73 protein-coding genes and 2 pseudogenes (1 of these 75 only partly in view) are annotated in these 115,343 nt (G+C 43.2%); 23 read left to right on the top strand and 52 right to left on the bottom strand.

Annotated features, from left to right (window positions below; genetic code table 11):
- The 3 genes from DWX23_RS12280 to DWX23_RS12270 form a co-directional block, all read left to right on the top strand.
- Positions 1–853: the 3' portion of an alpha-L-fucosidase gene (locus DWX23_RS12280; protein WP_370450093.1), read on the top strand. 479 nt of this gene lie to the left of the window's left edge; only the last 853 of its 1,332 coding nucleotides appear in the window; its start codon lies beyond the left edge, outside the window; the stop codon is at positions 851–853.
- Positions 854–875: 22 nt separating this feature from the next.
- Positions 876–2,417 (top strand): sulfatase, encoded by a 1,542-nt coding sequence (locus DWX23_RS12275; protein ID WP_122374704.1) that lies wholly within the window; start codon positions 876–878, stop codon positions 2,415–2,417.
- Between the two features lie 70 nt (positions 2,418–2,487).
- The gene (locus tag DWX23_RS12270) at positions 2,488–2,742 is read left to right on the top strand and encodes a DUF6722 family protein (protein ID WP_122374703.1); all 255 of its coding nucleotides are present in this window, start codon (positions 2,488–2,490) and stop codon (positions 2,740–2,742) included.
- A 187-nt stretch (positions 2,743–2,929) separates the two neighbouring features.
- On the opposite strand, the gene DWX23_RS12265 is transcribed toward DWX23_RS12270, so the two are convergent.
- The 8 genes from DWX23_RS12265 to rbr form a co-directional block, all read right to left on the bottom strand.
- Positions 2,930–3,643 carry a hypothetical protein gene (locus DWX23_RS12265; RefSeq protein WP_122374702.1) on the bottom strand — a complete coding sequence of 238 codons (714 nt, stop codon included), beginning with the start codon at positions 3,641–3,643 and terminating at the stop codon, positions 2,930–2,932.
- A gap of 107 nt (positions 3,644–3,750) precedes the next feature.
- Positions 3,751–8,499, bottom strand: a complete 4,749-nt coding sequence (locus DWX23_RS12260) for an efflux RND transporter permease subunit (RefSeq protein WP_122374701.1) — start codon at positions 8,497–8,499, stop codon at positions 3,751–3,753.
- Positions 8,496–11,672: an efflux RND transporter permease subunit gene (locus tag DWX23_RS12255; protein WP_122374700.1), complete on the bottom strand. Its 3,177-nt coding sequence runs from the start codon at positions 11,670–11,672 to the stop codon at positions 8,496–8,498. The genes DWX23_RS12260 and DWX23_RS12255 overlap by 4 nt, the downstream gene beginning before the upstream one ends.
- A gap of 17 nt (positions 11,673–11,689) precedes the next feature.
- Positions 11,690–12,751, bottom strand: a complete 1,062-nt coding sequence (locus DWX23_RS12250) for an efflux RND transporter periplasmic adaptor subunit (protein WP_122353690.1) — start codon at positions 12,749–12,751, stop codon at positions 11,690–11,692.
- Between the two features lie 6 nt (positions 12,752–12,757).
- Positions 12,758–14,254, bottom strand: a complete 1,497-nt coding sequence (locus DWX23_RS12245) for a TolC family protein (protein ID WP_122353691.1) — start codon at positions 14,252–14,254, stop codon at positions 12,758–12,760.
- A gap of 19 nt (positions 14,255–14,273) precedes the next feature.
- Positions 14,274–17,591 (bottom strand): xanthan lyase, encoded by a 3,318-nt coding sequence (locus DWX23_RS12240; protein WP_122374699.1) that lies wholly within the window; start codon positions 17,589–17,591, stop codon positions 14,274–14,276.
- A 21-nt stretch (positions 17,592–17,612) separates the two neighbouring features.
- The gene (locus DWX23_RS12235; RefSeq protein WP_122353693.1) at positions 17,613–18,506 is read right to left on the bottom strand and encodes an ABC transporter ATP-binding protein; all 894 of its coding nucleotides are present in this window, start codon (positions 18,504–18,506) and stop codon (positions 17,613–17,615) included.
- A gap of 146 nt (positions 18,507–18,652) precedes the next feature.
- Positions 18,653–19,231 (bottom strand): rubrerythrin, encoded by a 579-nt coding sequence (gene rbr, locus DWX23_RS12230; RefSeq protein ID WP_122374698.1) that lies wholly within the window; start codon positions 19,229–19,231, stop codon positions 18,653–18,655.
- Positions 19,232–19,548: 317 nt separating this feature from the next.
- Here rbr and DWX23_RS12225 point away from each other — a divergent pair, with 317 nt between their 5' ends.
- The gene (locus tag DWX23_RS12225) at positions 19,549–21,225 is read left to right on the top strand and encodes a SulP family inorganic anion transporter (protein ID WP_122374773.1); all 1,677 of its coding nucleotides are present in this window, start codon (positions 19,549–19,551) and stop codon (positions 21,223–21,225) included.
- Positions 21,226–21,234: 9 nt separating this feature from the next.
- Here the strand turns inward: DWX23_RS12225 and DWX23_RS12220 are convergent, their stop codons facing one another.
- Positions 21,235–21,921 (bottom strand): hypothetical protein, encoded by a 687-nt coding sequence (locus DWX23_RS12220; protein ID WP_122374697.1) that lies wholly within the window; start codon positions 21,919–21,921, stop codon positions 21,235–21,237.
- 70 nt (positions 21,922–21,991) lie between these two features.
- The gene (locus DWX23_RS12215; protein ID WP_122374696.1) at positions 21,992–23,473 is read right to left on the bottom strand and encodes a DUF3943 domain-containing protein; all 1,482 of its coding nucleotides are present in this window, start codon (positions 23,471–23,473) and stop codon (positions 21,992–21,994) included.
- A gap of 240 nt (positions 23,474–23,713) precedes the next feature.
- Here DWX23_RS12215 and DWX23_RS12210 point away from each other — a divergent pair, with 240 nt between their 5' ends.
- Both DWX23_RS12210 and DWX23_RS12205 read left to right on the top strand, forming a co-directional pair.
- Positions 23,714–24,817, top strand: coding sequence for an acyltransferase family protein (locus DWX23_RS12210; RefSeq protein ID WP_122374695.1), 1,104 nt, complete (start codon positions 23,714–23,716; stop codon positions 24,815–24,817).
- Positions 24,817–27,300 carry a T9SS type A sorting domain-containing protein gene (locus tag DWX23_RS12205; protein WP_122374694.1) on the top strand — a complete coding sequence of 828 codons (2,484 nt, stop codon included), beginning with the start codon at positions 24,817–24,819 and terminating at the stop codon, positions 27,298–27,300. Before DWX23_RS12210 ends, DWX23_RS12205 begins: the two co-directional genes overlap by 1 nt.
- Before the next feature lie 2 nt (positions 27,301–27,302).
- Here the strand turns inward: DWX23_RS12205 and DWX23_RS12200 are convergent, their stop codons facing one another.
- Entirely contained in the window at positions 27,303–28,082 is a 780-nt protein-coding gene (locus tag DWX23_RS12200; RefSeq protein WP_122374693.1) for a radical SAM protein, read from the bottom strand.
- Between the two features lie 445 nt (positions 28,083–28,527).
- Between DWX23_RS12200 and DWX23_RS12195 the strand changes: the two genes are divergently transcribed.
- Both DWX23_RS12195 and DWX23_RS12190 read left to right on the top strand, forming a co-directional pair.
- Positions 28,528–29,967, top strand: a complete 1,440-nt coding sequence (locus DWX23_RS12195; protein ID WP_122374692.1) for an MBOAT family protein — start codon at positions 28,528–28,530, stop codon at positions 29,965–29,967.
- A gap of 5 nt (positions 29,968–29,972) precedes the next feature.
- A complete protein-coding gene (locus DWX23_RS12190; RefSeq protein ID WP_122374691.1) occupies positions 29,973–30,866 on the top strand; it encodes a DUF1574 family protein in 894 nt (297 codons plus the stop codon).
- Positions 30,867–30,875: 9 nt separating this feature from the next.
- Here the strand turns inward: DWX23_RS12190 and DWX23_RS12185 are convergent, their stop codons facing one another.
- Both DWX23_RS12185 and DWX23_RS12180 read right to left on the bottom strand, forming a co-directional pair.
- Positions 30,876–32,939, bottom strand: coding sequence for a helix-hairpin-helix domain-containing protein (locus DWX23_RS12185; RefSeq protein ID WP_122374690.1), 2,064 nt, complete (start codon positions 32,937–32,939; stop codon positions 30,876–30,878).
- A 13-nt stretch (positions 32,940–32,952) separates the two neighbouring features.
- Positions 32,953–33,762 carry a hypothetical protein gene (locus DWX23_RS12180; protein WP_122374689.1) on the bottom strand — a complete coding sequence of 270 codons (810 nt, stop codon included), beginning with the start codon at positions 33,760–33,762 and terminating at the stop codon, positions 32,953–32,955.
- A 220-nt stretch (positions 33,763–33,982) separates the two neighbouring features.
- Here DWX23_RS12180 and DWX23_RS12175 point away from each other — a divergent pair, with 220 nt between their 5' ends.
- Positions 33,983–34,588 (top strand): DUF4294 domain-containing protein, encoded by a 606-nt coding sequence (locus DWX23_RS12175; protein WP_122374688.1) that lies wholly within the window; start codon positions 33,983–33,985, stop codon positions 34,586–34,588.
- Here DWX23_RS12175 and DWX23_RS12170 read toward each other — a convergent pair.
- Positions 34,580–35,110, bottom strand: a complete 531-nt coding sequence (locus tag DWX23_RS12170; RefSeq protein ID WP_122374687.1) for an RNA methyltransferase — start codon at positions 35,108–35,110, stop codon at positions 34,580–34,582. The two genes, DWX23_RS12175 and DWX23_RS12170, sit on opposite strands and share 9 nt — an antisense overlap.
- A 1,057-nt stretch (positions 35,111–36,167) precedes the next feature.
- Here DWX23_RS12170 and nadA point away from each other — a divergent pair.
- The gene (gene nadA, locus DWX23_RS12165; RefSeq protein WP_122374686.1) at positions 36,168–37,154 is read left to right on the top strand and encodes a quinolinate synthase NadA; all 987 of its coding nucleotides are present in this window, start codon (positions 36,168–36,170) and stop codon (positions 37,152–37,154) included.
- 66 nt (positions 37,155–37,220) lie between these two features.
- Here the strand turns inward: nadA and DWX23_RS12160 are convergent, their stop codons facing one another.
- The 13 genes from DWX23_RS12160 to DWX23_RS12100 form a co-directional block, all read right to left on the bottom strand.
- A complete protein-coding gene (locus tag DWX23_RS12160) occupies positions 37,221–39,533 on the bottom strand; it encodes a two-component regulator propeller domain-containing protein (RefSeq protein ID WP_122374685.1) in 2,313 nt (770 codons plus the stop codon).
- A 3-nt stretch (positions 39,534–39,536) separates the two neighbouring features.
- Positions 39,537–40,118, bottom strand: coding sequence for a non-canonical purine NTP diphosphatase (locus DWX23_RS12155; RefSeq protein WP_122374684.1), 582 nt, complete (start codon positions 40,116–40,118; stop codon positions 39,537–39,539).
- Positions 40,119–40,200: 82 nt separating this feature from the next.
- Positions 40,201–41,082: a YitT family protein gene (locus DWX23_RS12150; RefSeq protein ID WP_122374683.1), complete on the bottom strand. Its 882-nt coding sequence runs from the start codon at positions 41,080–41,082 to the stop codon at positions 40,201–40,203.
- Positions 41,082–43,919, bottom strand: a complete 2,838-nt coding sequence (leuS, locus tag DWX23_RS12145) for a leucine--tRNA ligase (RefSeq protein WP_122374682.1) — start codon at positions 43,917–43,919, stop codon at positions 41,082–41,084. Before leuS ends, DWX23_RS12150 begins: the two co-directional genes overlap by 1 nt.
- A 63-nt stretch (positions 43,920–43,982) precedes the next feature.
- Positions 43,983–44,549: an ORF6N domain-containing protein gene (locus tag DWX23_RS12140; RefSeq protein ID WP_122355228.1), complete on the bottom strand. Its 567-nt coding sequence runs from the start codon at positions 44,547–44,549 to the stop codon at positions 43,983–43,985.
- Positions 44,550–44,724: 175 nt separating this feature from the next.
- Positions 44,725–45,978: an acyloxyacyl hydrolase gene (locus DWX23_RS12135; protein ID WP_122374681.1), complete on the bottom strand. Its 1,254-nt coding sequence runs from the start codon at positions 45,976–45,978 to the stop codon at positions 44,725–44,727.
- Between the two features lie 108 nt (positions 45,979–46,086).
- Positions 46,087–48,876 carry an alpha-L-rhamnosidase gene (locus DWX23_RS12130; RefSeq protein ID WP_122374680.1) on the bottom strand — a complete coding sequence of 930 codons (2,790 nt, stop codon included), beginning with the start codon at positions 48,874–48,876 and terminating at the stop codon, positions 46,087–46,089.
- Between the two features lie 112 nt (positions 48,877–48,988).
- Complete coding sequence (locus DWX23_RS12125) at positions 48,989–49,450, bottom strand: DUF4252 domain-containing protein (RefSeq protein WP_122355388.1); 462 nt, start codon at positions 49,448–49,450, stop codon at positions 48,989–48,991.
- A 4-nt stretch (positions 49,451–49,454) separates the two neighbouring features.
- A complete protein-coding gene (locus tag DWX23_RS12120; protein ID WP_122355240.1) occupies positions 49,455–49,862 on the bottom strand; it encodes a hypothetical protein in 408 nt (135 codons plus the stop codon).
- Complete coding sequence (locus DWX23_RS12115) at positions 49,852–50,364, bottom strand: RNA polymerase sigma factor (RefSeq protein WP_122355386.1); 513 nt, start codon at positions 50,362–50,364, stop codon at positions 49,852–49,854. The genes DWX23_RS12120 and DWX23_RS12115 overlap by 11 nt, the downstream gene beginning before the upstream one ends.
- Positions 50,354–50,803: a DUF4252 domain-containing protein gene (locus DWX23_RS12110; protein WP_122374679.1), complete on the bottom strand. Its 450-nt coding sequence runs from the start codon at positions 50,801–50,803 to the stop codon at positions 50,354–50,356. The genes DWX23_RS12115 and DWX23_RS12110 overlap by 11 nt, the downstream gene beginning before the upstream one ends.
- A 158-nt stretch (positions 50,804–50,961) precedes the next feature.
- Positions 50,962–51,873 (bottom strand): DMT family transporter, encoded by a 912-nt coding sequence (locus DWX23_RS12105; protein ID WP_122374678.1) that lies wholly within the window; start codon positions 51,871–51,873, stop codon positions 50,962–50,964.
- 23 nt (positions 51,874–51,896) lie between these two features.
- A complete protein-coding gene (locus DWX23_RS12100) occupies positions 51,897–53,126 on the bottom strand; it encodes an MFS transporter (RefSeq protein WP_122374677.1) in 1,230 nt (409 codons plus the stop codon).
- A 271-nt stretch (positions 53,127–53,397) separates the two neighbouring features.
- On the opposite strand from DWX23_RS12100, the gene DWX23_RS12095 reads away from it, so the two are divergent.
- Positions 53,398–54,837, top strand: a complete 1,440-nt coding sequence (locus DWX23_RS12095) for a glutamate decarboxylase (RefSeq protein ID WP_122355248.1) — start codon at positions 53,398–53,400, stop codon at positions 54,835–54,837.
- A gap of 11 nt (positions 54,838–54,848) precedes the next feature.
- The gene (glsA, locus tag DWX23_RS12090) at positions 54,849–55,814 is read left to right on the top strand and encodes a glutaminase A (RefSeq protein WP_122374676.1); all 966 of its coding nucleotides are present in this window, start codon (positions 54,849–54,851) and stop codon (positions 55,812–55,814) included.
- A gap of 199 nt (positions 55,815–56,013) precedes the next feature.
- On the opposite strand, the pseudogene DWX23_RS12085 reads toward glsA, so the two are convergent.
- Positions 56,014–56,397 (bottom strand): annotated as a pseudogene (locus DWX23_RS12085) (virulence RhuM family protein); the annotation flags it as partial.
- Positions 56,398–56,528: 131 nt separating this feature from the next.
- On the opposite strand from DWX23_RS12085, the gene DWX23_RS12080 reads away from it, so the two are divergent.
- From DWX23_RS12080 to DWX23_RS12070, 3 genes are all read left to right on the top strand, one after another.
- Positions 56,529–57,458, top strand: a complete 930-nt coding sequence (locus tag DWX23_RS12080; RefSeq protein WP_122374772.1) for a site-specific integrase — start codon at positions 56,529–56,531, stop codon at positions 57,456–57,458.
- Positions 57,459–57,949: 491 nt separating this feature from the next.
- Complete coding sequence (locus tag DWX23_RS12075; protein WP_122374771.1) at positions 57,950–58,708, top strand: DUF4469 domain-containing protein; 759 nt, start codon at positions 57,950–57,952, stop codon at positions 58,706–58,708.
- Positions 58,709–58,866: 158 nt separating this feature from the next.
- Positions 58,867–62,328: a hypothetical protein gene (locus DWX23_RS12070; RefSeq protein WP_122374675.1), complete on the top strand. Its 3,462-nt coding sequence runs from the start codon at positions 58,867–58,869 to the stop codon at positions 62,326–62,328.
- 104 nt (positions 62,329–62,432) lie between these two features.
- Here DWX23_RS12070 and DWX23_RS12065 read toward each other — a convergent pair whose 3' ends face one another.
- Positions 62,433–63,197: a potassium channel family protein gene (locus DWX23_RS12065; RefSeq protein WP_122374674.1), complete on the bottom strand. Its 765-nt coding sequence runs from the start codon at positions 63,195–63,197 to the stop codon at positions 62,433–62,435.
- 199 nt (positions 63,198–63,396) lie between these two features.
- Here DWX23_RS12065 and gadC point away from each other — a divergent pair, with 199 nt between their 5' ends.
- Positions 63,397–64,956, top strand: coding sequence for a putative glutamine/gamma-aminobutyrate antiporter GadC (gene gadC, locus DWX23_RS12060; protein WP_122374673.1), 1,560 nt, complete (start codon positions 63,397–63,399; stop codon positions 64,954–64,956).
- 95 nt (positions 64,957–65,051) lie between these two features.
- Here the strand turns inward: gadC and DWX23_RS12055 are convergent, their stop codons facing one another.
- The 12 genes from DWX23_RS12055 to DWX23_RS12000 form a co-directional block, all read right to left on the bottom strand.
- Positions 65,052–68,657, bottom strand: a complete 3,606-nt coding sequence (locus DWX23_RS12055) for a glycosyl hydrolase (protein ID WP_122374672.1) — start codon at positions 68,655–68,657, stop codon at positions 65,052–65,054.
- A 142-nt stretch (positions 68,658–68,799) separates the two neighbouring features.
- Positions 68,800–69,390, bottom strand: coding sequence for an RbsD/FucU domain-containing protein (locus tag DWX23_RS12050; protein ID WP_122374671.1), 591 nt, complete (start codon positions 69,388–69,390; stop codon positions 68,800–68,802).
- Positions 69,391–69,394: 4 nt separating this feature from the next.
- On the bottom strand, positions 69,395–71,938 hold the full coding sequence (locus DWX23_RS12045; RefSeq protein ID WP_122374670.1) for a GH116 family glycosyl-hydrolase: 2,544 nt from the start codon (positions 71,936–71,938) through the stop codon (positions 69,395–69,397).
- A 77-nt stretch (positions 71,939–72,015) separates the two neighbouring features.
- Positions 72,016–73,647 (bottom strand): RagB/SusD family nutrient uptake outer membrane protein, encoded by a 1,632-nt coding sequence (locus tag DWX23_RS12040; protein ID WP_122374669.1) that lies wholly within the window; start codon positions 73,645–73,647, stop codon positions 72,016–72,018.
- Between the two features lie 6 nt (positions 73,648–73,653).
- Positions 73,654–76,893: a TonB-dependent receptor gene (locus DWX23_RS12035; protein ID WP_233587592.1), complete on the bottom strand. Its 3,240-nt coding sequence runs from the start codon at positions 76,891–76,893 to the stop codon at positions 73,654–73,656.
- Between the two features lie 212 nt (positions 76,894–77,105).
- The gene (locus DWX23_RS12030) at positions 77,106–78,080 is read right to left on the bottom strand and encodes a FecR family protein (RefSeq protein WP_122374667.1); all 975 of its coding nucleotides are present in this window, start codon (positions 78,078–78,080) and stop codon (positions 77,106–77,108) included.
- Positions 78,081–78,155: 75 nt separating this feature from the next.
- A complete protein-coding gene (locus tag DWX23_RS12025; RefSeq protein WP_122355274.1) occupies positions 78,156–78,734 on the bottom strand; it encodes an RNA polymerase sigma-70 factor in 579 nt (192 codons plus the stop codon).
- Positions 78,735–79,291: 557 nt separating this feature from the next.
- Positions 79,292–82,024 (bottom strand): polysaccharide deacetylase family protein, encoded by a 2,733-nt coding sequence (locus tag DWX23_RS12020; RefSeq protein WP_122374666.1) that lies wholly within the window; start codon positions 82,022–82,024, stop codon positions 79,292–79,294.
- An 87-nt stretch (positions 82,025–82,111) separates the two neighbouring features.
- The gene (locus DWX23_RS12015) at positions 82,112–83,839 is read right to left on the bottom strand and encodes a RagB/SusD family nutrient uptake outer membrane protein (protein ID WP_122355278.1); all 1,728 of its coding nucleotides are present in this window, start codon (positions 83,837–83,839) and stop codon (positions 82,112–82,114) included.
- Between the two features lie 11 nt (positions 83,840–83,850).
- On the bottom strand, positions 83,851–87,153 hold the full coding sequence (locus DWX23_RS12010) for a TonB-dependent receptor (RefSeq protein WP_233587591.1): 3,303 nt from the start codon (positions 87,151–87,153) through the stop codon (positions 83,851–83,853).
- A gap of 251 nt (positions 87,154–87,404) precedes the next feature.
- Positions 87,405–88,349, bottom strand: coding sequence for a FecR family protein (locus DWX23_RS12005; RefSeq protein ID WP_122374664.1), 945 nt, complete (start codon positions 88,347–88,349; stop codon positions 87,405–87,407).
- Positions 88,350–88,427: 78 nt separating this feature from the next.
- A complete protein-coding gene (locus DWX23_RS12000) occupies positions 88,428–88,982 on the bottom strand; it encodes an RNA polymerase sigma-70 factor (protein ID WP_122355284.1) in 555 nt (184 codons plus the stop codon).
- Between the two features lie 854 nt (positions 88,983–89,836).
- On the opposite strand from DWX23_RS12000, the gene DWX23_RS11995 reads away from it, so the two are divergent.
- On the top strand, positions 89,837–91,069 hold the full coding sequence (locus tag DWX23_RS11995) for a site-specific integrase (RefSeq protein WP_004293706.1): 1,233 nt from the start codon (positions 89,837–89,839) through the stop codon (positions 91,067–91,069).
- Between the two features lie 17 nt (positions 91,070–91,086).
- Positions 91,087–91,479: a hypothetical protein gene (locus DWX23_RS11990; protein ID WP_004293707.1), complete on the top strand. Its 393-nt coding sequence runs from the start codon at positions 91,087–91,089 to the stop codon at positions 91,477–91,479.
- 167 nt (positions 91,480–91,646) lie between these two features.
- Here DWX23_RS11990 and DWX23_RS24880 read toward each other — a convergent pair whose 3' ends face one another.
- Positions 91,647–91,991 (bottom strand): hypothetical protein, encoded by a 345-nt coding sequence (locus tag DWX23_RS24880; RefSeq protein ID WP_157179077.1) that lies wholly within the window; start codon positions 91,989–91,991, stop codon positions 91,647–91,649.
- Positions 91,992–92,071: 80 nt separating this feature from the next.
- Between DWX23_RS24880 and mobV the strand changes: the two genes are divergently transcribed.
- On the top strand, positions 92,072–93,439 hold the full coding sequence (gene mobV, locus DWX23_RS11980) for a MobV family relaxase (protein ID WP_008999098.1): 1,368 nt from the start codon (positions 92,072–92,074) through the stop codon (positions 93,437–93,439).
- 197 nt (positions 93,440–93,636) lie between these two features.
- Here mobV and erm(F) read toward each other — a convergent pair whose 3' ends face one another.
- Entirely contained in the window at positions 93,637–94,437 is an 801-nt protein-coding gene (erm(F), locus tag DWX23_RS11975; RefSeq protein WP_004295323.1) for a 23S rRNA (adenine(2058)-N(6))-methyltransferase Erm(F), read from the bottom strand.
- Positions 94,438–94,682: 245 nt separating this feature from the next.
- Between erm(F) and DWX23_RS11970 the strand changes: the two genes are divergently transcribed.
- Positions 94,683–95,408 (top strand): toxin-antitoxin system YwqK family antitoxin, encoded by a 726-nt coding sequence (locus DWX23_RS11970; protein ID WP_004293712.1) that lies wholly within the window; start codon positions 94,683–94,685, stop codon positions 95,406–95,408.
- Positions 95,409–95,630: 222 nt separating this feature from the next.
- Here the strand turns inward: DWX23_RS11970 and DWX23_RS11960 are convergent, their stop codons facing one another.
- Positions 95,631–96,593 (bottom strand): fimbrillin family protein, encoded by a 963-nt coding sequence (locus DWX23_RS11960; protein WP_122374663.1) that lies wholly within the window; start codon positions 96,591–96,593, stop codon positions 95,631–95,633.
- A 205-nt stretch (positions 96,594–96,798) separates the two neighbouring features.
- Between DWX23_RS11960 and DWX23_RS11955 the strand changes: the two are divergent.
- Together DWX23_RS11955 and DWX23_RS11950 are read left to right on the top strand one after the other, a co-directional pair.
- A pseudogene (locus DWX23_RS11955) lies at positions 96,799–97,925 on the top strand (helix-turn-helix domain-containing protein).
- 66 nt (positions 97,926–97,991) lie between these two features.
- Positions 97,992–99,131 (top strand): acyltransferase, encoded by a 1,140-nt coding sequence (locus tag DWX23_RS11950; protein WP_122374662.1) that lies wholly within the window; start codon positions 97,992–97,994, stop codon positions 99,129–99,131.
- A 286-nt stretch (positions 99,132–99,417) separates the two neighbouring features.
- Here the strand turns inward: DWX23_RS11950 and DWX23_RS11945 are convergent, their stop codons facing one another.
- The 7 genes from DWX23_RS11945 to DWX23_RS11915 all read right to left on the bottom strand — a co-directional run bounded on the left by DWX23_RS11945 (position 99,418) and on the right by DWX23_RS11915 (position 109,865).
- Complete coding sequence (locus tag DWX23_RS11945) at positions 99,418–100,077, bottom strand: ATP-binding cassette domain-containing protein (RefSeq protein WP_122355290.1); 660 nt, start codon at positions 100,075–100,077, stop codon at positions 99,418–99,420.
- Positions 100,056–100,415 (bottom strand): hypothetical protein, encoded by a 360-nt coding sequence (locus tag DWX23_RS11940; RefSeq protein WP_122374661.1) that lies wholly within the window; start codon positions 100,413–100,415, stop codon positions 100,056–100,058. The genes DWX23_RS11945 and DWX23_RS11940 overlap by 22 nt, the downstream gene beginning before the upstream one ends.
- Before the next feature lie 133 nt (positions 100,416–100,548).
- A complete protein-coding gene (locus tag DWX23_RS11935) occupies positions 100,549–101,598 on the bottom strand; it encodes a hypothetical protein (protein ID WP_122374660.1) in 1,050 nt (349 codons plus the stop codon).
- 104 nt (positions 101,599–101,702) lie between these two features.
- Positions 101,703–102,269, bottom strand: coding sequence for a Crp/Fnr family transcriptional regulator (locus tag DWX23_RS11930; protein WP_122374659.1), 567 nt, complete (start codon positions 102,267–102,269; stop codon positions 101,703–101,705).
- A gap of 131 nt (positions 102,270–102,400) precedes the next feature.
- Positions 102,401–104,800: a glycoside hydrolase family 3 N-terminal domain-containing protein gene (locus DWX23_RS11925; protein WP_122374658.1), complete on the bottom strand. Its 2,400-nt coding sequence runs from the start codon at positions 104,798–104,800 to the stop codon at positions 102,401–102,403.
- Positions 104,801–104,932: 132 nt separating this feature from the next.
- Complete coding sequence (locus tag DWX23_RS11920; protein ID WP_122374657.1) at positions 104,933–106,543, bottom strand: SusD/RagB family nutrient-binding outer membrane lipoprotein; 1,611 nt, start codon at positions 106,541–106,543, stop codon at positions 104,933–104,935.
- Between the two features lie 37 nt (positions 106,544–106,580).
- Positions 106,581–109,865, bottom strand: a complete 3,285-nt coding sequence (locus DWX23_RS11915; protein ID WP_122374656.1) for a SusC/RagA family TonB-linked outer membrane protein — start codon at positions 109,863–109,865, stop codon at positions 106,581–106,583.
- Between the two features lie 226 nt (positions 109,866–110,091).
- Here DWX23_RS11915 and DWX23_RS11910 point away from each other — a divergent pair, with 226 nt between their 5' ends.
- On the top strand, positions 110,092–114,135 hold the full coding sequence (locus DWX23_RS11910; protein ID WP_122374655.1) for a hybrid sensor histidine kinase/response regulator transcription factor: 4,044 nt from the start codon (positions 110,092–110,094) through the stop codon (positions 114,133–114,135).
- Between the two features lie 83 nt (positions 114,136–114,218).
- Here the strand turns inward: DWX23_RS11910 and ychF are convergent, their stop codons facing one another.
- Positions 114,219–115,322 carry a redox-regulated ATPase YchF gene (gene ychF, locus DWX23_RS11905; protein ID WP_122355306.1) on the bottom strand — a complete coding sequence of 368 codons (1,104 nt, stop codon included), beginning with the start codon at positions 115,320–115,322 and terminating at the stop codon, positions 114,219–114,221.
- Positions 115,323–115,343: the final 21 nt, after the last annotated feature.

Here is a 115,343-nt window from a genome sequence, read left to right as displayed (position 1 = left end):
TTTCTGCGAGCGCATGGTGGAAGAACTGTGCAGCCGCTACGGCGATTTGTTTATGATCTGGTTTGACGGTGGTGCAGACGATCCGAAAGGCGACGGGCCGGATGTATTACCCATCGTCACCAAGTACCAGCCTGAATGCCTTTTCTATCATAATGTAGACCGGGCGGACTTCCGTTGGGGCGGTTCCGAGTCGGGTACGGTCGGTTATCCCTGCTGGTCCTCTTTCCCCTACCCTTACTCACACAGTAACAACACGGAAGGAAGCCGTAACCATAACGATCTGCTGAAACATGGTGACCAGGATGGTAAATACTGGGTCCCGGCTATGGCAGACACTCCGCTGCGTGGCATGAACGGGCGGCATGAATGGTTCTGGGAGCCGGACGACGAGAATACCGTCTATCCGGTAGACAGCCTGATGAATATGTATTATAAGTCAGTCGGAAGGAATGCCACATTGATCGTCGGACTGACTCCCGATACGACCGGACTGATCCCTGCCGGCGATGTGCAACGGCTGAAAGAATGGGGTGACGAGATCAACCGCCGCTTTTCCTCTCCCATTGCCTCTGCATCGGGACAAAAGAAAAGCCTGACACTGAAACTGGACAAACCGCAGGCTGTCAACCATTGCATTATCCAGGAGAATATCGCTAATGGCGAACGTATCCGCCGGTATAAAGTGGAAGCCAAAGTAAACGGTAAATGGCAAACCGTCTGCGAGGGCGAGTCGGTCGGACATAAACGTATCGAACAATTCCCGGCAGTCGAAGCATCGGCTCTGCATCTGACGGTCTCTCAATCGGTGGCACAACCGGATATACGAAACTTCAGTGTCTATAACGTTGAATAAATAAGAGATAAAATATACAAACATGAACAAAAGAATATTAGTATCACTCATAGCAATTCCCTTACTGGGAACGACAGGACAAGCCGAAGCGGCAACCCCGCAGGACCGGCCGAATATTATTCTCTTTTTAGTAGATGATATGGGCTGGCAGGATACTTCCCTCCCCTTTTGGAAGGAAAAAACCCATTACAACGAAGTATATGAAACGCCCAATATGGAACGTCTCGCCCGTCAGGGAATGATGTTCACCCAGGCGTATGCTTCCAGTATCAGTTCGCCGAGCCGTTGCAGCCTCTACACAGGTATGAACGCCGGACGTCACCGGGTAACGAACTGGACCTATCCGAAGAATGCCTCCACCGACCGTAAAAGTGATGTTCTGGAACTGCCGGACTGGAATGTGAACGGTATCTGCGAGGTCCCCGGTATCGAACACACCTACCAAGTCACTTCCATGGCTCAAATACTGAAAGATAACGGCTATCATACTATCCACTGCGGGAAGGCACATTGGGGAGCTCTCGATACACCGGGAGAGAACCCATATCATTTTGGCTTTGAGGTGAATATTGCAGGACATGCCGGTGGTGGACTGGCAAGCTATCTGGGAGAAGCCAATTTCGGTAACCGGACAGACGGAAAACCGAGTCCCTGGTTTGCCGTTCCGGGACTAAATGAGTATTGGGGAAAAGATATTTTCATCACGGAAGCCTTAACCCAGAAAGCCATGAAAGCCTTGGATAAGGCACAACAATACGACCAGCCGTTCTTCCTGTATATGTCGCATTACGCCATCCACGTCCCGATCGACAAGGATATGCGTTTCTACCAGAAGTATGTTGATAAAGGACTAGGAGAGAAAGAGGCTGCTTATGCCGCCCTGATCGAGGGAATGGACAAGAGCCTGGGAGATATCATGGATTACCTGGAGAAGAATAACCTGGCAGATAATACCATTATCCTTTTCATGTCGGATAACGGCGGACTTGCCGCCGAACCGGAATGGCGTGACGGTGTCCCCCATACCCAGAACTCTCCGCTGAACAGTGGTAAAGGTTCTGCCTATGAAGGTGGTGTCCGCGAACCGATGATCGTCAGCTGGCCGGGAAAAGTACAGCCGCAAACCAAGACAGATAAATACCTCATCATCGAAGATTTCTTCCCTACCATCCTCGAAATGGCAGGCATAAAGAAATACAAAACGATCCAGCCTGTCGACGGTGTCAGCTTCATGCCGTTACTGACCAACACCGGCGATCCTTCCAGGGGACGCAGCCTCTACTGGAACTTCCCGAATCTTTGGGGAAACACCGGTCCGGGTATCGGAGCGACCTGCACGATCCGCCAGGGGGACTGGAAACTGATCTATTATTATGAGACCGGAAAGAAGGAATTGTTCAACATTCCCGACGATATAGGAGAAAAGAACGACCTGTCCGCCACTCATCCCAAACTGGTAAAGAAGCTATCCAAAGACCTGGGGAAACAGTTACGGAAAATGGAAGCACAGCGCCCATCGTTCAAAGCGACAGGAAAGCCTTGTCCGTGGCCGGATGAGATATAAATATTAACGGAGATCACTACTCGCTTTCAACAATATATCCTATCTTTGCCTGTAACAAAATTATTTAACTATGAAGAATAAGCAAAAGACAAGGATTGTAGCCGTTCCTGTGATACAGAAACAGATACGGAAAGAAGAGATAAGTATCTCTAAAGAATTAGGAAGGTATTTATGGGATGTATCGAAACTAGTAATCGGAGGAGCCGTCATTACTACAGTGTTACAGCTTAATACCGATAAATATCTTGTAATAGCAGCAGCAGTAAGCTTAGCTATATTCCTTTTTGTTTGTGGGTTAATAATATTAATCTTTAAAAAGAAATAAACATGGGACCAGCTTTATTTTTATATGGACTTTTGGGGGCAGCAGCCCTCATCGGGTATATCATCCTTTTCAGGACTCGCAAAGGCAGAGATTGGCTGGATAGAAACAGTTAAGCCAACCACAAAATTCGGGTCCGGATCACACAGCCTCTTATCTTATAAGAAGCGTGTGATTCGGGCTTTTCTTTTTATATAAACTTCTCCCTCTTCTGCAAATTCAGTAGTCCTATCATCATCCAGACGATCCCTCCTATCAAAAGGAAAATACGATTCTTTACGATCAGTCCTTCCCAGATCACCGGGAGGAAGTTATCGGGCACTTTAAAAGGATTCAGCAGGATATTCCAGAAAGAGCGTTCTATGAAATTCATTTTACTGGTAATCATCAGGAGAATAGCCAGGATGATCGTTAGTACGGCTGTACCGTTCCCGCTATGCGTTATCGTGGAGAACATAAAAGCCAGGTTACCGAAGAAAACAAGCGGGAACATCAACTGGATAGACATCTCAAACGGATTGACCGGATACAACAGCAAGGTAGCCAAATAGGAAAAAGCAACCAGGATAAAGAAAATAGCGACATAGATCATCAGCAAACGTACCCCCCAGACCTTATATTTATAATCGGGAATACCAAAAAGTATCTCCAGTATCCGGCTGTCTTCATCGTTCTGAATACCGAATACGGCAGGATAGAAAACCAACAAGACACAAGGAAACATCAACAGGTCATAGATCAGCCCTTCATTGATCTCCGCACGGTTCCAGGCAGACTGAAACATAAAATAGGCAAAGAACACGAATGCAGCCAGCAAAAACCAGATGAATTTGCCGGCAAAGATGATCTTCAGATTATATTTTACTACTTTGGGCAGTAAAGGTATCAATTGCTTTATTGTCATAACTATCTTTTTATTACATATCTATCACTATTATCTTATACCGCTTAGCACTAGCATTCCATACTGTTCTTCACCAGCATCTTACACTGCTCAGCACTGGTATCCTGCTATCGGCTTCCCCCTTCCATATTTTTCAACAGGCAGAGATAAGCATCTTCCAGGTTCGGTTCCACCTGCACCGCTCCTTCATAAGGAGAATCGACAGAGAGATAACGGACCTGTATCGTATCACCATCCTGTATATGATGGACCACCATCGCTTTATCCAGTACCTGCTCGAAAGAATCCCGGTCGATATGGAACTGCCAGACTTTACCGACTGCCATATCCACCATATCCGTCGGATCACCGAAATATTTCAGTTCACCTTTATTGATAACAACCACCTGGCTGCAGGAGCTGGATATGTCTTCAATGATATGGGTCGAGAAGATCACAATGCGATCCTTACTCAATTCTACCAGCAAATTACGGAAACGGATACGTTCACGCGGATCGAGCCCGGCAGTAGGTTCATCCACCACCAGGATACGGGGCAGATGGAGCAGGATCAGAGCAATCCCGATACGTTGCTTCATACCGCCGGAGAAAGAACCGATCTTATCATCTTTCCGTTCATACATATGGACGGCTTTCAATACATATTCCAGACGTTCATTCCGCTGCTCGTTATCGGTCAATCCTTTCAGGATAGCCTGGTAATCGAGGAATTCCCAGGACGACATATTCTCGTACGTACCGAATTCCTGCGGCAGGAAACCGATCAGGCTCTGCAATTCCTCCCGGTAGACACGGGTATCCAGTCCGTTGATCCATATACTGCCGTAACTCTGCTCCAAAATACCGCAGACAATACGCATCAGCGTGGATTTACCGGCCCCGTTAGGTCCTAACAAACCGAACATACCCGTACGGATCTCGAAAGAGACACCCCGCAACGCCTTGAACGGCTTTCGTTGTTTTCCTATCAACGGAATACTTTTCACCATACGGAACCAGGAACGGCGCAAACCGGCAAGCCGTCCTTTTATACGTTCGATATTGATCTCCCGCTCATACAGATACTGGGAAGAGATATAAACTGCAATACAGAACGCCCACAAAAGTCCGACAACGGAAATCAGTCCCGTATTATCCATCTTCCGGAACAGGATAAACAGAATGACGGGAGGGATACTCCAGAAGATCGCACGGTTTATATATTTCACCCACTTATTATCTCCGAAACGGAAGAACAAATATTGCCGCACCTTCCGCCACAGGTAAAGCAGGGTTGCATAGATGGCAAATGATAACAGGAAGATCCATAACTTACTATGAATGAAGAACCAGGTAAAATAGATACCGAAGAGCAGGAGGCCGAATTGCCATATCACATTCACAAAATCTTTCAGGGAACGATATTCATTACTCAATCCCAGATGCCGGCGAATAAGCAATCCGCTGTTCCATTGGCGGCTGATACGTCCGGGCCAGTCATAGATCTTCACCAGATTACGGACAGAGATATGTATCTCTTCTCCCGGATCGATCACTTTCGATTTAGCCCGCCGCAAGCTGGTCTGTGCAAAATAAGTCACACCCGGAATGCCGAAGATCAGAATGACCAGGTAAATGGATTGCCACAACATGCCGTTGCCATACAGCCAGATACAGGTTACACCCAACACGAATAAAACCAAATGGAGTACCCATACCTTACGGGATAAACTGCGATACCACTCCAATGTATTTTCCAGCCCCATACAAACAGTAGGGATCAGGATCAATGTCAACAAAGCGGAAAAAGTCAAACCACCGATGACCGTAATGGCGAACGGGGCACCGATCGCACCGGCATATTCCGAATCTCCCATCGCCAGCGGAAACATAGCTACGATCGTCGTGATCGAAGTAATCAGGATCGGACGGATACGCGACAGGCCTGCCGTCATCAACGCCCTGTTCCGCCTGTAACCTTGCTTACGGAGAATATTGGAATAATCGATCAGGATGATACCGTTATTTACCACCACTCCCAGCAAAATAAGGAATCCTGTCAATGTATTCGCATTCAACAGACTGTTATTGGTCAGCAACAGAGCCAGCAAGGAGCCTATGGCAGCCAACGGGATAGAGAAAAGCAATACAAAAGGTGTCACGAGCGATTCGAAGACAGAAGCCAGTATCATAAAGATCAGGATAAAAGCAGCCAATATCAGGAACTTGAAATCGGCAAACTCATCCTCCTCATGGAAGACCTCTACGGCAACCCCCGCAGGCAGGTTATAATTGGCAACCAGCTGATCGATATCCGAACGGTATCCTTCCAGCAGATCTTTCGACGATTCCACATCTTTGGAGAAGTTATAGAAAACCTCGATCTGCTTGTCCTGATTGACACGCATGATACGGGAGCGTCCCCGTCCGTAATTGATAGATGCCAGATCCTGCAGGTTATGCAGACCTCCGTTGGCATTCTGTATCTGTACACGGCGCAGGTCGTCGACCGTCTTTTCCTTCTGGGTATTTTCGGCATTTTCTTCCTCTTCTTCCTCCAGTTCCTGCTCCTCTTCGGGGACATCGTTACGGATAATAATATCATAGGTATCCTCTCCTATCTTGAAGGAAGTACCGGAAGAATATTCGGGATTGAGCGCAGCCAACCCGGATGAAATATTAGCACGGGTAATTTCATAGGAAGTCAGCAGGATCGGATCGAAATCCAGATGTATTTCCGGCTGGCGCTGGTTATAGGAGACACGCGAATGGCGGATAAACTCCTGTTCATCCAGATAATAGCGGAGATCTTCCGCCACCAATTGCATTACATCGAAATCGGCTCCCTTTATCACGATCCGCTCCCGGTTATCCCCGATCCCCAGCAGACGCATAAAGTTCCCCAAACCGGCCATAGCCGATCCGCCACCGCCTCCGCCGCCCGTAGCTTCGTCTACAGAGATCTCGGCTCCCTGTATATTAGACAAAAGACCCTGGACAGACGCTTTATATTCAGCCATTTTACTGCCTGCCTTCTCCACGAAATCGTCGGTAAAGGTAAGGGTAAGAACTGCATTCTTCTCATTGATACGGCTGATCAGTTCTTTCCTCCCGGGAAAGCTATCAAGCCGCTCTTCAACCACCCGTACCAGTTTATCCGCATTATCCAACGTACTGCCTGTCTGCATGGTTACATAGACATTGATACGGTCGGTATTCACTTCCTTCATCCCCTGCACATTCAGTGTGATGGAAAGAATGAGGGTGACAAACAAAAGAATGATCGCACCGAAAATCGTCACACCCGGATTACGCATACAGGTTTTCAGGGCAACCAGATAAATCTGAACAGCCCGCTGGGTGATGGATACTTTTTCGTAAAAGACTGTTTTGCTATTTGTAGTTGCCTGCCGACGAAGCAGCACATATGTTGCCATCGGAATGAAAAGCAGAGCAACAAACAGAGATATCGTCAGGGTAGAGATGATCGATACACCGATATGATGTCCGATCAGCTTGATCATAAAATTATCAGAAAAGACAAACGGCAGGAAGACAGTGACCGTCGTCAACGTTGCCGCCACAATAGAACGCCATACTTCTTTCGTTCCTTGCGTTACAGAACGTTCGGGCGTACAACCTGCTGCCGACAGGCGATAGATATTCTCCAGCACGACGACACTGTTGTCCAGCAGCATCCCGATCGCAAGCGCCATACCGACCAGCGTCAGGCTGTTGATCGTTATACCGAACGCATAAAAGAAATTGAATGCCGTATAGACCGAAATAGGTATGGAAAGAGCGATAAAGAATACCAGCCGCAGGTTCTTCAGGAACAACCACAGGATCAGTATGGCCAGCAACCCGCCCACCAGGGCCAGATTAATGATCTGGTTGATATTGTTCTCCATCGTTTCCGCCGTATTCTCCTGCACCACAACCTCCACGTCCAGATAAGCCAGCTTCTCGTTCAGCCGGTCGATCGCCTCGAGGGCACGGTGAGACAAGTCGATCAGGTTCGCCTGCGAATCGTTCATCAGGGCGACAGAGACGGCATCTTTCCCGTTCACACGGCTATAGGAAGTCTCCTCTTTCAGGTCGAAGAAGACCGTAGCGACATCTTTCAACAGTACCGGACCGGGAGCGACCACGATATTCTCCAGATCGGATACTTTCGTATAAAGGGCGTTGACATGGATAAAGTACTTGCTGTCCGGCTCATTCGCAAAACCGACAAAGGCTTTATCCTGCGTATTTTGTGTCAGCAGGCCACTGATAGAAGACGGTGTAAGGTTCAGGGCTTTGCAGGCTTCCCGGTTCAGCCGGATCTCGATCGCTTTCTCCCGTCCGCCATAGACATTTACGGATGCCACCCCGTCGACATTCTCCAGATCGGTGCGGATCTCTTTATCCACGATATTCCTCACCCGGTCGACACCTCCCGAACCGCGTACCTGCAGAACCATAAAGTTGTTCGCCAACTGGCTGATATCCACCTTCTGTAACTGCACCGTAAAGCCTTCGGGGAAGGTAGCAGCCAACTCGTTCACCTTCTCTTGCAATTTGAGGGAAGTGATCTTGAAGTTCACCGTATTCTTAAAATCGACCTGTATGGAAGACTGGCGGCTGTCGATGGATGATTCTATCTTATTTACACCGCCGATCGAACTGATCGCTCCTTCCAGCGGGATGATCACCTCCGACTCCACATACGAAGGGTCCATATCCTGCTGCGAGGATACCTGGACAAACAGGGTCGGCAGTTCCGCGTTGGGCAATAACTCTACCGGCAGTTGTTTATACGACACGTAACCGAGCATGGTCAGTGCTATAAACAACATACAGATAGTTATTCTTCTATGTAGTAAAAAGTTCATGCTCTTCTATTCATTAAGCCCGTTTTCACCTTCTCCAAAATATAATATACACACGGAATGACCATCAAACTCATCAATGTAGATGTGACTAACCCGCCGATCACGGCTATTGCCATAGGTGAACGGAGCGAAGCCCCTTCACCGAAACTGAAAGTCATCGGGAGCAATGCCAGGATAGTGGTCAGCGTCGTCATGATGATCGGCCGGATACGTTGCTGGCCTGCTTCGACAATCGCATCAGTCAGGTCGCGATCCGTTTTCAGCTGGTTGATGCGGTCTACCAGGATGATCGAGTTGTTCACGGCAATACCGACCAGCATGACGATACCGATCACACCCATCATATTGATCGTCGTCCCCGTCAGGAAAAACAACAGGATAGCGCCGACTACCGCCAAGGGAATGGTCAGCAGGATTGTGAACGGATGCAAAAGCGATTCGAACTGCGATGCCAGCACCATATAAACCAGGATAACCGACAAGGCAAGGGCAAACAGCAAGCTATTCATCGACTCCTGCCGCTTTTCCTCTTCTCCCGTTACGGTGATTGAATAATTGTTAGGCAATTCGATATCTCTGACCGACTGACGGATCTCCTCCGCCAGCTTATCGAGCGATTTACCCGTATCCATATTAGCCATCACTTTACTGATACGGTTCTGGTTACGCCGGTAGATCTCTTTCGGGGCCTGCGATTCTTCCAGAGTCGCTATCTCGCGCAGACGGAATTCCTGTTCACCATTCTTGATAACCAGGTCGCCCAGGGCACGCAACGGGATATCAGGTACTTTAATGATGATATCGCGCATCTCCCCGCGGTATTCCATCTTTCCGGCCTCTTTCCCGCCCAGCTGCTGTTTCAACTGCTCGATCACGGTCGATACGCTCAGGTTATTGATACCTGCCATCGTCCGGTCGATGGAGATGGTGATCTCCGGGGCACCGTCTTCGATAGACGACATGATATTATAAAGGCCGGAAACGTCCTGCATCCGGTTCTTCACTTCTTCTGTAATAGCGGCTATCTCGTCCAGTTCCTCTCCTTTCACCTCGACTACGATAGGGGCGCCTTCGCTACCCAGCAACGAGCTCAGTGAGTTTTCTTCCTGTTTGATAGTCAACTCCAATCCGTCAGGATTCTCCGCCGTACGTACAAACTGTTCGATAACCGCTTCCGGCGATACCGGGCAGGCGGGAGAAAGGATTATTTTCATCATAGCCGTGTTCTCCCCTTCAAAAATGGCATTTTCCGAGCCGCTCCCTTCACCGATATGGCTGTAAACGGTCGACAGGCTATCTCCCGTAATGGTATAAAGCAGCTGTTCCAGATTGTTGACAGCCGAGGCAGTACGTTCCAACCGCGTCCCTTCCGGCATTTTCACCAGGACAGTAAACGCCTTGCTTTCCGTCCGCGGCATAAACTCCGTCCCAATAAACGGCAGTAGGAAAACCGTTACGACCATCAAGCCGACAGCCGCACCGATAACAATCCAGCGATGACTGATCAAACTTCGTAAAATACGGCTGTAACCTGTCATCTGAAGACCTGTTCCTCCTAATTTCCTCTTAGTGTCCAAAGGTATCCTTTTCCCCTCTTGAGAGGGGGCAGGGGGTGTGTCATTTTCACAGGAAGAATGAGAATGTTTCACCAACCGATCATACAACATCGGAATCACCAATATAGCCACAAACAACGATGATACCAGCGAGAACGTCACCGTCCATGCCTGGTCCTTGAATAACTCGCCCGAAGCCCCATGTAGATAGACGATCGGCAGGAACACCACAATCGTAGTCAGCGTCGAAGCGATCACCGCCCCCGCTACCTCGGAAGTTCCGGTTATGGTCGCTTCTCTCACAGGTACGCCTCTCTCCTGGTTCCGGAAAATGCTTTCGATAACCACAATGGCATTATCCACCAACATCCCGGCTCCCAGAGCCAATCCTCCGAGCGTCATTATATTCAGCGTAAGTCCGTTGAAGAACATCAGATTGAAAGTCGCCACGATCGAGATCGGAATAGCCATGCTGACAATCAATGTAGTCCCGAACCGGCGAAGGAAAACAAACAGGATGATGACAGCCAGGATAATACCCAGGACTGCACTCTCCTTCACCTCTCCGATCGCATTCTTGATAAACGTTCCCTGATTGGTTATCACCTTAAAATGATACCCGGGCAACGCCTGTTCGATAACAGCCAGCTGACGGGATACGCCATCCACCACCTTGACCGTATTATAACGCATTTCCTTATAGATGGAAAGCCCGATACTCCGTTGCCCGTTGATGCGGACGATATTCTCGGGTCGCGCATTCTCAAATTGAACGGTAGCGACTTCCCGAAGGAAAAGCGGAGCCTTGTCTGCCGCCGCATCCGTCCCTGTATTCTGAGAGGCATTCGCTGCCGTCTCCTGCTTCGTTACAGGCTTATAGCCGACGATCAGATTTTCAAAATCAGCCTCCGAGCCGAACAGACTGGAACTTTTTACCAGATACTGCAATCCCAGCTCGCTGACACGGCCGCCGGATATACTTTGGTTGTTCGCCTCGATACGGGAGGCAATATCTTCTATCTTCAATCCGAAAGCATCCAGTTTATACGGGTCGGTCTGTATGATCAGGGTATTTTCCTCCTGGCCGGACAAAGTTACTTCAGCAACGCCTTCCAACCGGATCAATTCGTTCCGGATATAACTCTCTGCTACTTTTCGTAGCTCCGCCATATCTGTTATAGTCTGATGGGACATACCGATCAGGATAACCGGCGACTGGTTAGGATCGTGTTGCGTGATCTTCAGCTCGGTAATATCTTTATTCTGGGAAAACGGATTCATCGCTTTCTGCAAATCAAGAAAAGCCTCATCCATGTCTTTCGTCCAGGTATATTCCACAGTGATACGGGCCGAACCAGCCTTGACTACCGACGAAACCTGTGTCACATCGCTTTGCCGGATCGCCATCGACTCCATATTTTTGACGAACTGCTTCTCTATCTCTTCCGGCGGACGTTCGCCGGCTTTCAGCTCGATGAACAGCCGGGGATTATTCAGGTCGGGCAGCAGGTCCACACTCAACTGATCGTACGATATCTTTCCCAGCAACAGAATTGCCAGTACGACCATACAGATTGTGACCGGATTGCTTACTGCAAATTTGACAATGTTCTTCATAATACTACTCTCCGCCCCTATTTTTGTACCTTCACTTTGCTATTCTCCTTCAATGTCTCGAAGCCTTTGACAACGAGATTGTCATTTTCACGAAGGCCTTCCAGTACTTCTATATTATCTTCATCCTCCAATCCTGTCTTGATATTCCGCAGGATGGCCGTATTCTTGTCTACAATGAATACATATTTACGGCGGCGGTTGGATTGTACGACATCTTTCGGTATGATAATGGCACTATCGGCACGGTCTACCACGATATCCGCCTTAACAAACATACCCGGACGCAATTTCAGGCCACCGTTCTGGATCAGTATCTTCCCTTTAAAGGTACGGGTTTCCGTGCTGATAGCCGGCGACAATTCACTGATCACGGCTTTCAACGTATCTTCCGGCAATGTATAATGCGTGATAAACACCGGCTGATCGGCTTTCACATAACTGATAGCACTCTCCGGCAGATTGATATCCATATACATCCGGGCATAATCCATCAATCCGACCATCGGTTTTCCCTGCTCTACCCTTACATCTGTCGTATAATGAGGCAGATTGACAATCACTCCGTCGAAAGGCGCTTTCACATTCATTTTCTCCAGGTTGAGCTTGGCATTCTCCAGGTCGTAGCGGGCATTCGTTACCTTCACTTCGGTGTTACGCATTTCGCTCAGTGTCACGCCGCCTTTTTCATAAAGAGCCTTTTGTTTCGTTTGTTCCTGCTCGGCTATTTCCAGACTCAGTTCTTTAGCGTCTATAGCAATGCCATTCTCATATTCTTTATCTTCCAAACGGATGATCAACTGTCCTTTTGAAACCAGGTCACCCAACTTGAACGGTTTTCCCGTCTTGGGATTCACCTGCAATTTATACAGACCGCTCATCTCGGAATTGAGATCGACACCATAGGTTGGCTGTGCCGTACCGGTCGTATTGATAAGTTTGCTGATAGAACCTTTTTTCAACTCCTTTACGGATACCGGCGTAGCGATATCGCTGGGAGCATTTTGCGGCTGGTTGTTACAACCGGTTGTTATTACGGCAAGTAATAAAAGAGATACAAGGGTATGATTATATTTTTTCATAACTGATTATTTTTCTGAGATTAAGTCTTTCATCGGAACGATCGGAGTATTCATTTCAAAATCGTACAAAGAGAGTATTTTAAGATTCAACAATTCGATCTTATAGTTAATAAGCGCCTGTGTATAAGAAATCTTCTTATTCGACAACTGTGTCTGGAACTGGCTCATTTCCATACCGGTCAGATCGCCCTCGCGGTAACGGGTCAGGTTCAAGTCGTACGTACGCTGTGCATTCATCACGTTTTGTTCAGCGATCTTGATCTGTGTCCGGAGATTCTCCAGGTTACGCCATACCTGGCGGATATTCAGTTCGATATCGACCTTATCTTCATGGAAATCGAGTTTATTGATATTCTGAGCTACTTTCTGCGCACGGATACGGGCTTTCTTTTCCCCCCAGTCAAAGATCGGTACCGTAAAGCTGATAGCTACCCGCGGATTCTGTGTCGGATTCTCATAAATCTTATCAAAACGTTTATTATCGCCGATCAGACCAAAAGAGACGGATATATCTCCTTTAAATTCATTCAACGCCTTCGTCTTGATCATATCAAAACCGAGTTCGTCGCTCTCTATTTCCCGCTGGCGAAGTTCCAGACGTGATTCCAGACCATGGGAAATTGCCTGTTGCAGATTGACATCGATCGGCTTGACTTCTATCTCGGCAAATACCATCAGGTCTTCATCCAGGTTCATTCCTAACGATTGTTTCAACTTATCCTTCGTATTCTCAAGAGATACCTGTTGTTCTTCCACTGAAGAACGAGCCGTTGCCAGGTTCAGCTCTGCCTGAAATAACTCATCTTTGGCTGCCAGGTCGGCCTCCACCTTGTTCTTGATGATATCATAACTTTGCTGGGCGTTTACCAACTCTTCGCGGGTAATGGCCAGCTGGCTCTGAGCCATATACACATTATAGAACTGATTCGTGATATCTTTTTCCGTATTCAGACGTTGCAGGGCATAACTGATATGGGCATTCTCATAATCATATTCTATCTGTTTCAATTCCATTTTTCGCTTGTTATAAGTGAAGATAGGTTGGGATAATTGCAGATAGAGGTTATTATTGAACGCTTTATTACTATTCTTATCACCATCGATATTGGAGTTGTTATCCTGCCAGCCGAACGTATTGATCAAAGAGATCTCTCCATCCGTCCATAAGATAGGCTGATCGACCCGGAAAGTTCCGCTGGATGTAAATGATTCATTGGTATACCATTGTGACAAACGATTGTCAAAACGGCGGTTCTTCTCATACCCCACCGGATTCAGGTTCAGGGAAAACTTGGATTTGAGGGAAGCCCGCTGTGCAACCAGCGTCTCCTGATACCGCTCCAGGTTCATATGCGAACGGCGCAGGTTCGGACTGTTCTCTTCCGCAATATCCAACGCTTTCTCGATAGTCAGCGACAACTGCCCGTGAGATGCCAGCGGCACTCCCAAGAGGACCAGAACCGTAAGAAGCATCTTTTTCATCCGTAATAACTCTCTTTGCATATAAGTAGACTTTTAATGATTAACGTTTTACCAGTTTGACGGCATCCGCCGTTACACTTCTTAATTTACATTCGTTTGTCAGGACGATAAATGCAGTATCGGCTACAAAATAATAGACACCCAACTGTTCCCATCCCTCATTCGCTTTCCGGAGGTCGATATAAGCGTCCTCCGTCTCTTCTCCCTGTTTTACCTTGAAACGGTACTCTCCCTGGGCACGGTCGTTATACCGCATTTCATTGTTCTTGCTGACATAATAATAAGCATCATACTGTCCTTCGGCAGGTACCGGGATCTTCCAGGTAGCCGTCTGGCTGCCGTTACCGCTTTTTATCACGTAAGCGGAACGGATGTATTTTCCGTAATAATTGGCATTTGTCGTTGCCGTCCATTGCAAAGGCGGCCGCCAGTCGGAGACACCGGAATACTTGAACGAGGTATCCTCTACTTTATCCAACCATTTAGGCAGCATACCCACTACATCCGGTTCAGACAAGACAAACAAAGTCGTATCTTCATTATCGACAATGATCTCCCCTTCAATATCCTGCGAAGAAGTTGAAACGATGAAATCACCCTCCGTATCTATATTCTGTCTTCTCTCCTGTTTGATATTCCCTACAGGTTGATTGATCACACTCGGCAGATTGCCGGATATCAAAGTATTGACAGTGACATCACGCGGTGCCTCTTCCCATACGGACACCAACTCTTTTGTCTGATGGGCCGCTAAAGGAATCTTCCGGCTGGTGCGCGGATCGATGTTGTTCTGGTCACGCCTGCCCACTCCCTGTATATCTATATGAACAATTCCGTCATGATCAGAATTATTGCTGACCTGCATCCTGAGGACAAAGACCTCCTGTCCCCGATTCGTGATCCGCGTTACTTCCGGCCGTCCCAGTGTATAATAAGGCAGAGGCGTCGGATACGACCATTCCGACAGTCCCGAACGGATATCCGTATGGCTGATATTTCCTAATGTATCCAGCAGACTCTCAAACTGGATATTCCGGAATGTATTCTTTTCCAGCAATGCATACACAGAATCCCTGAACGCGTTCACCCCGATACTGATTTCCGGATCGGCAAACAGGCGGTAGACTTTCAGGCTGACGATATTTTCAAGTAAATTGCGGTACTCTACATTAGCCAGAAGTTCCTTAAATCCCTGTTTTTCCATCAACAGGCTTGCTTTTTCATTATTACTGATACCGTTTATATCACGTTCCCAGCCGTAGTTATCCGATTTCTTCTGCAGGTAAAGTTCGATAGCCGCATTAGCAACCGGCCAATCGGGAGAAAAGATGTTATATCGGTAATTATATAACTGGGGAAACAGGAAATAGGGATTTGCCTGTGAAGAAATATTGTAATTACCCCGTCCGGCAGAAGAGAAATTATAGTTCCCTTCCGGTCGCTGGAAAATCCAGAAGAAATTATTCAGCGCACGTATCTTCGCCTCTTCTTCAGTGATCTCACGCCCGCCCCTTTTCGACCATTTTATTTGGTTACGCCAGGCTCTATCTACATCGAGTTGTCCGAAGACACACCCTTTTTCCGGGAAAAGGACCATCTCGGGCTGGACAGCTTCCTGGGCTTGCGACCAGGCACGGGTATAGGTAGAGAATTGTACCGGCACTTCAATCACAGAAAAACGGTTGAACGGATAACTCAACCGATAGGTACGTTCCAGGTTCTCCCGCATATTACGGACGAAACTCGGTATCGTATCAAGGATAGAATCGAATGTAGCCGTATAGTAATCATTCCCTTCGATATGCCATATACTATATAATGTACTGTCCGACTCCAGACTTTGTTGTTTATATTTTCCCACGATCAGAGAAATAGCCTGTACCGGATATTCGGGTGTAAACGAATAAGATCCGTCTTCCTCCTTTACCCCTTCCCCCTGTGAAAGCGGAGTCAATCCCGGAAGTGGCTTCACCTGCAAACCGAATTTACTGAAATAGGTCTGCTGCCAGTCCGGACTCATATTGCTGTAAGATGTTCCCGGACGTGGATACCAGTAGGTTTCCGGAGTGAACAACAGGTAATCGTCCGTTTGAAATACATATTGCTTATCTATATTGAACAGGAAATTCCTGTATTCTTTCTGTAAAACTTCTGCCGGAATATCCAGATAACAGAATTTACTATCGATCTTCCCTCCGTATTTAACGGAGAAAGTGACCGTATCGCCCGGGACGATCTCCTGACCGAAATCAACCAATAGGATCTGATTATCCCTTTTAAAATCAAGGTTGTTCCCTCCCCTCTTTATCTCCTGTACCTGTAACCCCGGATTCAGGCAGAAAGTAAATACCTCAGCCGGTTCCAATGCCAACCCCTTCATCGTTACTTCCGAAACGAATGTTTCCGGTTGCTGCTCCAGCGAAATATCATACTGCTCGATGATCATTTTGGGAGTATGTACATATTTATTATTGACTTCCGTATACAACGTCCTCATCTCCCCTTGTCCCAGAATGGAATGAACATGTTTATACCCTGCCGCACCACTTATCAGCAACATACAGAACGAAAGGAATAACCACGGATAATTGCTGCGTGACGAATTAGGCAACCGCCGGAACAGAAAGATCGTAAAGAATATAAAAGCCAGTCCGGCAAAGAAATAGATAGCCCGGTGATTCAATACCGTTTCCCAATTCGTAAAACCGACGATACCCGACTTCACCAACGGCAGGCTATAGGCCATATAATCGAACAGATAATAGAACTTATCACTGATATAGAACAATGTCAGCCCGATATATCCCAGTAAGATAATAAAGGTAAGCGCCTGGTTCTTCAACACCAGCATCAGGAAAATAGACAGACCGATAATGAAAACCAGTGTCGGGATGCTTATCAGGAAGAAATACAGAAGATACGCTCCCCAATCTACCGCCATTCCCGAAGTGATCAGATTGAAAATCAATGCCATCCCCATCACGATCAGGTTCAGTATCAGGAATACCCGCAGGTTTCCCCATATCTTCCCGATCACATATTCGGCATTACTCAACGGACGGACATAAAAAACCTCCGAGGTATCCAGTTTCTTATCCCTCTTCAAAAATTCCGAAGCAAGAAAGATACAGATCACCGCCTGGCCGGTATTAAGCAGTAACAGATTGACATAAGGCAAATTGGAAGGAAGCGCTTTCAGCATCCACATGCCTCCGCCATCGTCTGCTACGAGCATGCCGAAGTCAAAGAATCCGAGTATCAGTATCGCCAGTACCATAAACACTTTAAAGAACCAACTCCGGATCAATATTTTGCTTTCGTATTTTGCTACCGATTGTATATTGTTGATAAACGACATAAAGTGTCAATTAAGGGGTTGTTAATCATTGGTCCAGAGATTTAACTTATTCTCCATATAATACACATAAGCATGTTCCAGATTGGGAGGATACGATTCTACTTCATATCCTTCGATCTCATCAGCCACTACCTGCACTTCCCATCCGGAGCCGGAAGGAATGGTAGAAATAACAGGATATTTCTTATCCACTTCATGCAGTTCATCACTCGTCACTTTAATACGCCATACTTTTCCTTCCGCCTGTTTCATCATATCCTGGGGGGAACCGTAAAAAGAGACTTCTCCTTTATTCATCAGCGCCATGCAGTTACAGGTGCTGGATATATCTCCTACGATATGAGTAGAAAGGATGATCGTCACATCATTCTCACTCACCTCCGACAGCAGATTACGGAAACGGATACGTTCTTCAGGGTCAAGCCCCGTTGTCGGCTCATCCACAATGATCACTTTCGGATGATGGATCAGTGCCTGGGCAATTCCCAAACGACGTTTCATACCTCCCGACAGTTTGTTCGCATACCGTTCACGTACATCGAAGAGACCCACATTTTCAAGCATGGCATCCACCGCTTGCTTGCGTTGCCTGTTATTAGTCATCCCCGACAAACGGGCAGCATAATCCAGAAACTCATGTGTCTTATATTTAGCGAAGAAACGGAAATCCTGCGGAAGATAACCCAATATACTCCTGATCTCCTTACGTTGTTTCAGTAAATCGTATCCGCAGATATCGACCTGCCCGGAGGTCGGTTCCATCAAAGCGACCAGGATACGCATCAACGTAGATTTTCCGGCACCATTCGGCCCCAGCAAGCCAAACATACCTGTCGGTATCTCCAGATTCACATCTTTTAAGGCGTGGTTTCCATTTGGATACACCTTATTAAGGTTCTTTATCGATATACTCATTTGGTCAACTATTCAGGAGAAAATTAGAATTAAGTTATAATAGGCTGGTAAAGATATATTTTATTCACATGAATACAAACAAAAAACGTCCCTATCCAACATATTTTGGATAGGGACGCCTAAATTCTTGATTTTAATAGAAGATTTTAATAGTTCTGCTTCATTGGTTCGAAGAATGCCTGCGGGTGTTCGCATGCCGGACATTTCATCGGAGCTTTCTTTGCTTCGATCACAAAACCACAGTTACGACACTGCCAGAAGATAGCTTCATCTTTTTCGAATACCTTACCTTCAGTCAGATTTGCCAACAATTTACGATAACGTTTTTCGTGTTCGGCTTCCACCTTTGCGATCATTCTGAAGGCAACGGCAATCTGTTTAAATCCTTCTTCTTCTGCAATATCGGCAAAAGCAGGATATAAATCAGCCCATTCTTCGTTTTCACCATCGGCTGCAGCAGCCAGATTTTCCATTGTCGTACCAATTATACCGGCAGGATAAGAAGCAGTAATTTCCACCATACCGCCTTCCAGGAATTTGAAGAAACGCTTTGCATGTTCTTTTTCCTGTTCAGCTGTTTCCATGAATACACCTGCAATTTGTTCGTAACCTTCTTTTTTAGCTACGCTTGCAAAAAATGTGTAACGACTTCTTGCCTGAGATTCTCCGGCAAATGATTTAAGCAGATTTTGTTCGGTACGTGTACCTTTAATACTTTTTTCCATAATGCTAATTATATATGTAGTATAAAATGAGTTTGTCTAATCGCCCTATTCAAATAACTCCCAAAAGTATGAAAATGTTTAAAACTTTAATTCATTCTTTTACTTAAAATATATCTATCGATTCATAAATAGCATTTATAACAGGAAAGATAGAGTATACCCGTTGGCGGAATTGAATGTTACTTTTCTCTTGAAAGAAAAGTAGTTCTATTATTTCTAATTTTGTAATGTCGACATTGCAAATTATCCTACCTTTTATGCTTTACGATAAATATTGTTGTATCTTTGCATCAAAATTTAACATATTAGGCAGAGAAATGGAGAGCAAATTTGATTTTCAGCCCAAACTATTTTCGGCGCTGAAGAACTATTCCAAAGAAAAATTCATGGCAGACCTGATGGCAGGGATCATTGTGGGTATTGTTGCCCTTCCGCTAGCCATTGCATTCGGTATCGCCTCAGGAGTGAGTCCGGAGAAAGGACTGATCACTGCCATCATAGGCGGTTTTATTGTTTCTTTCCTGGGAGGCAGCAATGTCCAGATCGGCGGTCCGACCGGAGCGTTTATTGTAATCGTATATGGTATCATACAGAATTTCGGTATCGAAGGACTTGCCATTGCGACCGTCATTGCAGGTATCATACTGGTGATTATGGGAGCGTTAAAGCTCGGGACAGTCATAAAATTCATCCCTTACCCGATCGTTGTAGGGTTTACCAGCGGTATTGCACTGACAATCTTTACCACACAGATGAAAGACTTGTTCGGACTGACAATGGAAAAAGTACCGGCCGATTTCATCTCCAAATGGATCGCTTATTTCGAACATATCCATACGATCAACATCTGGTCGTTCGTCATCGGGATCATCAGTGTATTCATTATCGTCTTCTCCCCCCGGCTCTCCAAAAAGATCCCGGGTTCACTGATCGCTATTATCGTAATGACTGTAGTTGTTTATATTATGCGTAACCATTTAGGTATTACCGGTATAGAAACAATTGGCGATCATTTTACCATCAACGCTTCCCTCCCGCAGCCGGAAGCTATTTCTTTCAATATGGAAACAATCAATCTGTTGCTTCCTTCGGCTTTCACGATCGCCATGCTGGGAGCTATAGAATCACTTCTTTCAGCGACCGTCGCCGATGGTGTTACAGGCGATAAACATAATTCAAACACAGAACTGATTGCACAGGGGGCAGCCAATATTGTTGTTCCTATCTTCGGCGGTATTCCCGTAACAGGAGCTATTGCCCGCACCATGACGAATATAAATAACGGCGGCCGTACGCCTGTTGCCGGTATCATCCATGCAATAGTATTATTATTGATCCTGTTATTCCTCGGACCGCTTACCAAACATATCCCAATGGCTTGCCTGGCAGGGGTGTTGATCATCGTATCCTATAATATGAGTGAATGGCGCACATTCCGTTCGCTGATGAAGAATCCGAAAAGCGATGTTTCCGTCCTGTTGGTAACCTTCCTGCTGACTGTTATCTTCGACCTGACAATCGCTATCGAGATCGGTTTGCTGATAGCGATGTTCCTGTTTATGCGCCGTGTGGCAGAAACAACACATATTTCAGTCACCAGAGATGAAATAGATCTCTCCAGTGAAGGCGAAATCCGCCATAATGAAGAAGTATTGACATTGCCGAAAGGAGTGGAAGTGTATGAAATAGACGGACCGTTCTTCTTCGGTATAGCCAACAAATTCGATGGTGTAATGAAAACGGTAGGCGACAAACCGAAGGTACGTATCATCCGCATGCGTAAAGTCCCGTTCATGGATTCCACAGGACTTCATAACCTGGAAAGCCTGTTCCGGTTATCCCAGGCAGAACATATTCATATGATCTTATCCGGTGTAAATGAACACGTGCGGAAGGTGCTGAAAAAATCAGGGTTCGAACAAAAAATAGGTGCTGAAAATATTTGCTCGAATATCAATGAAGCAGTAAAGAAAGCAAAAGAAGCGGTCCAATAACCGCTTCTTTTAAAACTGAATGCCGACAGAAAGAAAGAAGGCATGTGTCATTTTCTTTTTCCAGAGCATATCATTCAACGGTTTCCGTTCGATAAGCATATTTCGTCTGCCACCGTATACATCATAATTGGAGATGGTATATCCGGCTGAAAATACCCAGCTTTCAACTTCTATCTGCATAAAACTCTTTACATTCCAGTACAACCATTCTCCATTCGTATTCGTAACATTCTCCTTAAATATTCCCGTAACGAGATGGTCTTCTTCCCTATAGCCGATCTGAAGGTGCTCGTTGACAGGAATCGCCATATACATACCCGGCTCCACATTGAATGTCACACGCAGATCACGGTCTCCCCACTTATTTATATTAGGAGTACGTAACCGGATAGCCGGACGGAAAAGTATCCGTTTCGCATTCGAATCATCCGAACTGATAAACCATTTCAAATCCGGGCCGCCGGTAGCTGGTCCGGAATAATATTCATCATAGAACTGACCTGTAAAATTAACTCCTCCCGTTACGCCGACATATTTACAAATAAAATAGGTAAAAGACGGCTCCACCTCCCAGGCATAATTATTATTTAATCCTCCGGAGAGGGCAAACTCCCATCTTTTGAATTTGAATCCATCCTCACTTGCACCAGCTAAAACCGGAAATAGCATCATTATCCACAACAGCAATCGTTTCATGTTCTTTTCGCTTTACTACTGATTAGACAGAAAAAACGAAAAATCCCCCTACTCTGTTAAATGCAAATCGTTATAATTTATAAGTCAACATCAGACGTCCTTCCGAAGTATGGGAAAAAACTTCTTCAAAATATTTGTAGTCCGTATGGCGGGAATAATTCATAAACGATCCGGTCAGATACAAACCTTTCCGCAATTTAACATCCAACCGCAAACCGACTGCATGCAGGATCGCTTTCGAACGATCTCCCTGCGCATCCAGGGTCTTCGGATTAAAATTATCCCAATCAATATCTTTCGGATACCCTTTCCAGGTAAACATATGGTAGACCTCATACGTGGTAGATGCTGAGAATTTATCCTTCTTATATATAAAATTAAAACCGACTTTCGTGCTGTATCCGCTTGCCAGGTTATAATTCCGTTCGTCTACCCGGTAATAATCACTTAGTGCCCCGCCTAAAAGTATTCCGTTCAAATGACCATACGCATCTATATCCCAACGTTTGAATCGTTTGTTTTTATATATCAGTCCGCCACCGAACGATGCCGGTGTACAAAATTTATAAGGAGTCTTGGAAGATACATCAGAAATAGTATCCGAATCATAATAGTCAAAATGCTGGTAAAGCCCCAGGCTCAGATAGTCTTTTTTATTATCTATCAGCTCTTTCCCTGCCAGACGACCGATAATGTTCAATTGTCCCAATACCGGTTGTGAAGCCTGTACATTCAGGGCAGCCTTTACTGAGAAATAATCGTAAGGCTTCCGGTTTTCCGCATCGAAACGGTCGCCATATTCAACATTGATTTCGGAAGCCAAACCAACCCCTTTATCAAAAATATCGTCCTCCAGTTCGAGTGCCCTTATTCCTACCGAAATATCCACACTCACATCAGGCACTCCGAATTGTTTACCCGATGTAGGTCTTCGTTTCCAGGCATCTCCGTTGATAATACGGGTAAGGCCACGCATCGGGGAAACTACGAACGAAGCAAATTCACACCCAAAACGGGCAGCCCCGGTTTTCCTGTCATCCAGTATCAGGTCGGATGCCCTATAGAACACCTCTCCCAACGCCATCCCTCCGATCGGTGTCGCTATAATATCATTGGTGGAAGGATATTCACATTCCATGAACATCTCCCACATAAAACTCCCACCAAATGCATATACCCCCGACAACCAATAGTTATATCCATTTGAACGAGCTGCATTATAATACAAACTGCCGTGATAAGGATGCAAGAACATATTCGTTCCCATCCGGTCATTATCCCAGATAAAACCGTGTTTGAAATTCTCTTTAATCGTCTGTCCGTTAATATAGGCAAAATCTCCTTTCTGGATATACCTGTCAAAGATCCAGACTCCCATATTAATGCCGAAAACAGTCGCTCCCGCTTGAAATCCTTTCTTTGGAGAATAATAAGAAAGATCAAGCGAATCAGGAGCTTTAGGTATTGCCAGCTGACGCCTTATTGCAAGTTGGGGATATACAGAACTAACTGATAATAAACATATAAACAATCCTATCACGAACTTTTTCATGTTCCAAAGATAATGGAATAAACAGTTCTGATTTTCTTATTTTTAAAAGTTACCAAAGATGTCGGAATACAGACGAATGATAAAGTGTCCAAACTTAAAACAGTTCAGAAGGATTCCATGAATTACTTCACATACTAAATCCAGGTACATTCTACCAGATGTTCATGTTTTATTTTACAAATTATATAACCCTGTTGATTTTTACTTACATTTGTATCTCACAACCTAAAAATCTAAGTTATGGCACAATCAGGAAGGTTACTCTCACTAGATGTAATGAGAGGCATTACTATCGCAGGAATGATCATGGTGAACAATCCGGGAACCTGGGATTATGTCTATGCTCCACTCCGCCACGCATCATGGAACGGTTTAACACCAACCGATCTGGTATTCCCGTTCTTTATGTTCATTATGGGAGTATCCATGTTCTTTTCCTTACGAAAATACAACTTCAAACTCTCCAAAGAAAGCGTTACAAAAGTACTGAAACGAACCGTGCTTATCTTTCTGGTCGGACTCGGACTGAATATATTCTCACATATCTGTTATAACGGATTTTCTCATTTTGAGAACCTTCGTATCCTGGGAGTAATGCAACGCCTCGCACTGGCTTATGGTGCCGGTTCGCTGATCGGACTCGCCATTAACCACAAATACATTTTACAAACAGCCGCCGGTATTCTGATCGTCTACTGGATGCTTCTTGCTTTTACAGGGAGCACGACATTATCGGAAGATAATATTATAGCCATAGTAGACCGTTTCCTGTTCGGTAACACACATATGTACCATGATTATCTGGCAGACGGGACACGTATCGCTTTCGATCCTGAAGGATTGTTAAGTTGTCTGGGAAGTATCGGACATGTTCTGCTGGGCTTTTATGCCGGCAAGATCATTCTGGACAGTAAAAAAAATAACGAACTGATCATTCGTAATCTGTTTATATTCGGAACAATCATTCTTTTTCTGGGATTCCTGTTCAGTTACGGTTGTCCGATCAATAAAAAATTATGGAGCAGCACATTCGTTTTAACGACCTGCGGGTTCGGTTCATTATTCCTTGCTCTTCTTATCTGGATCATCGATATCAATAGTAAAAAGAAATGGTCGTTATTTTTCGAGTCTTTCGGTATCAACCCGTTATATCTTTATGTGCAGGGAGCTATTTTCGCTGTCATACTCGATAAATGCGGAATAACATCTTATGTTTATTCAGATATACTAGCACCCTTATTCGGTAATTTCGGAGGTTCACTGGTATGGGCAATTCTCTTTGTCATACTGAACTGGATACCGGGATATTGGTTATATAAGAAACATATCTATATAAAACTATAATGAATCGTATCAAGCTATTCCGGCATTGTTTCTATACAAGTATCATTTCGCTATTCCTGCTGTATGCAAGTGAAGTAAAATCGCAGATAAGTGAAGGAGGAAAACCGCTTAGTTTCAACTATCAAAACATGTTGAAAAGTGAACAGCCGGTTGTTCGGATACCTGTCAACTTCAGTGTAGAAGATTTGATCGCTGTCGATGAATGGCGGGTAAGCCAGGGAGCCCCTCTGACTGTTTCCACTTTAATAGATACGGATTTGAATATGGATACTGACGGACAATGGCTTACCTTACCCAACGGGAAAGAAATATGGCAATTACGTCTGCAGGCAAAAGGAGCAATTGCATTAATGCTCTATTACAATGCATTTTATATCCCTGAAGGAGGAAAATTATTTATTTATAATGCCGACAAAACTCAATTGCTGGGAGCTTATACTTCACAGACCAATCCGGGAGGAAAAGCTTTTGCAACGGAATTTGTGGCAGGGGATGATCTTACGATCGAATATGAACCGCCTGTTTCCGGTGAAAAAGCCGGAATAATTATCAATCAGGTAGGATATGGATACAATCATCTGACTATATCCGGGAATTTACGAAGCACAGGTCCGGGAACTTCCAGTTCCTGTATGGTAAATATCAACTGTGAGGAAGGGGAGGAATGGCAGAATGAAAAGAACGGAGTTTGTCAAATGGTTGAAAAGGTAGGTGGCGCCGGGCTCCTTTGTTCCGGTTCTCTGATAAATAATACAGCCAAAGATATGAAACCTTATATTTTGTCTGCTTATCACTGCATGAAAAATTATGATAACGATAAAATAGCTTCGGTAGAAGATTTCAACCAATGGATGTTTTATTTTCATTTTGAACAGACCGGATGTGAGACTTCTTCTCCCGCTACCGACTACAAAACAATGGTAGGCTGTAGCCACATCGCAAGTATCCCGATAGAAGGTGGTTCCGACGGGTTATTATTATTGCTGAATAACAAGATACCTGAGAGTTATAATGTTTATTTCAACGGGTGGAACAGGAGTGATATTGCTCCCTCATCAGGAGTTAATATCCATCATCCTTCAGGCGATTATATGAAAATATCCACCTTCGGCGATCGACCGGTAAGGACAGCGACCTGGATAGATAATACATTTACAACCGGAGCCCCCGACGGACATTGGAACGTAATTTTCGATAAAACCCTCAATGGCCATAGCGTCACGGAAGGCGGCTCTTCCGGTTCACCTCTTTTCAATGAGAATAAACAAATTGTCGGAACATTAAGCGGAGGTAATTCAAACTGCCGCCTGACAAACGGCAATAATCTATACGGTAAATTTTCTTACCATTGGGATCAATACAGCAAGGCGAATACCGGTCGTATGGACATCTGGCTGGATCCGTTGAATACCGGTGTTACCGAACTTCCCGGCCTGGCGCAGACCGGAGAAGAAGGAAATTTGATCAATTACAAATCACCAATAGATGTTACTGCTGAAGTTTCACCTTCCAACCATGTTCTTGTACAATGGAACGCCCCTCTATATACGAAAACAATAGGGTGGGGAACACAAAATGCATACACACACGTGGGATATCAAAGTACTCCTTTCTATTTCGGTCAGCGTTGGGAACCGAAAGACCTGATAAATATCCACAACAAGAAACTGACGAATGTAAAATTCATTCCTGCTGTTAATGTTTACTATGCCATATATATCAAACAGGGAGAGCGGATCTATCAGCAGGAAGTCGGCTCTACGACAGCTAACAGATCGAATACGATACAATTAAAAACTCCATATGTGATCGATGCCAGTCAGGAACTGATTATTTCCATATATGCGAGAAAATACAGTAGAAGTAACGGACCAGCCTATATAGACAAAGGACCGGCTATTCATGGAAAAGGAAATCTGTTATCGTTCGACGGAAACCAGTGGGAATATTTGAAAGATGAAGAAAATGATAATAATTTTATCATATCCGCCACTGTCACTTCGGAAGATGGCGAATTAGCGGATCTCCGGTCTGCCTCAACAGAATCTATCGCAGCTTTTCCTGTTATCACAGGATATACTATCTATAAAAACCAGGAAAAACTCGTAACTGTTCCAGCTTCTACATTCCGATTTACAGACAAAAATGTAACAGCAGGTATACATACCTACAGTGTTTCAGCTCTTTATGACTTAAAAGAAAGTAAAGCGACTAAGGCAGCATCAGAAGTAACAGTAAGTTCTGAAAATATATCGACAGCGGATGATATCAACATTTATCCAACTATATTCAAAGACCGGATCCAGATAAAGAATTACAGGCAAATCAAAAGCATAGAGATTTATTCTACTGACGGAAAAATGATCCGGAAAGTAAACGACCCGACAGAATGGATAGATGTCCAAACCATGCCGCAGGGAGTTTATTTCTTCAAACTGATCACGGATAAAGCTGTCCGAACAATCCGGGGTATTAAACAATAGAATCAATATGAAACCGTCACATCAAAACCAGCTTTCCGTGCCCGGTTGGCTATTGCATCCAATGCTTCTCCGGAAACTTTTTTGAGACCTTTCAAAGGAGTTTCACGGTCGATGGTATAGATCATAACTTGTTTCGGTTTTATTTTCTTCAATGCTTCAAGCCAGCCGTTTATTTCTACTTCAGTCGTATTATCGACCGATTCACCGTTCAATTCGCCCCGGAGGAACATGGTCTGGATAATCAAATTCCCTTTGAAACGGCATAATTGTTCCAGCAACCGATCGAATGTAAAGGAGGGAGAATTCGGAACATTCAATTGCCGTATCCGGCTATCGAGTACAGAATCGAGTTTAAGTATATTATCTTCGATCTTATTTAATGCCCGGAACACACCTTCTTTATGAAGCATCGTCGAATTAGATAAAACGGCAATCTTGGCGTTCGGAAAGAAACGGTCACGGATGGCGATCGTATCTTCAATGATACCTTCGAATTCCGGATGCATGGTCGGTTCACCGTTACCGGCAAAAGTAATCACATCAGGAGCAATACCTTCTGCCTGCATCGCTGATAACTTTTCTTCCAAGGCAGCTTTTACCTCTTCACGAACCGGTAATTTAGTATGCGTACGACGTTCCCCATTCAAACCGCATTCACAGTAAATACAGTCGAAAGAACAAAGCTTGCCGTCCACAGGAAGCAGGTTCATACCCAAAGAAACACCCAGACGCCGACTATGTATCGGACCGAATACTATTTTATCAAAAAGAATTGTTGACATAACTATATATGTTTTTTATCTATCAGGTTCTCCATATAACAAAGAACACAGTCATATTTCTTGAATTATGGACACAAAGCTACAAAAGAGCTTAACACATTGTCTTATCCATACACAATTTATTTTTGATTATACAGGTTATAAAACTATATTTTATTATTTTTGCAATTGGATAGATGGCCGTTATATAGCAATACTCTATCTATTACAGAAAGCATCTGGCTTTATTCTTTTCAATTTATATTTCATAGTTTATAGTATTTTTACTCACTAGTATTTTACATTTGTTTATTCATAAACAAGTCATGTATATATTAGTGCAATGACTATGTATTATAAATTATGAAAGAATTATTGAGACAGCAATGAACCCGGTCAGTTCCTATGCTTTCATTCTTAATTAACTGTCACTTCGTGGAATTGGGGACAGCAATATTATATTATTGTGCTATTCAATTCTATAGAGTTTATCCTTTTTCTGCCGATCGTATTCACACTATATTGGCTGGCAAATAAAAATATAAAGTGGCAAAACTTTTTTGTCATAATTGTAAGCTACATATTCTATGGTTGGTGGGACATACGTTTTCTTTCCCTGATCATATTGACCAGTTCTTTTTGTTTTATCAGCGGGCTTCTTATCGAGCAAGCCACAGGAAACCGTAAAAAACAAAAGATAATCAATGCGATCAACATTTTACTTAACATAGGTATTTTAGGTACTTTCAAGTATTTCAACTTCTTCAGTGCTAATCTGAAAACAGTATTACATACGTTAGGTTTCGAACCTGACTGGATCACATTGGATATACTTCTTCCTGTCGGTATAAGTTTTTACACGCTGCAGGCATTAAGTTACAGCATCGACGTATATCAAAAGAAAATATCAGCCTGTCATGATCCGGTTGCCTTTTTTGCTTTTGTCAGTTTCTTTCCACAACTGGTAGCAGGTCCTATAGAAAGAGCGACCAACTTGTTACCTCAGTTTTATAAACGGCGGACGTTCGATTATCATAAGGCAATAGATGGTTGCCAGCAGATGTTATGGGGGTTTTTCAAGAAGATGATAATAGCTGACAATTGTGCGGTAGCAGTCAATGAGATATGGAGCAGTTATCAGTATCAGAGCAGTTTTACTCTTTTACTGGGAGCCTTTTTATTCACTTTCCAGATATACGGAGATTTTTCAGGTTATTCGGATATTGCTATCGGGTGTTCCCGGTTATTCGGGATCGACTTGATGAAGAATTTCAATTATCCTTATTTTTCAAGAGACATATCTGAATTTTGGAGACGCTGGCATATTTCATTAAGTACCTGGTTTCGTGATTATGTCTATGTTCCTTTGGGAGGGAGCCGCTGTAAAAAAGCAAAAGTGATTCGAAATACGTTTATTATATTCATTATCAGCGGACTTTGGCATGGAGCAAACTGGACGTTCATTGTATGGGGAATTTATCATGCCTGCCTCTTTATTCCTCTTCTGTTACTCAAACGAAACAGAAGATATACTCAAACGATTGTAGCAGAAGGTAAGTTTTTACCCTCTTTGAAAGAAGCAGTACAAGTACTCACCACATGTTTCTTTGTTCTTATCGGATGGATCATTTTCCGGGCAGACAATATAGGTGAAGCAGCCGACTATCTGTCCCGTCTTTTTTCTTCTTCCTTACTGGACATATCTTTTCCTCATGGCAAGAGAGCTTTGATATACTGTTTATTCTTACTTGCCATAGAATGGATACAACGGGAGAAAGAGCATGGTTTACAAATAAACAAAGAGATTAAATCGCCCGTGGTCCGGTGGAGTATCTATTATATACTGATATTTATAATCGTCTTTTTACAAGGTACACCTGCTGATTTTATTTACTTTCAATTCTGAACGTTATGAAGAAGTTTATAAAACAATTGATTGTTTTCTTTATTCCTCTCCTGATCATATTCGCCTTATTGGAATATGCAATCAGACAGATTCCTAATACTTACAAATATAAAAACGAATGGATGTTACAACATGCGGATAGCTTAAATACTCTCATATTGGGTAATTCGCATTGTATGTCAGGGATCGATCCTTTTTTTCTCACTCATAAGGCTTTTAATTTTGCAAATTCTTCACAAGATCTGGAACGCGATTATTTCATACTGACCAAGTACGAAGAAATATATACGGAGTTAAAGTATGTCATCCTTTCTTTCTCGTATTGTACACTTCAGGATAGGATGGATTATACAGACAAATCCCGTTTAAAATATTACGGTATTTATATGGGATATGATAAATATAAATATAGTGTAGAAATCACGAGTAGCATTACTTACGAAAAAATAAAAGAATACTTAAAAGGAAACACTTCACAATATTCTCCGTCGGGATTTATAGTCAATAATTCTTCAATTGAAAATTTAGGAATAAGCGGCATAAAAGCAGCTAAACGACATACATTAAATAACCGGGAAAGTGTAGCTGAAAACCTTATATTTTTGGATAAAATAATCCGGTTCTGTGAGAGTAAACAGATCAAATTAATCCTTGTCACTACGCCGACCTATCCCAGTTATTATGAACATCTGAATGAACAACAACTCGATTTACTGTTTTCTACAGCAAAAGAAAAAGTGGATAACTACCCAAATATCCTCTATCTCAATTTTCTGAAAGATGACAGATTCGATGATATCGATTTCAAAGATGGTGACCATTTATCAAAACAAGGAGCTGAAAAGTTGACCAAAATGTTGAAAGATAGCATCGACTATATCTTAAAAACAGAGTTATAAAATCATATTTTAAAACTTATACCGCAGAAGTACATATAAATCTGTTTTGTTATGTCCTTTTATCTCCTCCTGATCTGTACCGATCACATTACGATCAGCATAATAAGTATGTCCCAGCTTAGCAGAAAGGGATAATTTATCCAGTATGTTCCATCGAAAAGATAAAGATAACCTGATCCCTTTTCCATAAAAAGAAGGCATATTGAAAGCATACAGAATATTCTTCTCATACGAATTAATACGACTGTAATAATCGTCCGTATGAAAATATGCCATATAAATATCCGACTGAAACGGAAGGTTAGACGGTTTCCAGCCTGCCCCTTGTGAAATCATCCATCCAAGACTGCGTTTCCCTTTCCATTCATCATAATAAACACAGTCGGCAGATGTTTTCAATATCCATACCGATCGTATACCATATAAAAACTGTAATCTGAAACGTTGTTGTGAATAGGGCAGGATATTTAATGTCGATTCATTTTCCAATGTCCGATTCTTTTCTTTTTTCCTATACTTATAACGTAAATACCATGCAAAATTTTTACCCGGATCAGCATCCAGTTGAACCATATATTCCTGCCCCGAAGAAGGAGCATCCACACCATATTTTAACCAGGGAAAACGGAACACGTCAGCATACATGAACAACTTGAAATGGGCAAATGGCGTCCATTGCATACCAGCATAAACTCCTTGTTCGTTCTGTACGGAAGAGTTCTGACCGAACGCGTTCCCGAAAAAGGCCTGGTATTTCCTGTCATAATAACGGTGCAATACCAGTAATGACAAATAAGAAACAGGCGTTAACTGAAAGGCATTCAGTGTGGCGACCGCCTTGTTGGAAGATATGGCCGTCTCGCCGTAAAACTTTACTTTTTTAGTTTTCAACATATAATCAACGCTCATGTTGATATTATCGTTCCCCCTAAAATAAAACAGATTATAAGGCTTCGGATCAGGTTGTATCCTATATTTTCCGAAAGAGTAGGACAGGGCTGTTATCCCAACCGAAAAATTGGAATTTTCATAACGCACGTTTCCACCATATGTCTGCATAGGAATAGTATGTTTCTTTTCCCAATCACGTTCCAAACGATGTAAACCGTCTGTTTTAAATGAACTGACTTCATTGTTATCAACACCGGCATCTAATTTCCGGTAAGAATAGAACAGACTGATATAGAACTGTTTCAAGGCTACGGTAGACGCCATTCCGCGAAAGTAATCATTCTCGTTTGTTGAAAAGTGACGACGAAAACCATTCGTTCGTCTTTCAGCTTGTGCCACGATCGAACTACGCCCGGGTGTAAAATCATTACTGATAACCAGACCTTGTCCGAAAGATATCTTATAGTCACCTATAGCCAGACTTTTCAACCACTTATTCATATCCTTGAAAAAAAGATGTATCGAATAGAAATCATACCCTTTGTGATAAGAGTTCCAAAACGGTTCACCGGCGTCTTTTTCTGCCACTACTCCCAGTTGCAGTCTGTCATCAAACGCATACGAATAGCGTAGATGATGATAAAATGGTTCACCCAGATATTTCCGGTTGGGATATTGCTGCAAAATACTATCCGGATATGAACAATATCCTTTTTTCTGTTGAAAACATTTATCATATCTGATTTGCAATTCATTAGAACCATACTTCAACAAGTTCTTAACAGAGAAAGGACGTTTATTAACCGATATATCTCCAATATAAACAAATGGAAGCAACAGGGAAATAGTATCGAAATCCATTCCTTCCATATTCTTTAATTCATAAAGAGTTACCAGTTTTCCATATTTTGTACGATATGTCAACAGACTGGTTATTTGTTGGTCGGACAGAAAAGGCAAACGTTTCAGTTCATTTTCAGTGACACTATTCAGCTCAAAAGGATGTTCCGTCAAGTAGGAGAGATCTGTATATAGGTTTTCAATCCGGGCCTCATCCTCCGTTTCAGAAGCCAGTTCTTCCATATATTCCATCCACTTATCAACAGAATATATATTCTGACTATTAAGGTTATAACTGTTTATCAACAGATATACCAACAGGGTTATCCACAATCTTTTCATAGTTATTATCAGGTTAGAAACAATACTTTAATCCAATACCGGTACTTACTCCTAACACCGGATGATAATGAGCGGCCACATCGACTACAAAGCCGGATAACCGATATCCGATTCCCAAAGTGGGTAGGAGTGGAGTCACTTTTATTCCGGTACGTATATAAAAATGATCGATTAATTGGTATTCTATGCCGATACGACCCGATAAAGTAGTTTGTTTATCCGTCTCCGCATTTCCAACTATCAACAGGTTTTTAATAATCTCCCATTGAAAACCTATTTGTAACGAATAAGAGATAATAGATTCTATATCAATATCCTTTTTTCGAATCTCAACAGAAGGTAAATTCTGTATTAACATACCAATCAACAGCTTTTCAACCGGAATAAACAGGATACCAACATCTGCGGACAAGTATTGTGGGTTTTCTTTCAATAATTTGGCCTGCAGAAATGTGTACTGGATACTGATACCTACGATCCACTTTTCAGTAAGCAATTTCCCCAGAAATATCCGGAACATACTTTCTCTATATTGATCGTAACCGAAAGAAGAGATATTAACACCTGCAGAAAGTAAGTTGTTCGGATAACTGAATGCCATATTCACCATTCCCAATTCTTTCAATCCATAATAATTAAAGTAATTGATATCAACAGATCCGGAACTCTCCAGACCGACCACAGCAGGATTGAATAACAAAGAGTTAGTTACACCGTAAGTACCCATTCCCATACAGCGGATATCGGGTATACGGAGGTTATCAACAGCATACAAACAGGAAGAGATCTCCAACAGGAAGCATAATAAAACTAATCGTTTCATAGATAAGATATGTTTGGTTGTTAATTAAAATATTCTTCCAATACAAAAAGGCTATCCAATATTCATAGTTACCGGTTTTGTTATTATCAGAATCGAAGCAAATATAATGATTCTTATCGAGTTGACAACTTATTAACAACTAAATTATCATTTCCGTATAATAAGTCAAATTCTGTAAAAGCAGCACAGGCTATTGGTAAATCACCTACTTTTGTAGACTATGACAAAGAAGAGATGGTATAAAATCCTTATTTTATTTCTATTCTGTGCAGTTGGGAGCCAGGCACAGAAGCTGAAAATAAATATACTTCCCGAAGGTGTACAAAGAGCGTACATCGACGGGAAAGATACCGTTCCTGTCGTTAATCTGCAGGAAGTCTTCATATTTCCGCAGGTGCGCTTCAAAAATAAACGTGAACAGGAAAAATATAATAAGCTGGTCCGGGACGTTAAACGCACATTACCATACGCCAAAATGGTGTATGAGACGTTGATCGAAACGTATGAATATATGGAAACACTTCCTGATGAAAAAGCCCGGCAAGCCCATCTGAAACGGATGGAAAAAGATTTGTTCAAAGAATATAAACCGGAGTTGAAAAAGCTGACCTTCTCGCAGGGTAAACTACTTATTAAACTGATTGACAGGGAATGTAACCAGTCTAGTTATAACCTGTTGAAAGCTTATCTGGGTAGTTTCAGGGCAGGCTTCTGGAACCTGTTTGCCGGTATGTTCGGAGCCAGCCTGAAATCTGAATATGACCCGAAAGGAAAAGATGCCATGACGGAACGGGTCGTTATTCTGGTTGAAAGAGGATTAATCTGACAACTGTTTAAAAAAATCCCAGATAATGATACCGGTCGTTACCGACACATTCAACGAATGTTTTGTTCCGTATTGAGGTATTTCAATACACATATCACAGTTATCAACAACAGATTGTTGAACACCTTTGACTTCGTTTCCCATCACAACTGCATATTTTTTATCCTTGTCTAACAGCAATTTATCCAACATAGTACTACCTACAGCCTGTTCGACCGCACATACAATATACCCTTGTTGCTTCAGGTTATCAACAGCCTCCTGTGTATCTTTAAAATATCTCCAATCGACAGTTTCTTCAGCTCCTAAAGCAGTCTTGTGTATCTCTGCATGAGGGGGACAAGCCGTAATACCGCATAAATAAATAGCTTCCACCCGGAATGCATCGGAAGTACGAAAAACTGAACCGACATTGTTCAGGCTTCTAACATGGTCAAGCACAACAATTAAGGGTATCTTTTTACTTTCCTTGAAAGCCTCGGGAGTGAGGCGGTTCATTTCTGTTATTTTCAGTTTACGCATAACTACTTTTCTTTGCCTGCAAAAGTAGCTAATTAATGTGGATATGCCGTTGAAAAGGTATTGATAAGTCGTGAACATAAAATGAAAAAAAGTTCTTGCATTATTCAGATTCTTCGTTATACTCCCCCTTGTTTCAATTATGCAACAATAATAACCTATTATTTATTACGAGCTATTAACAAGGGTTATACACGTTTCAACAACCATCCACAGATATAAACTTTTACACAACTGCAGTTATCAACATAAAACTGATAAAGTCTGTAACATAAAGATATCCAGTTATTAATATATCATTTCATATGTTGGTATCCTTTTAATAAGCAGTTCATATACTTTAATAACTCTCCGAGCAAATATTGTAACAGAAATGTATTAACTGTTTCAACAGGATATCATATTCATCATATTTTATTTTTTAATTAAAGATTAATAAGAATATAATATATAATTGTGGATAACTAAAAAGGAATGGCCGGATACGGCGGATATGTTTCGAGCGACTTGCGTCGAGATAGTAAATAGCGATAGCCTAAACTTCCGTGAGGTTGTCCGAAGATACCTATAGCTAAGGTCAAAGATAATAGACTTTAAACATAAAAGCAATAGGTTTTAATGATAAAAGCTATTACTTTTGAATATTGTCATCCCGGTGACGTGCCATCAACACCGAGGTGACGTTTCAATATCATCCCGGTGATAACTTACTCTTCTACCTGCTGGATGTATACAAATGTTAATGGTGACAAACACAAAGGCTAAAGTAGTATGTTTTTACCCCTGGTTGTAACCGTTTTTAAGGATAACTATTTGATAATTAGGTATGACAAACTCTCTGCTCGCCCCTATAAAGTAAGGTAAATAATTTATACCTTTTTGTTGCCGGACGACTAAGTTTTGCTTTTGTTTTTCTGGCGGGAACGAATAAAGTTTTTACCTTTGCAAATTATCAACAAGATGTTAATAAATATACTAATAGTAAGAATATCAATAATAAAGATTGATGATAACCTTGTTGATAGACTATTGAAACCAGGAATAATATAATAGATATACTATGTTGACAAATCAATCGATTGGGTATATGGACGCACCGGTTCCGAAAGATATCGATCTGAAGGAAGCTATCGATAAGTTGCGTAAAGAAAAGAATGTGGTTATTCTTGCCCATTATTATCAGACAGGTGATATACAGGATATAGCTGATTATGTAGGCGATAGCCTGGCATTGGCCCAGTGGGCGGCTAAAACGACAGCGGATATCATTGTGTTGTGCGGTGTTCATTTCATGGGTGAAACGGCAAAGATACTTTGTCCGGATAAAAAAGTGTTGGTTCCTGATCTGAATGCCGGTTGTTCGCTGGCAGATAGCTGTCCTGCTCCCGAATTTGCCGAATTTGTAAAACAGCATCCCGGTCATGTGGTCATTTCTTATGTGAATACGACAGCAGCAGTGAAAGCGGTTACAGATGTGGTGGTAACTTCTACGAATGCCCGCCAGATCGTTGAAAGTTTCCCGGAAGAGACAAAGATGATCTTTGGTCCGGACCGTAACCTCGGAAATTATATAAATAGTATCACCAGACGTAATATGCTGCTTTGGAACGGAGCTTGTCACGTACATGAACAGTTTTCACTGGAAAAGATACTGGAATTGAAAAAACAGTACCCGAATGCGGAAGTGATTACGCACCCGGAATGTAAACAACCCGTAATACAGGTTTCAGACTTCGTAGGATCGACTGCTGCACTTTTGAAGCACACTATCAAGTCTGAGAAGAAACAGTTCATTGTAGCGACGGAAAGCGGCGTTATTCATGAAATGAGGAAAAAGAGTCCGGATAAAGAGTTTATACCGGCTCCTCCTAATGACAGTACCTGTGCATGTAACGAATGTAATTTCATGCGGTTGAATACAATGGAGAAGCTTTATAACTGCCTGAAATATGAAATGCCGGAGATATTTGTTGATGAAGAAGTACAAAAGAAGGCTATCAAACCGATTCGGAAAATGTTGGAAATATCAGAAAAGTTAGGTTTATGATATAAGAAGCCGGAGAATACTTAAATATCTCCGGCTTTTACTTTGTCGATTATTTGACAGGTCGGTTTATTTTACGACCATTATTTTGGTAACTACGCTTTCTTTGGCTTCCGGTGTAGCTGCTAACACCAGGTAGATTCCGGTAGCAACACGGCTTCCGCCTCTTTTACGACAATCCCAGGTGAATGTTCCACCGGCAGATTTGCCCTGGTAAATGATATTACCCCTTATATCTGTTATTTTTACGTTTGAATCGTTCATAAGCCCGACGATGGTTACACGGTCGTTATGTTCGGGGCGGACAGGATTGGGATAAGCATATATATCCGAATAATCTTCATTGCCTTCTGTAGCATCGGTTATGTAGGATACCAGTCCTTTTTCAGTACCGATAAAGACTTCTCCGGTAAACTGGTTAATAGTTAATGAATTTATCTGGTTGGACGGAAGAGGGGAATTGGCAGTAGTAAAGTTGGATATTGTTTCCATACCGTCTTCACTGACCAGGAAAACCCCGGAACTGTTTGTTGCAATCCATTTCCGGTTGCCTCCGTCGACAGCGATGGCATTGATCTTTTCACCATCCAATAGATAATAAGGTTCTCCGTTATCGTTTGTTCTAACAATACGGGATGCGGATATATTGTTTATATTGTTTCCCGGATTGGTACAAACGATCGGACCTCTGGAGGTCCCAATCCAGACATGACCGTTTTTATCTTCCGTTACACAATAATATCCGCTGGCATCGATGGTTCCGTTCGTATCGCTAAATGTTTCATATAAACGGGATTCATCATCACTTTTATCATCTATGGTCCCTTTATCATCAAAAATGAGGATACCTTCGTCGGCGTTGATCCATTTACGGTTGTTGGAAGTGATAGTTATTTTATCTACTTTATGGGCATTGGTGAAATCACTAAATCCGAAGCTGGCCCAGGTTCCGTCGGTTTTCAGTACTTTAAGTGCATCCGTTACTTCACAGTTAGTGGCCCATAAATTGCCTTCTTTATCGAAAGTAACACCTCCTATACGGACATAATCCAAAGGGTTGAGTCCTGGTATGTAAGTAATCGGAGTTAATGCACTGTTCGTATGGTCATATAATTGTACGACTTCATTATTTTTAATTTCGACTATACCTTCTCCGTAAGAAGAAATAAAATAGTGTTCAGGATCTTTCGGATCAACAGCTATTCCCGTATAATCTCTTACTCTTCTGAATTTATTGTTTACCTCGTTTTCATTAAAATTATACCATTTCCCATCCTCATATTCCATTAAAGTACCGGCTCTTCCCCAACGATCAGTTCCACGTCCTCCTCCGGCTACTAATAATTTATTTTCGTGCATTGTCATGAAATAATTATAGTTTCTTTTAGGATATTTGGTGTTATCGTTGGTATTTTCCAGTATAATTTCGTATTGATTATTATTTTTTCTTATTCCTTTTATCCCGTTGGTACCCGAAGCGATCCAGAAAGTGTTGGGATCTTTAAGAGATGCAATATCGTTAATAACTACTGCATTCACGACATCTCTATCGGTAAAGGATGAATAAATATATAATTCGGAATAGGTGTAAGTTATCAGTTTGTTATTTTGAATAACCATCTGTTTTAAATCCCTATTTTTTAATAGGTTTTTTACAGTTCCGTTTGATTCCTGATAATAAATTCCTGTCTTGCTTTTATCACTGGGATCGGCAAGGAAACAGAGATTATTCTTAAATAAACCTATTTGACGAATACTTTCCGTACCAAATTCAGAAGAAGATAATGTATAGTTTTTCCATTCATTATAATCCAGTAAATTACTATCCAAAGAAGCAAAAATTAATCCGGTAGCAGTGGCAGCATAAATATGATCGGTATCGATAACGACAGAATATACTTTCTTATTTAACTTATATGTATCTTTGATTTCTTTTTTGGCCATATTTAAGACTATGATTCCGAAATTGGTAGATAAATAAGCTAGTTCTTTATTAAGATAGATGTTATTTATAGTTTTATCTGTTATATTTGAATTATCGAGCAAATAAGATAAATTGTAAATACCGGAATCACTTAACAGATCGATATTTCCATTACTATATGTAATTAATAGTGTATTTACTTCAGGGTTGAAAATGATAAAGTTTATATCGCTATCACTTAATCCTGTTTGTTTTGAATAATGAGTTATACTATTATCTTCTTTGTTATAACTGTAAAGAGATCCATCTGCTACTGCATACACATGATTATTTGCTTCGGCAATCTTAGTTGTCGTATAATATGCCAGATAAGTACTCCATTCTCCTACACTTTTCTGAGCTGAAGTATTAAATATTATTATGCATAATAATAGAAGAGTATATATTATTCTTTTCATAATTTATTCTGATAATGTGGATAAGAAAGCATTCAATTTTTTTACAGCTTCCGCCCGGTGGCTGATTGTATTCTTTATATCATTACCCATTTCGGCAAATGTTTTCGTATAATTATCCGGCATAAAGACAGGATCATATCCGAATCCGCTTGTTCCGCGCTTTTCTTTCGTTATCTGGCCGTTAACGACCCCTTCAAACAGATATTCTTTATTATTCAGGATAAGTGCTATAACAGTACGGAAACGGGCTTTCCGGTTTTCTTTACCGGTCATTTCCTGAAGAAGCTTTTTCATGTTAGCCTCTGAATCATGTCCCGGACCGGCATATCGTGCAGAATATACGCCGGGAGCATTGTTTAAAGCTTCCACTTCAAGGCCGGTATCATCAGCAAAACAGTCATAACCGAATTTTTCTTTGATATAACGAGCTTTCTGAAGAGCATTACCTTCCAGGGTAGCAGCTGTTTCCGGTATATCATCATGGCAATCGATGGCGGCCAAGCTTACTATTTCTGTATGACCGGCAGTTATTTTTTGTACTTCATCCAACTTATGTTGGTTATTTGTTGCGAATACGAGTTTCATATGTGTGAATATCTAAATAAAAAAGCACTTCTGTACGATATATATAACGTATGGAAGTGCTTTTAATTGTTTGAATAATATTTTAAGTTTTTATCTGATCGAAACCTTCTCCGTAAACTCCCCGGACAATGCTTTGGGAAATGAAAGCCTGGTGGTCAATCTGTTTTACCAGACGGAAGATAGATACCGATTCTGACTTTTTTGCCAGTAGTACGACTACTTTTACCGGTTTTCTGGAATAACCTCCTACACCGTCCAGTATGGTACATCCTCTGTCCAGATCGTGGATGATCCTCTCGGCTATTTCATCATACTTTTGGGAGAATATGAGGAACTGTACCGATTGACGGTTTCCATTCAAAACCATGTCAAGAACATAGTTGCTGATTATCATTTCAACAAAACCGAAAACGATCTTATCCACATTGTGGAAGAGGAAAAAGGAAGAGCTGATAATGAAAAAGTCGCAGAATAGCAGTGCACGTCCAATAGATATGTTCTTATATTTATTGACAATCGCTCCGATAATATCCGTTCCTCCGGTACTTCCGTTTGCTGAAAATACCAATCCTAATCCGGCTCCGCAGAGGAGTGCCCCGATCATGATCGCCATAAATGGTTGATCGTGCAATATAGGATTGCCTTTCAATAACCATTCAAAGAATGACAGCGAAGCGGAAAGCGAGAATACTCCGAAGATTGTTTTGATAAGGAATTTGAATCCCAGGATCTTCAGAGCAGCTAATAGTAAGACTACATTGATAACAAAGTATGAAACCGATACCGGTATTGCACCGCCGGTGGCAAAGAATATCAGTGCACAGATACCGCTTACACCACCGGTGACAATTTCATTAGACAGGATGAATGCATTGAATCCGAAACCATATAATAAGGTTCCGAACAAGATCATCAGATAATCCTGTATTGAATAATAAACTTTATAAAACTGAGCCGTTCTCATCAAATAACGATATTAACGATCTTACCCGGAACGACAATGATCTTTTTAGGAGTCTTGCCTTCCGTCCACTTAGCGGAACTTTCGTGGTTGAGAGCTGCCTTTTCAACCTCTTCACGGGGCATGTCAGCCGGAAGTTCCATACTGAAACGGGCTTTTCCGTTGAATGAGATAGCGTAAGTAACTGAGTTTTCTTTCAGATACTCTTCGTTGTGCTGAGGCCATTGAGCATCGCAAACTGTAGTCGTATGACCACATTCATGCCATAACTCTTCTGCAGTATGAGGTGCAAACGGAGCCAACAGAATGATCAATTGTTCCAGGATGGCACGTTTATTGCATTTCAGACTGCTTAATTCATTAATACAGATCATGAAAGCACTGATAGAAGTATTATAAGAGAAATGCTCGATATCGAATGTAACTTTCTTGATCAGTTTGTGTAATGATTTTAATTCTTCGGCTGTCGGTTCTGCATCTGTTATCTGCAGGCTGTCGGTATTTCCGTAGAACAAAGCCCAAAGCTTTTTCAGGAAACGGTGAACACCGTCGATACCGTTTGTATCCCAAGGTTTGGATTGTTCCAGCGGTCCTAAGAACATTTCATACAGACGTAATGTGTCGGCACCATACTTTTCAACGATCATATCCGGGTTTACTACGTTGAACATGGATTTTGACATCTTTTCAACAGCCCATCCGCAGATATATTTACCGTCTTCCAGGATGAACTCTGCGTTGTTATATTCCGGACGCCAGTTCTTGAAAGCTTCGACATCCAGGATATCGTTGTTTACGATGTTCACATCCACATGAATAGGAGTAACTTCATACTGGTCTTTCAGGTTTAGTGAAGCGAATGTATTGGTATCTTTTATGCGATATACAAAATTGGAACGTCCCTGGATCATACCCTGGTTAATCAGTTTCTGGAACGGTTCTTCTTCACAGATAACTCCCATATCATACAGGAATTTATTCCAGAAACGGCTATAGATCAAGTGACCGGTAGCATGTTCAGTACCACCGATATACAGGTCTACATTATGCCAGTATTCATTTATCTGTTTGTCTACCAATCCTTTGTCATTATGGGGATCCATATAGCGCAGATAATAAGCAGAGGAACCTGCGAATCCCGGCATAGTACAAAGTTCTAACGGGAAAATGGTTTTGTTATCTATTTGGGTCGTTTCGACTACTTCTTTCTTTACGGAATCCCAGGCCCATTTGGTTGCATGTCCTAACGGAGGTTCACCTGTAGCAGTCGGCAGGAATTTATCCACTTCCGGCAGTTGTAACGGCAATGCTTCGAAAGGTAACATCTGAGGCATTCCGTCCGCATCATAATATACCGGGAACGGTTCGCCCCAATAACGCTGGCGGCTGAAAATAGCATCACGTAAACGATAGTTTATCTTTACTCGTCCTAACTTATGATCCGATACATATTTCTTGGTAGCAGCGATTGCTTCTTTTACCGTCAGACCGTTTAATGATAAATCGCAGTAAGGACTAACATCGGGTCTCGGAGAATTGCAGACAATACCTTCTTTAGCATCGAAACTTTCTTCGCTAACATCGCAGCCTTCGATTAACGGGATGATAGGCAGATTGAAATGTTTTGCAAACGCATAGTCACGGCTATCGTGTGCCGGAACTGCCATGATAGCCCCTGTTCCATAGCCAGCCAATACATAATCGCTGATCCAGACAGGTACTGCATCACCTGTAAACGGGTTGATAGCGTATGAACCACTGAATACACCTGTCACAGAACGGTCGGCAATACGTTCACGTTCCGTACGTTTCTTGGTACGATTCAGGTAAGCATCGACAACTTGCTTCTGTTCGGGTGTTGTTAATTGTTCAACCAATTCACTTTCAGGAGCCAACACCATGAAAGTTACGCCGAACATGGTATCCGCACGAGTAGTAAAGATGGTAAATTCTATATCGCTATCTTTCACTTTGAACAGGATTTCAGCTCCTTCGCTGCGGCCGATCCAGTTGCGTTGTGTATCTTTCAGAGAGTCCGTCCAATCGATGGTGTCCAGTCCGTCCAGTAAACGCTGAGCGTAAGCAGATACACGCAGGCACCACTGACGCATCATTTTCTGTTCTACAGGGAAACCGCCACGTTCGGAAACGCCGTTCACTACTTCATCGTTGGCCAGTACGGTTCCCAGTTCGGAACACCAGTTGACCATTGTGTCACCCAAGTAAGCGATTCGGTAATTCAACAGTATAGCTTGTTTTTCTTTATCGCTCTTAGCTTTCCATTCTTCAGCGGTGAATTGCATTTCTTCTCCGCAGGCAACATTCAGACCTTCCGTACCTGTTGTTTCAAATGCTTCGATCAGGTTTTCGATGGGTAATGCTTTCTTTTCGTCGTTGCAATAATAACTGTTGAACATTTTGATAAATGCCCATTGTGTCCAGTGATAATATTCCGGGTCACAGGTACGGATTTCGCGGCTCCAGTCATAGCTGAAACCTATCTTATCCATCTGCTCGCGATAACGGGCGATATTTTGTTTCGTAGTTACCTCAGGATGTTGTCCGGTTTGGATGGCATACTGTTCTGCAGGCAGACCATACGCATCGTATCCCATCGGGTGTAAAACATTGAAACCCTGCAGGCGTTTGAAACGGGAATAAATATCAGAAGCAATGTAACCGAGCGGATGACCAACATGTAGTCCAGCTCCTGATGGGTAAGGAAACATATCCAACACGTAGTATTTGGGTTTATCTTTATTCTCCTTCACTTTATAAACCCCATTGGCAATCCAGTATTCGTGCCATTTTTTCTCAATTTCTCTGAAATTGTACTCCATAATATTTAATCGTTTTATATCGTTTTCAGTTTAAAGCCACAAAGTTAGTCAATTTATTTAGTTTTACTTCACATAACCTATTTTCGGTCGGGAGTTACCTGGCTTTTCTTTATTTTTTGTAGCAAGTTCTGCCAGGGCAAGATAGATATCATCAAAATGTTGCTCGTAGTTTTCATGATCTTTACTGAGACTTTCAATATCTTCCTGAAGAAACTTGACTTGCTGCTCCAGTTCTGATAGTTTCTTATTAGTTGGTGACTGATCGTAGTTTGCAATCAGTTGTTTTCTCATTTGGACGAAGGCACGCATAATGTTACGGTTTATTTCTATAGCAATGTCACTATTTAATACTGAAGATAACATGGCTACACCTAATTCGGTGAAAGCGAAAGGCATGTATTTGAAGTTTTTTCCTCTTCCTTTGTTCAAGGTCACAATTTGTGACCTTGAAAGTTCCTCTTTAGAAAGTTCAAACATAAAGTCCTCATCTTCAAATCGTTTTATATTACGTTTTACAGCTTGTTTTAAAACTTTGGTTTCAATACTATATAACTCTGCAAGATCGAAATCCAACATAACTTTTTGTCCTCTGATCTCATAAATTTTGTTTTGTATTACCTGTAAATTCATAGTTTATAAATTTTGGTGATTAATAAGTGGCTAAATGTATGAATAATATTTATTTATCCTTGTCCCCTTCGATGAAAAAAGGCAAAAGTGATACATAAAGTGGTAGATAACGAATAATAATTGTAGATACAATGAACTATCTAAATCTACCTCCAGAAATGTGACAAATTATTTTTTACCGATGGAATGTCGGATACTTGTTATGGAACCGGTATCCGATACCTAGCATTAAGTAATTGGGAGTATGGAAGTTTTGCAGATTATATCCGATATGGATAAATGAGCTGCGGGTAACTTCTATTTTAAGAGCTAGGACCTGATATAAACCTTTCAGGTCACCTCCCCGGTGTATTACATTTCCTCCTAAACCTATTCCGACTGTAAAATAAGGCATTACGTATTCGGCACGGGCGGAAAGTCCCAGTGCCAGCTGGTAACTGAGTGGCGGCCGGTAAAACTGTTCGGTCGAAGATGATGACGGGTCGGCATAGATATTGGCACTCTCGTCATAAATGCCGTCCACGGATACACCGGCACGGAAGTTATATCCGAAATTATACATCGGATTGATATTGAACCCTGCTACCGCAAAAGCTCCCGGTGCGGCAATCTGTCCTTCTCCTACATAAACACCTTTTCGCCTCCAGGAACCGAACAGAACGACATCATAACTGATATGACGGGGAAAGCGGGGGACAGGAGGCTGGAAGAACGGCTTGGAAAATAAATCTCCATTTCGATTGAAGTTATATACTAATCCTACTTTCAGTCCGATCGTATTCAGTCCGGCATTCGGAAACCGGGTATTTCCATTCGAGAAGTGTGTTAGATCGACTCCCGCCGTCAGGTCCAGTTCTTTTGAGAGGATATAGTTCAGATAGAAGTTCGTATTGATATATGCATTGATTTTCGATCCGATCACTTTGTTGTATCGGTTATCGTATTCATCATAAGGCTTCCAGCCGAAAGATACCCCGAAGTTCCATTCATAGTTGAGCGATAAACGCGGATTGATCCGGGCGATCCGGGCTCCCTGGAACAGGTAAATGGCAAAAGGATTTCCTATCTCTTCTTTATCTTCAAACGAATACATGGACAATCCGAGACCCTGGTAAGAACCTCTGTAAATCCGGTCCGTATAGCTGTTCGGATAGTATTGGAAAGAGTATTTCAAATGGGCGGAGACGGATTTCCGAATCGGTTCCATATCCATATTATCTCCTCTCAGGAAAGAGTTGGTAGGGAAAATATAGGTAGGTCTGGCATCGATACCTATTCGATGAATCAAATGACGCGAGTAGGATATGGAATCTGTCATATCCCCCGGTACGTTTTTATGTATCCCTTCATCAGCGAATGCAATGCCGGATAGAAAGCACATTGCAATCAGGATAATCAGTACATTCAACCTCTCTGTTCCACTTTTCATACGTTTCTCTACTCGTTTGTTATTTGATAGATAATCAGGGTCAAATACCTAATATCTCGCAAATATAACATTTTAGAGCGTTTACTATAGCTTATAATTGCTTCATTTTTACTTTTGTACCATAAAGTTATAGATTCCTGATCCTATTTCTATTTTGATCCGTCCATTTGTAAGAGGACTGAACTTCATTCCCTGTCGTGTTTTCAAGGGTATTCCGCTTTCCGATATTTGCTCGATAGTACTGGCGGGGAGACAGACTGAAGCCTGGCTGTTTGCCGGTATTTCGACTCGCAGTTCGAATGTATCCTCATTGTCTTTCCAGTCCGACCGGATCAGTCCGTAGGGAGATTCGTAGGATGTATTGGCATTGCGGATATCGCCTACCAGTTCCGGTTTGATAACGATATTCCTGAAAGCTACCGACTTTTTTTCCTGCCGTATGCCGCCGAGTCCACTGAAAAGCCATTCCATCAGGTGTCCCAGCATACAATGATTATTGGAAACAAATCCGTATGCCTGCCATGATTCTGTCAGGGAAGTAGCGCCATGTGCGAGTTGCCAGCCATAGCCGGGAACGTCGTATTTACAATTCATATCGTAAATCACATCGGATGCATCATTCTCTTCCAGCGCGCGAAGCACATACCGATATCCGACATCACCTGCTGTCAGGGCATTGTTCCTGTCGCGGATATCAGCGATCAGATTCTTGAATACCTGCTCTTTGTTCTCCGGTTCGACCAATCCGGTATATAAAGCGATAGCATTGGCAGCCTGGCTGTTGCGATCGTATTTATGATTCGATCTGTTCCAGAAAGTATCGTTGAATGCTTTTTTGATCCGGGCTGCCTGTCCGGCATATTTGTCGGCATCAGCCGGTTTATTCAATAACGATGCTATCTTTTGCATGATCGTCGTATTATAGTAGAAAATAGCAGTCGCTGTTACTCCGTTGGAAGTCAGCTGTGATTCGCCGGGATGATTCGGACCGATGTCGTACCAGTCTCCCAGACCGTAGGAAATGATATAGTTATCGGCTTTCGATAGCAGATAATCCAGATAACGCTGCATGTCGGGGTAATTCTTTTCGATGAGTTGTTTATCCCCGTACCATTGGTAGACATACCAGGGAGAGATAATAAAAGCACTACCCCATTCGGGTGTGTCTTTGAAACCTCCTTCAAACTCCACCAGTTCGGGGGCTGTGGTGGCGATCTGCCCGTTCTCTGCTTGTGTCGAACGCATATCGTTCATCACTTTCTCATAAAAACGGGCCATATTGTACCGGTATTGGATAGAGTATTGCATCAGGTGGGCCACTTCCTGCCAGCCTAGTTTTTCCCGGTGGGGACAATCCGTCAGGACACTTGCCATGTTGCTGCGGACAGACCAGTCGATCAGGTTATATATTTTGTTGAACATTTCATTGGAACAACTGAATGACCCCGTTTCCTCTGCAGAGTTGCAGGTATGGAGTCCGGTGATATTCACTATTTCAGGTAGTTTTTCCGGATTCGGTTCTCCGCTTGGAACAGCCCCTTCGATTTGTACATAACGGAAACCGTAATAAGTGAATTGTGGTTGCCATGATTCCGTTTGATTGCCTTTGGGGGTATAAGTGAAATAAAAAGGATCGCCGGAGGCACTTTGATTGATACTGTTATCAGGATTCAGTAATTCTGCCGGATAGAGTTTGACTGGCTGTTTACCGTTTGCCCGGACTGTCAGCCTGAGAATGCCGGAAAAGTTTTGTCCCAGGTCATACACCCAGCCTCCTTTTTCTGTCCGGAGGATACGGACTGTCGGGATATGATCGCGAACTTTTAACGGAGGGATACGTTGGGATAATAATGTTGTTTTCCAGTTGGAATCGATGGCTTTGTTCCAGTTTTTATCGTTGAAGCCGGGTGATGACCATCCTTCCTGTTCTTTGGTGGCATCGTAATCTTCTCCGCCGTAAATACTGCTGAAGGTAATAGGACTTTCGGTTACTTTCCAATCTGTGCCGGAGACGATATTTTGTATACTGCCGTCGGTATATTCCAGTTGTATCTTCATAATAAATTTAGGTGCTCCGTAGGAAGTGAGCATTTTGTAATACCGTTCTCTCGGAATATTGAAAAAGCCGTTGCCCAGCATGATCCCTACCGCGTTACTGCCTTGCTGTAACTGTCCGGTAATATCGAAAGATGCATAAAGAGCACATTTATCATACTTGGTCCAACCCGGATCGAGGAAATGATCTCCTACCTTATTTCCGTTCAGGAACAGGTCGAAATGACCGAGTCCGGAAACATAGGCGACAGCACGTTTTAACAGTTTGCCGACCATGAACTCTTTTCTGAATTGGGGCAGGCGATACATTCCCGTTTTCTTATCACCGAGAACGTTGTTTGCCAGCGGAGCATGGATGCCGGTAGTGATAATCTCATCCTTTTTATCTTTTTCTAAAGCGATCCATTTGGCATTACTCCAATCTTTTTCCGAAAGTAATCCGATATGGAACCGATTGACGGAACTCCAGGGAGATACATTCCCTTGTTTATCCCATATCCTTACTTTCCAGAAATAAGTATGTCCGGCTTTTATCCCGTTCCCTTCAAAAGGAACCAGAATAGAGGCCGGACTATTTACCTTCTGGCTGTTCCAGACAGTGCCGTTGTCGGAGTTGAGAGCTTCCGGAGTGTCGGCTACTAAGATTTGCCAGGCGGATTGCTCAAAGTTTCTTTCCTCCGCATTGATCTGCCAACTGAAACGGGGTTGAAGTTTTTCTATTCCCAAGGGATTCGTTTCCTGCTCGCATGTTAAGTGATGGACAGAGAAAGAACCTTTGGCAAACATTGCCAATGAGAGGAAGGAAAACAATATGGAGAGACGGAATGACCTTGTCTTTTTCATTTTGTACAGAATTAAAGTGTTACGATCCAAGCTGTACAAAGATGCTCATTTATAAGTAAAAGAAAGTATTAAAAATGATTTTATGACTTAGGAAAATGACACCTCCTGCCTTTTACTTATTCATTTCCTTCGTGATCTCCTGAATATCCTGCAAAGTAAAGTTGCCTGATAACCGGATCACATTAAAACTTTTGTCCGTATCGGCGAGCATGATCAGTTCGCTGATCAGGTCTCCCTTTTGTTTTACATAGAAAGTAGCACGTGTCTTACCGTCTTTTACCTTCATCAGTTCTTCATGATCCTTACCGATCAGGTTTTTGAAGTCGTTGCGCATAGTCTCTTTTATACTATTGTTCTCGGTCGTAAGGATTTGCAGACCTTCTATTTTTCCTTTCAGGTTCATCAGGTTGAGGCCGTTCGTTTCAAAATTAGGCATCATCTGGAACATGGCTTTCGAGATAGAAACGGAGGTGACATTATCCATTTCGGAATATTTGTCGAACAGTTTGTTTTGTGCAAAACAGATACTTGTGCAGCATAGAAAGAGAAGGAGTAATATATTTTTAGTTTTCATCTTATCAGTCATTTAAATGTTTATTCAGAATACGGTTTACTTTATTTATTTCCTGTTGGGCATCGTTTATCTGGTCGATTCCCTTGTTCAGGTTGGAAGACATAAAAGCGAGTGCTTTCTGGGCGGCTATGGCGGCTTCCTGCGGATTGGTATAAGTATCGGCCAACTGTTGTTTGCCTGTATTCAGGTCTGTCAGTCCGAAGATACCGACACAAAGCAACAGGATAGCTGCGACGGCTCCGCTAAGCCAGTACAATGAACGGCGGTGAAAAGATGAACGGACCGTCTCTTTCTTTTCAGCGGCAGCCCAACTGTCGATCTGCTGCTCCAACCGTTCGGAAAGTCCTTCCGGCAACGTCTGGTCCTCCCGGAGGACTTTGTTGATTAATTCATCTATCTGTTTATCGTTCATATTCGTATATTTTATCAAATTGTTCCCGGATTACTTTGCGTGCCCGGGAGAGTAACACGCGTATGTTTACGGCATTCAGGCCGGTGATCTGTTCTATCTCGTCCATCGAGCAATCGTCTATTCCCCGAAGGCGGATGACTTGTCGCTGATTTTCAGGCAGTCGGTCGATCAGTTGCCGGATTTTCTGTTCCTTATCCTTTGTTTCCAGTTCTTTTTCCGGGGAAGCATCGGTTGCCAGCGTAATGACTTCTCCTATTTCTTCTTCCCGGCGGGTGGCACGGGGCGACCGGAGGAAGTCGAGGCAGAGGTTTTTGACCAGCGTGACGCAGAAGGCTTCGGGGTTTGCTATATCGGGCAAATCATCCCTTTTATTCCATAACTTGAAGTAAGCATCCTGCAGGATATCTTCGGCGTCCGCTTTGTTTTCGACAAGTGCATAAGCGATCCGGAAGAGCTTGGGATGGAAGGAGAGGAACTTTCGTTTAAAGCTCTCAGCATCCATTCCCATGATCTATCATCACTTTGTTTACGTCGGACGGTTTGATTTTACCTTTGATGCGGACCAGGGCATTCCTGCTACCGGTCGTGAGAACTACCAGTTCGCGGATCATATCTTTTTCAATGCGGACCATTACTTTCGTGCGGCTGCCTTTCTCATTGGAGGTAAGCATTGTTTCGAAGCCCGGGTCTTTCAGTTCTTTGATCGCTTTGACAAAACGTTCTTTTATCTCGTTTTTACAGTCGCTGAATTCGATCACTTCAATGCCGTTCACTCCCATGGTTTCGGTGAATATACTGGCAAGTTTCATGGTGATATTACCTATCTTGACATGATTGATCTGTTCTATTTTAGAGAATTCTTTGAACAGGTCGTTCATAGTCTGGCTATTTCCTGCCTGGCAGATCAAGATCAGTGCCAGGATAACAAAGTATCGTTTCATCTTCCTATTGTATTAAATGATTACTAATCCGGTTTATTTCCGCCTTCCTTTTGCGCGCTTTGGAAGAGCTTCATAAGGGAGACGGGAGCAACGGATAAGTTGTTACAAAGAAAGAGAAAAAAATAATATGCCAATGGGGTAATGTGCCAATATGCCAATTATTTTGAAGTGGTGGCTTTGTCTTTACTTTCCGCTATTTCAACAAAATAGACGCTCGAACAAATCAGGAGGATGGCGATCATCTGGAACCAGCTGAAACGGTCCTGGCCGATGGAAAGGGAGACGATGGTGGCAACGATCAGTATCAGGTAGCCATACAGGGCAACCAGTGTCGTACTCAGATATTTCAGTCCGATAGGGATCAGCAGGTAGCTGATCGTCGTGGGGAAGATGAGGACGAACATCAGAACGAGGAAAGGAGTCCATTCAAAATGGCTGAATAGATGGGCGTCGAAGCCGGTAACAGCCATGACGGCCAGTGAAGAGAAAGCTGCTCCGAGGAAACTGTAACGTAGCATATTGAGTGAACTGACCCTACCCAGCACGACATTGCTTATGATTAAATAGGCGGCGTATGCAATGGAACTGAGCATGCAGAGCATGTTGCCGGTAAAAGCATCCGAGGCCAGGTCGTCGCTTTTCTGTGTCAGGATACAGAGTAGGGCACCACCTAATCCGATGGTAATACCGATGATTTTCATTGCTGTGATCCGTTCTTTCAGGAAGATAACAGACAGGATGAATACCCAGATCGGCTGCAGACTGCTGAACAGTGAACTGGATACCGGCGTTGTTTTGCTGACTCCTATCAGGTAGAAGAACATGAAGCCGAACAGTCCGATCGCTCCCAGAAGGAACAAGGTAACCTTTTCACGCAGCGTTGTCTTGTCCTGTTTCCAGAATATACTGATAATCCAGAACATAAGGGCTCCGAATACACATCGGAACATGACGCCTGTCAGCGGTGCGATCCATAAAGGAAGCAGATATCTGAGCGCGTTCGCATTCAGACCGCTGAAGGTTTTCGATACGATCATACTTAGGTTGGCTTCTGTCTTTTTATTCTTCATAAGCTTAGCGTTTATATGCACCTTTAATTACTTTTGAAACTATCGTTGAACAGGAACGAATCCTGTTTGATATAAGCCCAAACAGCTGCTGCCAGGGCAATGGTCATATTGAATATGAAGGCAAACTGTTGTGTTTCTATATGGAGCATATCTTTAAATACATTTATAATGAACGGGCATAACAGGATCGCCAGATAATTCATCGCCATCACGAAAGCCAGTGCCAGCGTTACTTTTTCCGGGATAGCCGTGCGGGTTGTCTTGTCGTAAGCGATCGGCTGGATAATGCCATAGGCAAGCCCGGTAAAAACACAGCCTAAACCGATCAGCCATTCTGTCCTTGAAATCAGGATCAGCAGCATCCCCAGCGCAATCGAGAGCAGGCAATAGAATTTTGTTTTCTTACCCAGTAAATCTACGATCTGGTTCAGTACGAACCCCGGAGCCATGATCGCCAGGAAAAACAGCGAGATCATGATACCCGAATTACCACTGGTAAAATGATATTCTTTCATTAGGAAAGGCAGGTTGAAACTGACAATGATGACGAGGTAAGTCGCCAGTCCGTAAAATCCCATGATCTGTACAAGGTGCCTGACCTGTATACCGAATTTTCCGAATGCCGGATCGCTTTCTTTTCCTTTTTCTTTGGTTGAAACAGTTGCAGAAGCGGGTAGGGGATTGATATTCTTTTTCAGGTAGAACGACAAGACGATTGAAATAAGCGGAAAGAGATAAACCAGGAACGGCAAATGCCAGTTGATCTCCGCCAGATAACCGGTCAGTACGGTTGCCAACACCAGTGTCACGTTGGTGATCGCAGAACTCAGGCCGAATTGCTTTGTCCGGTATGTACCGATAAAGAATCGTGAAATAAGCCCGGTAGAAAGGGGAACGATCAGTCCTGAACCGATTCCAAGCAATGCGCTGACAGCGATCAGTTGCCACATTTTGGTCGAGAGCAGGTACAGGACACCGCTTACGGCAAAGATGCTTAACCCGATCTGTAATAACCAGATATTATTGATCTTTTCAGTCAGCTTCCCGGACAGGATTATGAACGGTATGATCAACAGGGAAGGCAGCGACGACAACATCTGTATATCCAGTTCCGTCGAATGCGGAAATATCGCCGAAAGCTTTCCCAGGATAGGAGAAACGGCCAGTCCCGGCAGCGCGTTCAGTGCCGAGATCGACCATATACCTATTAATGTGATGAGGGGAATCGTCCCCTGTCCTGTCTGTATTCTCATACTTCTTCTTTTTATAGAACTGAAAACAATCTTAACTTCCGAATGTTCAGTTTATTCACTTATATACTTATAAAATGCTTTAATTGGAATAGTTTCAGTTAAAAGACAGACTGATTTTAGTGCTTTTATATAACGTTATTTTAATAAACCCCAAATATTGCATGTTTAACCAAAAACGGAGAACAATTGCCGTTGGAGGCTGTTTTTGCACTACAAATCGACGCACGAATGTCGGTTGCGCCAATTCTTAAATAATTAAAAACAAAAAGACATGAAAGATTCAAGTTTTAGAGAAGGTGATGCCAAAACCGCGATTTTTGGCTCTAATGCGATGTTGCATCCGGCTCCGGTAGATGTAATCCCCGATGGTCCTACCACTCCGGAAATTGCCTATCAGATGGTAAAAGACGAAACTTTCGCTCAGACACAACCCCGTCTGAACCTGGCTACATTCGTTACTACCTGGATGGATGATTATGCAACGAAGTTGATGAACGAAGCAATCAACATCAACTATATCGACGAAACTGAGTATCCACGTATCGCTGTGATGAATGCGAAATGTATCAATATCATGGCCAACCTGTGGAACAGCCCCGAACAGGCGCAATGGAAAGCCGGTGCATTGGCGATCGGTTCTTCCGAAGCATGTATGTTGGGTGGTGTTGCTGCCTGGTTGCGTTGGCGTGAAAGAAGATTGGCCCAAGGTAAACCAGTTGACAAACCTAATTTCGTTATCTCTGCCGGTTTCCAGGTTGTATGGGAAAAGTTTGCTCAGTTATGGCAGATCGAAATGCGCCAGGTGCCTTTGACACAGGAACATATTACTCTCGACCCGCAGGATGCCCTGAAGATGTGTGACGAAAATACAATCTGTATCGTTCCTATCCAGGGTGTTACATGGACAGGTCTGAACGATGATGTGGAAGCTTTGGACGCTGCCCTCGATGCCTATAATGCAAAGACAGGCTACGATATTCCTATCCATGTGGATGCAGCTTCCGGTGGTTTCATCCTGCCGTTCCTGAAACCGGAGGTTAAATGGGACTTCCGCCTGAAATGGGTACTTTCCATCAGTACTTCAGGACATAAGTTCGGATTGGTATATCCGGGTTTAGGCTGGGTAGTATGGAAAGACAAGAAATACCTGCCGGGTTCCATGTCTTTCAGTGTAAATTATTTAGGTGCAAACATCACTCAGGTCGGTTTGAACTTCTCTCGTCCTGCAGCTCAGATCCTGGGACAATACTATCAGTTCATCCGTCTCGGATTCCAGGGTTACAAGGAAGTGCAGCAGAACAGTATGGCTGTAGCCGATTACCTGCATGCTGAGATCGGCAAGATGGCTCCGTTCCAGAACTACAGCAAAGAAGTGGTAAACCCATTGTTTATCTGGTATCTGAAACCGGAATATGCTAAATCGGCCAAATGGACATTATATGATTTGCAGGATAAACTGAAACAGAGCGGATGGATGGTTCCGGCATATACATTGCCTGAAAACCTTGAAAACTGGGTTGTTATGCGTATCGTTGTCCGTCAGGGATTCAGCCGCGACATGGCAGACCAATTACTGGGTGACATCAACAACGCGATCGTTGATCTGGAAAAACTGGAATATCCGACGCCGACCCGTATCGCACAGGACAGAAACCAGAAAGTAAAAGGTTCTGTATTCACTCACACAGGTATTCCAAAATCAACTAAGTAAGCTGTTTGAATATGGATAAAAAGATTTCCGTTTCGCAAATAAAGGAAGCAGCTCAGGAGGCCTATGAGATGTACAAAAGCAACACGGATGGAAAGAATGCCGATTATATCCCTTATCTGGCTAATATAGATAAGAACCTGTTCGGTATCAGCATCTGTCTGTTGGACGGAAGTATCATCCAGCTGGGCGATTCCGAATACCGCTTCGGTATCGAATCTGTGTCGAAGGTACATACCGCTGTGTTGGCTTTGCGCCAGTACGGGGCACAGAAACTTCTTCAAATGATCGGGGCCGATGCAACCGGACTGCCGTTCAACTCTATCATGGCTATCCTGCTGGAAAAGGATCATCCGTCTACTCCGCTGGTGAATGCCGGTGCGATCACTGCTTGTAGTATGGTACAGCCGGTAGGTGATTCCAATAAAAAATGGGAGGCGATCGTCTCCAATATCACCGATCTTTGCGGCAGCGCGCCTCAACTGATCGACGAACTGTATAAATCGGAATCGGCTACCAATTTCAACAACCGCTCGATTGCCTGGTTGCTGAAGAACTACAACCGTATCTATGACGATCCGGATATGTCGCTCGACCTGTATACCCGTCAGTGTTCATTGGGAATCACAGCCGCTCAATTATCTATCTGCGGTGCCACGATTGCCAACGACGGTCTGAATCCGGTATCCAAAAGGCAAATATTCGAGGCATCCTTGTCACCGAAGATCACTTCCCTGATTGCTACCGTAGGTTTCTACGAACATACGGGTGACTGGTTGTACACTTCCGGCATCCCTGCAAAGACAGGTGTAGGTGGTGGTGTAATGGGCGTGATGCCTGGCCTGTTCGGTATAGCTGCTTTTGCCCCTCCAATTGACAGTGCAGGTAACTCTGTAAAAGCACAATTGGCTATCAAGTATATAATGAATAAACTGGGTCTGTCTATTTTTAACGGCGACCGGGTTACAATAACTGAATAACAAACAGTTTATTCTCTTAATTGGCAAGCCTCTTTGTCCCTTATTCATAGGGCGGGAGGCTTGTTTTGTTGATACTATAAATGATTTAGTATATCTTTTATATCTAATTGTAGTCGGGAGAAAGCAAACCATTTTTTACCTAAATCCTTTAATGAAGCACCTATATGATAAAGTTCTTTTTCATCGATAATTAGGAAACTTCCATACGATCCATTCTCTGGTTAATGGAATATCCTTTCAATAAATAACTTCGAAGTACCTGGGTAGCCCACTGGCGAAATGCGGTTGCATTCTTGGAGTTGACTCTGTAACCAACGGAAATAATTGCATCCAGATTATAAATCTTGGTTACATAATTCTTTCCATCTTGAGCAGTTAGTTCCACTTTGGAACTAACTGAATTTTTATCCAGTTCACCACTGTTGAAAATGTTCTGTAGATGCTTTGTTATTGCTTGTCGTTTGGTGCCGAACAATTCGGCAATCTGAGCCTGTGTCAACCAGACTGTTTCATTCTGTAGTCTGACTTCTAACCGTAAAGCGGATTGGGATTGATAAATGATGATTTCATCTTTGCTTTCCATAATTAATCTGTTTTGATTGTTAATATGGAAACAAAAGTATTAAAATTAATTGGTATACAATATAAATTGATTCATATTTTAATAATTGCTTCTTGACATTATTATGCAAGTATATATTTATTATTATGCTTATGACAACAACCTTCTTCACCTATGTCGATACATTGGTGAAACGTAAACGCAAGGCTGGCAAATATTCAACTGCCGACCTTTACCGTGCTTCTTCCAACTGGTTGCTGCGGTTCTGCGGAACTGCCGATCTGTCGTTCGACGACATTACCCCTGGTATGATAGACCGTTTTTGTGACTGGCTCCTGGCGCTGGGGCATCTGAAAACGAACTCGGTAAACAGCTATCTCAGCAGTTTCCGGGCTATCTATCATACAGCAGTTCGTGAAGAATTGGCCCCTGTCAATCGTCTCTCGCCTTTCGCACATCTCAACCTGCGGCAGGAGGAAACAGCCAAACGGGCCCTTCGTATCCAGGCAATGGAAGAGATCGCCCGGATGGATCTCTCAGTCGAGCCGGAGTTACAGGTTGCCAGGGATTTCGCGCTTTTCTCCTTTCTTGCCTGTGGTATGCCGTTTGTCGACCTGGCTCATCTTACACACAACAATATCGTCGGTGATGAGTTGGTATATAATCGGTGTAAGACGAATGTCCTGGTACGTGTCGGTATCACTCCCGGTATGCGGCGGCTACTCGACAAATATTCGTTGACAGGTAACCGTTATCTTTTTCCTGTATTGCTGGAAGAGACAGACGGTGAACGATTACACGAGGTTTATAAACAAGCGCTGCACCGCTATAACGGTTGTCTGGTGGAGATAGGGAGTCGTCTCTCTATCCCGGTTTACCTTACCTCGTATGTTTTCCGGCATACCTGGGCGACAGAGGCTCTGCGAAATGATACCCCGGTGGCCGTCATCAGCCAGGCACTCGGGCATACTTCCGAGAGAACGACGCGCCACTATCTGGCAGCTCTCGATCAATCAAGACTCAATTCGGCAAATGAGGTTATTACAAAAGGATTGGATGTCTTGATAGGAGTGAGGGCGTAACCTTATTTGTGAAATAAGGTATTTTGCCCCGTTTTATACAAGCTGTGAAAAACAAAGTTTATACTAATGTGGGAACAGGGCAAATATAGGAATTTTATTTAGACAAAGACAAACATATCTGCCTATTATTAGGTGGGTAGGGGATGATTTAGATTAAAAGATGAAATTCATACGTTTTTTCATGAGTTATGGGTATAGTAAGGCGGAGGGTATCTTTTCCCTTCTTGAGAGGAGGCAGGGTGTGTGTTAATACTCTAAATAAAGACTATCCAGATAGAAAATCACAGATAAAACAGTTAAATATCCGCGTCAATCTATGTAGTTCGTGCTTTTGTACAGCAATTTACACACCCCTACCCCTTCTCGAGAGGGGAGGAAGTTACTCTCTGTATATGATAATCGTAAGATAAACTGTAACCTTATTTCACAAATAAGGTTACAGATCCATAGGTAACGCCTTGTCCAACCAGCAGGCTCAATCATTTATTATTATGGCTGAAAAAATTATTTTGACTGCCGATCTTTACGACAACGCCGTCACGGAGCGAAAAGGCGATTACACAGCGAAGCCCCGTATTACAGGAACAGTACGAAACCATCAGATTGCCGAACGCATCCTGGCAAGAGGTTCTGAATTACGTCTGGATACAATCGAGTATATCCTGGGTATGAGTGATCAGGAAAAGGTAACTGCTATTGCCGAAGGTAAAAGTGTTGTTGACGGTGTAGGCCAGTACATGGCTACTATTACCGGTTCCTTTGAAGGTGAAAAAGCTGCTTTCGACCCTGCTAAAAACAGACTCACCGCGAGTTATGTCCCCGGCAAACTACTGCGTGACACATTGAAAAATGTGGAGATAGATACTCGTACGGCTGTCACTGGCCCGGTCATCAACTCGATTATCGACTCTACAACCGGTGAAATGAATACCCAACTCACTTCTGCTGCCCCTGCTGTTATCAGTGGGTCCAATATCAAAGTGGCCGGTGACGATGCGGGTATAGGTGTTTTCTTCACAAAAACCGGCGGTACGGCACAGAAATGTTCATTGCTGATCCATAACAATCCTTCGGAACTGACTGTTATGATGCCTGCTCTTGAAGACGGCGAATACACGTTGAGCATCATTACCCAATCGGCTGCGGGTAACAAGCTCGTAAAAGAACCGCGCACTTATACCTTCCCGGTATTGCTTTATGTGGGTAACAAACCGAGTGGTGGAGGAGGAGACCGTCCTGAAATCGAGTAATACTATCCGATCAACGTTGGTTAGACCGATTAACCAATGGCAGAGACACTGTCTAACCGGAGGCAGTTAAGACTTCTAACCAACGTTGGTTAGGTTATGCGCCTAAAATATGTTAAATGAAATAAAGTACTTAAATTCTAATATTTACCTATTTGCACATGAAAAAGATTAATACAAGCCAATCTAAACTAACCACCTCTCTGATTTGGCTGGTGTTTTTGGGAGGTATTTTAATATCGCTGCCTGCTAAGGCTCAAACTACTGTGAGCGAGTTACAACAATTGATTAATGATGTTCCGGCTAAAGGAACGAAAGTCATTGATTTAGAAGGAAAAACTTACCAACAAGCCGATATGCTGGAAATTACCGGAGGTAGGAATATTACTCTAAAGAATGGTACACTTTTAAGATATAACTTTTATTCTCCCGGAACATTTGTGCATGTGATGGATAGTTATTTGACGTTAGAGTCTGTTGTTGTTGATGGCAACGAAAAAAATAAGAATACGGTAGGTCCTCTCATTAGTTTACGAAGTTCAGAACTAACAGTTAAAGCAGGAACAGTAATAACTAATAATGATATAACGAGCAAAGTAACAGCCGGAGGTGTTATGGTAGACGGAAGTTCTTCTTTTGTTATGACAGGAGGAGAAATAGGTGGCTGTTATGATTATAACATGGGGCAAGTCTATGTTGCTAAAGGAGGACAGTTCACAATGACTGGTGGTACCATCCGTTCTGTTTGTACCGAAGGCAATGCTACAATAGGAGGTTCAGCCAAGATTACATCTTACTTTAGACTGAATGGAGAGTATCATCTGATGCTTTCTTCTGCTTTGGAAAATGTAATTCCTATTTGGAGAATATTGGCAAAAGAAGGTGCCATTGCTGTGACAGCTACGGATGGATACACTTTGACAACTGATGATGTTGCTAAATTCAAGGATTATCAAAATAATTGGTCTTTTGATCTAAAAGATGGCAATATTATATGTACCGAACAGTCTTCCACTGTGAACAGCGAAGACGAACTACAAAAGAAAATAGATGCGGCTCCGGTAGGAAGCACAGGCTCTCCCACCTCTATATCTATTGGAAATGTGGAAATTACGAAAGGTGTCACTATTGATGGTAAATATATTACATTGACAGGAGGGAGCATTATAGGAAACAGCAGTAATTCCTGGATTACCCTGAAAGGAGGAGGACTTAATTTGAATCAAATAAATATAACTCGAAAAGGATCATCAAATGGTTCACCTGTATATCTCGACAGAGGGGGACAATTGATTATCAATAATTCAATCATTGACGGCGAACGGGCTTTGGAAGGTGCTATCAATGTAGGGTCCCAGTCCGGATCCATAGTAATAAATCAGGGTACAATAAAGGGTATTATTTCCAATATGAATGCTTCATTAACCTTTAACAGTGGAAGTGCTACTACTATATTTAGCAAAGTACCGGTCAAGTTGAGTGGAAACGTGCAGATAAGCGGTGGTGTCTCATGTGAAATTATTTTGATGAGTGCCCCTCTTTACAAGTTGAAAATGGCGATATTAAACCAATCTTCCAATGTTATAGCCAGCGGTACAGGTGGTTTCATTCTGACGGAAAACTATCTTTCCATGTTTGAATGCATTGATACCGAATATAAATTGGTGTGGAAAAACAATCAGATCCTTTATGAAAAGACAGGTGGAGAGACACCCTCTGTAATAGAGACAGAAGATGAACTGCAAAAAGCCCTTGATGCTGCATCCCCAGGTTCTGAATCTGCCCCAACGATCATACCCATCAAGAATGTGACATTGACAAAGCCTCTTACCATCGATGGTAAATATATAACCTTCAATGGAGGAAGTCTGGTATCTTCCAACAGCTCTGCTAAGATAAACATTAAGAAAGGCGGACTTATTCTGGATAATATTTCACTCTCTGCCGGATGGAGCAGTTCCGGTAAATTCATTACAGTAGGCAGCAATGGAACACTGGTAATTCGTTCGACAGCTACTATCAGCAGTAACTCCAAAGACTTGAATTTGATTTATATAGAAGCAGGAAGTACATTGAAAAATGAGGGGATTATTACCGGATGTATATCGAGTAGCGGTATACTCTATTTAACCAATGGTACAATTCACGGCCAGGTGAGTTCTTTTGGCCTGTTTTACCTGTCAGGAACAGTGAAGATAGATACCGGAGTCTATCTTTCCGGAAGTGCCGCGATAACGATGACGAGTGTTCCTAAATATCTATTGCAGATATTAACCGACGGTGAATCATCCACTGTCGTAGTTAAAGGGGGAAGTGGTTTTGTTCTTTCTGAATCGTATTTAAATAAGTTTGTCTGTATAACGGAAAACTGGCAGTTTATCTGGAGTAACAATCAAATTTTGGTAGTAAAAATACAAAGTACGAATTATAAAGTAACCTGGAATATACCCTCCGGTGTAACAGTCAAACCGGAAAGCGGATATAATGCTACTTCTATCGTAAAAGGAGGTGATTTCAAGTTTACAATCGTCTTTCCTTCCAACAAAAAAGTAATTGTAAGGCAAGGTTCTATCGTGATAACTCCCGATGCGAATGGGGTCTATACACTTACCAACATTCAGGCAGATATAGTATTGACAATAACGTTGGAAAATAAAATAGGATATACGGTAACTCTTCCTTCTCAAACCGGTTTTGATATTAAAGTTGTTGACGGATATGACGCTTCACTTATACTGGAAGGTGCTGATTTCAAATTTAGTATCAAACCGAAAGCCGGGTATGAACAGTATATTGTAAAAGTGTTCGTCAATAATACGCTTATAACTCCTGTCGGCGGATCGGTATATACTATTGTAAATGTACATGCCAACCTGGTTGTGAGAATAGAGGTAACACCCCCAGTCATTGAAGGAGTGTTCAATATTATTTGGAATGCAGACGAAGGAGTAACGTTAGTTCCTGAATCCGGCTATGATAAGAATACAGTGAAGCCAGGGGATGATTTTAAGTTCCATATTGTAACAGATGCCTTACATAAAGGTTGGGAGATGCTGGTACGGGTTGACGGTATTCTTCTTTCTCCTGACATTTGGGGTATATATACCATATCAAACATTCGTTCGAATAAAATTATAGAGATTACTATATCTGAAGTATTTAATATAACATTCGTAAAACCGAGAGAAGATGTAAAAATGGTGGTTGAAACGGGTTATAATCCGGAAAGGGTACTGGCCGGAAATGATTTCAGATTCCGACTGGAGAGTAAGTATAAAGCCAACCAGTTACAGGTGATAGCCAATGGAGAATTATTGATACCTGTAAATTCTGTATATACTATTTACAATGTATACGAAAATAAGATTATAACTGTAACTGTCAATACATCTGTCGGAAATGAAGATATTCATTCCGACCGGGTAGAAATAGTAATAAGGGATCATAAACTCTGCATCAAGCATCAGGAGATGAAAAATATACCTTTATATATAACTTCATTCGGAGGAAGTATCGTTAAGACAAGCCTGCTGAATGGAACCTACACTGAAATAGATATTCCTGTCAAAGGGGCATATATTATTTTCTTTGAGGGATTCAGTCAGAAGATTGTAATAAAATAGTAAAGTAAAGTATTAAACAGGCATGGGTTTCATAAGATAAAAGAAGTCCATGCCTGCTTTTTATATCGAACGTCAGCGATCGGAGAAAGTAGTTTCCTGGCATGTTATTTTTCTCCTTCTGCCGGCTTTGATACCGTCTGCTGTTTCGGTTGAGGTGTATTGTCTCCATTATATAATTCATTCTTTTTCTTATTCGCATTCTGTACCAGGCTGGTTACATAAACGGTAAAGATAGGGAACATCATCATCCCCAATGCAGCCAGCAGGACCGATAATATCCTTCCTGTCGGAGTGACGGCATATATATTCGAACCGACTGTCGTCACGTCCATAAAAGCCCACCAGAGGGCGTCGTCGTAGCCGGTTACCTGCGGGTTTACCTTGTGCTCGATCACGAAGAATATCAGGCTGGAGAAATAAACCGTTGCCAGCAGCATGGTCAGATAAGAGACGAACAAGCCCGAAGCTTTGTTCGACGACAGCCAGCCCACCACGATAGCCAGCGCATAGCCGCTACGTGCCAGCGGAATAAAACGCAGGAAATAGGTGATCTCCGGAGAGAACTCGATCCCGTAATAATTAATAATATTCAGATAAGGAATGGATACGATCAGGAAGATAAAATGGCTCTGCAGATAATATAATTTACGTTTTGATAAGAAAAACTCTAAAACGAAATCGGCAATGAAGAACATACATATCCAGAATTGTATTTTCAGATATGACCCCTGCGTCATAAAGGGAATATTCTTGAATGTATCGATTGAAATTACAACAATAAGGAATAGCGAAAGTAACAAAATGACAACATGCAATACTCCGTATATTCCTCTTTTCTCATAAATAATATCACTGAAAGCAGACTTCATTGCGTTTAATATTTAGGCGTTTAGATAGAAATATTTTAGGCTATCTAACAGTAGAAAGACTGATTTTGTTTTTAACACTATTCTGTTAATTAACCTAGTTTGACATCTTGTTGACAAACTAACACAATACCGATTTGTTTTACTGACATATTTAAAGCGAAACTAAACAAAACAAAATTCACATTTAAACAGTAAATTCATGGCAAATGTAGGAAAAGCAGTAAAACTTGGAGTTTTTACTCTTGCAATTATGAATGTTACGGCGGTAGTGTCTCTCCGCGGACTACCAGCCGAGGCTGTATACGGATTAAGTTCAGCCTTTTATTATCTCTTTGCGGCAATTGTCTTTTTGATACCGACATCGTTGGTGGCTGCCGAGCTGGCTGCTATGTTCCAGGACAAACAAGGTGGGGTTTTTCGATGGGTAGGGGAAGCCTACGGAAAGAAGTGGGGTTTCCTCGCTATCTGGGTGCAATGGATTGAAAGTACGATCTGGTATCCTACCGTATTGACTTTCGGTGCCGTTTCCATCGCCTTTATCGGAATGAACGATGCACACGACATGACTCTGGCTTCAAACAAAATGTATACACTGGTTGTAGTGTTGATCATTTACTGGCTGGCTACCTTTATTTCACTGAAAGGATTGAGCTGGGTAGGTAAAGTTGCTAAAGTAGGCGGTATTGTCGGGACGATCCTTCCGGCTGCCTTGCTGATTATTCTAGGAGTTGTTTACCTGTCTATGGGCGGTCATTCGAACATGGACTTCCACGGTGATTTCTTCCCTGATTTCTCTAAATTCGATAACCTGGTGCTTGCTTCCAGTATCTTCTTGTTTTATGCCGGTATGGAAATGGGCGGTATTCACGTGAAAGATGTGGAAAATCCATCCAAGAACTATCCGAAAGCTGTATTTATCGGTGCGCTGATCACTGTGATCATTTTCGTTCTGGGTACTTTCTCACTGGGTATCATCATCCCGGAAAAGGATATTAACCTGACACAGAGTTTGCTGGTTGGTTTCGATAACTATTTCAAATTCATCCATGCTTCCTGGTTATCTCCGATCATTGCGGTCGCATTGGCATTCGGTGTGCTGGCAGGTGTATTGACATGGGTTGCCGGTCCGTCAAAAGGTATCTTTACTGTTGGTAAAGCCGGTTATCTGCCTCCATTCTTCCAGAAAACAAACAAGATAGGTGTTCAGAAGAATATTCTGTTGATACAGGGACTGGCTGTTACATTCCTGAGCTTATTGTTCGTTGTAATGCCTTCCGTACAGAGTTTCTATCAGATCCTGTCGCAGTTGACCGTGATCCTTTATCTGGTTATGTACCTGCTGATGTTCTCAGGTGCAATCGCATTGCGTTACCGGATGAAAAAAGCCAATCGCCCGTTCCGTATCGGTAAACATGGTAACGGTTTGATGTGGTTTATCGGCGGTCTTGGTTTTTGTGGTTCATTACTGGCGTTTATATTAAGCTTTATTCCACCGAGTCAGATTTCTGTCGGTAGTAATACCGTTTGGTTTGCCGTATTGATCATCGGTGCTATTGTTGTCGTAGTTGCTCCGTTTATTATCTATGCTTCTAAAAAAGCATCCTGGGTCGATCCGAATTCAGAGTTCGAACCGTTCCATTGGGAAGAAGCAAAAGTACAGGCTCCTGCAGCAGGAACTACTGCTACTGCTCAGACTACCAATACAAATAGCACAAGCACAACAAAGGATACAACCAGTACTACAAATACACCCACGTAATCATACTTATGTAATTTCTATTCTACGTACTAAAGAGAAGAGGGGCGGAACCTGGGAAGGTCTCGCCCCTTTATTATACTTAGTGCGGGTGTGTATTAACGAACTATTTCGATGGAAGCAGTTCCCAGTAAACCGGCTTTCGTACTTCCCCGGTACATGGTCGGGACAGACAGGTAGTAGTTGGCTGCCGTATTGTAAAGCAGTATTTCGATCCGGTTGTCTCCGTCTTTTACATATTCTGTGATGTCGAACCGCCAGGGAGGCGTTAGCTTTAACCCGACTTTTTGTTTGTTTACCCAGACTTCGGCTGTGGAGATGACTTGTCCCAGATTCAGGTATATTTTATCGCCGGAACGCTTTTCCAGGCGGACATTTTTCCGGTACCAGGCACCGCCGGAATAGGTAGAAAGACCTTCTATCTGTGTCCAGTCTCCTGCAGATATCAATCCGTCTCCGCAGGTCTGCCTGATCGGTCCGTCGATAGCGGCACCTCCGGTATTACCCCACGGTTCTTTTATCGATATGGCTATCGTCGATATACGTCTGGAAGGGTTGGTTACGGTTGCCTCGTAACGTGTCAGGCCGTCCGGACGTCTCTCTTTCACGGTCAGATCGCACAGGCTACCGTTTGCCCATACCTTTGTTTCACCGAAGGCCGAGAACTCCAGTTTTTGCAGGCCGGGAGCCGATGTAAAACGATATTGTCCGTAAGTCGGTTCTTCGGTTCTCTTTACGTCGAAAGGCAATAATGACAAGTCTCCCCGGAAATTCATCGCAAGCGGCTTTTCTGCGATAGTTTCTTTTACTATGCGCGGAGTATCTCCGGCTTTGCGTATCACACAATAGGTCACTCCGAATGTGTCATAATGGAGGACGATTTCGTTGGTCCCTTTATTGAGCGGAACGGTAGAAGCGGATAGATTGCTTGCCTTTCCGTTTATATAGACCTTAGCCGGCTTGAGTTCTCCGAATACCAGTTGATAGTTACCGGCTTCGGGTGCCAGGACATTCGAATAGAGGTAATAGTTTTTATTCCCGCTGGGATCTTCTACACGAATTGTTTCCCTGAATTCTTTTTCGAGTTTGCCCATACGGATAAACTCGTCGTGCACAGTGGCTTTCAGTCCGTGCCATCCCTGATGCCCGTAGTCGTTTTCAACTCCCCAGCGCCATGAGAAGTCATAAGGTTTCCAGGAATATCCTTTATTGTCGATGATTATCCTGTTACTCTGGTAAGGAAGATGGGAGAGAAGCTCTTTCTCCGATAATTCGGGTACGGCTTCCAGTATCATAAACTTGGTACCGTAAGTGAAAGTCTGGTTTCTCCATTCTGAATCGTCGAAAGAAGGAGATTGCCAGTCTTTTGTTTCGGAAGAAGCCTGGTTGTATCTGGCTTTATAGATGTAGGCTCCCAGAAGTTCATCCGTAGCAGGCCAGTGGAAATCACCGAACTTATTGTTCAGGGAGGGTTTGAGGTCGAATGACCATTCTCCGTCCAGTAGAATGGTGTTGACGACTTTTTCCTGGTCAGGATTTGCAATTACTACCTTTTTAGCCGGGTCGAAGACGAATAGATGAAGATCCTGCTTTTCCAGCGGCATCCGGATGATGGTTCCCTCCGGTGTTACTTTTGAGGCAGTGATTTCTTTTGTTTTTCCTGTCCAGGGGTCCCATAGTTCGAGTCCTCCGGTAGCACGGAAAAAGCATTCGTTGCCCGAAGGCACATTATACACGGCATAGAGCTCTTTGTTTCCCAGTTTGCGGTGCATGATATAGGGTGTATCTTTTTGCGGATGCTGTGACAGGATACGGAAATCGCGGGTAAGATTTGTGTCGATAATATCCAGGACCTCTTTGTTTTCGTTAGCAATAAATGCATTCCTGCTATCCGGCCCGAACAGTTTGTTGAGTATCGACCGGACTTCGGGATCGTTCAGTCCTTTCTTCTCTGTTGCTTCGGGCAGCTCTCCCAGGTTGATGACGATCCCCCCGTTTTGTTTGAACCGGAGGGCCTTTTCCAGAGAAGAATGACGGATCGCTTTCATGGACGGGATGATCAATACCCTGAATTCTTCACCGGAGATATTGATCTTACCGTTTTTAATACTGGCTTTGGCAAGCGATTCATAATCCATGAAGTCGAAATCGATGCCTTCCTTATACAGATATTCTCCCAGGCTGAATGCTTTCTGAACCGCTGTGTTGTCATAACCGGCTACGACTGCTTCTACCGGATACAGGATAGCGACATCTGCCCGGTGATATCCCTGCGAAAGGATATAGCTAAGACGTTCGGTACATTCCAGGAACGGTCCCATCTCTTCCCAGTAAGGCATGTGGGTGTGGTTGCAGGGAGGTGCCCATTCCCACCATCCTCCCATCGTGCTGTAGTAGAAACCATGCAGGCTCAGTAAGTTTTGTCCCATCACGAAGTTAGCAAATGTGGCATCGGTCAGATTGGCTGTATTGGTGTCCCAGTTACTACTGTGGAAACCTTCCAACCATACTCTGGGACGTTGGTAAAGATGGGCAATTGAAGAGGCTACTTTGTTCTTTATTATATCTTTTCCGAGATTCGGCTGATCGCAACCGGGCGCCTGGTTCCATCGCTGGGTACGGAAATAGTCGCCGAACTCGCTGACATCTTTTCCCCGCCCGCCATGATCGCAGCCGTAGATCAGATTACGGTCTTCATGCCATTTATATACCGGTATAAAGAAGTTTTCTTCGCTTAACGAAACCATGACATCATTGTAATCCAACCGTATTTTAGGAGTGCTACTACCGATATCTGTGAACAGGCCGGCAAGATAAGGCATAATATCGTACCCTTTCCGTTTTTTGAACTCGTCCCGGAAGATTGCGTTCCATATATAGCCATGCAGGTTGAAGTTCAACTCATCGGAAAAGAAGAAGTTGAGTCCTCCTTTGGATTGTTCCGGAAAACGGTCTTCAAACCGTTGGAAGAAATGTTTGACATAGCTTTTTCCTGAGAGAGGGTGCATCGGATCGAGTGAAGGTGTTTTAGTAGCACTATATACCTGTGTTACGATCCAGTCTCCTTCGGGTGACTGCCATTCTATTTTATTGCCTGTGACCTTTTTGGACAGGTCGATGCCGGAGTTTTCAATGATCTTTCCATCCGTTCCCAACCGGTAGGCATAGAGGGAAAGTAATTGTTCGTGGCAGGTCTTTTCATATTTGTCGCGGATGGTGTCGCTTTCGAATTTCAGTTCGGCACCTGTTAGTCCCGGATTTTCCTTCAAGGCATCGTCGACATAGGAACCTTGGCCTACTCCCAGTGTATAATCGCTGAGGCTGACGGTCATATTTCTTTTTTTCGCTTCATCCATGAACCATCCGAACAGCTCCCACCATTCTTCCGTGAACAGGGCCGGTTTGGAAGGAAAAGTAAGACCGTAGCTGACTCCTCCTTTATCCGAATGGGCATAATTGACCTGCAGGCTGGTGACTTTTTTGGCAGCCATCTGGTCCAGATGATAAGTAAGATGTTCTTTGGTCAGTGTATCTCCCATCCACCAGTAAAAGGGCACTTCTCCATATCCTTTTGGAGGTGTTGCAAATCCGCTTTTCAAATCTGTTTTACCGGAACGGTCCGGATGACCGGGAGCCAACTGTCTTGTCTGGGCAGACAGGATCTGTGACAGAACGCATAAGGTGAGGATAAGGAGCTTTTTCATGGGTGATTAGTTTATGTCCATAATAAAACAAAAATAGGAACTAATCAGGAGAAGAATGTTTCAAATATGATATTATTATTATGTGTTTTGATCTAAAAAACAGAGAGATACTATGTTACGGTATCTCCCTGTCTTGCTATAATCAGTGTTGCGGGACGTTTTTTGCGTCAGCTATCCGCCCGTTGAGTATGGATTGTCTGCGATTGTCCCAGTATTTGCAATCAAGCTCAAAAAAGGTCGATGTGTAGGGTTTTGTCAATCCTGTTTTGATAATAACCACTTCGAATAGGTTGCTGATGCTATCCAGGCGGCCAATCAGGTTATCGTGTTCGATATGCATTATTTCAGATGGTGATAATACCTTTTTCATTTCCTCTTTCAGATTTGCTATTCCCGGACAAATGTCCTCTTCCAGAAAAGATAATTCTTTATCCTGGTAAGTATGGGCATACACATGTGAAGAGTTATCCAACATCTTTTTTACTGTACCTAGCACCTTTGTATAGGGTTCGTTTGCATACAGGGTGGTGATGCCTTCTTTGGCTTGCAACGGGTAAGCCATGTCCGTTATGACTATCCAGTTGCGGTGGCCTAACAGCGGAAGTTTTTCCTGCAAGGCGGTTTGCCAATTTGCGGAGTACTGAGTCTGTAGCTCTGTTGCAGGCTCTTTTTGAATGCTGCAGCTTAGAAACAAGTTGGCCAATAAACAGTATATTATGATCCGTTTATTCATAATTCTATCGTTTGATAATTTGTTTATCTCCTTCCGGCAGGTTAAAATCTTTCAGTCTTATCTCTTTGTTATTACCGACGATAAGAGATTTCAGTCGGAGTGAACCGTTGATCACTTCGATGGTAACATCATTTTCAGTAACCTGGATAGTTCCCCATGCATATCCGTTACTCCAAAAATAATTTCCGGGGCGGTCCGTAATTTTCATACTTTTATCGACACCCGAATATTGAAAGTCGCTTAAGGCGATAATGGCAGACCAGCTTGCCATTGAACGGGCATAATGGTGTCCGCATTCCGGTTCGCTGAAAGGGTTCCGTTTGGCTCCGTCGTGGCGTTCACGTACAGACCGGATACAGGTTAGGCCTTCTTTTTCCATGCCTTCGTAAATCATACCTACGGCGGCACAGTATTCAAATCCGGTCATTACCTCTGCAAAGTAAGGAAATGGAACTTCCAAACGTCCTTTGGGCCAGGAAGCCATAAGCAGGCCGGATTCATTGCCCATTACATAAGAACGCATATTATTGAAGTGGCGGCTGAAGTCTGTTACATAGTTATATTTCATAATGCTGTTCATAGTCGTATGAATGTGATCTTTGTTCCCCAGGTAACCCAATCCGCACAGATGTGCCATGTATTGACCGACCAACTGATCTGCCAGGCAACCGGGACCTAGCTGGAAAGGCGGGATCTTGACATCCGGATTATTCATATCCAGATATTCGAACGTTTCCGGATCGGTGATTTTATGTTCATAATATTCGCCATTGAACAAATTCTCATCCATCCAGTTACTGCCTTTTTCAAATAACGTGTGACACTTTTTCGCGAAGTTTTTGTCTTTCATGGCTATAGCCATCTTTTCAGCAGCCTTTAATGCTCCCATATACCAGAAGCCCATTTGAGGGTTTGGACCATAATAGTTCACGTCCATAGTATTATGCTGGGAACCTTCCATGACACCATCCTGATTGCCGTCCCATCCTTTTTCCGTCCAGGCATAGGAAAGAACTTTCTTTATCTGTTCCCAATTGCTTTTCAGGAAATCGGTATCGCCTGAAAGCTGCCATTCACGGTATATCTTCATAATACAGCCCATTTGTCCGTCAGCTGCTGCACTGTTCTCTTTACTCGCTTCCGAGAGCGGCAAAGAGGCCCTGAAGTTCATCAAACCATTTTCTTTGGTGGCATAATTGAATTCTACATCCCGCATGGTTTTTGCCAGTTCTCCGAACAGATAAGGAGTTGCCACTTCATAATTCCATACATGAGTGCATGAACCGGCACATGAACCGAAACGGTCCATTACACCTTCCCATCCCATCATATGCCCGCTGGGTAAACGAAATACGGTCTGTGACCGCAAAGTGGCGAGGTTAAACAGAGCTGCTTCTTTTACAATATCCGGATAAGATGTATTGAGTAGGGCGTTTACGAAGGATAATGTTTTCTTTTCCAGTCCGGGTATTTGTGGTATAATTGTCTCTGCTGCTTTCCAGGCATCGGGATATTGCTGGCTGTAATAGTTGCCGACAACAGTGGAAGACCAGGCTTTCCGGTTCGGAAAATTCCAGGTGATATAGAAAGTAAATGTTTCCGTACTTTGTGCTCCTACGGTTTTTTTTACAGACAAAGAGGCCATCGGGTCTTCATCTTCCTGTTTGTTCCGTTCCGTCAGCATGCCGTCTGCGCTGAAATCGTCCCAGAAGTTTAAGATGCCGTTGTTCCAGCTATCGGCTTTGGAGGAGGTCCGGTAGGTTACGCCGTCGGTTGCCTGGGTGGTAAGGGCGACAGTTCCCCAGGCCGGATCGTTTTTATCCACACCGTCCGAATAAAGATAGATTCCTTTTATTCCGTTGCTTTCAATGTATTTGTTCTTATTGTCTTTCACGCCGACAGGTATGTAATCACCTTTCCAGTCTGTGCGGAATTTACTTCCGTCTTTACCTATGAAGTTGCGCATGGAACCACAGATGGCAACGTCTATCGGTTGGTTGGTGGTGTTGGTAACTTCGTAAGAGAGAACTGCTACAGGTAGTCCGCTCGATTCCGCATCGCCCGGAATCAGCGGGTTAAAACCTTTTATTTTCACTTTTACAGGCAGATCTTTATCAGACAAGTGTACTTGCCCGAAAGGATAGGCAGCATCGAATGACGCCTGTGCAAAGCGGGGAAGACCATGATGATTTACCGGACGGCCTTCATAATGAAGATATTCCTGGGGATATAAAGGCCCCGCCAGTAATGTAGTAGTAGCTTCCCGGTTCTGCGGTTTGGCATAGATTGCAAAAAACGGAGCATTATTACCGGTTGTTACCGTACTGTATTTCTTTGCCGGAACATTCATAATTTCCCAATCCCGGAGTTCTCCGCGACCACCGAGTGATACTGTCCCGGTCCCTATTCCACCTAACGGCAATGCGATCTGGTAGAGGTGTCCCTGGTCGTATTTTTTAAGTACGGGCCATTGTTGCGGCTTCCATTCCTGAGCCGCTATGATACCGGAAAGTAATGTTCCGGTTACGATCAATTTGAATTTATTCATGCGTAAAATTAAGTATATTAATTGAAAGGCTGGTTATACTATGCCTTACTAACCAGCCTTTCGGTTTTACAATCAGATTACCAGTTCGGATTCTGTGTCAGATTCGGATTATTATCTCTGGCGTTTTGCGGGATAGGCCACAAATAATGCTTGGAAGAATCGAAAGTCCTGTTTTGTCCCAGGAATTTTTCCTGCGTATAGTCTCCGATCGCAGCCTTTTCATCCTTATTAATACCATATCCGGGTTCATTCAGAACTTTTTCTGCGGTTTTCCAGCGGAGGATATCGAAGTAACGTTTATGTTCCGCTACGAATTCATGACGTCTCTCTCCACGGATCTTTTCACGCATTTGTTCCTGGTTGCCCAGTAGTTTATCGACAGAAGGCAAACCGGCACGTGTTCTTACCTTGTTCACGTTCGTGGCAATTTTTGCATTGCCCGGATCATACTCATTCAATGCTTCCGCCTGGATCAACAAGACTTCCGCATACCGGTAAAGGCTGAAGTTGGTCCATGAGTTTGCTGGCTTAGCTAATGTTTGATCGTTATATTTCAGATACATATATCCCGTAATGCCGCCTCCCTCATTGTTTATGCGTTCAGGGTTGTTAAAGGCCGGATGGGGCATATAAGGTTCATATTTACCGTTCGGACGGAGACATTCGTAACCCGGGAGGAAGAATGTCTTCTTCAGGCGTGCATCCCGGTTCTCCCATGGATTGTTCATGTCATACTCTTTCGATTCGTAGATGCTTTCACCATTCGTCATTTCGTACGAATCGACCAGCTGGCGTGTAGGGCAGAAGCTGGCCCAGCCTTGTCCGGTTATTCCTGTTCCGGCAGGCGAACAAAGGATCGGCAACATGTGAGTAATCTCGTCTTCCAGGTATTGTTTAGCCAGGATAACTTCTTTATTATTGTTATTGGCTTCTGATTTGAAGATGTAGGCAAAATCTTCTTCAAGATCATACATGTTCATATCGATCACTTTCTGGGCAGCATCGGCGGCTTCTTTCCATAGGTCGGCAGCATCCTGGTTATTATGGAATTTTTTGTAACTGGCCATATCCAGATACATGTCTGCTTTTAATGTAAGCGCGGCTGCCTTATTGATACGGCCGGTATTGGCTCCGCTGTAACTATCTGGCAGATATTCGATAGCTTTGTTTACATTTTCCAGTGCATAATCCAGGACTTCCTGCTTAGAACTTCTGGGTAGTGCTGCATTTTCTAATTCGATCGGTTTTTCTTTGATCAATGGAATATCACCGAAATGACGTGTCATTCTGTAATATTTCAATGCCAGGATGAAACGTGCTTCTCCCTCGAAACGCTGTTTTTTCGTCTCATCGATGGTTATACCGTTCAGTTTGTCGAGATAATAGAGGATGCGGTAGATATCGCCGTAAGTCCATTCTTCTTTCAGGTAACCGGTTGCGGCGTTATGGATACCCTGGCAAATGTAACCCAGGCCACTTTCGCCCCATGAATTTGTCATTAGAGAGTTATCGCTTTCACAGTCTCTCCAGAAGTCGCGTTCGCCGGGTAAAAGAGGATAAAGAGCATTTATCCCTTTCTCTGCGTCTGCTTCTGTTTGCCAGAAGGTATTTTCTGAAGCCTGGGATAACGGATCTCTGTCAAGAAAATCGCTGCAGCTGCCTAATATGAGCGCTGAGGCCAACATGATATAGATACTATATTTTTTCATATTTTATCAGAATTGAAGATTTAAACCAAATGCAAATGTTCTCGATAGCGGGTACCAGCTACCTTCCGGGTCGAAGCCGTCATAACCGGTAATGGTTCCCAGGTTTTGTCCGGACAAGTAAAGTCTGAGATATTGAATATTTACTTTCTCCAGTAGTGTTTTCGGGATCGTATAACCGATCTGTACGTTCTGAATTTTCAGGAAGTCGGCTTTACGGAGCCAGTAGCTGTTGTATTGAGTATCGTTGGCTGTATTTGTCAGGGTCAGGCGTGGATAGGTTGCATCAGGATTTGACTCGCTCCAGGCATCCATATGCATTGGACGTGCATTCTGCGACAGATAGAAAGCCCATCCCTCGTATCCGCTGATATACTTTTTGACATTTAAACGGCCATACATATTCATGGAGAAGTCGAATCCTTTGTAACCGAAACGCAAGTTGATACCGTAATTTACAGGTATTTTTCTGTTCAAAACGGTACGGTCTTCTCCATTGATTTCCTTATCTCCGTTTTGATCTTTAAATTTGATATTGCCTGGCAGTACATTACCCTGTTTGGCATGATTAGCAATATCTTCTTCGTTTTGGAACAAGCCTTCGGCCTCATATCCATAAGGTAGCTGGTAACGGTCGTTCAGGTAAGTGATGGCATTTCCTTCTATCCATTTATCTGATTCTCCCATTTCCAACACTTTATTTTTTGAAAAGCTGGCATTCGCATCGATACCCCATGAGAAATCACCTCGACTGTCATCGTAACTTACCAGAAAATCCATACCCTGATTTCTCATTTTCAAAAGGTTGGAAAGAGGTGCCGATAATCCGAACTCTGTCGGGACCGGTGGTGTGTACAGGATATCGCTTCTCAGGTTGTTGAAGTAATCTACGGTTAATTTGATCTTTTGATCCAGGAAACCAAAGTCGAGTCCGACATTTGTGAATGTTGAAACTTCCCAGGAGATATCCTTATTGATTGCGACGTTATTGTATGCGCCGCCGACCAGGTTATTGTTGAAGGCATAAATCTTAGGATTGTAAGCCAGTACCTGGGCTGTCGGGTAATAACCGACCTTTTCTGCATCTCCCAGTTTACCCCAGGAAGCTCTGATCTTCAGTTCGGATAGCCAGTCGATATTTTCCATGAACGATTCACGGTTGATATTCCATCCGGCAGAAAATGATGGGAATGTACCCCAGCGATGTCCTTTTGCGAAGCGTGACGAACCATCCCCCCTGATGTTCGCTTCAAACAGGTATTTGCCCTCATAGTCATAATTCAAACGACCGAACCAGGATTGGATAGCAACATCTTTCGCATTTCCTCCATTTTGTTTATTACTGCTGCCTGTATCGAGAACGTCTATATTGTCAAAAGGCATATTGTCGCGGGAAGCCCAGAATGTTTCATATTTGTAATATTCCTGGGAATAACCAGCCAGCACTTTGAAATTGTGTTTCGAATTGATACTGAAAGCATAATCTGTCGTAAATTGTAACTGGGTACGGAAATCATAGGCATTCGTATTTTTTAGTGACGATACCATATTCTCTGTTTTTGCAATATTTCCGTCCGCATCGTACAGGTAGTATGTATTGACCCTGTCCTTGTTCGTCTGGTCGTGGGTATAGCCGGATACACTACCTTTAATATTCCAATCTTTCAAAGGAGAATAGACAACATCGAAAATAGCCAGCATTTCTTTATGCCTTTCTTTGGAATAACCAGCTTCGTTTACTCCGGCTATCGGATTACTTGCCATGGAAGAACCGATTGCATATAGTCCGTTTGGTTCTCTGATTGCTGTAATCGGAGATATCCGGCTGGATTGGCTTTGCCAGTATTCTGTTCCTCCGTTCGGATTTTTGATATTCGTTTGCGTATATTGCATATTTAAACGGGCCGTCAGATTCTTTAATATCTGAAATTGCAGGTCCGGTTTAAAAATGAGACGGTTATAATTGTTATTCGGCAATGTTCCTTCCTGATAGTCGTTCGACACGGAAACACGGTAAGTGATTGACCTTTCCTTTCCCGACAAGGCGATATGGGTATTGTTGATAAGGGTATTTTTATTGTAAATCTCTTTATACCATTTATTGTCCGCATACTTTCCTGCTCGCAGATCCTGAATACCTTGTTCTCCAAAATAAGCGTCTTTTCCATCGTTCATCAATGCTTCGTCGTACAATCTCATATAGTCTTCCGCACCTACAAAATCAAGTTTGAACTGTGGATTCTGGATACCGATATTTGTAGAGAATTCCACTACCGGACGATCGGAAGCCTTTGCTGTTTTTGTAGTAATGAGAATAACGCCATTGGCTGCACGTGATCCGTAGATGGAAGCAGACGCAGCATCTTTTAGCACGGAGATGCTTTCGATATCGTTGGGGTTCAGGGTATAAATGTTACCCGGTATTCCGTCGATCAGAATTAATACACCGGAACTGCTGCCTATAGTGGATGTACCCCGGATATTAATACTGGCTCCTGATCCAGCGGCACCACTACCTTTACTGACCATCATGCCCGGAACGGAGCTGGCCATCAATTCCTGGACATTGGTTACGGGGCGTGCTTTCAATACTTCATCTGTTTTTATCGTTCCTATGGCACCGGTCAGGTTCACTTTTTTCTGTGTGCCGAAACCGACTACAATGACTTCATCCAGCGCTTGTGTATCTTCTTTCAAACTGATTTTGACCATACTCTGGTTACCTATGCGGATTTCCTGGGGAATATAGCCGATATAGGAGATGAGTAATGTGGAATTACCTGGTATATCCAAGCTGAATTTTCCATCCATATCCGTGATTGTCCCTGTAGTAGCTCCTTTTATAGAAACATTGGCTCCAATAATAGGCTCTCCGTTTACATCTGTCACGACGCCTGTTATTTTTTTTGTGCCTTGCTGGCTGATAAGAGATGGTTTGTCCGTACCATTCTTTTTGAGTAATAAAATGTATTTATTGTCAAATTCGTAAGTAATATCCGTATCCTTGAATGCATCTTCCAGATAAGAAATTATTTTTCCTGTTTTTTTGTGAACAGTGATTGAACGTTCGGTATTTACTTCCCGGTTTCTGAATACAACCAGATAGTCAGTCTGTTTTTCTATTTGATTAATAAGTTGACCAACGGAAAGTACGTCTGTCTCCAGTTTTATGATGGTATTTTGTGCTTCAGAATTGACCGCAACCATCTGGAAAATGCAGACGAAGAGCATAACAAGTGATATTCTCATGATTCTAAAATATTCTTTAAAGTGTTTATCATGTACAATAAAGAGTGGTAACAAAGTTTTTATTTTCATATCTTTGCTAATTGTTAGGTGAATACTAATTTTAACTGCTAGTGTTTACTTGCTTCTTAACGGCGGATGGTTCCAACATCTGCCGTTATTTTTTCTAAAAGAGTTTTCCCATAGGCATACTATTTAAAAGGTTCGACATTCAATTAATTTAATGTGATGATATTGCTTTCTTCATCTTTTTGTATTTTAAATTTATGTATTTTCTGTATCATCCGGAGAATTTCGTCGATGCCGTCCCGTTGACGGAATTTACCTGTGTATTCCCATTTGAAAATAGAGGGGTCTTTGACTTCTATTTTTACGTCGTAGTAGAGTTCCAGCTTTTTCAGGATGTCGATAAGAAGTTCATTCTCAAAACTATATATTCCATCTCTCCAAAGAAAATAGTCAGGATGAGGTATAGAGCTGATTTGCATTTGATTTTCTTTTATTGTCACTTTTTCATCAGGTTTAAGGATCACTCCTTTCTTCCCGGAATGTGGAAAATAGACATGTAACGATCCTTCGAGCAGGCTTGTTTGAATATCTTTTTCGCCAGGATAACTGTCTACATTGAACTTTGTGCCTAAGACCTTCATTTCTACTCCCTGGGAAGATACGATAAACGGTTTTTCCGGATTCTTAGCGACATCGAAAAAGGCTTCTCCTTCCACGGTCACTCGTCTTTCTTTTCCGGAGAATAAAGCCGGGTAAGTCAATTTGGTCTGAGAGTTCAGCCAGACTTCGGTTCCGTCCTGCAAAGTTAGTCTTACACGTTGACCGGCAGGTACATAAAGGGTGTTTTCGATGTTCGCTACAGGTTGTTGCACCTCATAATGACTGGCAGTGAGCCAATAGGTCGATAAAACGAGCAATGCGATGGCCGCAGCATAACTGGCTGCATGCAACATGGTTTTACGTATCTTTTTTGTCCGGATGATTTTGTTGAATAATATATATCCTTGCTTATTCTCCTCCTTATTGTCTGATCGGTCGGAAAGAGTCAGCAGGGCATTCATATTTTTATATTCGATGAATTGTTTTTTCAATTCACCGTCAGTCTCCACCAGTCTTAAAAGCTGCAACCTTTCTGTAGTATCGAGCTCTCCCTGGAAATATTTTATTATTTGTTCATTCATAATTTTGTCCTTATATATAGTAGACACCTGAACGAAAGAAAATCGTTAAACAAAAAATAATTTTTTTCGAAATTCTTATAAGGAAAGTAGAAACAGCAGTATCGGGAGGTAATCTTTGAGTTCGTTTCTTAGTTTTTTATAGGCAATACCTATTTGACTTCCAACGGTATTAATAGAAATATTCAGTTCCTGAGCAATCTCTTTCTGTTTTTTACCTTCAATTTTGCTCATGATGAATATCGTCCTGCATCTTTCAGGAAGGGAGTCTAATACTCGGCTAATGAGTTTTTCAATATCCTGATCGGAAAAAAGATTGTTATCGAAGGCTTCCAGTGAATCTAAATTCATTCGTAGGGAGATAGCGTATTCTTCCTGTAGTTTACTGGCTGTATCTTGTACGACAAGTTGGTGGCGCAGGTGATTCAGGCATTTATTTTTGATGGTTGTGAATAAGTAGGCGATGAGATTCATATGCATATTGAGCATTTCTTTGTTTTCCCAAAGTTCAACGAAGACATCCTGCACAATATTTTCGGCATCTTCATCCAGGATGACGTACTCTTTGGCAAAGTGTTTCATTTTTGAGAAATAAGAGAGGTAAATGTCTTCAAATCTGACATCCTCTCTTTGTTCGCCCAATACCTTTGTTTTCATTGATTGATAACTTTGTTCTAGAAGAACTACATCTAAAATATCTATTTATATAATTGATAATCAGATATATAAATATTTGTATCATTTAAAAAAAAACTTTGTATACTGTTCTTTGGATCAAATGATTTATTCCACACAATTAGGAACTTATCTTATAAATAACTTATATTTGTATTTCAATAAATATAATAGTTCTTCTAGAACTCAGGTTATTAGTGCGTTTATTTTTGTTTTTAGATACATCTGAGAAGTGCTTATTTAACTATTACAAATTTTCAGCCGTAAATTATTTTATTTCCTATTGCTTTACGGAAAATTATCTTTATATTGCCGTTCTAAGTTAATCTGTTAGTATTCAGATAGATGCTCTTGTCCTTTCCCTGGTACATACTGAAGAAATCAGCGGCTGATAATTGTCGGCCATACGGCTGATGATTGTGAACCGTATGGCCGATAATTATCAACCATACGGTTGAAGGTTGTCAACCGCTGATTAGTCGCCGTACTAATTCAAATTAGTAAGCATACTTTTTTCGGTTACATCGGCATGAAATTCTTTATCGGTTACCGGGATTTTTTAATTCCGGATATTTAATACCGTAATAACCTGTTATTGCAGCTAACAGAAAGTAATAATTATCTGCCAGGTAATTGTAGCCGGTAGGAGCTCCTCCTTTGGTCCGCCAATCCACACTTTGCAAATATCCCGGAAACAGACCGGAATGAGTATACTCCCGTTCATAGGTATCCATCATTTTAAATAAGATTTCATCTGCCTGTTCTTTCATGCCTGTATTGTAGAGCGCTTGTATAAAATGATAAGCAGTTTGTCCGCATAGTCCTCCATTTTCATAACGTCCCCAGCGGGTCATTTCATCCCATTTACCTTTATCCTCTTTCGATACGGGAACTGTAGGGCCTGGAACACCATAAACGAAATTATATCCTGCCTCTTTCATGTTTTTCAATAACTTTTTGATGATCCTTTTCGAACGCTCTTTTTCAACAAGTCCTTCATTAATGGCCATAGAGTTGACGAATGAAAATTGATAATCATGGATTTTCCCATCCTGACTTATCCATCCGGCATACATACCTGTTTCTTTATTGTAGAATGTATGATTAAAAGCACTATGAAACAGGTCTAAGCGGGTCCGGATGGAGTCTGCCTCCGTTTTCATATCCAGTAAAGTATATATCTGGTGCATGCCGTTTAGTGCTTTATAGGCTAATATATTCAAATAAGCATCTTTATGACCGAAAGCAAAATCATCCCACCAGTTCCAGCTACTTCTTCCTTCTTCGAATTGATTTCCGTGGAAAGGGGCTTCAAATATCCCGTCATGGTCTGTGTCTGCATCCAGTACACCTTTTACTAACCGGTTGATTTGAGGTAAATAATGACGAATAAAATCCCAGTCGTTCGTTGCAAGTAAATATTTATGCAAAGAGATCAATGTCGTTTCCGTACATTCCCAACCAAAATCTTTAATGCGGTTATTCTCCCCGATCCGTTCCTGCAACGCTATTTCTATAGAAGTTCGTAAAGCAGCTCTCATGGAGTATGTTCCCGGCAGTTCAGGTGTGAACGGGATCATATCCGCTTTGAATGCCAGGGAAAGATGTCCGATACCTTCCAAAATAATGTTGTCTCCCATTGTTTGGTGTACCGGATTCACTGTAAATGAATTTTGCCAGCATCGTTTTAACCCGTTGAAGCGGGGATCTGAAAAATCACAGCCCGCTATTTGCGGATAGTTCTCATCCAATACTGTGAAGGTCAGACATGCTTTATTTATCGGTTTTTCAGAATGGAATGAAAGAATAACCGAACCTAGATGCACTGATTTTCTCCAGGCATGTCCGCCTCTGTTAAATGGTCCTAAGGATAATCCCGTATTTTCATAATCGGGAACAAAATGTTCCTGAATATAAACTTCATCCTGATCTGCTTCTATTTTAACCAGGCCATAATCAGGGAAATGAAGTACTGCCGGTAATCGAAAAGAGGCTTTTACTATTTGTGGGGTATAAATCGTAACAGGTGTGTCATATAATGTCGATGGTTTATTTTCTGTTTTCTCAGCCCATACTGACATGGGAGCGATATCCGGAGCTGTATGGATCCGGAAAAATTCATGGCTGAATTTGTTACCTCCTCCTCCGATCGTAATAGAAAATTGTCGTTCATTGGTCGGTATGACTGAGCAGTTCATTACTGTCTTATCAGGAAAAGTAACGTTCTCGTAACAAGTTTCCATCCCTTTGTATATTGCCGGATTTTGAGTCAGAAAGGAAGAATTGTCCCGGTTTATGAGCACACCTCCTTTTCCGGGACGTAATAATGATTTATCCAGGTATTTCCGGTTACGTCCTCCTGACTCTATATTCCAATAGGACATCATCGGGAAATTTTTGGACCATGATAGCGCATAGTAGGGGGAGACATACGTTATGAAATCACCGTTGGTATCTATCCGTACCGTGCTCTGCTCTTTCGGAGTGTTTTTCCCTGTCGTAATCGCATTCAAAACTTCAGAGAATGTTCCGACCCATATATCCGGACGGGAGGCAAGGAAGTCTACTAATTTTTTATGTTCATTTGCATCAACTGTCAGATAATCTCCTCCGACACCGTGGAAGACAATAATTGCGAGTCCTCCTTTCTCAACAGCTTCCTGTACATAGGCTATCAATGAATCAGCAGAAATTCCGGTATGGGCGGGAAGTGTCGGTATCATCGCATAGTTCAGGCTGTCGGTATTTGTTATGATTCCGCGATCTCCTCCGCGTGCGAATCTCGACAGGCCTGAAGCTAACAGAGGCTTTGAATAATCTTCTCCTCCGGCTACGCATTGGGAACAAGGGTAAGCATACGCATGTTCTTTTTTTCCGTCTATTGCATACAGGAAGTTATTCATCATTCCGATTTCGATAAGCATATCTTTTACCGAATAGCATTCCAAAGAACGACAAGGTTCTGCGGTCTGCCCGGTGGTCTGGGAGAGACAGGGATGAAACATACTGTGGTTTCCGAGTTCATGGCCCCTTTGACTGGCTTTACGCCATTCCGGGATATCTTCTTCTTTGACAACCTGCCCGTACAAGAAAAAAGTTCCTCTAAAATTGTGCTCTTCCAATTGTGGTATTACAATTTGAAGCTGAGATTTTAAACCGTCGTCATATGTGAGGATTACAGCTGCTTTTTTCCCTTCCGGCCAATGTATCCGGGCATGCGTATCGTGTACGATCAAAGAGAATAATAAAAAAATAATGGATATATTTTTCATGTGATTGAGTTTATAATTATTCAATAAAGGCTGTCCCAAAGAATGATTGAGACAGCCTTCATTACTTAGTTCTATACATATGGTTTGTTACCAGGATGCGTTTTGCGTCAGATTCGGATTCATATCTCTTTCTTCCTGAGGAATCGGCCAGTACATATTTTTTTGTTCTGTTACTTTAGTGGATAAGACAGAACCTACCAGATCGGTTTGTTTTTGGCCATTTGTTTTGGAAATATATAATCCCCATCTTTTCAGGTCGTAGAAACGAAGACCCTCGGCTGCAAATTCCACAGCTCTTTCTTTCTGGATACGTTCAAATACCTGGTCTTTTGTTGTTACGCTTAAATAAGCAGGACCGGAATTTAAAAGTGCGATCCCGGCACGTTCCCGTACCTGATTGATCAATTCGACAGCACCGGATAGGTTCGATGTCTCATTATAGCATTCTGCCAGCATTAACAATACATCTGCATAACGGATGATGGGGAAATTCACCGGTGAATGGAAGCGGTCGGCTATTAACCCGTCCATATCATATTCTGGTGTGAATTTACGGTATAAATAGGTATTATGACCGAAGGCATTTCTGCAATATCCGTATGTTTCATTGGCCGGATTCGATGGGGCGAGTACCATTTCACAGTCTTTCTTCGCATTGTTAACCCAACCTTTGTACAGGTTTTCCGTATAGGGTAAAATAATGGTAGACTCCATACGCGGATCCCGCTCTGAATACATTTTCCGTAGTTTATCCACATTTTCAGGATATGCAGCAACGTATTGGCCTTTTTCGTCGAAGGTGGAATAAAAGACTTTTTCTTTTATACTTTTATTGGTTGAAAAACCGGGAAACAATTCATCCCAATCGAATGGGCGTCCGTCTTTATATTCATACATGTCCACCAGTTCGACAGAGGGAACCAGGCAGTTGATACATCCCCCGTATGAGGCGCGATTGGCGATATAATGAACAGGCATACCATAAGCCGTACTTGCTCCGCCCAGGTTTTGAACGGCAAATATCATTTCTGAACTTTCATCGCCACCCGGCTTGAACAATTCTGCATAATCAGTATTTAAAGCATATCCGTAACCTCCGTTACGAACTTCCTCCAGAGCTTTGGTTGCTTCCGCATATTGTTTGGCATAAAGCAGTATTTTTCCTTTTAATGCGTAAGCTGCACCTTTTGTGGCACGTCCTTTATTTCCGCCGTCCCATGTTTTGGGGAGATATGTGCATGCATTTTCCAGATCTTTCAGAATAAAATCGAGGACTTCTGCTTCCGTATTTCTGGTTTTATACATGTTGTCATATTCTTTTTCTATGCTGGTCGTTTCGTCATACAGGGGAACTCCTCCATAAAGATTCAAAAGTTCATTGTAATATAAAGCTCTCATAAACCGTGCCTCAGCCTGGTATTGAGTTTTTAGATCGTCGGACATATCGACTGAAGGTACATTGGTGATCAATGTATTTGCCCGGGCGATACCGTCGTATAGGCGTTGCCATACAGATTTGTATAATCCGGTAGTAGAGTTGCTTTGGCCTTGCGCCACTTCTATGAAACCATAAAGTCCCCAGTTCAACCCGATACCGATGTCGCTCAAACAATCGCGGGTATAATAAATACTGAAAACCTCGTCTTTCTTCATGGCTGCATATACTCCCATCATACCTTCCTGGGCATCTGCTTCATCCTGCCAGAAAGAACCGGAATTAACCTTGTCGGCCGGATATTGATCCAGATCATAACATCCGCTCAATAATACAAGGCTTGTAAGAACTGAACTTATATATTTTATTGATTTTTTCATGTCGATCTATTTTAAAATTCGATATTTACTCCAATAACAGCTTGTCTCATCGTTGGATAACTCAGGTCATCCAATTCCGGATCGATCCCTTTGTAGCCAGTGAATGTAAAGAAATTCTCTAGGCTGCCATAGAAACGGACTTTTTCGAGCTGCACCTTGCTCAACACTGATTTAGGCAATGTATAGCCTAATTGAATATTGCGGATTTTCAGATAATCTTTTTTCTGAATCCAAAGTGTGTTGGCCTGATTGTTGACTGCCGTTTGATAGGTTAGCTTTGGATATTTGGCATTTGTCATGCCATCCGTCCAACTATTTTCAGCTATTTCTTTTGTTATCTGATAGCCTCTTTGTACTGTTGATGTAAAGTATTTTTCATTCAGGTATCCTTTAGCTCCTATAACTCCTTGCATAAAGATGGAGAAATCGAACCCTTTATAGCCTGCAGACAGATTAAGTCCGAACATATGTTTCGGATTGGTGTCTCCCACTATGTCGCGGTCATTGGTCGGGTCGATTTTATTATCGCCGTTCAAATCCTTAAACAGGATATCACCTTTTTGAGGAACGCCTCCTAATTGACTGAAAGCGTCCGGGTTTTTGGCTAACATGTCGTTTACGATAGCTAAATCGTCGTCTGTCTGGATAATACGATCAGCAACATACATATACATGGAGTTGATAGGAAGCCCTTCTTTGGTCATGTATATCCCGTTCAGGCTATAATCTTCTCCTTTAAACTTATCAACATTGTTGGTCACATGGGTATAATTGAGATTGATCCCATAATCGAAATCTCCGGCTTTGTCTCTCCACCCCAAAGTTAATTCAATTCCTTTATTGGTCACTTCGGCCGCGTTTGAGGTTGGAGTTGTAGCGGAGCCGTGCACTAAAGGAGATGGCAGCTGTATCAGGATACCTTCCGTTTTTTTATTGAACCAGTCGAAGGTTCCGTAGAGACGGTTATCTAAAACTCCGAAATCGAAACCTATATCGGTTACTTTCGTTTTTTCCCAGGTCAGTCCGGCATTGGCAAGGGCCGTTATCGCCCAACCCGTTGATACTCCGTTGTTGAGTACATAATTGGCGGAACCGTAACTGGAAATTGCAGAGTAATTTCCTACGGAGTTATTACCTAAAGAACCGTAAGAGGCGCGTATTTTCAAATTACTCAGCCAATCCGTGCTATTCAGGAATTCTTCCTGATCCATACGCCATGCAATTGAACCTGAAGGAAAATATCCCCAGCGTGAGTCGGATAAGAATCTGGAAGAACCGTCGGAACGTAAGTTAAATTCTAACAGATATTTGTTTTCCCAATCCAGGTTCAAACGGCCGAAATACGAACGCATAACCCATTGCGTCATATTTCCTCCTGTCGATATTTGCCCGTTGGCAGCATCCAGTACCGTACCGTTTGGTGCTGTCAGATTTTTACGGGTAACATTGAACCATTCGTATTTATATTGCTCCTGGCTGGCACCAACCATGGCCGTCAGTCCCAGTCGGTCGTCCAGGAAACGGTGATTGTAGTTGGCAACAATATCCATATAATTGCGTTCCCGCTTATACTCTTTTTCGGTAATATAAGATTCGCCTTCTCCTTTGAAGATTATCTGATCTTTACCAAAGTCCCATACGTCGTTGAATACAGGTATTGTTTTGATTCCTTGTTCGGTGTATTCATACGAATATGAACCTGTGACGGATAAATCCTTAATTGGTTGCAGGGTAATATGGAAACGGGATTTTATATTTCTGGTCGTATTTTCTCCTTTTGTGGAATTTAAGACCTTTAACACATTATTCCCGGATTCCGATACGTCATCCTCGACATTCTGGATACCTCCGTATCTGCCGTCATGTCTCAGAATCATGGCAGGGCTTGTCGCCCATCCCCATGTGAATGCACCGACACTGGCTTGTTCTCCGGCTTCAGTAGCGGATTGTCCGGCATTACCTGGCTCTGCTTTTCCCACGAAGCCACTTACATTCATTCCCATTTTCAACCAGGATGTCAACTGTGCGTTGATATTTGTCCGGGCATTATATTTCCGGTATCCTGCATTTTCGAGCACTCCCGGATTGTCAAAGTAACCGAATGCTCCGTAGAACTGGATCTTTTCAGTTCCTCCGCTCATAGACAATGTGTGATTTGTTCCTACTCCGGTGGAAAAGGTATCTTCTATCCAGTTTGTATTCGGATATTTTAGAGGGTTTTGCCCGTTATCGCCTCTCCATGCAGAGATAGAGGTTTGAGAATAAGGCAGTGCCTGGTTACTGTTGTTATAACCGCTGTTGATGTATTCCATATAATCGGCGTAATTACTGACAGGATCCAATACACCGGGACGAATGCTCTGGAAAGCGACATATCCGTTATATGAAACTTTGAGCTTTCCTTCCTTTCCGGTCTTAGTCGTGATAAGAATAACGCCGTTTGCAGCCCGTGAACCGTAAATCGCTGCGGAGGAGGCATCTTTTAATACAGATATATTTTCAATATCATGTACGTTTAAACTATTCATTTCTCCTTCCATTCCGTCGATGATTACTAAGGGGGAGGAGTTATTTAATGTTCCTTTACCACGGATAAGTATACTGGCATTATCGTCTCCGGGGCGGTTATTGGATGATGTCACCTGTAAACCGGCAGCTAATCCTGCCAAAGCATTTGAAATGTTTGTTATAGGGCGGCTCTCTGTTAATGTACTCATATCGACCGAAGATACCGATCCGGATAAATTTACTTTTTTCTGTGTACCGAAACCGACGACCACAACCTCGTCCAATGCCTGGGTATCTTCTTTCATGGAGATCGTGACAGAAGTACTGTTTCCTACTTTAATGAACTGATTCATATAACCTATATAGGAAAATTGCAGGATGGTTTCAGGTTCTGCCATGATGGAAAAGCGTCCGTCTATGTCTGTTATCGTTCCGTTAGTTGTCCCTTTTGCCGAAACGTTGACACCTGCCAGCGGATCCCCTTTTTCATCTGTTACGATACCTGTTACCCGTACCGTCCGTTGTTGGATGACCGGTATGGATTCGGAACTCTTTTTCATCAGGACAATATTGTTTCCCTGCATTGCATATACAATGTCGGTATTCTTAAATATTGTCAGAAGGATCTCTGCAACTGTTTTATTCTGTGCCTTGACGGATATTTGACGATTCAGATCAATGTCTTTCTTGTCATAGACAAAGAGGTAATCCGTCTGATTTTCAATAATATTGATCAGATCCAGTACACTGGTTGTCTGTTTTAAAGAAATTCTTGCGTTTTGAGATTCCGCTTCAGTTGCAAACATACCACTTATGAAAATAAAAAGGCATATAAAGGCTATTTTCATAATGTTTAAAATGTGTTTATTCGGTATTAATAGGATACAATAATCCCAATACAATTTATTTTTCATACTTTTGTATGCTTAGTTAATACTATTAGATTTTTGAAAGTTCTCTGGTATTGACTTCATCCGGAGTGTGTTACAGCACATTCCGGATTTTTCAAATTGCTTTTATTGATATTTCATAGGCATGTAGATTTAAAGTGAATATTTTATTTGATTACAATTATATTATCCGGATATTCTTTTCTTTCATAGCGGAACTTTGTTTTTAGTTGTAAAGTTTTCAGGATATGCTCGATGCCGTCGCTGGACCTGAATTTCCCTGTATACCGCTTGTCTAATATCTTCGTATTTTCGATTTTGACAGGAATATTATAATAGAAATCCAATTTTTTGAATATCTCTGCCAGATTGTTGTCGTCAAAACAGATTAACCCTTCTTTCCACAGGTATTGATCGAATTCTGTGATCGGTTTTATTTCTAATTGTCCGTTTTCCGCATAGGCTTTTTCTTTGGGTTGTAATTGCTTTTTCACGGCGTGGTCTGCCGTTTCAATTTCAACGGCGCCGTTGATCAAGGCTGTTTCGAAGGCATAAATCTCATCTTCCTTATAGGCACGGACATTAAATTCCGTACCTAGTACTTTGACATTGTATTTTTCCGTTTGGATGACGAAAGGGGACTTTTCATTATGTGCGACATCAAAATATGCTTCTCCGTCCAGTATCACATTTCTTTGGTGATCATCAAAATGGTCCGGAAATGAAAAAGTCGTTTTGGCATTTAACCAGACCTTTGTGCCATCGGATAAAGTTAGTTCTGCTCTCTGACCGGCCGGCACATATAGTTTTTGTATGCCGGTTTCCTCTGGTACGGTTTCATTTGCCGGATAGAAAATTGTGACGAGAATAATGGAACCGATAAAGATGGCTGCAATTTTAGCAAATTCGATGCAGATTTTACGAAGTCTACCGGCTGGTGCATAAGTTTCTGTTACCAGATCATTCTGCCAAACAGTAAGATCATATAATTTTCGGGCAGATAGGAATTCTTCCATGTTTTTTTTATCTGCTTCTATCCAGCGAATTACTGTTTCCTTCTCCTGTGGATTGGCATCACCGGCAATATATTTATGTAATAATTTCTGCTCCATTGATCTGTCAGTATGAATGTTTCTAGGTTGCCCTCTATCTTTAAAACAACTCAGAAACCTTCATCCCTAAATTGACGATCAAAAAAATAAAAAATAAAACAAGGGGAGATAGTCTTTTAAATTAATACGCAATGCTTTCAATGTTTTGGATATATGATATTCAATGCTTTTTTCACTCAGATTCAGAATCTGGGCGATCTCTTTGTTCCCTTTGTGCTGGAACCGGCTCAGAACGAAGATGCGGCGTGTCTGGCTGGGTAATATCTTTAGTGTTTTTGTGATAATCTCTTCGACATCTTTTGAAAAGATGTCTTCGGGGACGCAAGCTTGTAGGGTGGATATGCGGATTTCCAGTTCTCTCTGGTTGATATCAGTCAAAGAATGAATGGTTTCAGCCTTGATAGCTTCATGTTTCAGATAATTTAAAGCTTTGTTTTTCAAGATAGATAGTAAAAGATAGTCGCTATAGTCGATCTCTTCTTGTTTTAGTTTTTCCCACAATTTGATGAACGATTCGGATACGATATCTTCTGCAACAGCTTCATCATGTACATAGGATTTTGTGAACAGAAAGGCCTTTCTGTAATACTTTGTATATAATGAGTTGAAGTTATTTGCATCCGGATTCGCCATTTATTGAACGTCTTTAGATATACGTTTATTTGCAAATGTAAATAGGATTTTTAATTTTCCTATCTATTTCCTGTGAAATTGTAATAGTAGTATAATGAAAACCGGCCCCGGCAAGGTTTATAGTCAAATAAAAGAGTGTTGTCGGCGATAAGTTGAGAGGGAATATGCGTCCAGTTGAGTGCAGGACGCGGTATTCGGGGCCGGCTTCATTACTACTATTTTAGTATTAATTAAATGTATACGTAACTCTCACGAGTTAGTTCGTTAATTCTTTTTCAAAGGACTGACCGCTGTCAGCTCCCGGATGTTCGGATCGGTGTAGTGGCCGGTGGCAAGAAGAATGGGACTGCTTGCCACGGCGTTTACACTTATAGAATCCTGTCGGAAGGATGTTCTTCAGCCCTGCTACCGGATGTCGTGGTAGGGAACGAGGCTTTATTTCCTTCTTTGCGGTAACCGTATTTCTTCTTGCGATGCCGGACTGTCTGTCCAATCAGGCTTGTTGTCCGTACATCCGGTCAGCAGATCATCGGCATCACAACAAAATACGATTACCCAGAGATTCTAAACCATAACCAAAACATAAAATAAACACATAGCGAAAAAGTAAATTTGGGTAAAACGTAGCGAATTAGCTGATACAGCGTTCGTTACGCTTTGTTTTTCTATGGGACAGAGCCAACGAAATACCACCTCGAAGCCAAACAGCGCAGAAGTTCAGTTACCACCTCATTACCCCCGTAACGGGTGTGAATTTCTTGCTAAATGGTTCTGTTTCTGCGATTTGCGTAATTTTGCATAGCAGTCGGTAACTCACTAATAACTAATTTTGTAACCAAAAAAAGGAGTGAGTTATGCGTAGTACATTCAAGGTATTATTTTACGTGAAGAAAGGCAGCGAGAAGCCGAACGGCAACCTGCCTTTAATGTGCCGTATCACGGTGGACGGCGAGATTAAACAGTTCAGTTGCAAGATGGACGTTCCCCCACGGCTGTGGGACGTGAAGAACAACCGTGCTTCGGGCAAGAGCGTCGAAGCGCAGAGAATCAACCTTGCGGTAGATAAAATCCGTGTGGAAGTAAACCGCCGCTATCAAGAGTTAATGCAGACGGACGGTTATGTTACCGCCGCCAAACTCAAAGACGCCTATCTCGGTATCGGCGTCAAGCAGGAAACTTTGCTGAAGCTGTTCGAGCAGCACAACGCCGAGTTCGAGAAGAAAGTCGGGCACAGCAGGGCGCAGGGTACATTTACCCGTTATCGGACGGTCTGCAACCATATTCGGGAGTTCCTGCCCCATACCTACAAGCGTGAGGATATTCCATTAAAGGAACTCAACCTCACGTTCATCAACGACTTCGAGTATTTTCTGCGCACGGAGAAGAAATGCCGCACCAATACCGTGTGGGGCTACATGATTGTGTTGAAACACATCGTTTCCATAGCGAGGAACGACGGGCGTTTGCCCTTTAATCCCTTTGCGGGATATATCAACTCTCCCGAAAGCGTGGACAGGGGCTACCTCACCCAAACGGAGATACAGACGCTCATGAACGCACCGATGAAGAACGCCACCCACGAGCTTGTACGGGACTTGTTCGTCTTTTCTGTTTTCACGGGTTTGGCGTATTCGGACGTGAAGAACCTCACCGCCGACCGCCTGCAAACATTCTTCGACGGCAACCTGTGGATAATCACCCGAAGAAAGAAGACCAACACCGAATCGAACATCCGCCTTTTGGACGTTCCCAAGCGTATCATCGAGAAGTACAAGGGGCTGGCAAGGGACGGTCATGTTTTCCCCGTTCCGAACAACGGCAGTTGTAACAAGATACTCAAAGATATAGGCAGACAATGCGGCTTCAAGGTACGCTTGACCTACCATGTCGCACGCCACACGAACGCCACGACCGTACTTCTGTCGCACGGCGTACCCATCGAAACGGTGAGCCGCCTTTTGGGGCACACGAACATAAAGACCACCCAAATTTACGCCAAAATCACCGCCCAGAAGATAAGCCAAGACATGGAAACCTTGTCGCACAAGTTGGAAGATATGGAGAAGAATATCTGCCGAGCCATCTAATTAAGAACAGAATACCGATGAAAGAAGAAAGGAACATTATCACGATGGACGGGCAGGGCAATATCTCCCTGCCGAGCGATATAGGCGCAACCGCCATGACCGAGCGGGAAATCTGCGAACTGTTCGGGGTTATCGCCCCGACGGTTAGGGCAGGGATAAAGGCACTCTGCAAAAGCGGAGTTTTATCTATATATGACATAAAGCACATTATCCGCCTATCGGACAAATACAGCGCGGAGGTTTACAACCTCGAAACGATAGCCGCCCTCGCTTTCCGTGTCGAATCGTTCGGGGCGGCGAAAGTCCGCAGGGCATTATTAGAGAGGATTATACACGGGCGAAAAGAGAAAACGACGGTATTCGTGTCGGTTGTTTCGGACGGCAAGCCCAACAGCCGTTGGAAAGCATGATGATATACCAACATACCAACATGCAAACGTACCAGCATACCAGCATGCAAACATGCAAACCTATCACTATGGTGATATATATTGCAGGGTCTATTTCTCTTTTCAGAGGAAAGCGGAGCAATCGTTTTCGTTTACAAAGGCAAAGCAAGCACGGGGCTTTACGTCGGCTAAAAGGTCAGGCGGCTGCGCCGTTTCCCAATAAATCTTCCTCTCGCTTCGCTGCGAGCGTATTTATCGGGAAAACCTTGTATCCGACCGCCCCGTGCAAAAGAGCCTTTGAAAACGGAAACGACCGCCCCGCCACCCACCGACCGAAAGGAAAAAAATAAGGTGGGGTTACGGGCAAGCAGGCGGCAGGGACAGCCATAGCCGAAAGGCAGACGGGCAGGCAGACGGCACGCCGCAGGGTATTTACGGAGAAAATACCGTAGCTTATTAGGGAATTTTCCGAGCCGCAATACTACGTATCGCTGAAAATTCCCCAATAAGGCAAGGGGTAAGCCCCTCTGCACACCCCATCGGGGACGGCATTTGCCGCCCCGAAGATACGAAAAATCATTGTTTCACAAGTCAAGGAAGAAAGGAAAAATATATGGGTTTCGTAGTTTTACACATGGAAAAGGCGCACGGCAGCGACAGCGGAACGACCGCACATATCGAGCGTTTCATCATACCGAAGAACGCCGACCCCACACGCACGCACCTAAACCGCAGGCTTATCGAATACCCCGACGGGATAAAAGACCGTTCGGCGGCTATACAGCAGAGATTAGAAGAAGCGGGGCTGACACGCAAAATCGGAAGCAACCAAGTACGGGCAATCCGCATCAACGTATCGGGAACGCACGAGGACATGAAGCGGATAGAGGAAGAGGGGCGTTTGGACGAGTGGTGCGCCGACAATCTGAAATACTTCGCCGACACGTTCGGAAAGGAGAACATCGTGGCGGCTCACCTGCACAGGGACGAGGAAACGCCGCACATACACGTTACACTCGTCCCCATCGTCAAGGGAGAGCGCAAGCGCAGGAAAAGGGAGGAACAGACGAAGAAGCGATACCGCAAGAAGCCGACCGACACCGTGAGGCTGTGCGCAGACGATATTATGACACGGCTGAAATTGAAGTCCTACCAAGATACCTATGCCGTGGCGATGGCGAAATACGGGCTGCAAAGGGGCATAGACGGCTCGAAAGCTCGCCACAAGTCCACGCAGCAGTATTATCGGGATATACAGAAACTCTCCGACGACCTCAAAGCGGAAGTGGTGGATTTGCAGCAGCAGAAAGAAACGGCACAGGAGGAACTAAGACGGGCGAAAAAAGAAATACAGACCGAGAAGCTGAAAGGGGCGGCAACCACCGCAGCCGCCAACATCGCCGAGAGCGTCGGTTCTCTTTTCGGCAGTAACAAGGTCAAGACGCTGGAAAGGGAGAACACCGCCCTGCATAAGGAGGTAGCCGACCACGAGGAAACCATCGAAGCCCTGCAAGATAGGATACAGACCATGCAGGCAGACCACAGCAGGGAGATACGGGAAATGCAGCAAAAGCACGGCAGGGAGATAGCCGACAAGGACACAAGGCACAAGCAGGAAATATCGTTTCTGAAAACGGTAATCGCAAGGGCGGCAGCATGGTTTCCCTATTTCCGTGAAATGCTCCGTATCGAAAACCTCTGCCGCCTTGTCGGGTTCGATGAAAGGCAGACCGCAACGCTCGTCAAGGGAAAGCCGTTGGAGTATGCAGGGGAACTCTACTCGGAGGAACACGGACGGAAATTCACGACCGAAAGGGCAGGTTTCCAAGTGCTGAAAGACCCCACGGACGGGACTAAATTGGTTCTTGCCATCGACCGAAAGCCCATTGCCGAGTGGTTCAAGGAACAGTTCGAGAAGTTAAGGCAGAACATACGCCGACCTATACAACCGCAAAGGAAAGGCAAGGGATTCAAGCTATAAATGTTAAATCCTGCCCGATTTGCCGAAAAAAGTGCGGTACGCTGTTCGTGGTGTACTGCACTTTTTTTATATTTGTTCGCAAGGTGATATACTTGAAGAAAATAACAGCCGATTTCGCTGTTAGCACAATGTTATGCGGCAGCTTAAAAGACGACACCAAACCAGAAAAATCATCTTGACAACCACCCGACTTTGAACTACGAAGGATGAAATTTTTCAGGGACAACTTCCAGCATTTCCAAAAAACAGTTTACCCATTGACTTGGAGACAAACAAACAATTTGAGCATTAAGGTTTAAACCGAATTTTTCCGAAATTGACCTGACCTGACTTTTCCTGAAAATCGACTTTAAAGCTGTTTTTACAGATAAATCAGGTTTCTCTAACAGACAGGAAATAAATGCTAAGTATTTGGCTTTAAACTTAAAATCAAAAAATAACTGTTTTCTTTTAATGTTTAACAGGGCTGATTTGACAGTTGGCGGTGGAAAGAAACTTTCAGGACCTACCTCATAGACAAGTTTCAAATCAAAAAAAGTATGATAGAAAACGGTATATGGATTGTAAAGCTTCCTCGAAAATAACTTTTGTGTAGGTTCTAACTGAAGGACAATGGAACCTCCCAGAAAATTTCCAAGACTCTCAAACATCAGGATTTTGAAAATATCGGAAGTAATGCCATAAGGAATATTTGACACCACTTTGAAAGGAAATTTCGGAACTGCAAAATTCCTAAAATCACAACCGACAACTTGAACATTTCGGGCATCAGAAAATAATTTTCGTAAATGTTCAACCAAAGCTGTGTCGTTTTCAATAGCAACAACATTGTTGGCGATTTTTAATAAATGAACAGTAAGAAACCCCTTGCCTGCCCCAATATCTAAAACCGTATCCTGATTACTTATATTTGCTTGTCTTATTGCATCTTTTATTAGCACTTTATCAATAGTAAAGTGCTGACCCGTAAAACGAACGGGCAATTTCTTTTTTGTCATTAGTAACTTCTTACAGGTGAATACTTGACTGCAAATTTAGTAACTTTGCAGCAGAAATTAACGAGAAAGAAGAGAAAATGAAAACCGACCGCATAACATCACCTATACGCAAGCAGGGGTTTCGTGCTTCGTAGGACAGTTAAGTGGTAAATTTAAAGTTCAGTTCTTCGTAGGAAGTTCAGTGGTTAAAATCCCTGCCTGCGTATAGCTGAGAACCGTTATCAACCTCGAAAAGCAAAAATACAATGAATAGAATATTAACACTATACCTCTTTTTGCTATTGTGTGGCACGGCTTCCGCACAACAAATAGTAAAATGGGACGATTTACAGACTATAACGGATAACGCACGGCGCACGGTCTATTATGAAAAAGGCAGTAAACAGCCGTTGCAGGGAGAATATCGCATTATACGAGGGCTTGACGAGGAGCGTGTTAAACTTTCCGACGGCATAATAAACGGTGATTATCTCCGCTATCGTGATGGGGTACTGCGTGAATCGGGCATATATGCCAAAGGAAAGCGCAACGGCATATTCACGGAGTATTACCAAGATGGCGTTACTCCCCGAAAAGAAACACCCATGCAGCAAGGCAAGATAGACGGAACTGTAAAGACCTATTTTCGTAACGGCAAAATAGAAATCGAAAAGGAGTATAGGCAGAGTGTGGAGAGCGGACGGGAACGCCGCTTTGACAGCAAGACGGGTGAGCAGATTTTTGAATCTCATTATATAGACGGCAAAAAAGAGGGTGAGGAATGGGAAATATTCGAGGATGGGCGCACGCTTCGCAGCAGGACTACACGACACTACCGTAACGGAAAACTTGACGGCTTTTATCGTGTGGAATCGACACGGGACGGAAAACCCTATATAACCATCGAGGGGCAATACACCGACGGCGAGAAATCGGGACGTTGGAAACAGTACAACGCCACCGATGACACAACCCATGAATGGGATGAATGATTTTCTTTTTTCGCAAGTTGATTTTATAAAATTGCCACCGAAAGTTCGTACTTTCGGAAAAAGATGTTATATTTGCAAATGAAAGAGTTATTTGACAGCATAGCAACGCAAAACGCTGAAATTCGCACAGTTGCTAAATCGTTACTTCTATTTCTCAAATAATTCGCTAAAAGTTTATTTCTCAATCGGTTAAGTCAAACCGAGAAAAATCTAAAATAAAACTTACATAATGCTGCTTGTAGCATCTTCACCGTTACCCTGCATCCAGTCGGTAACGGATACCTCTTTCAATGTAAGAGCCTCTCCGCTGAGAGTTAATTTGTAGAGGTATTTATGTCCTTTTTCCCATACGGTCTTTGCGGGAATTTTATATTTGTACGAAGTTCCGTTGATCGTAAAAAGTGCCTCGATGTCACCTTCAGCCATAAGTGCTGATCTTGTCGGGATCACCATGATCTGTTGCGGATCACAGAACTCTTTTGTCAGTGTAACAGGTTCCTCCAGATTGAGCCGGGTGGCGACACTGCAACAGGCCGTTCCGGTGATTTGTCCGGTTCTGATGTCCATCATCCCTTTACATATCAATGCTGTTCCTCCGGCTTTATTTCCCAGCTGGACGGCATCCAACTCATAACTTCCTTCTTCTGTTTTTTCCAGGTTTATCTGGAAGGAGATGAGCGACAAAGCATGTTCCATATTCAGCAAGACCATAGGGGATATGCTGTTCAATGCTTTTTGGCCCAAAGCGTGTGTGCCGTACATATAGTCGCGTGTCTGAGTGGCGTCCGGCGAGATCTTTACAGGGATACTTGCCGTGCTCAGTCTCATTTGCGACTGATATGGATAATAGGCATACACGATGGCCGGGTCGAAGTTAAGGGTGACTTCCGGCGTTTGTTGCCAGGAGATTTTATTACTAATTAAATTTGCTTGCGCTTTTACATTTATATAATCACTATCCTCGTCATAAAGACCACCGTCGTCTTCGCGTGTGATCAGTAGTCCTATTTCCGATCCTTCCTTGAATTCCTGTACGAAATTCGCAGATTTAGTAGTTAAAATACGTGTAATAATTTTTAATGGTTTCTCTTTCGCGCTAATACTCTCAATGGCTACGAAATTGCTCTCGTGAGAACAACCGGCCAAACAGGAAATCAGTGTAATAAATAGTAATAAATTTCTCATACTTTTATGCTATTTTTGTATCAAATTTCATATTGCAAATATCCGGCAGTTTGAGGAGAAAGAGGGATCATACGGTATAAAACCACGATGAAATGGTATAAAAACGCATGGTGCAAATAATCCAGAGGCGTCAAATTGTCTAAATAGAGTGCAAATCAACCATTTGAGGATTCAAATTGTTTATACTAAAACGAGGCGGTAACATATGCTGGACAAAATACAGTTTTTATTGAGTATGCAAATAATAGGCCTGTGCGTATTAGGAGGCATTATGATGCTATTGAGGTCATTTGGTAACAGGGCACGACTTATTTTGGCATGGAGTATGATTATGTGGGCCTTGATGGCTGTAATCCGAATTTCTGTTAATTCTTACGTGGATGAAGTAAAGGAAGCGTTCCATCCCGACGTACTTATTGCTAGTTGTTTTGTGACTGCTTGTCTTGCCAGTTATGTGATTGAAAAGCTGCGCCCCGGTTTTCTTACTTTCAGGCGATTTGCCGTTTTTCTTTCGCCCGTTGTGATAGGCGGTTTATCTTATCTTACTTATCGTTTATCGGGCGGGGAAATACATATTTTTTATTCGATAAAAGATGTGTTTACGTATTTCAATATGGATGTATTCCTGCGGTTATTGGTGCTTGCACTTACTCTTTTTTATATGATCCTGCCGATATATCTGGTTGTAAAATATGCCGATGAATATACCGCTTATTTGAGCGAGAATGTTTCAGACCCTGAAAACTATGACTTGCGATGGTTGAAGCGGACAATGCTCGTCTTATCTATCCTCTATTTCCTTTATGCAGTCCTGTTATTGACCGACCGGACGATCCTCTACGTCGTTATAAAGGCTATCATGCTGATTGTTTGGTTTTACTTTTTCTATAAGGCTTTATTTCTTAAGAATATACGGATCGAACATACTTTTAGGAACGGATGGGATCTTCCCTCGAACGATGACGAAGAGGAAGATGATGATGACGAGGAGCAGCGTGGTGCTCTTTTCAAACGCTATGCGGAAGAGGTGAATACCTGGTTCGAACGTGAAAAACCTTATCTGAACGATGACTTGCGCCTGACTGATCTGCAACGTGTGTTCCCTATCAGTCGTTCCTATCTCTCACAATTATTCAATAAGGAGCTGGGGATGTCTTTTCTGATTATGTGAACCAGTTCCGCATTGAAGAAAGCAAACGTCTGATGGATGCCGAGCCGCTGGCAAGTATCCAGGAAATAGCCGAACGTTCCGGTTTTCATTCGATCAGTACTTTCCGCCGTGCTTTTACAAAACATACGGGGATTATTCCTTCTGAATATAAGCGCGGATAAAGTCAGCCTTGTATTATCTGATAAGATTATTTATTTTTACGTCCAGTTTGAAGAAATAATCTTATCATGAATAACACTACTACTGCTACACGTCCGCATATAGTTTGGCTGGATGTTCTTCGTTTCGTTGCTATCCTGATGGTAATTGCCTGTCATTGTACAGACCCGTTCAACGCCTCTCCGGAGTCGCGTGCTAATCCTGATTTCAATTTCTGGGGATCGGCTTACGGCTCGATGCTGAGGGCTTGTGTCCCTTTATTTGTAATGATGACGGGCTTTTTGCTGTTGCCGGTAAAACAGGAGGCTTCTGTTTTTTATAAAAAACGTATTCCACGTGTATTTTTTCCTTTTCTGATCTGGTCGGTACTGTTCAACCTGGCACCCTGGTTTATCCAGTGGGCGGGAGGAAGTGCTGAACTGGTGACCGATTTCTTTCCCTATGCGCCCGATCCTTCTGCTTCCCTGACAGATGCGTTGAAAGAAATTGCGATGATTCCGGTTACATTTACTGTTTATGCGACCCCCATGTGGTATATCTATACATTGATCGGACTATATCTTTATATGCCTGTCTTTTCTGCCTGGGTGGAGAAAGCTTCTGACAAAGGGAAGCGCTGGTTCCTTGGAATTTGGGGAGTATCCCTGTTCATCCCTTATTTGATGGAGTTTGTTTCCCATTATTTGTTCGGGACCTGTTCATGGAATGCTTATGGATTGTTCTATTATTTTGCCGGCTTCAACGGTTATTTGCTGTTGGGCCATTATTTAGGAAAAGGGAATGACTGGTCGACCGGTAAAACGTTGGCAGTCACCATTCCTTTGTTTCTGATAGGCTATCTGGTCACTTTTACAGGTTTCCGTTATATGACTTCCGATCCGCATGTGAGTGAGGAAGGCATGGAGTTGTTTTTCACTTACTGTTCTCCGAATGCCATGCTGATGACGGCAGCTATTTTCTTGTTAGTCCAGAAAGCCCGTATCTCATCTCCCTTTATTTGCGGGGCTTTGGCAAACCTTACGAAGTTAGGCTTCGGAGTTTACTGTGTACATTATTTCTTCATAGGACCGTCCTATCTGCTGACACTGTGGTTGGGTGTTCCCGTACCGGCTATTGTTCCCGTATCGGCAATCTTTACGTTGGCTGCATCCTGGATGTTTACTTATTTATTGAGTAAACTGCCTTATTCGAAATACATTATCGGATAAAGGCTCTCGGATAGTAGGTCCCGCTTTTGTGCAAATGATGTTAAAACCGGAAAAGGTCGGTATAACGTATCTATATTACTACTACTTTTGTGCTGTAAAACATATTTCAACAACATGTTTTGCTTATAGATCGTTTTAAATAATAAGAGGAGCGCTATGAAAAAAGTAGTTAGTAAGTGTTTGCATTACCTGGAAGTTCTGGGTGAATATGCAATACAAAAGTATGGATTAGAATAAAAAACAAATCTTTTCAGTGTTAAGGGGTATCCGTGAGGGTATCCCTTTTTTATGGTTGATAATACCCGTAAGGTATCAGTTCTTCGATGTTTTTGACCTCTTTCAGGTAACATTCGTTAAGTAGCGTCAGGCGATTCGCTATTTTATGTACTTCGCGAAAATTATGGTCTGTCAGGATGATCCCGTGTTCCCGTGCGCTTTCGGACATAAGCTCGCGTATCTGTTCTGCCACTACAGGAGAGACACCGCTGAAAGGTTCGTCCAGCAATATATAGGGGGCCGGACTGAATAGGGTCGTTTTGATTTCCAGATACCGCTGTTCTCCCGTCGATATTTCACAAATGCGGGAAGTGCGTATACGGAATAGTATTTTATCTGCCAGGAAACGTTTTCTGTCTTCCGGGGCGATACACAAGTCTGCAATCTGTGATACTTTCAGATGGGATGGCAAGGAAGGATGCTGGGGCAGATAGGCAAGCAAACGGGAGCGGAAAGCAGGTCCGTTCATGACTTTTCCGTCGATCCGGATAAAACTCCGGTCGGCTTTCAACGTACCGAAGATGATATTCAGTAAGGTGGATTTGCCGGTTCCGTTCCGTCCGAAAAGGGCAATAATGTCTCCTTGGCAACATTTCAGGTAAACATCTGCCAGTATCGTCCGTTCGCCGAACGACTTAAGTACGCTGTCTATTTCAAGGCCTGTATGCATAGCTGGATAATTTGATTGAGTAGATTACAGCAGATGAACATGACGATAAATGTAACGATCCAGAGTTGATATTTGCTGATGCCCTGATTGTAATAGAAAAAGTATTCTTCTTTGTGTGTCAGTTCCTTATAAATATAATCGAATCCCAGTCCGACCGTGGGAATAAGGCGAAACCAGAGTTTGACAGAATCCATAATGCTGCCATTATATAGAATAAAGGAAGTAATGCTGCCCATAGACGCAAAGAGAAAGCTGACCAGGACACTGAATTTTAATGTACTGAGGAAGAATGTCCGGTAAAACCGGTATTGTGTTTTCCATCTTTGCAGGCTATCCATAATCGATCGGTTTAAGAGGATAACTGATTTTTTGCTAAGATATTCAAATCGGAGGGAATAGAGGTCTTATTCTTTTTAATAAAGTATAAAAGAATAAGACCTTTTTTCAATTTACGCTTCAAAGCTATAGGTGTCATTGTCTGTTTGGTTCCGCATAAGCCACATATTTAGGAGATTCTGTATAATCATCCAGTAGTAATAAAACAATATTAACACGTTCTGTCACCCAAATGGCAACAGGGTAAGTACTAGGATATATTTTCTGTTCGGAGAATAGTTCGTCATACAGTTGCCACATCTTATCTCTATTATCTTCATACGTGGGGACTGAATAGAGATTGCAGAAATAGTCGTAAAGTTGGTAGCTTTGAGTCATGTTGCTGTTAAAAACCCTCACTTCGGTATATGGGACAGTGCCGCAAAGACCGTATGTGGTCATCAAATTAGGACTACTTTTAAGCACATCTGCATAAGTATACCATGCTTGTGAGGTTTTGGTAATGTCCTTCCAGTTATATTCCAGAAAATCCTTCTCATCAGTAACGGTGACGGTGAGTTGATGACGAAAGATAACCTTGTTGTCTTTCCATGTGGTCAGGTTAGTTTTATATTCACCGGGATATTTGAAACAGTGCCCCCATTCCAAAGTCAGATGGTTACCTACCCCTTCGTGTTCAAACACTTTAAAACTGCCGTTTATCTCATCTACTGTCCAAACAATAGAATCGCATACAACAGAAAGATTATTAGAATTAATTGACTTCGAATCTTCATTATAGAGATAAAAATTTATCGTATCGAAAATATTCCCTTTCGGTTGTTTTACGGCAAGATGAGGCATCGGGTATTCTGTCACTTTCACCTTTATCATGGCTGATTCTCCCGTTTCATGGTCGGTGACGACAAGGTCTGTTTCACCTTTCTGTTTACCTTTAATCTCTATTTTAGCCTTATAGCTATCAACTCCCCAAGTATAAACGGCATCAATAAATTCCGGGTTTTTAACATTCAACGTAGTGTTTTCATGGGCAGTCAGGTCAATGGAAATACTGTATCCTTGTATTACTTCGCACGAGTTTTGAGAAAGCTCCAAATAATATTCCTGTTTATCATCTTCACTACAACATGTAAAACCTAATGTGAACAGGAACAAAAGCGTTCCAAATAGACTTTTTATTCTCATATATTTATAGTTTAAATCATTTCAATCTTTGTAGTATAGCCTAATTATACCGAAGCAAAGTTCTACAAAGTTGGAGAGAAAAACCTTGAAGTATTTCAAGACTTTCATTTTTGCCGTAATTTTCTTCGTATATGACTAACAGTTTCAGGAGTTACACCAAGAAACGATGCTATCTCTTTTAGAGTAATATACAGAGGTAAGTCGGGACAACGTTGCAGCAAGGCAATGTAACGCTGTTCTGCTGTTTCGCAATAAAAGCCAAGTAACCGTTGATACATCTCTATTAACAACTCTTCTGCCACTAATTTACCAAAGCGTTGTGTATCCATATTGGTCTCCCAATAATCGTTCAACTCTTTTATAGATAATATATATACAGTGCTATCTGTAACGGATTGAGCATTTGTTAACGAGTTTGAATTTTTAATCAAGGAAGGATAGTCGCAAACAAAATCTTTGGCAAAACTATAACCAACAATATGTTCATTCCCCCCATTGTCGATACAAGTGTATCTAAAAATGCCGTTTTGAATCAGTCCTACATACTTACATGGCTCATTTTGCCGAACAAAATAATCCTTTTTCTTAATATCAATTGATTCCCCTTTATTTAAGAAGAGCTTTCTAACCTCTGAAAAATCAATTTCATTAATATATTTATTGAAATTCACCTTGTTATATATTTTTATATTCTGCCAAAAATGCAAAAAGTAAAATATTCCCTCTCACTTTACGAAATCTGTGGATTGTTTCGAAAGTAAGAGGGAATAAAATATGCGGATAGGCTATGATTACCTTTCTTTTACTTTACAACAAAAGTATCCTTTAATTTAATATCAGTGGAAGATGCGCCGATCCTGACTTCAAACTCACCCGGTTCGACGGTCCATTCCATGTGTCTGTCGAGGATTTGGAGGTCTTCGGGAAGAAGGACGAATGTGACGGTTTTCGTTTCACCCGGTTGCAGGGAGATACGTTCGAAACCGCGTAAGACGGATTCGTAAGCGATGACGCTGCTGACTTTATCGCGGATGTACAACTGTACCACATCGTCGCCGGCACGTTTGCCTGTATTGGTGACATCTACAGTGACGGTTACCGGACTTTGCGAATACGGTGTTTCCTGCTTGATTGCGAGGTTCGAGTACGCAAAGGTAGTGTAACTTAATCCGTGGCCGAAAGGGTAGAGGGCACCGTTTACACGGGTATTTCCTGAACCGTTGGGACCAGCAAAGTATTGTCCGTCTTGTGAACCCGGTTTGAACGGGAAATTGAACTCGATCTGTCCGATCGATTTCGGAAAGGTGACAGACAAACGTCCGCCCGGGTTATACTCGCCGAATAATGTTTGTGCGATCGCTTCTCCACCCAACTGGCCGGGGAACCAGGCTTCGAGGATAGAAGGAATGTTACGGTCTGCCCAGTTGATGGTCAGCGGCTGGCCGTTGATCAGGATAAGTACGACCGGTTTGCCGGTTGCATGCAGTGCCTCCAACAATTGTTGCTGACGGCCCGGAAGGTCGAGTCCGGTGCGTGATTTACTTTCGCCCGTGCAGGATTCGTCTTCTCCCAATACAGCGATGATCACGTCACAATCGGCAGCAGCACTCGTTGCTTCGGCGATGCTTTTCTTTTCTTCATCCGTCAGAGCGGTGGGGACGATCTCACTGTCAGGCCAGTTGGCATCTTTTATTTCACAACCCTTGGCGTAGAAAACTTCGGCCTGATTGCCCAGATAATCCTTAATGCCGTCGTAAACCGTGATATTGTCCAATCCCTGCGGACCGTAACGGCTGATCATATAGTTTGTTTCCTTTGCAAGCGGACCGGCAATAAGTACTTTCTTTGTCTGGTTCTTATCCAGTGGCAGCAGGTTGTTTTCATTCTTCAACAGAACGAGTGATTGTTTCTGCATATCCAGTACGAAGTCACGGTGTTTGTCAGCGCCGACGATCTTATCGGCAGCTTTCGGGTCTTTTACATAAGGAGAATCGAATAATCCCAGTTCGAATTTAACGCGTAAGACATCGGCAACCATGCGGTCGACTGACTTCATGGACAATTTCCCCTCCTTAACCAGTTGACGTACCGGAAGGATATAGTCTTTCGGGTGGGTAAAGTTGGTGCGGACGTTCAATCCGGCTTCTACCACCTGGCGTACGGCTTCTTCATACGAATCGGCTACATGGTGTTTGGTCTGTACGAACTCTACAGCTTCACTGTCGCTGACCACATATCCTCTGAAACCGTATTCCTGGCGTAATAACTCGGTGAGGAAATAATAACTGGCTGTTACAGGCACGCCGTCCCAGTCGTTATAGCTACTCATTACGCCTTTCGGATGCGCTTTCTGGATGACCTTCTTGAAAGGGTAAAGATGTATTTCATGCAATTCGCGGGGAGCCACATGCGGGTCGGTACGAACGGCTGCATCGCGTCCGCCTTTAGGGATGCTGTAAACGGCAAAGTGCTTCAAAGTGGAAGCGACACCGTTCTGCTGGATTCCCTTTACCATCTGTACGCCCAGTTCACCTACCAGATAAGGGTCTTCTCCGTAAGTTTCCAATACCCGTCCCCAACGCGGATCGCGGGCTACGTCAAGGATTGGTGCGTACACATTGTTGTATCCTAAAGCTTTTGCCTCTTTACCGGCTATATCTCCGGCCTGATGCACCAGGTCGCGGTTCCATGTACTGCCGATGCTGATAGGAGCGGGCAGGGGAGTCGCTTTGGTATGATTCAACCCGTGGATTCCTTCGTTGGAGAAGTCGACGGGGATACCCAGGCGTGTTTCTTCGATAAACCAGCGTTGCGTTTTGTTGATCGCTTCGGCATGGTTGCTGAACGGATAGATCATTTCCGGTGTCCTGCGGCGGGCACTTCCTACGCCGTTCAACTGTTCGTCGATGTTGGCAATACCGTCTTTCCATATCTCGTTCTTCCATCCTTCAGTGGGAAGAGAATCTTTCAGGACACGTCCGAAACCGTAAAGAGTGGCCATCTGGCAGCTTTTTTCTTCCAATGTCATCTGGTTCAGGAGATCCTGTACGCGTGCTTCGATGGGAGCTTCTGGATCTTCATAGACGTCTTTCACGCCGTTCTTGTTGAGATCTATCCACCCTTTTTTGTAGATCGAGTCTTTGGCTTGTACGGCTCCCGTCCCCAGACAGGCGGCAGCTAGTAATAAATACTTTAAATTCATGTTTTTCTTCGGGGATTATAATATTCGTTATTGACTATATCCATAATACAAAACCGTATGGCCGGTAATTATTAGCGCAAAGGTAACAATTATCAACCATACGGTCAATGCCTAATGTTCAGGGAGTGAGACTTATTTTACATCCCACCACAAACGGGCGTCGATCTTATTGTATTCCGACTGTGCGTTGTAGTTCTCTGTATTCATGGACGCTTCTTTCGCCGGATACAGGAAACGTACAGGTGCATTTTCCTTATTCAGCAGAGCGCCGTTTTCGCGGTCTTCATCCAGGATCGGGAAATCTGTACGGCGGTATTCCGCCCAGTTTTCATAGATCTGCAGGAAGCCGAGGTGTAGCCATTTTTGGGTAGCGATCTGTTCCAAAGCCTTTGAAGGGTTGAATTTGAAAGTCGAAGTAGCCAGCCAACTGCCCAAAGTACCGTCGGATACGTCTCTGTTGGCAATATTCATATCTTTTCCTTTATCCGCATCGCTGTTCTTATAATATTCGTAATAGTTCTGAATAGACAAGCTAACCCCTTTATTATAGAACTCTTCGGCATTTCCGCTGAATAAACCGCGTTGTGCGGCTTCTGCCAGGCAGAAATAAACTTCGGCTGCCGTCATACCGATACCTACCGGTAATTGATAGTTCTTACGGAAAGTAACCGTGTTCAAACATCCGTAGATTTCGAAAAGCCGTGTTCCGTCCGGGCCGTTAACCAATGCGATGGCTTTGTCGGCAGACGAAGGATAACCGATGATCTCTTTGCTCTCTTCATACACATCTCCGTCATCGTTCGTTGCCGGTTGGTAGAATACCTGTAAACGAGGGTCGTTTGCTTCTTTCAGCATATTGACAGTCAGTTCAGGGGCGTACATATAGTAACTATGACTTTTTGAATGACTTTCTCTCATTGCACGCCAGAGACCGTCCGGGGCTGTGTCGATACCGGATACCTTGATATACGTATTGTCGGCATTGGTGGTGATCAGCTGGTCCGGTGAAAGTTCGGATAGCACCTGTCTGGCTTTCTCCGGGTCGACATTGGAGATACGCATTGCATAACGCAATCGCAATGAATTGGCAAACTTATACCAGCCATCGCAGTTACCGCTGTAAATGATATCCTGGCGTTTGAATGTATCATCGCCGGTCGCTGTTTTGAAATAGGCGGCTGCCGATTTCAGATCGTCCAGGATAGCATAATAGATATCCTTTTGTGTATCGTATTTAGGTCTGAGAATAACGCTTCCTCCATACACTACATTACGGGCAGTAAATGCTTCGGTGTAAGGCATATTCCCGAAATAATCGGTAGCAATAGCCGTATTGTATGCTTTCAGTATTTTACCGGCTTCGACATAATTCTGATATTTTGCCTGTTCGTCCGGAGACAAGGTCGCGTAAATCTTGTCTATTTCAGTCAGCGTACTCATGCGTGTAACATAATAATTTTCCCAGCGTCCTTTGTCATCCTGAATATTCTGATAGAGGTTGACACGGTCTTTTCCGGCCTGTCTGGCTGTTGTCTGGAGATAGGTTCCGAGCAGACGGAAATTATAGTTCCAGGTATCGCCATAGTCGATCTCTATGGTTTTCAGTGCACCTTTGCTGAAGAGATATTCAATCTCGGCACTGGTAAATCCATCCGGATTGTTATGCTTCTCATCCAGTTTACTTTCGCAGGAAGAGAGTGCAACGGCAGTACCTAAAAGCAGGCTATATAATAAGTTTTTCATAAAAAATACTGTTTTTTGTATGTGTAACTAACTTAATTTAGAAACTTGTGTTGACTGAGAAACCAAAACTTCTGGCTGACGGGTAAGAAGTATATTCCACATAAGGATTCGTACCGCCTGTACCCAGGGTTGCTTCCGGGTTTACGTTAGGCACGTTCTTGTAGATAAAGAACAAGTTACTACCCACCAAAGAAACATTCAGGTTCTGTAAACCGATCTTAGCGACGATGTTTTTCGGAACACGGTAAGACAGTTTCATTTCACGCATTTTGATATACGTATTGTTATACAAGTTATCTTCTGAGCCGGCTTTGTTATAGCGGTTATTGTAGTAGTCTGCAGCCGATACGATAATATCGTTCTTGTCTCCTTTGGCATTCACACCTTCAACGATGATACCATCGTGGCGAACGCGGCCGTCCAATGCGTTGGCCGGTGCCGAACTGCTGTGGTTTTCCAAAGGTATCTTCTGGTTCGTATTCTTGTCAATATAATAAGGAAGTCCGCCGTATTCTTCGTCACGTCCCCACAACGATTCCTTGCCTGCACCCGATGCTTTCAGGTAGTTGTTGGTGAATGAAAGCAGTTTTCCTCCGAATGAACCGTCGATATGCACGCTCAGGGAGAAGTCTCTGTAACGGAAGGTATTTGTGAAACCACCGATGAATTTAGGAGCAGCGCTGCCTGCATAAGTAAATTCCGATTCCTGCTGATAATGTCCGTTCTTATCGACAATGATACGTCCCTGGTCGTCGCGCATCCACTTCTTGATAAATACGCTCGGTGTTGCATATCCCGGTACGGCTTTAAAGATGGCTGCACTCCAGGGGCTACTGATCTGGCGGTCTTCCATTCCGTCGACCAGAGAGATCAATTCATTGTGTGTATATGAAAAGTTCAGAATACTTTCCCAACTGAAGTCTTTTGTCTGGACCGGAGTTCCTGTTAGCTGAAGTTCCACCCCATAGTTACCGATTTCTCCGGCATTCATCTTCATACCGGTAGCACCTGTGGAAGGAGCGACAGGAACGGTGATGATCTGGTTCTTTGTCCGGTTGGTGTAGTAAGCCAGGTCGAGACCTATACGTCCGTCCAGCATGCGTCCTTCCAGACCGAACTCCCATGAGTAAGTCTTTTCGGGTTTGATATTGGTCGGGGGAACATCCGCTTTGAACTCGTTGGTAATGGCTGAGTTGTTGAACAATCCGTACTGGTATTCCGAGTTGGTGAAGTAGATAGAAGGTGTCGTGTTACCCACGATAGCATATGAACCTCTTAATTTACCGTAATTCAGCCAATCCGGCATATCCAGAGCCTCGGTGAATACGAAACTCAAACCGGCAGACGGGTAGAAGAAACTGCGGTTTCCGGCAGACAGACGGGATGACCAGTCGTTACGGGCCGTCAGGTCCAGATACAGGAAACGTTTGTAAGCCAATTGGGCGGAAGCGAATACGGCTCCCAGAAATTCGCCCTGGTTGATCACTTTATCTTTGCTGGCTTTCTTCGGATCTTTCTTGTTGTTTTCGGTTGAGAACATGCCATTGTATTTCAATCCTTCGGATTCCCAGATCATTTTTGATTCCGAGATATCTTCGCCCGACATACCGAGGGTAGCGCTGACATCGAAATCTTCGCCAATCGGTTTATTGAACATCAACAAACCTTCCACATAGTTTTTCTGGTAGTGTGCATCTTCCTTGCGGTAGCTTCCCTGAAGATTGGTCATATCTGCCGGATCGGATGCCTTTTCAAAGTATTCTTTGTTTTCCTTGTCATCGCGGTAACGGTCCGTACCACCACGCAGGCGGAAGTTCAGGAAATCGAATATTTTGAGATTGGCTGATATCGAAGCGATCAGACGTTCGCGTTTCTGTGTATATTCGTTCTCATTCTGTTGCCACATCAGGTATTTGATGATGTTGTCGCGGTTTCCCGAACTGATATTCTGGATATCTTTGGTCAGGAAATAACCGTCCTCACTCTTATAATGATCTTTCCATAATTGGGTGATCTCGTTACGAGGCATCGGATAATTTGAAACACGGTCGATACGGGTCGGCATGTTCTTGGTATCAGACATGTTGAATGAGATCGAAGCATCGAATGTCAGGCGTTCGTGTACTTTGAAATTACCGGAGAAGCTGAAATTATGTTTGTTCTGCTTGTAGTTTTCCAGGTAACCGCCGTAATTCATATTGGTATAAGCCAGACGGATGCTGTTCTTTTCCGTTCCGTTGGTGATGGCGATGCTGTTGTTGTTGGTAAAACCGTCTTTAAATACGTCACGGTAGTTGTCCGGCTGCGGTGAGTACGGACGTTTTACGCCGTCCCACCAAAGCACTTCCGTACCGTCCATACGCGGACCGAAGCTGCGGTAAGTATCGCCGTTATATATGTATTGTCCGTCTGCATTCGTGGTGAAGTAAGGATTCGAACCGCCGCCGAATACATTCTGGAATTCCGGCATATAAGCACGCTGGTCATACAAGTAAGAGGTACTTACCTGAATACCCAGACCTTTGCCTTCGCCGCCGCGTTTGGTAGTGATCACGATAACACCGTTGGTTGCACGCGAACCGTACAGGGCGGCTGCATTTGCCCCTTTCAGGATCGACATGGATTCGATGTCATCCGGATTGATGTCGTTGAGGGCAGAACCTTGCTGGATTTCATTACGTTCACGGCCGGCCCATTGCGAATCGGTATCGTTGATAGGTATACCGTCTACGACGATCAGCGGACGAGTATTTCCTTCCACCGTGTTGATACCGCGGATCTGAATTTTGGTACCTCCCGTCGGTCCCATCGCCGTTTGCTGTATCTGTACCCCTGCAGCTTTACCATATAAAGAGGTCGCTACGTTTTGTACAGGGACAGTCTGGATCTGTTCCGCTTTCAGTTCACTCATGGCGTAAGGGAGGGCACGTTTTTCCTTCTTGATACCCATAGCCGTTACAACTACTTCGTCGATCTTTTGGGCATCTTCTGCTAGTGTTATGTTCAAGCTTTCTTGTCCGGTGTACTTGATATCCTGTGTTACATAACCGATGAAAGAGATAGACAGGGTACTTCCCGGAGCTACGTTGATGGAGAAGTTTCCGTCCATGTCCGTAATAGTTCCTTCACTGGTTCCTTTCACGGAAACCGAAGCACCCGCTACAGGGCCGAAAGCATCAATTACTGTACCTTTTACCTGCTTCTTTTGTTGAGCGATGTTGGTTACAGTTCCCGGTTTGCCGTCTGCTGCAAATACCTGGCCGGTAGAACAGAGAGCGCCGGATAGTAAAATAAGTCCGATAGGTCTCAATACTTTTTTCATAAACAAATCTTTAATTAGATTCAAGAAAATTTCATTTCAATGCTGCAAAGCTATAAGGTGCTGACAGAAAGGTGTGTTAGAATCTGTTGATAGAATGGTAAATGCCGTTGGTGACGGATTTTACTATTTTTTTGACGGATTTTACCATTTTGCTTTTAGTTAACGTGCACTGCTATTGTTGTTTACCACTAAAAATGGGTTAAATTTGCATTAAATATCTACATTTATGGGGCTTAAATTCTTATATACACTACTTTGTTTATGTATATTGTTTCCATTGCCGGCGAAAGAACTTTATTTCAGACATATTGATTTGAATGACGGCTTTACGCAGCCCTCCGCTATTTCTGTTTATCAGGATGCAAAAGGGGCTATCTGGTTCGGGAACGATAACTTTAACGTGTATGACGGAAGGATTGTCCGTTCTTTCCGTCTTTCTAACTATCTGGAAGAGGTAGAAGACAACAATATTCACGGAATATGCGGAGACGGGGATTCATGTATTTATATGCTGGCTAATCGACGGCTGGTATTTTTTAATATGCGGACCGAAGAGTTCCGCCTGACAACCGTGCTGGCGCATACCCTGGAATACCGGGACGGGACATTGTATTATGCTTACAGGAATGAATTATATCGTTATAAATCCAATGGTGTCTCGGAAAAACTCTGTGCTTTACCTGATTCGACACTGATCATTAAAGACCTGTATTATGTGAATGACGGCTGGCTGATGGCTACAACGAAAGGGTTGTATCGTTTTTCGGACGGGACGTTTCTGAATTTGCTGGAGAATGAATCGATCACTTCTTTGTTTGTGGACTATTGGGGAAGATTATGGGTCGGAACGTTGGCCAATGGTGCTAAGGTATTCAGCGAAGGTAAGTGGATCGCTTTGCGGGAGGACGATGCCGTCCATCCGCTTATTAACGACCAGGTGCGTTCTATCAACCAGGATATCAAAGGGAATATATGGATCGGTACGTATGCCGGCATCACTGTTGTGAACCCGTTTCTTCAGGATTGTTACCATCTGTCGCACAAGGAGCAGGTCCCCTGGTCGTTGAAGCATTCGTCGGTTTATGCAATTTATAAGGATGATCAGGGAGGAATGTGGGTCGGTACTTACTATGGAGGGTTAAGCTATTTTAATCCGAATACCGAGGATTATACATACTACGGTATTTCTCCCGACGATCCGGAGAGCCTGGAGGGCTTCCTGTTTGGCAAGATGGCAGAAGATACGAAAGGAAACCTGTATATCGCTACCGAGCATGGACGGCTGAACAGCCTGGACCGCAATACGCAGAAAGTAAAACGGTTCAATTCCGGTCTTTCCCGTATTCCTTGCCGGACAACCAAATCTGTCTGGTATGATACCGGAAACGACCGGTTATATATCGGAACTTTTCAACACGGCTTATATTGTTATTCTTCTTCCGGCCGTCTGGAACGTCTGGGAACAGATGTATTGCTGAACGACAGCCAGCAGATTATTACGGATCTGATACCCTGGCAGGGCAATCTGATCGTTGTCTCGCAGGAGGGACTGTTCCTGTTGAATCTGGAGACGCAGAAACTGTCTCCTTTGTTTTCCGATCCCGATCTTCGTAACCAGACCGACGGGATTATCCGTTCCGCCTATCTCGATAATGAAAACAGGCTATGGCTTGCTCCGGCGAATAAAGAAATTGTTTGTGTCCGGATGGATACCCGGACGGTAGAGAAAATACCTTCTGTGAGGAATATGATCGGAAAGAGACCGGTTCCTGACATTTCAGGAGATGGGAGAGGGCATATCTATTTTGTAGTAACTGGTGTTGGAGTATTATGCTATGATCTGATGAATGATTTCTGGGCATGCTATAATCAGGAACAAGGCCAGTTGCTGACAAACGAACCTTTCCGGGCTTTGGTCACTCCTTTGGGCAGATTGCTGGTCACTTCTATCCGTGGCATAACTTTGCTGGATATGAAAACAGGGAAGAGTACGCATACGTTGCTGGGTACTTCCTCTCCGTTGCACCGGCTGAATTCTAACTGCGGGGTGTATCTGTCTCCCAAAGACAGTATGATATTTATCGGTGGGGTGGAAGGTATGATCGCAACGAAAGAATCCGGATTGTCGACCGTAGCGGTTCCTTATACCATATCGTTCAATAGTCTGTCGGTAAATAATGCGCCTGTCTACCCGTCTGCATCATCGAATATCTTACAAGAGGCTGTTTCGTATACCTCCCGGCTGACTTTACCTTACGACCGGAATAACATAACGCTGGGATTCACTTCTACCAATTACCGTTATGCCGATAAGAATTTATTTGAATATAAACTGGAAGGATTGGATAAACAATGGACACGCACGCGGCATCAGCAGATCGTTTATACTTCCATTCCTCCGGGAAATTATAATCTGTTGCTGCGGGAGGCAGGGGAAGGTAAACAAATAGTGATGTCTATCCGTGTCCGTCCTCCTTTTTATGCTTCGGTATATGCTTTTACCCTGTATGGTTTACTGGTTCTTTCGTTTCTGGTCTGGCTGATCCGCTTTAACCGCAGCCGTGCTTTCCTGAAGGCTTCCCTGGAACTCGAACAGCGGGAGAAATTGCGTATAGAGAAACTGAACCAGATGAAGCTGAAATTCTATATCAATATATCGCATGAACTGCGTACTCCGCTCACCCTGATGATCAGCCTGGTCGACCTGGTCCTGCAGAACTATGATCTGGGAGGGACACTCCGGAATAAATTGCTGAAAGTACGGCAATATACGGCGCAGATGCAGCAGCTTATTACGGAAGTACTTGACTTCCGCCGGCTTGAACAAGGGAAAATGCCTTTTCGTGCAAGTCAGCAGAATCTGGTCGCTTTTATGCGCCAGATATTCGATTCATTTAAGGATTATGCTGTTATGAACCGGATTCAATACCGGTTTGAAACGGTGGATGAAGATATACCCGTTTGGTTCGATCCGGTACAGATACGTAAAGTGTTTAATAATCTGCTTTCAAACGCATTCAAGTTTACTCCGAAAGAGGGGAATATAACTGTGAGCGTACTCCGTAAAAAGGAATTTGCGGAGATCCGGATCTCCGACACAGGCTCTGGGATTCCTCAGAGCCAACAAGCCCATATATTTGAGCGGTTTTACCAGGCGGACAATGCAACCGGACTTTCCCTTTCCGGAAGCGGTATCGGCCTGGCACTCACCCAGGAGATCATCATGCAGCATAAAGGACATATCGGGGTGAAGAGCGAACTGGGAGAGGGTACGACCTTTACAGTCACTTTGCCACTCGGGGATGAACATCTTGCTTCCGAACAGAAATCGGCGGAACCGCAATCGGTCGATATGTTACCCGTACAGGAGGCGAAGCCGGAGGAAGCTATTGCAATGTATGGCTCGCCGGAGGTCGTTCCTGCTGACAAGATAACGGATAAGGGAAAAGCGGAAAAATCGCTTTCCGTTTTGCTTGTGGAAGATAATGAGGATTTACTTCAGGTACTCGAAGAGGCTTTCTCGATCAAATATAAAGTATATAAAGCCGGTGATGGAGAAGAAGGTATCCGTATGGCGGAGGAGATGCAGCCCGATCTTATCATCAGCGATGTGATGATGCCGGTGATAAACGGCACGGCCATGTGCCAGCGGCTGAAGCGGAAGCTGGAAACTTCCCATATTCCAATCATCTTACTGACGGCGCGTGTCGATCTGGAAAGTGCTTTGGAAGGACTTAAATGCGGGGCAAGCGACTATATAATGAAACCTTTTAACATGGAGTTGCTATTATTGAAATGTAATAACATCATCGCCACCTTGAAACGGCAGCAGACCCGTTTCCGTACGGAGGCGGAAGCAACCCCGGCAGAGTTGGCGACGAACCGCCTGGATCAACAGCTTCTGGAAGATTCCGTCCGGATCATTGAAGAGAATATGGAGAACAAAGAGTTTAATATCGATATGTGGTGCCGTGAGATCGCTGTGGGGCGTACACGTCTGGGAGCTAAAATAAAAAGTATTACCGGGCTGACCTTGAATGACTTCATCCTGCAGATCAAGTTGAGGCGATGTGCCTATTTTCTGGAAAACAGCGATTTGACTATTTCCGAAATAACCTGGAAAGCGGGGTTCTCCAGTCCGGGCTATATGGGGAAATGTTTTAAGGAGTATTTCGGAGTCACTCCGTTGCAGTACAGGAACTCGAAAAATAAAAGGAAGTGTGTCAAAACCAATAAACCGGACGCAGATATCGCAGAAGGCGCAGAGTAACGCAGATAAATTAATTATCAATAAAATAAGTCTGCGTTACTCTGCGTCTTCTGCGTAATCTGCGTCCGGTAAATATCGTCTTTTTATACGTTGAAGCGGAAATGCATGATGTCGCCATCCTGTACGACATATTCTTTTCCTTCCACGCTCATCTTTCCGGCTTCCTTCACGGCAGCTTCCGAACCGTACTTGATATAATCGTCGTATTTGATCACTTCGGCACGGATAAATCCTTTTTCGAAGTCGGTATGGATCACTCCGGCACATTGCGGTGCTTTCCAGCCTTTTTCAAATGTCCAGGCACGTACTTCCTGTACGCCGGCAGTCAGGTAGGTCTGTAGGTTCAGCAGGTTATAAGCAGACTTGATCAGGCGGCTTACACCCGATTCTTCCAGACCGATTTCGCCTAAAAACATCTGGCGTTCGTCATAGGTTTCGAACTCGGCTATTTCGCTTTCGATCTTGGCTGCTACGACCAGGATTTCCGCGCTTTCGTCTTTCACTGCTTCACGTACGGCATCGACATATTTATTACCGTTTACGGCACTTGCTTCATCTACGTTACAAACGTACATAACGGGTTTGCTGGTCAACAGAAAGAGTTCGTGAGCGATTTTCTGTTCGTCTTTCGTCTCGAAAGTAACCGTGCGGGCACTTTTCCCCTGTTCCAGGGCTTCCTTATATTTTACCAGCACCTCGTAGGCTTGTTTAGCTTGTTTGTCGCCGCCTGTCTGGGCTTGTTTCTGTACCTTGGCAATACGGCTTTCGATCGTTTCCAGGTCTTTGATCTGAAGTTCTGCGTCGATGATCTCCTTATCGCGTACAGGGTCTACTTTACCGTCTACATGTACGATATTTTCGTCGTCGAAGCAACGCAGTACGTGCAGGATAGCATCTGTTTCGCGGATATTGGCCAGGAACTTATTCCCTAGTCCTTCTCCCTTGCTGGCTCCTTTTACCAGGCCTGCAATGTCGACGATCTCTACTGTGGTAGGAACAATTTGTTTCGGGTTGATCAGTTCTGCCAGCTTGGTCAGGCGTTCGTCAGGAACGGTAATTACACCTACGTTCGGTTCGATCGTACAGAACGGGAAGTTTGCAGACTGTGCTTTTGCATTCGATAAGCAGTTGAAAAGAGTAGATTTCCCTACATTCGGAAGACCTACTATGCCACATTGTAATGCCATAAAATATATATTGTTTTATTA

Source organism: Parabacteroides sp. AF18-52 (assembly GCF_003479145.1).
Classification (GTDB): domain Bacteria; phylum Bacteroidota; class Bacteroidia; order Bacteroidales; family Tannerellaceae; genus Parabacteroides; species Parabacteroides faecis.
The sequence above is the reverse complement of the archived record's forward strand: the minus strand, read 5'-3'. Positions and strand labels throughout refer to the sequence as shown.

What these genes read in the sequence shown, in the direction of transcription:
- DWX23_RS12100 (WP_122374677.1), bottom strand. Translation starts at nt 53,126, where the DNA reads ATGAGAATACAGACAGGACAGGGGACGATTCCCCTCATCACATTAATA.
- DWX23_RS12075 (WP_122374771.1), top strand. Translation starts at nt 57,950, where the DNA reads ATGGCTGAAAAAATTATTTTGACTGCCGATCTTTACGACAACGCCGTC.
- DWX23_RS12270 (WP_122374703.1), top strand. Translation starts at nt 2,488, where the DNA reads ATGAAGAATAAGCAAAAGACAAGGATTGTAGCCGTTCCTGTGATACAG.
- DWX23_RS12125 (WP_122355388.1), bottom strand. Translation starts at nt 49,450, where the DNA reads ATGAAAACTAAAAATATATTACTCCTTCTCTTTCTATGCTGCACAAGT.
- DWX23_RS12260 (WP_122374701.1), bottom strand. Translation starts at nt 8,499, where the DNA reads ATGAACTTTTTACTACATAGAAGAATAACTATCTGTATGTTGTTTATA.
- DWX23_RS12160 (WP_122374685.1), bottom strand. Translation starts at nt 39,533, where the DNA reads ATGAAAAGAATAATATATACTCTTCTATTATTATGCATAATAATATTT.
- DWX23_RS12170 (WP_122374687.1), bottom strand. Translation starts at nt 35,110, where the DNA reads ATGCGTAAACTGAAAATAACAGAAATGAACCGCCTCACTCCCGAGGCT.
- DWX23_RS12110 (WP_122374679.1), bottom strand. Translation starts at nt 50,803, where the DNA reads ATGAAACGATACTTTGTTATCCTGGCACTGATCTTGATCTGCCAGGCA.
- DWX23_RS12010 (WP_233587591.1), bottom strand. Translation starts at nt 87,153, where the DNA reads ATGTTTGCAACTGAAGCGGAATCTCAAAACGCAAGAATTTCTTTAAAA.
- DWX23_RS12055 (WP_122374672.1), bottom strand. Translation starts at nt 68,657, where the DNA reads ATGAAAAAGCTCCTTATCCTCACCTTATGCGTTCTGTCACAGATCCTG.
- DWX23_RS12020 (WP_122374666.1), bottom strand. Translation starts at nt 82,024, where the DNA reads ATGAAAAATATATCCATTATTTTTTTATTATTCTCTTTGATCGTACAC.
- DWX23_RS12150 (WP_122374683.1), bottom strand. Translation starts at nt 41,082, where the DNA reads ATGAGAACGGCTCAGTTTTATAAAGTTTATTATTCAATACAGGATTAT.
- DWX23_RS11995 (WP_004293706.1), top strand. Translation starts at nt 89,837, where the DNA reads ATGCGTAGTACATTCAAGGTATTATTTTACGTGAAGAAAGGCAGCGAG.
- DWX23_RS11950 (WP_122374662.1), top strand. Translation starts at nt 97,992, where the DNA reads ATGAATAACACTACTACTGCTACACGTCCGCATATAGTTTGGCTGGAT.
- DWX23_RS12140 (WP_122355228.1), bottom strand. Translation starts at nt 44,549, where the DNA reads ATGAATTTACAGGTAATACAAAACAAAATTTATGAGATCAGAGGACAA.
- DWX23_RS11990 (WP_004293707.1), top strand. Translation starts at nt 91,087, where the DNA reads ATGAAAGAAGAAAGGAACATTATCACGATGGACGGGCAGGGCAATATC.
- DWX23_RS12225 (WP_122374773.1), top strand. Translation starts at nt 19,549, where the DNA reads ATGGAGAGCAAATTTGATTTTCAGCCCAAACTATTTTCGGCGCTGAAG.
- glsA (WP_122374676.1), top strand. Translation starts at nt 54,849, where the DNA reads ATGGATAAAAAGATTTCCGTTTCGCAAATAAAGGAAGCAGCTCAGGAG.
- DWX23_RS12030 (WP_122374667.1), bottom strand. Translation starts at nt 78,080, where the DNA reads ATGAATGAACAAATAATAAAATATTTCCAGGGAGAGCTCGATACTACA.
- DWX23_RS12065 (WP_122374674.1), bottom strand. Translation starts at nt 63,197, where the DNA reads ATGAAGTCTGCTTTCAGTGATATTATTTATGAGAAAAGAGGAATATAC.
- DWX23_RS12185 (WP_122374690.1), bottom strand. Translation starts at nt 32,939, where the DNA reads ATGAAAAGATTGTGGATAACCCTGTTGGTATATCTGTTGATAAACAGT.
- DWX23_RS12240 (WP_122374699.1), bottom strand. Translation starts at nt 17,591, where the DNA reads ATGTCGTTTATCAACAATATACAATCGGTAGCAAAATACGAAAGCAAA.
- DWX23_RS12070 (WP_122374675.1), top strand. Translation starts at nt 58,867, where the DNA reads ATGAAAAAGATTAATACAAGCCAATCTAAACTAACCACCTCTCTGATT.
- DWX23_RS11935 (WP_122374660.1), bottom strand. Translation starts at nt 101,598, where the DNA reads ATGAGAATAAAAAGTCTATTTGGAACGCTTTTGTTCCTGTTCACATTA.
- DWX23_RS12200 (WP_122374693.1), bottom strand. Translation starts at nt 28,082, where the DNA reads ATGTCAACAATTCTTTTTGATAAAATAGTATTCGGTCCGATACATAGT.
- rbr (WP_122374698.1), bottom strand. Translation starts at nt 19,231, where the DNA reads ATGGAAAAAAGTATTAAAGGTACACGTACCGAACAAAATCTGCTTAAA.
- nadA (WP_122374686.1), top strand. Translation starts at nt 36,168, where the DNA reads ATGTTGACAAATCAATCGATTGGGTATATGGACGCACCGGTTCCGAAA.
- DWX23_RS12095 (WP_122355248.1), top strand. Translation starts at nt 53,398, where the DNA reads ATGAAAGATTCAAGTTTTAGAGAAGGTGATGCCAAAACCGCGATTTTT.
- DWX23_RS12080 (WP_122374772.1), top strand. Translation starts at nt 56,529, where the DNA reads ATGACAACAACCTTCTTCACCTATGTCGATACATTGGTGAAACGTAAA.
- DWX23_RS12235 (WP_122353693.1), bottom strand. Translation starts at nt 18,506, where the DNA reads ATGAGTATATCGATAAAGAACCTTAATAAGGTGTATCCAAATGGAAAC.
- DWX23_RS12025 (WP_122355274.1), bottom strand. Translation starts at nt 78,734, where the DNA reads ATGAAAACAAAGGTATTGGGCGAACAAAGAGAGGATGTCAGATTTGAA.
- DWX23_RS12255 (WP_122374700.1), bottom strand. Translation starts at nt 11,672, where the DNA reads ATGAAGAACATTGTCAAATTTGCAGTAAGCAATCCGGTCACAATCTGT.
- DWX23_RS12015 (WP_122355278.1), bottom strand. Translation starts at nt 83,839, where the DNA reads ATGAAAAAATCAATAAAATATATAAGTTCAGTTCTTACAAGCCTTGTA.
- DWX23_RS12190 (WP_122374691.1), top strand. Translation starts at nt 29,973, where the DNA reads ATGAAGAAGTTTATAAAACAATTGATTGTTTTCTTTATTCCTCTCCTG.
- DWX23_RS12275 (WP_122374704.1), top strand. Translation starts at nt 876, where the DNA reads ATGAACAAAAGAATATTAGTATCACTCATAGCAATTCCCTTACTGGGA.
- DWX23_RS12175 (WP_122374688.1), top strand. Translation starts at nt 33,983, where the DNA reads ATGACAAAGAAGAGATGGTATAAAATCCTTATTTTATTTCTATTCTGT.
- DWX23_RS12000 (WP_122355284.1), bottom strand. Translation starts at nt 88,982, where the DNA reads ATGGCGAATCCGGATGCAAATAACTTCAACTCATTATATACAAAGTAT.
- DWX23_RS11960 (WP_122374663.1), bottom strand. Translation starts at nt 96,593, where the DNA reads ATGAGAAATTTATTACTATTTATTACACTGATTTCCTGTTTGGCCGGT.
- DWX23_RS12035 (WP_233587592.1), bottom strand. Translation starts at nt 76,893, where the DNA reads ATGAGAATATCACTTGTTATGCTCTTCGTCTGCATTTTCCAGATGGTT.
- DWX23_RS12130 (WP_122374680.1), bottom strand. Translation starts at nt 48,876, where the DNA reads ATGAAAAAGACAAGGTCATTCCGTCTCTCCATATTGTTTTCCTTCCTC.
- DWX23_RS11920 (WP_122374657.1), bottom strand. Translation starts at nt 106,543, where the DNA reads ATGAAAAACTTATTATATAGCCTGCTTTTAGGTACTGCCGTTGCACTC.
- DWX23_RS12215 (WP_122374696.1), bottom strand. Translation starts at nt 23,473, where the DNA reads ATGAAAAAGTTCGTGATAGGATTGTTTATATGTTTATTATCAGTTAGT.
- DWX23_RS11940 (WP_122374661.1), bottom strand. Translation starts at nt 100,415, where the DNA reads ATGGATAGCCTGCAAAGATGGAAAACACAATACCGGTTTTACCGGACA.
- DWX23_RS12180 (WP_122374689.1), bottom strand. Translation starts at nt 33,762, where the DNA reads ATGAAACGATTAGTTTTATTATGCTTCCTGTTGGAGATCTCTTCCTGT.
- DWX23_RS12105 (WP_122374678.1), bottom strand. Translation starts at nt 51,873, where the DNA reads ATGAAGAATAAAAAGACAGAAGCCAACCTAAGTATGATCGTATCGAAA.
- DWX23_RS11915 (WP_122374656.1), bottom strand. Translation starts at nt 109,865, where the DNA reads ATGAAAAAAGTATTGAGACCTATCGGACTTATTTTACTATCCGGCGCT.
- DWX23_RS12155 (WP_122374684.1), bottom strand. Translation starts at nt 40,118, where the DNA reads ATGAAACTCGTATTCGCAACAAATAACCAACATAAGTTGGATGAAGTA.
- DWX23_RS12120 (WP_122355240.1), bottom strand. Translation starts at nt 49,862, where the DNA reads ATGAACGATAAACAGATAGATGAATTAATCAACAAAGTCCTCCGGGAG.
- leuS (WP_122374682.1), bottom strand. Translation starts at nt 43,919, where the DNA reads ATGGAGTACAATTTCAGAGAAATTGAGAAAAAATGGCACGAATACTGG.
- mobV (WP_008999098.1), top strand. Translation starts at nt 92,072, where the DNA reads ATGGGTTTCGTAGTTTTACACATGGAAAAGGCGCACGGCAGCGACAGC.
- DWX23_RS11910 (WP_122374655.1), top strand. Translation starts at nt 110,092, where the DNA reads ATGGGGCTTAAATTCTTATATACACTACTTTGTTTATGTATATTGTTT.
- DWX23_RS12210 (WP_122374695.1), top strand. Translation starts at nt 23,714, where the DNA reads ATGGCACAATCAGGAAGGTTACTCTCACTAGATGTAATGAGAGGCATT.
- DWX23_RS12245 (WP_122353691.1), bottom strand. Translation starts at nt 14,254, where the DNA reads ATGCAAAGAGAGTTATTACGGATGAAAAAGATGCTTCTTACGGTTCTG.
- DWX23_RS12220 (WP_122374697.1), bottom strand. Translation starts at nt 21,921, where the DNA reads ATGAAACGATTGCTGTTGTGGATAATGATGCTATTTCCGGTTTTAGCT.
- DWX23_RS12135 (WP_122374681.1), bottom strand. Translation starts at nt 45,978, where the DNA reads ATGAAAAGTGGAACAGAGAGGTTGAATGTACTGATTATCCTGATTGCA.
- DWX23_RS11925 (WP_122374658.1), bottom strand. Translation starts at nt 104,800, where the DNA reads ATGAATTTAAAGTATTTATTACTAGCTGCCGCCTGTCTGGGGACGGGA.
- DWX23_RS12115 (WP_122355386.1), bottom strand. Translation starts at nt 50,364, where the DNA reads ATGGATGCTGAGAGCTTTAAACGAAAGTTCCTCTCCTTCCATCCCAAG.
- ychF (WP_122355306.1), bottom strand. Translation starts at nt 115,322, where the DNA reads ATGGCATTACAATGTGGCATAGTAGGTCTTCCGAATGTAGGGAAATCT.
- DWX23_RS11945 (WP_122355290.1), bottom strand. Translation starts at nt 100,077, where the DNA reads ATGCATACAGGCCTTGAAATAGACAGCGTACTTAAGTCGTTCGGCGAA.
- DWX23_RS12045 (WP_122374670.1), bottom strand. Translation starts at nt 71,938, where the DNA reads ATGAATAAATTCAAATTGATCGTAACCGGAACATTACTTTCCGGTATC.
- DWX23_RS11970 (WP_004293712.1), top strand. Translation starts at nt 94,683, where the DNA reads ATGAATAGAATATTAACACTATACCTCTTTTTGCTATTGTGTGGCACG.
- DWX23_RS12205 (WP_122374694.1), top strand. Translation starts at nt 24,817, where the DNA reads ATGAATCGTATCAAGCTATTCCGGCATTGTTTCTATACAAGTATCATT.
- DWX23_RS12005 (WP_122374664.1), bottom strand. Translation starts at nt 88,349, where the DNA reads ATGGAGCAGAAATTATTACATAAATATATTGCCGGTGATGCCAATCCA.
- DWX23_RS12050 (WP_122374671.1), bottom strand. Translation starts at nt 69,390, where the DNA reads ATGAATAAACGGATCATAATATACTGTTTATTGGCCAACTTGTTTCTA.
- DWX23_RS12265 (WP_122374702.1), bottom strand. Translation starts at nt 3,643, where the DNA reads ATGACAATAAAGCAATTGATACCTTTACTGCCCAAAGTAGTAAAATAT.
- gadC (WP_122374673.1), top strand. Translation starts at nt 63,397, where the DNA reads ATGGCAAATGTAGGAAAAGCAGTAAAACTTGGAGTTTTTACTCTTGCA.
- DWX23_RS12040 (WP_122374669.1), bottom strand. Translation starts at nt 73,647, where the DNA reads ATGAAAAAATATAGTATCTATATCATGTTGGCCTCAGCGCTCATATTA.
- DWX23_RS12250 (WP_122353690.1), bottom strand. Translation starts at nt 12,751, where the DNA reads ATGAAAAAATATAATCATACCCTTGTATCTCTTTTATTACTTGCCGTA.